Origin of the sequence: Rufibacter psychrotolerans (assembly GCF_016924645.1) — a bacterium.
GTDB classification, from domain to species: Bacteria; Bacteroidota; Bacteroidia; order Cytophagales; family Hymenobacteraceae; genus Nibribacter; species Nibribacter psychrotolerans.
In genome coordinates this window covers 461,374-576,716 of sequence record NZ_JAFFJV010000001.1, presented here as the reverse complement: position 1 = coordinate 576,716, position 115,343 = coordinate 461,374, and the positions used below count along the sequence as shown (strand labels likewise).

Below are 115,343 nucleotides of genomic sequence, written 5' to 3'. Positions count from 1 at the left end.
AAAGATCCATCCGAATGACAATGTGCTGGTAGCACTCACGGATTTGAAGAAAGGCGAGACGGTTACCTATGACGGCGCCTCCATTGTGTTGGTAGACGACGTTCAGGCAAAGCACAAGTTTGCCCAGAAGCCCCTTGCCGCCGGCGACGAGATCCTCATGTACGGGTCTTTGGTGGGCAAAGCGGTTAGTGACATCCCCGTGGGGGGCGTGCTCACCACCAGCAATGTGAAACACCAGGTGCACGGCTTCACCGGCAAGACTAAGACCATTGGCTGGCAGGCTCCAGACGTGTCTAAGTGGGCGAACCGCACCTTCATGGGCTACCACCGCGCCGACGGCCAGGTGGGGACCGCCAACTTCTGGCTGGTGATTCCCATGGTGTTCTGCGAGAACCGCAACGTGGACATTATCAAGCAGGCCTTCCTGGACGAGCTGGGCTTCGGGCAGCGCGATGTGTACAAGTCGTATGTGCAGCAGATGGTGGAAATGTACCAGACCGGCAACACCGAGGCCATTGAGACCCTCACCCTGCAGAAAACCAAAGCCCCTGCCCAGCGCCGCGTGTTTGAAAACGTGGACGGCATCAAGTTCCTGACCCACCAGGGCGGCTGCGGCGGCACCCGGCAAGACTCAGACATGCTCTGCGCCCTGCTGGCCGACTACATCCACCACCCTAACGTGGCTGGGGCCACCGTGTTGAGCCTGGGTTGCCAGAACGCGCAGGTGAGCATCCTGGAAAATAAGATCAAAGCCCTCAACCCTAATTTCTCCAAGCCCCTCATTGTATTGGAGCAGCAGAAAGAAGGCACCGAGGAAGAAATGATGTCCAAGGCCATCCGCCAGACCTTCCTGGGGCTGATTGAGGCCGACAAACTGAAGCGCCAGCCGGCCCCGTTGAGCAAACTCTCCATCGGGCTGGAGTGCGGCGGGTCAGACGGATTCTCGGGCATCTCGGCCAACCCGGCCATTGGGCATACCTCAGACATTCTGGTGGCCCTGGGCGGCAAAACCATCCTGTCTGAGTTCCCAGAACTGTGCGGCGTGGAGCAGGAGCTCATCAACCGCTGCGAGACCGAGGAATCGGCTGACCGTTTCGCGTCCCTGATGCGTGCGTATGCGGCTTCGGCCGAGGCGGTAGGCTCTGGGTTTGACATGAACCCCAGCCCGGGCAACATCCGCGACGGTCTGATCACCGACGCCATTAAATCGGCCGGGGCCGCTAAGAAAGGCGGTACCTCCCCTATTGTGGACGTGCTGGACTACCCGGAATACGCCACCAAGCCGGGCCTGAACCTGCTCTGCACTCCGGGCAACGACGTGGAGTGTACCACTGCGCTAGTAGGTGCCGGCACCAACATTGTGCTGTTCACCACCGGTTTGGGCACGCCCACTGGTAACCCCATCGCCCCGGTGATCAAGATCTCGTCCAACACCAAGTTGGCTGAGCGCATGCCCGATATCATTGACATTGATACCGGCCCCGTGATCTCTGGCGAGAAAACCATTGAGGAAATGGGCGAGGACGTGCTGGACTTCATCATTGAGGTAGCCAGCGGCCGCATTGAAGTAAAAGAGAAAATCCTGCAGCAAGACGACTTCATTCCGTGGAAACGCGGCGTGTCATTGTAAGCTGCCGGAGGCATAAGACTGGCAAAAGGCCAGTAGTTCACCCGTAAAAGTGAGCCCCGTACCTCATTTCATTTCCGCTTTGCGAGGGCATCTGAGATGGAGGCACGGGGCTTTTTATTTTCAATACTGAATTTTATCCAAACCTAATTTATTCACGATCAAACCTTTACCTATCTCATCCCATGAATGATGCATTAGCCCTTCCCGTTGGAACCACCCTGGACCGGTTTATCATGCGAAAGCAGGAAGACTTCCCTTTTGCCACCGGTGAGTTGTCACAGTTGTTGAGAGACATTGCCCTGGCGGCCAAGATTGTGAGCCGCGAGATCAGCCGCGCCGACCAGGACACCATGGGCAAGTTTGGGCAGCAGAACGTGCAGGGCGAGGACCAGCAGAAGCTGGACGTGATTGCCAACATCCGCTTCATCAGGGCCCTGCGCAACGGCGGCGAAGTGTGCACCATTGTGTCTGAGGAAGAGGAAGAACCGATTCATACGGGCAACTGCCACGCCAAGTACATTGTGGCCATGGACCCCCTGGACGGTTCCTCCAACATTGACGTGAACATTCCCACCGGCACCATCTTCGGGATTTACCGCCGCCTCTCCGATGGCGGGCAGGACGGTACCCTGGAAGACTGCCTGCAGAAAGGCACCCAGCAGGTGGCCGCGGGCTACATTCTGTACGGCGCCTCCACCCTGCTGGTCTACACCACCGGCTGCGGCGTGAACGGCTTCACCTATGAGCCTTCGCTGGGCGAGTTCTTCCTCTCGCACCCCGACATGAAAATCCCCGAGAAAGGCAAGCAGTACTCCTGCAACGAGGCCAACGTGAGCGATTTCCCCCTGGGCATCCAGAACTACCTGGCCTTCTGCAAGGAACAGAAATACTCCTCCCGCTACATCGGCTCCCTGGTGGCCGATTTCCATCGGAACCTGCTGAAGGGCGGCATCTACTTCTATCCGGGATCCTCCAAAAACAAAACCGGCAAGCTGCGCCTGCTCTACGAGTGCAACCCTCTGGCCTTCATCGCCGAACAGGCCGGCGGCCAGGCCACCGACGGCATTGAACGCATCCTGGACAAATCCCCTGCCGAGCTCCACGAGCGCTGCCCCTTGGTCATTGGCTCCTCTGAGATGATTGACAAAGTGCGGAAGTATATGACTTTGTAAGCCGAAACCGAAGTAAACCCAAGAAGGCGTTTTAGGGCAGTTCTATCGAAATCTGCCCTAAAACGCCTTCTTGGGTTTTGCGCCTGCCTTAACAAAAGTGTCGATTTGGAGCCATTTTGCAGCAAATAGCTCCCAAACGACTCCTTAGTTTTCACACTCTTGAAACCCTCGCTCGCCTCCGGCGAGTGTGAGCTATCGGGCGGCGTCTCGCCGCTGGGGAACTGCAATAAAATGTTCTGCAACGCGGCCAGAGGCCGCCTAATAGCTCACACTCGCCGGAGGCGAGCGAGGGAAGTTTGTTGGCACGGGGCTTTGAAGGAGTAGCTTTTGCCTCTAGGAAAGTCTTCACCTTGGGCTTATTTGGTAAGAAGCCGTTTACATTTCCCGCATTGCGGCGAGACGCCGCCAGATAGCACACACTCGCCGGAGGCGAGCGAGGGTGTGAAACCAAAAGCGTCGTTTGGGAGCCATTTTACAGAAAATAACTCCCAAACGACGCTTTTGATCAGGCTAGCACAAAGCTATAGAACTCCGCCCCTTAGCGTATACGCATCCGGGGAGCCGAACAAGGAAAAGTTTTGCAAGCCTTTCCTACAGAATATCAGAATACTTCTTGGGCTGCAGGGCGGTTTTCCAGACCCTTATGCTTTGGATCTGGCCGTTGAACCAGGAGCGTTTGTCCATGCGGGTGCCGATGGAGGTCTTGGCCGAGGCCGGGATGGGCAGGTACTCAATTTCGCCGGAAAGCTCCAGTTTGCCGTTTACGTAGCCTTTCAGTTGCTTGTCTTTGTAGGTGAGCGTCATGGTGGCCCACTCGCCTACCGGGTGCGTCTTGGTGGAGTCAATCAGGGTCAGCGCCTTGTTCTCGGTGCGCAGGAAGAAGTCGGCGTACCACTGGTTGCGGTTGTTCAGGCGCAGTTCAAACAGAAGGCGGCGCTGTCCGGTGCCCAGGTCCTCAATGTGCAGAAACCGTTGCTCCACGTTGGCAGGCCAGGCCGCATTGGGTTTGAAGACCACCTCAATGGAGAACTCCTCGGCGCCGGCAATGGGGTTGTGGTCTACCAGCAAACCATCGGCTTGTCCGTCAAAAGCCACCGCCTGCGCTCCTCCCTGGCCCTGCACCACCTTAGGATTCCCCAACACCTGGGTGGGGTGCCCCCCTACCGAAGTGAGCGATTCCAGGGGCCACTGCACCGGCTTTTGTACCGCGCAGGAAGCCAACCAACAGGTGGCCAGCAGAAAGAAAAGAGAAAAAGTAACAGGTTTCATAGCAGAGAAAAATAGAGCAAGCGTTTAAGGGCTGATTTCAGGAAAACGGGCCAAAAAGGGCCGCCGGTTGAATCAAGAAGGGCGCAGTAGCAATGGTATTTACGAGATCATGCTGCATTCAGCCTGCCTGGGAGGATGAAATCTACCCCGCTGGCGGGAGGTTCCATCACTGGTCCTTCGCGGACGCGAGCCTTCGCTGGCGCGAGCTTGTAGCTCGTGTCCGCACGCATTCCAGAACGCTCCTCCTCAGGTTGTCCTCCTGAAAGCGCCTGGTGAGCAACCGGTAGAAACGTTTCTCCCATGACTTTCTAGCTCGCCCGTAAGCTCTCTCCAAGACGACAACGAGGGTTTGGCCTCCATGGAGGGAAGCCAGAGCACGAGCTGTCTGGAAAACGGGAATCGATTCTATTCCGCAATGCGTGCGGACACGAGCCGGAGGCTCGCGCCAGCGGTAAACAGTAAAAAGCTTATGGCAAAGGGTTAACAGGGTGTTACTGCTTTACCTGTGGTTTTACCAGCCTTTCCAGCAGGTCTACTTTCTGGGCTCTTAGTTCGGCCAGCACGAGCTGGGCCATCTCGCGGGCACCCAGTTCGTTAAAGTGGGTGTCGTCTACCTTGCCTTGCGGGTAGTTGGGGTGTTCCTGGGGTTGGAGGTGCACAAACAGGAGCTTGGAGGCCTCGGGACCCAGCTTTTGCAGCAGGGCCTGGCTTTTGCGGTCCAGGTCCACCAGGGCTACTTTCTGCTGCTGGGCCACGGTACGGACAATGCCCGAGTACACCGCGTGGGTTTCCTCCATGTTGCCGGCGGCGTCAAACTTACGGCGGGCAGCGGGCGTGATGAGGATGGGCGTCACGTTTTTCTTCCGGGCCTCTGTAATAAACCGCTCCAGGTTGGCCCGGTAAGCGGCCTCGGGGGTGTAGCTCTTCTTGGTAGGTACCTCGTCGTTATGCCCGAACTGGATGAACAGGTAATCGCCGGCCTTCATGGACGAGGCCACGGGCTGCCACAGCCCTTCTTCAATGAACGTGCGGGTGCTGCGGCCGTTTTTGGCGTGGTTTTCCACGGTTACGCTGCTGTCAAAGAAATACTTGAACGGCATGCCCCAGCCCGTTTCGGGGTAGGCTTTGGTCTCTTTGATGGACATGGTGGAGTCCCCGATCAGGTACACCGTGATGGGCTGTTTCTTGTACGCCAGAAACGACATAAGCCCCAGGCAGCAAACGCCCAGAAAAAGTGATGCAAAACGCTTCATAGTCAAACAGATTAAAAAAACATGGCTACCGTACACCGGGAAAGCCTATTCAAATTACGCGAAGGAGTCGGGTGCTAAAACAAGGGGCCTTTCACGTAGCGGACGGCCCGAGGCGGTTTTTAGGGCGTTTTCACAAAAATAGCCCCAAAACCATGGCAGCCCCGCGCCTGGTTCATGGGCAGCTCCGGTTTCTTGCGTAAGCAGAGGCCTACCATTCTACCCGGGCCAGCATGGCCGAGCCGCGTTTGCAGAGCTGCAGGGCCAGGCCCCAGGGATCGCGGAGCATCACCAGGTGCGAGCCATCGGCCAGGTGCTGGTCAGAGACCAGGGTGGCCCCGGCGGCGCACAGGCGCTCCTGGTCGGCGGCCGGGTTCTCTGACACGAACGCCAGGTGCACCTGCAGCGGGTCCATGGTTCGGTACGGCGGCACTTCGCCGGGCGGGTTCAGGTAGATCTCCACCATGATGCGGCCGCTGTCATCGGCCAGGAAGGTGGTGTAGGGCGCCTCCTGCATTTGCCGGATGACCCGCATGCCCAGGTGCTGGGTGTACCAATCGGCCATGGCCAGGGGGGCTTCCACGTTAAGGGCGAAATGTTCTAATTTCATAGTTGGGTTTGTTTAATGCGGCCCGCGCTCTGCTTGACCAGGTCGGGCAGGTCATAGTACTGCAGGATTCCCTGCACCACGTTGGAGTACATGTCTTTCTGCAGCGGGTTGCGCAGGTACGCCTCATAGGTGGTGATGGCGTTGCCGATGGTGGCCTGCGTGATGCGCTCATCCAGGAAGGCCGCATGCGTGACCACCGGGCCGTACACGCCCTCCGCCTCCAGGTGCACCGGCAGGTTTTCCCAGCCTTGCTGCGCCTTCAGGTAATCCAGCAGCGTGACCACATCCTGCACCCGTTGGCCCAGCAAGGGCCGTTTCAGGTGCAGGCTCAGCACCGCGTTGCGGTATTCACTGCTCCAGTATTTGGCGTCGTTGAGCTTGGGGTCGTCTTTGGTTTCCCCTACCCCGCGCAGATCGGCAAAGACCAGAATGGTGCCGGCCGCCATTTCCTTTTGGATCAGGCTGTCGTTCTTGGCCAGGCTTTCCTTGCCTTTTTCCTTATCGGTAAGATGCACCCTAATCCTGGAGGGTTTGCCCTTGCCGGTGGGAGTGTAGACCATGGCCGGCACCGGCAGTTCGCCGGTTCGCATCAGGACCCGTTTTTCCAGCCGGTACCCTTTGCCCAGGCTGGCGTCCGTTACCTCGGTGAAAACGGGAGTAGAGTTCAGCTGCAGCCCGATGACCTCGCGCACCTTGGTTTTCAGGGCCGTTTTGTCTTGCTGGGCTAAAAACGCCTGGCGTTCACGGGCCAAGTCCTGAAACCGGCGCTGGTTTAGGGCCTGCACGGTGGCTTCCTGCGCAAAGGCGGTGTTTACCTGCCCCGAGGGAGTGGCCAGGAGGTCTTTCTCGGGCAGGCTGCCGATGTTGCCTTCTTTGATGGGGGTATCGTCCTGATAGAACCATTTCCGGAACCAGGTGACCGCCACCTCGCGCTTGGGTTGGGAGATGCCGTGCCCATCTGGCCAGACAAACAGCTCTACTTTAGTGGGTTGCTGCAGGGTGCGGTACACCTGCTGCAGTTCTTTGAAGCCCTGCAGGGTGCCCCGGTGGTCTACGAAATCATTCTCGCCAGCCAGCACCAGGACTGGCTTGGGAGCCGCCGCGATGATGAAATCGGCCATTTCCAGGTTGCCTTCGCCGGGCATGTACTGGCAGCCGTCCTGCGAGCCGGCCACCTCTATGTAGCGCTCCCGCTGGGTGAAATAGCTGCAGGGCGCGGCGGCCTTGATGCGGTCGTCAAACGCGGTGAGATAAATGGTCTGGGTGCCGCCCCCCGAGTTTCCGATGGCCCCGAAACGGGTTTTGTCCACCTCGGGGCGGGTTTCCAGGTAATCCAGCCCCCGCACGTTGTCCCACAGCATGTAGGCGGCTACGCTGGTGCCCACCAGGTTGGCGCCGGCGTTGAGCAGGGTGTGCTCGGTGGTGGCTCCGCGGGTGAGGGTCTTGCCGGCGGCATCGGTCAGCTGCACGCGCTCGCCCTGCGAGAAAGGGTCTACCGACAGCACCACAAAGCCGTGCGTGGCGAACAGCCGGGCGGTTTTCTGGTAAGACTCCGTGGCCTTGGCCGTCATTTCGTGCCCGTTTAGGAGCAGCACCGCCGGAAACGGACCCTTGCCCTCCGGGATATACAGGTTGGCGGTTACATGGTGGTTGGGGCGGCTCTCATAGGTGAGGTTCTCCACCCTAAAGCCGTTTTGTTTGATGGTGCGGGTAATCCTGGCGTTTAGGGGCTGTTTCTGCGGAAACGTGCCCAAAACGCGCAGATATTCCTCTTTGACTTTGGCCTGGTAAGCCTGCATTTGCGCCGGAGAAGCCAAGGCCTGCTCCAACGCGGCGCGGCGTTGGTCATAGGCTTCGTGCAGGTGCCGCACCAGGTAGGCGTTGTACACCGTCTGCCCTTTGAAGGGCAAAACCTGCGCCTGCGTATGGGGGCCGTTTGCCAGCGCGAGCAGCAGAAAGGCGGCGGGGAAACAGGCAGGAAGTGACTTCACAAACTTCTTCATTCTGGCCAGACGTTAGGATAAAAGTGCAATCAGCCGAGGCCGAGGGTAAGCGCAATCGATTGCGCATGGGAGAAAATAAAAAAGGCGCGCTGGCCCGTTTCTTTTCCCGTTCCCTGCCCTGGGGCTGGTCTCTGGTTCAATATCTTCACAAATCCTCAAAATAGCAAATCCCAGCCTCGCCTTGGTTGCAAAAGTGGCAACCCAATCTGGCTGCCATATACAGCAGGCGGCGGCAGTGGGGCCCTGAATCCTTCTTCCGGGAATTAGTTTTCGAGCGTTTCTGGGCAAATCGGTCCAAAAAAGACCATTCGTTTGGAAACTTTGGGCCACTGTTGTACATTATACTTAAATTATAAAAAATAATATTTTATTAATTTAATAACATAAAGGCTTAGCCGGCTTCCCTGGACTGGCGGTTCCCTCCTCCTGTTCCAAGATCCCGGCGCGTAGCCCATCTATCCTGAAACCTGAGACAGCATCATGAAAGTAGCGATATACCTGGTGCTTTTCGTATTCCTCCAATGGCCCGCCCTGGCAGCAGGAAAGCAGACCGACCGTTCACCGGAGCTCCTTCCTGCACGTGCCGATTCTGCGCGGGTGCAGGAATCTCTGAAGCGCCCTGAGGCCTACTCCGCCGCGCATCCTCGCAAAGCCTTGCACTCTGCCGCCCAGGCCCTGCAGCAAGCCCTGGCCCGTAAACGCCTGAGAAAAGAGGCGCTATCGCTCCGGAAGCTGGGGCTGGCGCACGTAGCGGCGGGGAGTTATCCCAAAGCCTCCAGATGCTTTGAACAGGCCGTTACCCGGTTCACTTCCCTGGGCGATCTGGCGGAGGCGTGCCGGCTGCTGAACACCCTTGGTTCGCTTTACGGTGCCCAAGGACATGAAGACCAAGCCCTGCCCTATTACCAGCGGGCCCTGGCATTGGCCTGCACGGCCGGCAACCCCACTGACCTGGCGCAAACGCTCAACCACCTGGGAATCCTTGCCCTCAAGAAAAAGCAGGCTGCCCAGGCCTTGGAAAAGTTTACGCAGGCGCAGCACTTCGCCAAAGAAGCAGAGGCCGCCCATGAACTGAGGGAAGCCTACGCCGGCATGGCGCAGGCTTATGGCCAGCTTTCAGACTTCAAACGGGCCTTCCAGTACCACAGCCTGCTGCTGGCTTTGCAGCAAGCAGAGGCCCCGCCGGGTACCAAGCCAAGCCTAGCCCACCTTCCAGCCTTGAAGGAAACCGCGCAAAAACAGGTTCACCTCCAGGCCTTACCACTTGGCCAGGCCTGGGGTTCTGCCGGTCTGGGGCTGGCGTCTGCCGTGCCCGGCGCGTGGGGATGGGGAGCGACTTTTCTGGTGGGGACTGCGGCTCTGCTATTGCTGGCGGTGCGGACCCGCGAAAGGGCCCTGCAGTTGCTGCGGTCTAAAAACTCCCTCATCAAGGCCCAGCGGCAGGAACTCACCACCCAGCGCACCCGGCTGGAAAAAGCCCGCAGGAAGCTGGAGAAGGCCCGGCGAAAACTGGCCCGTTCCAAGAAAATGGCCTCCTTTGGGCAGCTCACCGCAGGGGTAGCCCATGAGATCAACAACCCCATCAACTACGTGTCGGCGGGCATAGATTCGCTGCGGGTGAATTTTTCGGGCATCCGGGAGGTGGTAACCCAGTACCTGGCCCTGAAACCCGGCACCGACACCACCCCGCAACTGGAGCGGTTGGAAAAACTGAAGCAGGAACTGGAATTGGAGACCCTGCTGGAGGAGTCAAGCCAGCTCCTGAACAGCGTCAGGAACGGGGCCTCGCTCACCAAGGAGATTGTGAAAAGCCTGAAGACGTTTACCCACGGGGAGGAGGCGGCTCCGCAGCCCGTGAACCTGCACGACAGCCTGGATGCCGCCTTGGTGATCCTGAGCAGTCAACTCCGAGATAGAATCAGAGTGCAGCGTTTTTACGGCGATTTGCCCGAAATAGCCTGTTTTCCGGGCCAATTGCAGCAGGTCTTCCTGAACCTGCTGTGCAACGCAGCCCAGGCCATTAAGGGGGAAGGAACCATCACCATCACTACTGGACGGGAAGAGGACCATGCCACCATCACCATTGCCGACACCGGGGAGGGCATGCCCGAGGAGGTGATGCAACAAATCTTTGAGCCGTTCTTTACCACCAAGAAAATGGGAGAAGGTACCGGCCTGGGCTTGGCCATCACGCGCCGGATCATTGAGCATCACCGGGGAAAGATCAGCGTGGCGTCGCAGTGGGGCACCGGCACCTGTTTCACCATCTGGTTACCGCTCACCTTTCCGGCATCAGGAGCAACAACTCCTACTGTTGCGCCCTAACTGGTTCCATTGCCTTGGCTGCTTAGGCTGCCTTGACACCTGTGATACCGTTCTTCAGGTGCTCTCCTGCCCAGGTGGTTTTCTCCAAAATCCCCCTAGGAAAGGCACTCAGCCCCTCTTTCTTTCAGATTAAACCCCTGCGATGGCAACTTGTTCCTCTCCACTCAATAAACTACTTCCTATTAACTCACTACTTACCCAGATAATCTAAAAGGATCGTCTTATCAGAACCATCGGCCTTCCCTGTTAGCCAAAAACGCAATTTGGAACTGTCTTGGGAAAGAACCATAGGAAATCCAAAGTGGAAGCACCTTTTCAAGAAAGCAAAAGAAAAATACCTCTTCCCTTGCTGCGTGTTTTCACCAGCAAGCGGAAAAGCGCCTGCGACTGGTGGATGCCTCCCCTCCAACTGTCGTGACTGGACCTTCAAAGCTTTACTTTGGAAAACAACTCTAAAGCCACATGCAGGTGTTTCAGGCCTGTTTTCCGCAAAACAGGCCTGAAACGGGAGCGCAAATTGTTAGCAACAAAGGCTCGCGAATCTATAAACTTTACATATTATTTAAGATAAGAATAATAAGCAAAACATTGGCTTCGGTCACAAACGGGTTTGCTTTGGGAAGTTGATTTGCTGCTTGATCTACCAAGCAACTTTGGGTCATAAAAAAAGGGAGAAGATTTCTCTTCTCCCCTTTTTACGGTTGAGGCTAGTTGTATTGATCGTTCTGCGGGAAGTCCTGAGGATTGGTGAGCACATCCAGCTGGGCTTGCGGAATGGGCCGCAACATATGGAATGGCCTGATGTTGGGAGCCGCATCTGGGTTGTGGGCTTGCACGCGCTCAATCAGTTTATTGGTGCGTTTCAGGTCAAACCAACGCAACTGCTCCCCGGCGAATTCACGGGCCCGCTCGTCCAGGATGAAATCAAGGGTGAGCTGGTCGGCGGTTATTTCCATTTCGGCTGCTTTGCCGGGCAGGGCGGCTCTCCGGCGCACCTCGTTGAGGAACGTTACCCCCTCGGAGGGGTTTCCCTGCATCAGTTCGGCTTCGGCCACAATCATGTACATTTCGGCGAGCCTGAGCACGAAGTGGTCTCGGCGGCCCTGCTGCTGCGAAATGGTCTGCCGGGCTGGGTCTAAGAACTTCTTCAGGGACATGTACCGGTCGCGTACCCGTGGTGCCCCGTTGGCGTCATAGGTTCGGCTGCGGTCAATGATGGTGTAAGGCTTGGCGTCCTTCAGTGCATTGGGCACCACGTATTTGGTGGCGTAGATGGCGGTGTCTCCTGCTTTGAACGTAACTTCTTTCTCTTGCCCATTGGTCATGGTTACTTTATAGGTACCAGGCCGGTTAGAATACCACACCGTCTCAAAGGTAGCGTTGAAACGGGCGTCCTTGGTTTCGTCAAACAGGTCTAGCAGGTACGCCGTGGGCATAAAGCGGGAAAAGGGCCTGCCGTATTTAATATCGCGTTGCATGCCCGGCAGCTGGTCATAGGTCATCAGGAACATCAAATGTGAGTTGTTCCCACCATCGCGGATCAGAATATCATCATCAGATGAACTGGTTAATCCGTCAAACTCGCGGTTCAGGATCAGATCGGCCGTGAAGTTCACCACAAAGATGGCCTCGGTGTTCTTGATGTTGGCAATGTCCCACAAGGCGCCGTAGGTAGGCATGAGCTTAAAGCCATAGTCATTGATCACCTTTTTGGCCAGGCGCGACGCCTCGGCGTAGTTTCCGCGGAACAGGTGCATGCGGGCGGCAAAGGCCTCGGCGGCCGGCTTGGTCACCCGGCCGTACTGGGAGGTGGTTACCGGCAAATTGGCCATGGCAAAGTCCAGGTCCTGGAAGATCTGGGTGTAAAAGGCTTCTACCGGGCTGCGGTAGGCGGTGGTCTGTACCCCAATGGTCTCAGTGGTAGAGAGGTGCACGCCACCCCAGGTTTCCACAATGTGCCACAGGTAGAATGCCCGCAGGAACCGCGCCTCTCCCTCCCTGATGGGCTTCAGGTTATCGGCCAGCGGGGAGGTGGGTATTCTGGCAATGGCGGCGTTGGAGGCATTCAGCGCCGCGTAAAAACGCGTCCAGTAGAAGTTGATGGCCGAATTGGCGCTGGTAAGGTCTGAGTTGTACAGAGCAATGGGCGGATTCTCCATGCCGCTGCCCCGGGTAAAGATATCGGTCCCCAGCTCAGAAAGGGCAATGCCGTTTTCCTTGCCATACCAGAACCGCATGGGCGTGTACAATGAATTGACCAAGCTCTCCATGCCCTCCACGGTATTATAATACCCATCTGCGGTGAGGCCAGAGAGGTTCTCTTCTTTCAGGAATGAATCACAAGAAGGGGCGGCCAGCAAACTTACCGGCAACAAGATTTTATAGATTAACTTTTTCATGGGATACCCTCCGGTTCTTAAAATTCTACATTGAGACCAAACACCAGCTGTCTTGTCATCGGGAAGCTCAGGGCGCCTCCTCTTTCAGGGTCATACGGTTTGATCTTGCTGTACAGGATGAAGTAGTTTTTGGCCGTCACGTAGGCTCTGAGGCGGGAAAGCTTCAAGCCTTCAATCAGGGGCTTAGGGAAGTTGTAGGCCAGGGTAAGATCCCTGATTTTGGCAAAAGAGCCGTCTACGTACTGCAGGGTTGAGTAGTAGCGGGTACTGGCCCGGCTGGTACCGGCGTTAGGTCTTGGATAGGCGTTGGTAGGGTTTTCAGGGGTCCAGTAGTCTACCAGGGGGCCGTTTTCCAGGCCGTCTACCTTGTAGGAGTTGGCGGCCTCGCTCTCAATGGTCTGGCCCACCCGGGCGTACACCATCACAGACAGGTCAAAGTTCTTGTAGCTGAAGCGGTTGGTCACGCCCAGGGTCCAGTCAGGCACTTCGTTGCCCACCACAATCCGGTCTTCCTGGTTGATAATGCCATTGCCGTCCTGGTCTTTCACCTTGATGTCACCCGGCTTCTGCTGGTTTTTAAGGGCAGCTTCTTCTTCGCCCAACTGCCAGATGCCAATTTTCTCGTAGTTGTAGAACACGTTGATGGGGTGCCCCACGTGCAGGCCGTCGCTGCCGAAGCTCAGGTCACGTTCAATTCCTTCGCCAATGAACCGCACTTCTTCCTTGTTGCGGGCAAACGTGAAATCAGACGTCCACTTGAACCCGTTTGGCTGATCAAAGTTCACGGTGCTCAACAGGACCTCTACCCCTCTGTTCCTTACTTTGCCCACGTTGTCAATCACGCGCTCGTAGCCCGAGGTGGTGGGCAACAGGCGTTGCTGCAGCAGGTCTTTGGTGTCTTGCTGGTACAGGTCAATGGTACCCGTTACCCGGTTGTTGAAGAACCCGAAGTCAATGCCCAGGTTGGTGGTGGCGGTGGTTTCCCAGCTTAGCTTAGGGTTAGAGATAGCCCCCGGGTAGTAGCCATAGGCCGGGGTTTCATCCCAGGCATAGGTAGACCTGCCCAAACCACCCAAGGTCATATAGGGAGAAATGGCGCTGTTCCCCGAGACGCCGTAGCTCACCCGCAGCTTTAAGTCTGTCACCGCGTTCACGTTTTGCAGGAAGTTTTCTTCTTTCAGGAGCCAGGCCAGGGAAGCCGATGGGAAGTAGTCCCATTTATACCCTTCGGCCAGGACAGAGGCCCCGTCGGTACGCATCACAAAGGTGAGAAGGTACTTGTTCATCAGCTTGTAATTCAAGCGCGTGAAAAAGGAGAGCATGCTTCTTTCCACCAGATTGCTTTGCAGTTGGTACGCCGACTGACTAGCCCCCAGGTTGTGGAAGAGAAACGTAGACGAAAGCAGGTTTCTGCCCTGGGCCGAGTAGGACTCATTGGTCTCCCCCCACACACTGGTCCCCAGCAACACGGATAGTTCATGGTTTGCCGAAAGGGTTTTAGCGTAGTTGGCGAAGTTCTCCCAGGTGTACCGGGAGAAGTTCCCCAAGGAGGCTTGTGCCAGGGAAAGGCCGTTAGGACCGGTATCAATGGTGTTGGTAGCGGCAAACAACCCGTTTCTGGTGTTGTGCTGGTCAATACCAAAACGGGACGTGAAGGTGAGTTCCTTGATGGGGTTGTAGTCTACCGACAGGTTCCCGAAGAAGCGGCGGTTGATTTCATTGTTGGCGTAAGCGCCGGGTTGCTCGTCTACCAGGGCGTTTAGGGTATTGCTGTCGCCCACCGGGAACACCAGAAAATTGCCCTCATCATCGTACGGGCGGCCCAGCGGGCTCATCTTGTTGGCCTGGTTCAGGGGGTCGCGTCTGATGTCGCGGTCTCTTTGGGCGTACAGTAAGCTGGTGCTCACCTTTACCTTGTCAGAGGCCTGGTAGCTCACGTTCATGCGCCCGCTGTAGCGTTCCAGTTGGTCCATCTTGAGCAGGCCTTTCTCCTTGAAATACTCGGTAGACAGGTAATAGCTCAGTTTATCGGTACCGCCGGAAAGCCCCAGTTGGTAGTTCTGCTGGCTGCCGGTGCCCAGGAGTTCCTTGGCCCAGTCGGTCCAGATGCCGTTCCTGAAGTTCTCATACTGCGCCGGCGGCAGGATCTTCTCATCGTCGGCCGGGCTGTTCCACTCCCCTACCGTGCGGCGGGCTTCCCGTCTCAGCTGCACCCACTCCGGACCGGTCATGATATCGGCGTACCCGTTTATGGACTGAATTCCGTAATATGAGTTGAAACTAAGTTTGGCCTTGCCGGCGGCTCCGCTTTTGGTAGTGATGAGGATAACCCCGTTGGCACCCAGGGAACCATAAATGGCGGTGGCGGTGGCATCTTTCAGCACTTCCATGGAGGCGATGTCATTGGGGTTCACGTCCAGCGGACCGTCGTAGCGAATGCCGTCCACGATTACCAGCGGAGGGTTCTGCGCCGCAATGGAGCGGGTACCCCTGATGCTCAGGCTCAGACCGGAACCGGCCTGCCCGCTGTTGGTGGTCAAGTCAAGGCCCGGCACTTTTCCCTGCATCACGCCCAGGGCATTGGTCACCGGAATGGCCGTTAAGTCCTCGCCCCGCACCGAGGCCACCGACCCGGTCAGGTCAGATTTTTTCACGGTACCGTAGCCAATCACCACCACCTCATCAAACGTCTTGGAGTCGGAGGCCAGCGTCACGTTCACGGTGGACTGGTTGCCCAGGGCCACTTCCTGGGTTTTGAACCCCACGTAGGAAAAGACCAGCGTGCCTGCCCCGGAGGGCACGTTCAGGGAGTAGGAGCCGTCTACGCCGGTGGCACTGGCGGTGGACGTGCCTTTCAGGAGCACGGTGACTCCTATCAATCCTTCGCCTTTTTCATCCACCACTTTTCCCTGAACGGTTCGGGTCTGAGCGGCTGCCTCCAGTACCGTGGCAAGTACCAGTGACAGCACAAGCAAATACCGTAGTCTGAGTAACATCATTCGCATAGGTGTTATAATTAAAGTGTATTGATAATTCCGTTGAAATGCCGGGCCTGGGGTGTCATGTACCCCGGCTCAGGTTGCTCCGTCCCCTCCTGCGGGGCCGTTGAGAACAGTTGGAACCAGGCGTAAGGCAACCCGCATGTGCAACCGATTGCGCATTGCCTCACCGGCATTCTTAGTCTAGAGAACAGAGGAGGCTCGTAATCCTTTCTGTTTCAATGGGTAGTAGTGCCGCCCGCTACTGGGGGAGGCAAAATAGGGATACTCTTTCCAGCTAAAAACTGCTTTGCAAATAGGACGGAAGCAGTTCATGAAAAGTGGCCAGTGGTTAAGGTCAGGCTTGAAGAATAGCAGGCAAAAGGAGCACAAGTCAGCCCTACCCTCAGGGAAACGGGCCCTCAGTAGCCGGATGATAGAGGAACAGCAGCCTTGTTCTGGTTGAACGCCTTACAGGCAGATTGAGTAACTAAGCCTACTATTATAATTTCTTTAAGAACTACTAGTAGTACTTACTAGTTTGTCCTAAGTAGAACGGGGCAGGCCTGTAAAGGCTGAAATACTCCTCCTGGAAAGGGAGAACGCGGGCAAGAAAGTGTAACAGGGTGTTCATGGCTAGATTTGTTTGCTGTTTATGATGTAGTGGTAAAATTCACTTCAGCCTTTTGGGGGCACTTACTGCTGGTGGAGCTCTTTACCCAATCAACACTCCCCCTCCTTTTTGCTGCCACGTCGCGTAGTCAGGCGGGCGCTACCGCCAACCCGGTGCCTTTTGTTCAGCTTGCCCCACTGCGCAGGCAGGTTTGGGCAAACGATTGCACACTCACGTAAAAAAAAGAGGCTTTTGCAAACCGCTCTTTATTTTGTTTTTCACTTATAAACTAAAGTTAATTGTTATTTTCACAATACACAAAAAGAAGGACCATATTTTTCTGCGATTTTCTTAAAATCCAGCCCTAACACCTCAGGAAGCGGTTTCAATCTTACCGGGCGGCAAAACAAAAAAGGTGTTTTGGGGCTTCTCTGGCAGAAACAGCTCCAAAACACCTCTCCTTGAGGAACAAACAGGCTCCCGTTTACTTTAGCGCCTGCATGCCCTGGAACACCAGGCGGGCCACTTCCTGCGCACCCTCCGGCTGAAAGTGGGTATTGTCTTTCTGGCCCTCTGGGTAGTTCTTGTACTTGCCGGCGGGCAGGTTCATGAAGTAGCGGGTGGTCACAAACTCCTGCCCTTTCTGGGAGAACGAATCAATGGAGAGCTGCTGCAAGTCAATCAGAGGCACGTTCAGTTCCCGGGCTACGTCTTTCACCGCCTGCGGGTACGCGCCGTGCACGTTGCCAAGGCGGCCGTCTTTCCAGGGATAGTTGCGGGTCACGGGCGTAAGCAGAATGGGGTACGCGCCTTTCTCGCGGGTCTGGTGCACAAACAGCCGCAGAAATTCCTTGTACCCCTGGATGGTCACGTAACGCTCCGGCTTCTCCACCGAGGCATCGTTGTGCCCGAACTGAATCATGACCACATCATTCTTCCGCAGGTCTTTGTACACGGCGGCCCAGCGGCCCTCCTCAAAAAAGGTGCGGGTACTGCGCCCGCCCCGGGCTTTGTCCAGCAGGATGACGCTGTCGGCTTTGATGAGGTGCCGCACCTTGGCCAGGCTGTCTTTCGCCAGGAACGGCCTGAACATCTGGCCCCAGCCCATGATGGGGTAGCGCTTGTTCAGGTATTCCTCGCCGTCGTAGTCTGAGTAATCGGCCACGGTAGAATCGCCGATGAGGTACACCCGCACCACCTTCTTCTTGAAAGGCGCAAACGACATGGCCGCCACGCAGCCCACCAGAAAAAGAACCAGGGATAATCTCTTGCGCATGTACTTCTGTTTTGGAGGTGTTTTCTGGAAAAGGCCTAAAAAAGGGCAAGCTGCGCCTGCCCTTTTTTTTGTGTTGGATTACTGCATGGAAACCGCCGCTTTCCCCAGGTCTTTGCCCTTGGAGATTTGGGTGGCGGCACTGCTGAAGTCTTTGTTGTTCAGCTTCACGTTCTTGGTGAGCGGCCCCAGCACTTTCACCGCCGGCTCTTTGGTCTGGTTGAACGAAAGCCCCTGCACGTTAATGTCTTTGCTGTTGTAGATGGTGAGGGCCGGGCCTTGCTGGGTGATCACCTGCACGTTTTTCAGGGTAATGCCCGAAGCGTCTACCGCCGTAATGCCTTTCTTGGCTTTGAGGAACGCGTTCTCAATGTTCACGTTCTGCAGGTTCATCTCAGGCAGGCCTTGCAGGGCCACGGCCTCATCGGCACCGCTCACGGTGATGTTGCGCATCCAGATGTTCTTGAACGACGGGGTTTCCTCGGTCACGGGCACGGGTTTCTGCGCCTTCACCTCGCCGTTGCCTTTCTGGGCCTGGTCCATGTCGGGGGAGTTGCCGCCGTAGAACAAGTTAAAGCTGATGGCCTGGGTGGGGATGTTGATCATGTCAATGTTGGAGATCCAGATGTTCTCCACCACGCCGCCGCGGCCGCGCGTGCTTTTGAACCGCAGCCCAATGTCGGTGCCCATGAAGGTACAGTTAGACACGTGCACGTTCTTCACGCCGCCGCTCATCTCGCTGCCCACCACAAAGCCGCCATGGCCGTGGTACACCACGTTGTTCTTCACAATCACATTCTCGGTGGGCACGCCCCGGCGGCGGCCGTCTTCGTCTTTGCCGGACTTGAAACAGATGGCGTCGTCGCCCACGTCAAAGGTGTTGTTGTATACCAGCGCGTTCTTGCAGGACTCCAGGTCCAGGCCGTCGCCGTTCTGCGAGTACCAGGGGTTGCGCACGTTCAGGTTCCGGAGGATGATGTCTTCGCACATGAGCGGGTGCAGGTTCCAGGCGGGCGAGTTCTGGAAGGTGGGCCCATCCAGCAGCACGCGCTTGCAGTTCACCAGGCTCAGCAGCACCGGGCGCAGGTAGTCTTTCACGGCCTCAAACTCCTCTTTGGTCTTGAAGTTAGGCACGTTGAAATTGTTGCGGGCATCGGCTTTCTTCGACTTCTCGGTGGGGTACCAGGTTTTGCCGTCATCGCTCAGCACGCCGGTCTGGGTAAGTTTCTTCCACTGGGCCTCGGTCATTTTGCCCTTCTTCACCGGGCGCCAGGCATCGCCGTTGCCGTCAAAGGTACCCTCGCCGGTGATGGCCACGTTCTCCAGCCCCACGCCCGAGATGGGCGACTGGCAGCGGTAGGTGTCCAGCCCCTCGAAGCTGGTCTTGATGAGGGGGTAATCGTCAAAATCGCGGCTGAAGATGACCATGGCGCCGGCCTCGGCGTGCAGGTCTATGTTGCTTTTGAGCACGATGGGCCCGGTGAGCCACAGCCCCCGCGGAATGATCACGTGCCCGCCGCCCTTGGCCGCCACGTCATTGATGGCCTGCTCAAACGCCTGGGTGTTCTTGGTGATGCCATCGGCCACAGCCCCGTATTTGGTGATGGGCACGCTGTACTCGGGGAACTTGGTTTCCTTCACCTTGGGCATGTCAAACTCAATGCCCTCATAGATAGAGGCTTCTACGCTGGCGCTGGAGAAGTTACGTCCGGCGGTGGCGGTAACGGCGCTGCTGGTTGCGTCGGCACTGGCGGCCGGGGCCGAGGACTGGCGCTGACAGGCGAACTGAAAAGCACTCGCCAGGCCCAAGACCAATAAAAACCTGCTCTTTCCTACTTTCTTCATAATGGTACGTTTACTCTTTGAATTTGATGGATGGCTCCTAAAAGGAGCTTGCTGTATTTTGTTTTCTGCGTGTTTTTAGGAAAACAGCCCTAAAACCAACCTTTCATCTTCCTGATGTTCAGCCATGTGATTTACTGAACTTCCCCTCCCTTTGTCCTCCTGGAAGGATCCTTATTCTGTACTTCAGAATAACTCCTCATTCTGTCAATCTGAATGGCTCCTCATTTTGTCATCCAAAATGTCCTTACCCTGTCCTTCCCTATGCCCCCTCGTTTTGTCATCCTGAAAGGATCTTGTGGGCGAACTAGTACTGCCGTTGTCTACCGCTACTGCCGTTCGCTCCTGAGATCCTTCCAGGATGACAAGGAATGGGGTTTCTCATGGTTGTCTCAACCTCTAACTATTAAGCGCCCTTGTTTGGTGTTCACTGGGCCAATCATCCAGTCAGAGAAGCCTTCCCGCTAGCTGGTGAAAACACGCAGCAAGGATACGGGTACTTTGGCTTTGAGAGACAGGTTCTTCTGTTCTTGTACTGCCTTCAAGGCCTACTCTCTTCTGTTTCAGTCCATCCTGTTTCAGGGCCGATTTTTCAAAAACAGCCCCGAAACAAGATTTTCTCTACCTGGTGATTCTGAACCAGTCAATATCGGCGTAGCCCGAATCATTGGTTTTCTCGTCACGCAGGGCGAAAACACCTACTTTGGCCCCAATCCACTTGCCGGGAACGGCGGTGAACGGGGTGCCCGCGTTTTTGAAGGTCTGCCCGTCTTCTGAGTAGCTGAACTGGCACTTGGCGCCCGGGCTCACCTGCACCCGGAAGTGCACTTCGTTTCCGGTCAGTTTTCCCAGAATCTGCTCCTTTTCAGGGGTGCCTTTCTCGGCTTTGAGCGCGGTGTTGTAGGTGAGGTACAGGCCGTCTTTCTTGTTAATTACCTGCACGTAGCCGTAGTCCATGCCCATGACCACCAGTCCCGTGCGCTCATTCTGGAGCTTGGGGTTGGGCGTGAACTTGAGCTTGGTGGTGACGGTGAACGCCTCGGCGGGGAACTTCTGCAGCAGCAGGTTAGGCACGTCCCAGAGGTTCTTGCCGCCCTCGGGCATCTGGTCGGTGAAGAGGCGCAACTGGCCTCTGTTGGACGCGAACGCCCAAGTAGCCTTGGGGTTGGCGTGCCACTGCCACTGCAGGCCCAGCAGGTGACTGTCAAACTCGTCTGACTCAGCGGGCGTCACGATGGGGTACGTCTTGCCCACGTTGGGCTTTTTGTAGGTGAGCACCGGCTGGCCTTTGCCGTCGCCGTCCGGGTCCTCGCCTATCACGGGCCAGTCGTTCACCCACTTCATGGGCTGCAGGTGCACCACGCGGCCGTAGGCTTCCTTATCCTGGAAGTGCAGGAACCAGTCCTCGCCGGTCCTGGTGTCTACCCAGGCGCCCTGGTGCGGACCGTTGATGGGCGTCTTGCCCTGGTCCATCACTATTTTCTCCTCGTAGGGGCCGTAGATGTTCTTGGAGCGCAGCACCAGCTGCCAGCCGGTGGCCACCCCACCCGCCGGCGCGAAGATGTAGTAATAGCCGTTGCGCTTGTAGAACTTGGGGCCTTCCACGGTGGGGTGCGCATCGTGGCCGTCAAAGACCATCACGCCCTCATCCAGTACCTTGGTGCCCTCGGGGTTCATGCGGTTCACGGTGAGGATGCTCTTGATCCCGGCCCGGCTTCCGGCCCAGCCGTGCACCAGGTAGGCGTTGCCGTCCTCGTCCCACAGCGGGCAGGAATCAATGAGGCCCTTGCCTTCCTTCACCAGCACCGGCTCTTCCCAGCGCCCGGCGGGGTTCTTGGTCTTCACCATGTAAATGCCAAAGTCTGGGTCGCCCCAGTAGATGTAGAACTCGCCGTTGTGGTGCCGGATGGAAGGGGCCCACACGCCGTTGCCGTGCTGCGCCTTGGCAAAGTGCTGAAACGGCTGCTGCCGGTCCAGCGCGTAGCCCACAATCTGCCAGTTCACCAGGTCCTTGGAGTGCAGGATCTGCAGCCCGGGAATGGCGTTGAAGCTGGACGAGGTCATGTAGTAATCATCGCCCACGCGGCACACGTCCGGGTCTGAGTAGTCTGCGTCCAGGACCGGGTTCTGGAAGGTGCCATCGCCTTTGTCAGCGACCCACACCTTAGACACGTAGGCGGCCGGAGCCGCCATGCTGCCCGCAGCCGCGCTGGTGTTGGACACCGACAGCTGGGTACGCGTTTTCTGGGTCTGGCAGGCGGCCAGGAGTACTAGTAAACTTAGGGCTAACGGTTTTTTTGGGGACATATGCTTTTGGTTTTTGGCTGAACAGGTCAGCCGGGTTAATCTCTGGAGAGCGCCACACGCATGGTTTCTTTTTCATTTCCTACCTGCACTGAGACAAAGTAGATGCCGCTGGGCAGGCGGCGTCCGTTCTGGTCGGTGCCGTTCCAGCTGAGGCTGTGCGCGCCCGGGGCTACCGGGGCGTGGAGCAGGGTGGCTACCACCTGTCCGGTGGCATTGGTCACTTTCACCAGGGCCTGGCCGCGCTGCCTGGCCACAAACGCCAGCTTGGTAGCGGTAGAAAAAGGGTTGGGGTGCAGGCTGGCGGCACCCAGGTTCTTCTCATGGGGCGAGCTGGTGAGGTTGCCGGCCAGCACCAGGCTGTTCAGGTATTCTTCCAGGTTGGTGAAACCGTCATCGTTGGGGTCGCCGTTGCGGTCGTCGGGGTTGTTGGGGTTTAAGCCGCGCTCGGTTTCCCAGGCGTTGGGCATGCCGTCTTTGTCGGTGTCTTCCGGCGCCGGGGCAGATTGCAGGGTGGGCCAGCCGCCTACATCGGTCTGGCTGTCAATAATCCCGTTGGTGCTGCCGTTGGAGCCCGGGGCGGTAAAGGTTTTGTTGCGCACATTGTCCACAATGCGCACGTCCACGGCGTCGCGTTTGAGGGAGGCGCCGGCTTTGTTCAGGATCAGGTCATAGGCTTCCTGCGGCGTGTGGGTGGTCACGTTGCCCTGGATGGGGTGCGGACTGCTCAGGCGCATGGCCGCCTTGTCGGCCTCCGGCACGGTGCCGTAGCTGCTGTGGAACTGGTTGAACACCCCGTAGGCCCAGTTGTCATTGGTGGCGCGGGTGCTGCCTTCCACAAAGTTGCCGTCAATGAAGAACTTGCCCCAGATGTCGTACACCTCGGTGCCTTCGTTTTTATTCTTGTCAATGGAGAAGATGCGCTCCTTCTTGGTGGTCACCGGGCCGGGTTTGTAGTAGTTGTTCACGATGTTCACGTTCATGGCCTCGCCACCGTATATGCTGTTGTTGCCCCAGTTGTAGAACAGGTTGTTGCGCACATCTACCAGGTCAGTAAGGGCGAAGGCCTTGCCGGCTTCCTCCCCCAACCGTGGGTTGCGGCTGTCATGATGGGCCATGAGGTTGTGGTGGAACGAGGCGTTCTTGCCGCCCCAGATGCCGCCGTACCCGTGCGCCCCCTTTGAGTGGGCCGAGTTGCGCAGGCTTTCAGCAATGATGCACCACTGCATGGTGAAGTTCTCGTTGGCGTAGAACGACACGCACTCGTCGGTGGACCAGCTCATGGAGCAATGGTCCACGATGATGTTTTTGTGGAAACGGCCACCGAAGGCATCGGCCTCTTGCTGGGCCTCATCGCCCATCCTGAAGCGCAGGTAGCGTACAATCACGTTGTCGGCGTCAATGCTCACCGGGTAGTTCTTGATGGTAATGCCGTCGCCGGGCGCGGTCTGGCCCGCCAGGGTGAGGTTGGGGTTCTTGATGGTAAGGTTGGAAGCCAGCGCAATGGTACCCGACACCCGGAACACCACGGTTCTGGCGCCCGAGGCATTGATGGCGGCCCGCAAACTACCCGGACCTGAGTCATTCAGGTTGGTGACCTCTATGACGGCCCCTCCCCTTCCGCCGGTGGCGTGGCGGCCAAAACCTTCGGCTCCGGGGAAAGCCAGTTGCTGGGCCTGCAGGGGGGCTCCAAGACACCCCAAAAGGGCTAATGTGAGTAGCTTTTTTACCATCTTGTCTTTATGGGTTAGCGGTGAGTGATGTAATGCGCTTCTAAGGGTGTTTTGGGCCTCTTTTCTGGAAAACCGACCCAAAACGGGTGAGGCAATCGTTTGCACTTGTGAATAAAGGAGAACCCTCCGGCACGGCCGGCGGATTCTCCCTTAGGGGTTTATTTAACCACCTGTACCAGTTGCCCGGGCACCCAATCCCCGAAGATATTCTTCAGGGTGTACTGCTGGGCCTCTTGCTCGGTGAGTTGTTTGGACCATTTCACGCGGCCGGTCTTGGAGGCGCCGGGCCCGGTGGAGTTGTACTCGGCGTATAGCACCTGCTTCTCGGCCTCTGGCTTGTTCCAGTTGTGCCAGCCTTCGGGCTTGATGTGCTTGCCCATATAGGTGTTGAGGAACACGGTCTTGGCGAAAGGCCTCCAGGGGCGGCCCAGGTAGTACGACTTCTCGGGGGCATCGCCGGTGAGGCGGCAGTTGAGGAACACAAAGCCGTAGGGCGCGCCCTCAAGCGTGGAGGCGGCGGTCACAAAGCTGCCGCCGGGCTTGCTGAAGATCTCGCAGTTCTCAAACACGGCCGTAGACCACCCGAAGATAAAGTCCGTGGTGCCCTCAATGTAGCAGTTCTTGTAGTACTGGCGGCTCTTTTCGCCGTGCGGGTACAGTGTGTCCTGGAAGCCCAGGAAGCGACAGTTCTGGAACATGACCTTATCGCCGTCTATGCGCACGGCCACCGCCTGCCCTACCGGACCGGCCGAGTTCTCAAAGGTGATGTTCTCAGCGGTGAAGTCATCGCCGAACACGAAGAAACTAGTGGAGCCGGTGGTGCCCAGGTTCTCGCCGAAGCGGTTTTTCTTGGAGGCGTGGTCATCATAGGTGAGGATGGTCTTTTTCACGTCCTCGCCAATCATTTTCACGGCCGTCTTGGAAGCCGGCAGGGTGAGTTTCTCTTTGTAGGTGCCGTTCTTGATGTAGATGGTGGTCACGTTCTTGCGGAAGTCGGGCACGGCGTTGATGGCCTCCTGCACGGTCTTGAACTGACCGCTGCCGTCTTTGGCCACCACAAAGTCATACTTCTGGGCCTGCCCCAGAAAGGCGCAGCACACCAGCACCAGCGCCAGAAAAGATCCTTTTAGATTCATGCGGTAGCTTATTTAGAGGCCGAGGCCTTGCCCATTTCTTCAAACTCCAGCGAGGCCATGATGAACGGCGCCACGGCTTTGGGGTCATTGTCGCGTTTCTGCTCGTTGATGTAGTACTCATAGGTACCGTCGCGGTACGGGTTGCCGCCCAGACCAGCCACCGCGCACACCTGGGTGATGCTGATGGTGCCGTCGGCCTCTTTCCTGATCAGGTTTTCCAGCAGGCCGTTGTAGCCGCGCTGCGCGTTCTGGAGGTATTTCTGGTCTATGTAGCCTTTTTTAGCCGCTTTCACCAGAAAGTACGTGAACATGCTGGAGGCCGAACCTTCCAGGTAATTTCCTTCGCGGCCGCCCTGGTCTACCACCTGCCACCAAAGTCCGGTTTTAGGGTCCTGGTACTGGGCTATGGCCTGGGCCATTTTCTTGGTCACGCGCAGGATCTCGCCGCGCTGCGGATGGTTCTGCGGCACAAAGTCCAGGGCGTCTACCAGGGCCATGGACATCCAGCCCATGGCGCGGCCCCACACGTTGGGCGACAGGCCGGTCACCGGGTCGGCCCACTTCTGGGCGCGCTTCTCGTCCCAGGCATGGTAGAACAGGCCTTTCTTGGGGTCCCAGGTGTTTTTGTCCATGAGCACAATCTGCTTCACCACCTCGTCAAACAGGGCGGGCTCGTTGTACTCGGCGGCGTACTGGGCCAGGAACGGAGTGGCCATGTACAGACCGTCTAGCCACATCTGGTGCGGGTAAATCTTCTTGTGCCAGAAACCGCCCTCAGAGGTTCTGGGGTGGGTGCGCATCTGGTCGCGCAGCTCGTCCAGGGCAATCTTGTATTTGGGCTGGCCGGTTGCTTTGTGGAGCCCGATCAGGAACTTGCCCGGGTTCACGCGGTCAATGTTGTAGTCTAGCTTCTTGTAGGTTTTGATCTTGCCGTCGTCGGTGATCATGGTATCGGCGAAGGCCTTGATGTAGGTAAAGTACTTCTGGTCGCCGGTACGTTTCCAGACCCGCTCCAGGGCGCTGGCGAAGAGGCCTTGGGTGTAGTCCCACTTGGGCTCCGGCCGGAAATCGATCATCCAGCCCTGGGGGCTGCGCTTTATCTCGGAGTCGGCCATCCAGACGGAGTACGGCTTGCCCGTGGGCGAGGCAGCGGGTGCGCTGGACGTGGTGGACTGGCCAGAGCGGCAGGCCATGGTAAGGGTGGTAAGGGCAAGCAGGGCGTATTTGGCAAGCTTCATAGTGATTGGGGCTAATCTATAGGTGCTGTGTTTTAAGGGAGGTTTGCTGAAAATGAGCCCGAAACTCATTTGGTGGGGTTCCAGTGGTCATCACCGGCCAGAACCAGGGCCGGTTTGTATTTCCGGGCTTCTTTTCTGGAAAGTTGCTTAGACCATGCCACCCGTTTCTGGGCGGCGGCCCCTGGTCCGGTGGACTTGTACTCGGCGTACAGGGCGGTTTTCTCGGCATCGGGTTTGTTCCAGTTGTGCCAGCCCTCGGGGCGGATGTGGGTACCCAGCTCTGAGTTCAGGAACACGGTCTGCGCATACGGGCGCCAGGGCCGGCCCAGGTACACTTTGCTGGCCTCTGGGCTAGCGGTGATCTTGCAGTTGAGGAACACAAAGCCGTAAGGCTGGTTCTGGGGCGTAGAGGCGGCCGTGATGTAGGAGTTCTTCTTGCAGTGGATGGCGCAGTTCTCAAACACCGCCGTGGCTGGCCCGAAGATAAAATCGGTGGTGCCTTCAATGTAGCAGTCCACGTAGTACTGGCGGCTGTTGTCTACCCCGGCGTAAATGGTGTCCTGGTCGCCCAGGATGCGGCAGTTCCTGAACACGCAGCGGTCGGCCTCCACGTGCAGCGCCACGGCCTGCCCCACCGGGCCGGCATCGTTCTGGAAGGTGAGGTTCTCGGCCTGGAAGTCGTTGCCCTGCACCAGCACGGTGTAAGACGTGAACGTGTTGATGTTGCCTTTGCCGGAGTAGTCGTTCCAGACAATGATGGTTTTGTCGCGGTCCTCACCAATGAAGGAGATCCGGGTCTTCCAGGAAGAAATGACCAGCTTCTCGCGGTAGGTACCGTTCTTGATGAAGATCTCCATGCGCTCGTTGGGGAAGGCCGGAATGGCATCTACCGCCCCCTGGATGGTGGTGTGGTCGCCGCTGCCGTCCTGCGCCACCACCATCCGCTTTTGCTGCGCTTTCACGGAAAACACCGCCAAAACGCACACCAGAAAAAATCCGATCCACTTTTTCATGGGCATCCTTTTATTTCACCAGACTGTTTAAGTACACCTCCAGGTTGGTGTATTGTTTGTGCAGGGTATGGGCCCCGGCATCGGCGGCGTTGCCGGCATCCAGTTTCTGGGTGCGCTCCCAGGCATCGGGCATGCCGTCCCGGTCCTTGTCCTCGGGCGCGGCGCCGGCCTTCAGGGGCGGGTAGCCGCCCACGTCTTTCTGCGAGTCAATGATGCCGTTGCCCTTCTTGCCGCTGGTAGATTTGCCGCTGCGCACCTCGGCCACAATGCGGGCGTCCACGGCATCACGCTTATAGCTGGCACCGGCCTGGCTCAGCACGGCCTCGTAAGCCGCCTGCGCCGGCTGCGCCGCGATGTTCAGGACCTGGAAAGCCGACGGGGCCTTGGTGGAGTCTGGGTGTTCGCATTGCACGCCGCCCGCCCAGTTGTTCTGGGAGATCTGCGGGAAGCCCTCCACGTGGTTGCCGTTCACGTAAAACTTGCCGTACGGCTGCGAAGGGTTCACAATGCGGTTCTTGCGGTTGGCCTGCGTGGCCGGACCCGCTTTAAAATAGTTGTTCACCAGGTTGTAGCGGCCTTTCTCACCGCCGTAGATGCTGTTGAAGCCCCAGTTGTAGATCACGTTGTTGGTGAAATCCACCAGTTCATCGGGCGAGTTGGGCGTAGAGCTGGATCCTGAGAAACGCGGGTTGCGGCTGTTGTTGCTGGCAATGAGGTTGTGGTGGAACGTAGCGCCCTCGCCGCCCCAGATGCCACCGTAGCCGTGGTTTCCCTTTTCGTGCACCGAGGCATTCAGGCTTTCGGCAATGATGCACCACTGCATGGTAAAGTTCTTGTTGCGGTAGAAAGACGCGCTCTCATCAGTACCCCAGCTCATGGAGCAGTGGTCAATGATGATGTTGCTGTTGCCCCGGTTAGACCCGAAGGCATCGGCCTGCTGGGCTTTCTCGTCGCCCATCCTGAACCGCAAGTAGCGCACAATCACGTTGTCGGCTTTAATGCTCACCTGGTAGTTTTTGAGGGTGATGCCCTCGCCCGGCGCCGATTGCCCGGCAATGGTGAGGTCGCCGTTGTTAATGTCCAGCGGCGCCTGCAGCTCAATGTTGCCCGACACGGCAAACACAATGGTACGCGGCCCTTTCTTTCGGATGGCCTCGCGCAGGCTGCCCGGCCCCGTGTCGTTGAGGTTAGTGACCACCACTACCTGCCCGCCCCGGCCGCCGGTGGTGTATTTTCCAAACCCTTCGGCCCCCGGGAACGCCAGTACCTGGGCGGTTTCCTCCTTGGTGGAACCCGAAGCCGCGTGGTTCTCTACCTTCTGCGCTGGAACCGAGGCTACTTTCTGCGCGCAGCCTTGAAAAGCCCCCATCTGGAGCGCTAAGCCCAGGCAAGCACCTGTCACTATGTTGTTTCTGTTTTTCATGTAATTCGTTTTACTAATGTCCTCCCTTCGTACCCAACCCTGTGTTTTAATTTTACTTTCAGAACCTTAAGCTTTATTGTTTCTGGTCTTCTTTCCAAAAAGGGCCTCTAAATGCTTTGGTTCATGTATGCTTAGGAAGCTTTCTTCCCGATGTATGGCTCTACTGAGTAAAACCTACCCTTTGTCATCCTGGAAGGATCTTGGTAGCAAACGGTAGTAGCATTTTATAAAAGCCATTCTAGCTCGCCCATAAGATCCTTTCAGGATGACAGGAGAGAGAGCCTGGTGCTTAGCCCGGCTTACTTAGACACTTTCACTTTTACCGGGTTGGCCAGTTCCTCGGCGGTTCTGGTGACGTATTGCCGGAACTGCGCTTCAGACGTGATACCGTTCGGTTCTTTTTCCCAGGCCGCCAGGAAGTAGTATTGGGCCCGCCCGTTGCCAGGCTTCAGCTGTACCACGTGGCTCAAAGGGTCCTCCGGGAAACTGATGAAGTCCTGCGGGTGGAACAGCACAGCAATGCCGATGTTGTCGGCCGGGAAGTTCAGGGTTTGCGGGCCGTAGGTGTACATGAACCCGTAGCGTTTGCCCGCCTCGCCCTTGTCTGTGACCAGGGGGGCCGTTTTGTCTTTGGTGAGGCCGGTGGCAATGTTCTGGGGCTGCCCTCCCGTTAGGGTGAGCTGGTGGTTGGTCATTCTGGAACCCGCGTGAATGCTCAGCTGCGACTGCACGTTGAGTTTGTGCCCGGCCACTTGCCAACCGTAATAGTCGGTCTGGATGGACGAGTACACCGGCCCGTTCTGCGGAATCTTGCTGTAGGTGCTGTCGGTTTTCTCCACGCGCACCGCCTTGCCGTTGTCATACATGGCCAGGGAGCCCACGCCCAGGGCTTTGCCTACCTTGAGCACGTCCATGCCCCAGGGCTGCTGTTTGTGGTAAGAGTCATATCCGTCCAGCCCCACTTGCTGCAGGACCATCTCGGGAGTGGTTTTCCCGAACACATCCACGGCGTTGCGCCAGTCCAGGTAAAAGCGGTAGCCTACTTTGTCAGACTCCCAGCCCGGTCCCTCGTAGCGCAGGTAGTAAGAGTGGTCGGTCAACTCATCGGGCACGCGCAGCGAATCAATGTTCTGGAAATCGCCGCCAATGTATTTGCGGTTCTCCCAGCGCCCTCCCACTTTCTTAGACAATTCGGCCTGGGTGCGTTTAGGGTACGTGCGGTTGTTGGAGGCCGCCTGTGGGTGGTAGCTTACCGTCAGTTTTCTGGTTTCGCCGGCTCCCAGCTGGTCCAGTACCAGGGCTATTCCCTTGTTATGGGCGTCTTTGGCGTTGTACTGGCTGGGCACCTCGGTGGCCCCGTCTGTTACTATGAACGCATTTCTGTTAAAACCCGCGCCTTTCTTAGGCAGGTCCTCTTCCTTGATCATGACCAGCACACTTTCCCGCTCGCGGTTCAGGGGATTAGACACCTCCACGGTGAAGGACTGGGGAAACTCAGCGTTCGCTACTTTCTGGCTGGAGGAGCAGGCGGCATTAAACAGGAGTAGGCCCCCCAGGGCGCCGGTCTTCCAGGATACATACTTTTTTAACATAGTTTCAGGGGAAAAGAGGTAAAATAAGACTGCCCCGCCCCAGGGGCCAGCAGAATAGAACAAGTGTTAGTAATGAGGCGCGCTGTATAAAAGCGATAGGTACAGCCCAGTGGGGACTGTACCTATCGTCTTTCGTCTATCTCCATCTGGGGTCGCCGGTAGAGGCTTTGCCCGGGAAGTTGGCGTCTTTGAAGCGGAAGTCTCCGTTCTTAGGGTCCTGCCACAGGCTGAGCGAGGTACCGGAGTAGGCACTCAAGCCCGGGATGGCGAAGTTGCTGGTTGGCGCCAGCACGTAGTCGGCGGTGCTGTAGCTGTTCACGGCTTCCACCAGGGTATTGGCGTTGGCCCTCACCCCTTTCACCGACTGGTTACCGGCCTTACCGATGCCCAGGATGGTGTTCACCACTTTGATGCCGTTGGTCACGTTGTTGGTACCAGAGGTGGAGTAGTCTACCAGGTACTGGTTCATAACCGGCGACTCATTCACCGTCACGTTCTCAATTAACACAGAGGTGGAGTTGTTGCGGCTGGTGATGACTTTCTCGGCCTTGTAGATGGTGGAATTGCTAATCACAATGTTCTGGGCCTGGCTGGTAGCCACATCCACGGTAAGTACCCCGTAGTTGCCGATGCTGTCCAGCACGCTGTTGTTCACCGTGAAGTCTGTGATGATGGTGGGCTGGGACTGTAAGCGCACGATGCCTCTGAACATGCTGGCGCGCACGTTGTCAAACAACATGGTTTTAATGGTAGAGGCATTGTTGATGTTGAAGACGTACCGGGCAGTGGCGTCATTGCTGGACATGTTCACGTCTTTGAACACCAGGTGGTCAATGTTGCTACCGGCGGTCACGTTGAAGTTGCTGGTGAAGTAGATAGACGCCAGACCAGGCACGGTCAGGTCAGAACCACTGGTAATGGTCACTGATTTGTCAAGGTTCACGGTAGAGGAAATGGTGTAGGTCATGCCCCGCTTCAGGATAACGGTACTGCCGTTGGGGATCTGGGGCAGGGTGTCCTGCAACACGCCAGGTCTTTCCGTAAATCCTCTCAGGTCTACCACAATGCCGTCTAATGGCTCTTTGGTCATGAGGGAAGTGGTGCCTCTGCTTCTGGTACCGGCGAAAATCTCAGCGGTATAAGCAGTACCGGCGGCAAGGTTGTCTACAATCACCGCGCCTTCATTGAGGTTGGCTGGCGTCAGCGCCACTTCCACCGGCGTGCCGCCCCCTACTGGGGTCAACACCACCCGGGTAAGCTCGGGGCGGGAGATAAACTTCAGGCGCACGGCGCGGTCATTGAGGTCTTCGCTCTTCACCGGGTTGTCCAGGAACAGCTGCGCCCCTCTGATGCTGAACCGGGCGCTGGTGAGCCACTTAGACTCGCCGGCTGATCCTTCGGTGGCGTTGGTCTTCACGCGGGCGAAGTAGATCTCCTTTACGGTAAGCTGCTCCTCGGTTAAAGTGATCTTGGTGGTATCGGTTACCCCGGAGAACACAATGGGCGTTTGAAACAGGGTATCCTTGGCCACTTCTACCGTGTAGGTGGCATTGTCTTCTACCGTATTGGGTGGGGTCTTCCAGGTCAGGTCTACTGAGGACTCGCTGCTGGCAGCCGTAATTTCCCCGCCGGGCTGAAACATACGCATGGGCTCCAGTTCTTCGTCGTCCTCTTTACAGGACACAAACCCAAGCATGATCAGCGTCAACGCCGGAAACACTAACTGGAAAAGCTTTGAATGAAATGTTTTCATGTTTATATCTGATTTGAAATCAAAACCTGAGATTAATACCCGTAATCCTGCGTGAGCCTGAAGTTGGCGTTCAGGGCGTTGGTAGGAATGGGGAAGAGTTCCGACTTGTTTTCCTTGAACTGGCTGCCAAACGCTCTCATGGCACCACTTGTCCCATTTCCAGGATCTACATACAAAGGATTATAATGAGCTTCAGTGATCGCTGCGGCCCAGTTTACCCGGGTGTAGCCGTCTGGGGCCGTGGTGGTAGGCGCTGGTTGGTACATCACCTCGTTCACATTGCCGTTGATGGGCGTACCGTCAGGCGCCAGGCCGGCCAGCAGGTTGAAGCTAAGCGCTTCTTCGTTGGCGGTGGCCGCACGGCCCAGGAGTGCATTTGGCTTGAAGAACACGTATTGCGGCACGTTGGCATACCGCCCGGTTCTGTTCATCATCTGCTGCAACTTCTCTCTGGTCTCGCTTATCATGGTAGGCAGCAGTTTCCAGCGGTACAGGTCGTACTTGCGGATTCCCTCACCGCCAAACTCCAGCAATCTCTCTTTCACAATAGCCTGGAAGAACTCATCCTTGGAAGTGGGTGTGGTGCCCATTCTGCTTTCCCACTGGTCTACAAAGGCTCTTTTTCTAACGGCCTCGTAGGCTCCAATGGCTGCTGCGGTTGGTCCGTTCAGTTCGTTCTCTGCCTCGGCAAACATCAACAGAATATCAGCGTATCTGATCAGGGGCCAGTTGATGCCCAGGGTCTGGTTGGTCCCGGCAATGGTAGTCCAGTACTTCCTGAACTTGCCTTCCCGCATGACCATGGTAGTGGTCAGGGTCTTGTTGTTGTTGGCTTCCACCGCCAGGTACGCCAGGGTCACATCTCTTCTGGAATCACCAATTGAGTCAAACTCATAGAAATAAGTAGGCACCGCTTCAATCAGGCCATTGGCCTGCCCGTAGGTGGTGTTGGCCGCGTTAATTCTGGGGCCGTTACCGTACCCTAACTTGGTGTCGGTTCTAGCATTTCCGCCGTAGGCACCCACTTCCCAGATCAACTCAAACGTAGGGTCCAGGCGGGTACCGCTGTGCAAGGTGCGGAAGACGTTCTCATACACCGGGTTCAGGCTGTTCTCACCTCTTTGAATGATGTCCAGGCATTCTTGTCTGGCAATCTCGTAGAATTCCCGGTAGTTGGCTCTGCGCTCCATCTGGCGCGAATCCCGGCGCAGGGCGTAGCCTCCTCTGGCCAGGGCAATTCTGGCCCGCAGGCCTTTCACGGCCGCTTTGGTCACGCGGGTGGTTGGATCCCCCGACTCGGCTCTCCATGGAACCAACTCGGCGGCCTGGGCTAAATCTGCCAGCAGGCGGTCATAGATCTCATCCTGGTTGGTCTTGGCAATAAACAGGTCCGGGATGTCTGAGGATGGCTCAAACTGGGCAGGCACATCTCCCCAGTTGCGCACCAACTCATGGTAAAACTGCGCCCGCAGGGTAAGCGCCTCGCCTAAGAACTTGCGCATCATGGCCTGCTCCTCGGCGGTACCGCTGGTGTACAGCGGCGACAGCGGAATGTTCTTGATACAGATGTTGGCGCGCTCAATCCCTCTGTATAGTTGGTTGAAAGGCGCGTCAATATCGGTGTTGCCCGGGGCCACGCCGTAGTGGGCAATCCCTGTACGGCTCTGTGGGTTGTGGTCTCCCCCTACCCTGAAATCATCGGCGGCGTTGGGGAAAAGCGTGGAAATTCTGCTGCCGTAGCCGTTATCGCCCGGCAGCATGTTGTACACCCCCGTTAAGGCAGAATTGGTGTAAGACACGCTGGCAAAAACGGCATCCTGCGAGAGAACCGAGTTGTTCTCCACGTTCAGGAAATCATCACAGGCTGAAAAGGTGAGGAAGCCTCCTAGTGCAGCCGAAAACAGCAGGGACTTGATATAGGTCTTTTTCATCTCTTACTCAGTTATTGCATTAGAAAGTAATGTTTACACCACCCACAATGTAGCGGCTGCGCGGATAGGCCGCGTAGTCTACGCCAGGCGTCAGGGCATTGCGTCTGGTGTTGGCCTCAGGGTCATACCCAGAGTAACCGGTGATGGTAGCCAGGTTGTTCACAGTACCATACACTCTCAGTTTTGAGATTACCCGGGTTCTCTTCAGCAGGGCCTCTGGCAGTGAGTAGCCAAGGGTCAGGTTGGAGATTCTCAGGTAAGAACCGTCTTCAATGGCGAAGGAGTGCAGGAAATATTGTCCTCCTGGCGGTGTCCAGTACTTGGTGTTGGCATTCATGGCGGCCAGTTCGTCTGGGTTGGTCACCAGCTGTCCGCTTTCATTGTACCACTTCCAGCGGTCGTTCATGATAGACAACATGTTGTTGTCTCTGTACAGGTATTGGGTGGTAAACTCAATCTTGTTGGCGTTGTACACTTTGGCACCATAAGAGAAGTTCAGGAACAAGCTCAGGTCAAAGCCTTTGTAAGTCACCTGCTGGTTGAAACCACCAAAGAACTTAGGTTGGTTGTTGCCCAGTACTTTTCTGTCGTCCAGTCCAATCATGTCTGAGCCGTTGTCTGGGGTAAGGTCTTTCAATTTCAGGTCACCCGGCTGCGGGGCTCTGTTGCCCAAGGCAATGTTCTGGCTGTTGGCCACTCCTTCTTTCAGGGTGTAAGACCAAACATTGGTAGTAGGGTTGTGGGTGATGGTGAAATCATCCAGGGTGTAGAAGCCATCGGTCTCGTAGCCGTAGTACTGGCCTACCGGGCCGCCCACTTCCACCAGGAAGTCCTGGTAAGAGCTGGTGATCCATCCTGAAGGCCATGGGTAAGATTTAAGCGGCTGCCCTTGGGTATCGGTTCCCAGGCTCACAATCCGGTTTTTCTGGTGTGTCACGTTGAAGTTGGCAGTCCAGGTTACGTCACCCTTGTCCATCACTACCCCGTCTAATTGTAACTCCACCCCTCTGTTTCTGGTTTTACCCACGTTCTGCAGCTGGTTTTCCCATCCGCTGGTAGGCGGTGTCTTGGCCAGCAGCAACAGGTCTTTGGTGTCGTTCTGGTAGAAGTCAATGCTACCGTTGAGTCTGCTGTTCCACAGGGAGAAGTCAACCGCCAGGTTTTTGGAAACGGTGGTCTCCCACTTCAACCTTCTGTTGGCCAGTGATGCCGGCACAAAACCCGGCGTGATGGCCTCGGTGTAAGCGTACCCGTCGGTGGTGTTGGCCTCAAAGATAGATCTCCACTGGTCTGGCACAATGCGGTTGTTCCCTACGGCACCAAAGCCGAAGCGCACTTTCAGGTCGTTCAACCAGCCTTTGGTACCCTCCATGAACGATTCCTCGCCAATGTGCCAGGCCAGGGAAACGGTGGGGAAATAACCAGTCCGGTACTCAGGGGCAAACAAAGAAGACTCATCACGGCGGAAGGCGGCGTTGATTCGGTATTTCTCTTTAAAACTATAGCCTACGCTACCAAACAACGAGAACAAGGTTTCCCCGGACTCAGAAGTGGCGGCCGGGCTCTGGATCAAACCAGCCGGAGGAGTTGCCTTCTGGATACCCGCGAAAGCTTGCTCTGGGGTAATGTCGGTAGGCAACCATCTTACCTGCACGCTGTTGCTTTCATTGTCTCTTTTCCAAAGCTCATGGCCCAGCAACACGTTCACGCTGTGGTCTTCGCCAAACTTGGTGCGGTAGCTTAAGGTATTGGAGTTGGTGATGGTGTATTGCTCACCGCCCGACAGGTTCACCACCGGCTGGGCGTTGTTCTGGCGGGCAATTGCGGTAGCCGTACCATTAAAGTCTTTCCGGTTTCTCTCCGTGGCGCTGATTCCGAACACACTCTTGAAGGTCAGGTTCTTGATCAGTTCAAGGCTGGCGTACCCGTTGAAGATTACGTCATTGCGGTTGTCATAGCGCAACTCCTGGTTGGCCAACAGCACCGGACTGGTCAGGTTGGTGTTGGCGAAGAAGTTAGGGTCAAACTCGTCTACCAGGTTCTCAAAACCCGGAGAGATGTATGGTCTGAAACGCACGGCGTTACGCAAGCGGTTGGTGCTCTGCGTACCGGTGCTGGAAGTACCCACCCCTTCAATCTGCTGGCGGCTGTAGCGGGTGGTGAACCCCACCTTGAACCGGTCATTTACGGTGTGGTCAAACTTAAGGGAGGCCAGGGTACGCACGTTGCCTGAGTTCAGCATGATACCTTCCTCGTCTACGTGGTTGAGGGTGAAGTTAAAGGAGGTTGACTTGTTACCGCCGGTAACTCCCAACACGTGGGTCTGGCTAAAGGCAGAACGGCCAAACACCTCTTCCTGCCAGTCAACGGCCGGCATGTTGCGGTAAATGTCCAAGTCCTCAAAGCGACCGTAGTTGTCTCTGAAGCTATTGCGGGTTTCCTCGTTGGTGTTGCGGTTGTAGATCTCGTACTGGTATCTCACATAATCATACGGGCTCATCACATCCAGTTTGTTCACAATCTGACGCACCCCGGCAAAACCGTTGTAGGTCACCTGGGTGGGCATGTCACGGCCGCCTTTGGTAGTGATCACCACTACTCCGTTTGCCCCCCGCGCCCCGTAAATGGCCGTAGACGCCGCATCCTTCAGCACGTCAATGGACTGGATCTCCTGCGGCGACAGGAAAGAAAGGGCGTTCTCTACCTGAATACCGTCTACTATATAAAGAGGCTCGTTGCTCTGCGTGATGGAGTTACCGCCCCGCACCCGAATGGTGATCTCGGCACCGGGCTGTCCTTCAGAGGTGTTTACCTGCACCCCCGCCAGACGGCCGGCCAGGGCCTCGGCCGCGGTACTTACCGGCACATCCTGGATTTGCTTCGCGTTTACCGAGGAAACCGCACTGGTCAGTTCCTTTCTGGTCACGGGCTGGTAACCCACCACCACTACTTCATCAATTACCTTTGCATCAGAGGCCAGCGCAACGTTGATGGTGGTGCGTCCGTTGATAGGCACCTCCTGCGACTGGAAGCCTATGTAAGAGAACACAAGGGTTCCGGTACCGTTGGGCACCGACAAGGAGTAATTTCCGTCCACGTCAGTGGCATTGGCAGTGGTGGTACCCTTCAGGAGCACGGTTACGCCGGGCAGGCCTTCCTTCTTTTCATCTGTCACTTTCCCAGTGATGGTGACCGACTGGGCATAGGCGCCCACCATCGCTGAAAAGAAAAAAGCAAGCACCAGCAGGTAGCGGCTCTTCTTAAGTAATGCTTGTTGCATAAGGAACAATTTGATTTTTGATAATTTGATAGGAACACGAAGCAATCTGGCGGTTTAGCAGTATTATGCGCAACCGATTGCATATTTACTATTAATTACCATGAATGCCAAAATTTAACCCGCATTTTTTAAGAGTTTTATAAAAACCACCCCTTTACCCCGCTTGGGTTAACATTTTTATATTAGGCATGCAGCATATTTACACTTGCTCTTTGCATCATCCAAAAGATTTTTCTGGGGCAACCTCACCCAACTTATTGATAAATTTGTAATTTGCGCAAACGATTACATCAACTTATCAACCCTATGCCCCTACACCATACCACCCGCCACGCCATTCACCCCCAGGATTTCAAAGGGTACGGAACCCAGAAACTGCGGGAGCACTTCCTCATTGAGGAGCTGTTTCAGCCCGATGCCATTGAGCTGGTCTACACCTTGTATGACAGGCTCATTGTGGGCGGCGTGCACCCGGTGAACGGGCCGGTGGCGTTGGAGACCTTCCCTACCCTGCGCTCAGACTACTTCCTGGACCGCCGGGAAATAGGGATCATCAACGTGGGGCAGGAAGCGGCCGTGACCGTGGAGGGAGAACAGTATGTGCTGGCTCCTAAGGAAGCACTCTACATTGGCAAGGGCGTAAAGGAAGTGGTGTTTCACCCGGCGGCCAACGGCCCGGCCTACTTCTACTTCAACTCAGCCCCTGCCCACCACGCCTACCCTACCAAGCAGGTGCGCCTGGCCGAGGCCGAGACCGTGGAACTGGGCTCGCTGGAAACCGCCAACCACCGCACCATCAGAAAGGTGTTGATCAACTCGGTGGTGGAAACCTGCCAACTGCAGATGGGCGTGACCGAACTGAAGCCAGGCAGCGTCTGGAACACCATGCCGGCCCACACCCACGACCGCCGCATGGAGGCCTACTTCTATTTTGAGTTGCCCGAAGACCAGGCCGTGTGCCACTTCATGGGCGAGCCCGACGAAACCCGCCACCTGTGGGTGAAGAACCGCCAGGCCATCATATCCCCGCCGTGGTCCATCCACTCCGGCGCCGGAACCTCCAATTACACCTTTATCTGGGGCATGGCCGGCGAAAACCTGGATTACAACGACATGGACAAAGTAGCCACCACTGACCTGAAATAGCCGTTTATGACCCATTTATTTGATTTAACGGGCAAAGTAGCCCTGGTAACCGGTGCCACCCACGGACTGGGCATGGCCATGGCCACGGCCCTGGGCAAAGCGGGCGCCACCCTGGTGGTAAACGGCAACACCCCCCAGAAAATGGAACTTGCCCTGGAGCAGTACCGCCAGCAGGGCCTGGACGTGAAAGGCTATCTCTTTGACGTCACTAACGAGGAACTAGCCCAGGAGAACATCGCGCGCATTGAGCAAGAGGTAGGCCCCATCCACATTCTGGTGAACAACGCCGGCATGATCCAGCGGGTACCTGCCCTGGAGATGGACGTGGCCGACTTTAGGAAAGTGCTAGACGTGGACCTTACCGGTCCGTTCATCATGTCCAAGACGGTGGGCAAGTACATGGTGGAACGCCGGGCGGGCAAGATCATCAACATCTGCTCCATGATGAGCGAGTTGGGCCGCGACACGGTTACCGCGTACGCGGCGGCCAAAGGCGGCCTGAAAATGCTCACCAAGAACCTGGCCACCGAGTGGGCCCGCTACAACGTGCAGGTGAACGGCATTGGCCCCGGCTACTTCGCCACCGACCAGACCGCGCCCATTAGGGTAGACGGCCACCCCTTCAATGACTTTATCGTGCACCGCACCCCGGCCGGGCGCTGGGGCGACCCCGAGGATCTGGGCGGCGCCACTATTTTCCTGGCCAGCCGCGCCAGCGACTTCGTGAACGGGCAGATCCTGTACGTAGACGGCGGCATCCTGGCCACCATTGGCAAACCCAGCAACGAGCGCTAGGCGCCCGTTAGAAAAGACGGAATTGACTATTTGATCGTACCTATATGGCGAGCAACAAGATGGGCAGTAAACCAAAGGTGACCATTCACCACATTGCAGAGAAGCTCAACATCACCGCCTCCACGGTGTCCCGGGCCCTGAACGACAACCCCCGGATCAGCGAGGTGACCAAAAAGGCGGTCCTCAAAGCCGCCAAGCAGCTGAACTACCAGCCAAACAACATTGCCGCCGCCCTCCGCAACGGCAAAAGCTACATCATTGGCATCATTGTACCCACCGCCGACCGGGCCTTCTTCGCCTCGGTGGTGCGCGGCATTGAGGAAATCGCCAACAAGCTGCACTACAAGGTGATCATCTGTCAGTCCTATGACAACTACGAGAAAGAGGTGCAGACCATAGACGCGCTGCTGAGCGCCCGCGTGGACGGCATCATCGCCTCTATTGGCAAGAACACCGAGAACTTTGACCACTACAAGCGCCCGCAGGAAAAAGGCATTCCGCTGGTTTTGTTTGACCGTACCACCGACGCCCTGGAGGTAAGCCAGGTAGTGATTGATGACTACCTGGGCGCCTACAAGGTGGTGGAGCACCTCATCCAACAGGGTTGCCGCCGCATTGCCCACTTCACCAGCCCCAAGAAGGTGAGCGTGTTCAAGGAGCGTCTGCGCGGCTACATGGACGCCCTGCGCGACTACGAGGTGCCCTTCTCAGAGGAACTGGTCATCAAGAGCAACCTGCAACTGGAAGACGGCCGCGCCAGCATGGAGCAGCTGCTGGGCCTGGCCGAAAGGCCCGACGCCGTGTTCTCGGCCTCGGACTATGGCGCCATGGGAGCCCTGCAGGTACTCAAGGAAAACGGCATTAAGGTGCCGCACGAGATTGCCGTGGCCGGCTTCGGAAACGAGCCGTTCACCTCGTTCTCAGACCCGGCCCTCACCACCGTGGACCAGTTCAGCTTGACCATGGGCCGCATCACCGCCGAGCTCTTCTTTGAACACTTCAAAGCCAGCGCCGACAAGAAACTGGTGCCGCAGAAAACGGTCCTCAAGCCAGAACTCATCATCAGGGGCTCCACGCTACGGAACGCCCCGCCTAAAAAATAACGGGTTGTTTTGGGCCGGTTTTGCTTAAAACAGGCCCAAAACGGAAAGGCACCCTGCCCCAACCCACCCCAGGGAAAGCCCCAGGCGCTTTTCCTTTTTCCCATTGACTAATTGAGCCCCAGGCCCCGTGCCCGGCTCCCAACCTAATGTAGAAAGCTTATGCAGCACCTGAACAGAACCACCGCCAACATTGCCCAAACCAGGCCCACCAAAGTAGTACAGTTTGGCGAGGGAAACTTCCTTCGCGGGTTTGTGGACTGGATCATTGATATCCTGAACGAGAAGACCGACTTCAACGGGGCGGTTGAGATTGTGCAGCCCTTGGACAAGGGCATCTACCAACTGCTCAACCAGCAAGACGGCTTGTACCACGTGGTGCTGGAAGGCATTCAGGACGGGCAGACGGTGCAGGAGAAACGGCTGATTACCTGCGTGGGCACCTCCCACAGCCCGTACGCCGACTACCAGGAGTACCTAAGGTTGGGCGAGAACCCAGACCTGGAGTTCATCATCTCCAACACCACTGAGGCCGGCATCTGCTTTGAGGCCGCCGACGTGAACTTTGACACCACGCCCAGCTCGTTCCCGGGCAAATTAACGGCCTTGCTGTACCGCCGCTTCACGCATTTTGCGGGAGCCAAAGACAAAGCCCTCACCATTATTCCGTGCGAACTGATTGAGAAAAACGGCGAGAACCTGCGCGCCACCGTGCTGCAGTTCGCGCAGCACTGGAACCTGCCCACCGAGTTCACCGCCTGGATCCAGAACGATACTATTTTCTGCAACACGCTGGTAGACCGCATTGTGCCGGGCTTCCCCAAAGACACCATCAAAGAGATTCAGCAGGAACTGGGCTTTGAAGACAACCTGGTGGTGAAGGCCGAGCCGTTCCACCTGTGGGTGATCGAGGCGCCGGAATCGGTGGCCCAGGCCTTCCCCACCGGGCAGGCGGGCCTGCAGGTGAAATTCGTGGACGATCTTACCCCATACAGAACCCGCAAAGTGCGCATCCTCAACGGCGCCCACACGGCGCTGGTACCGGTGGCCTACTTGCAAGGCCTGCGCACCGTGCGCGAAGCCGTGGAAGACGAGAAAGCCGGTCAGTTCATCAAGGAAGCCATTTTTGAGGAAATCATCCCCACGCTGGACCTTTCCGCCGAGGAGCTGAACCAGTTCGCCAACGACGTGATCGAGCGTTTCCAGAATCCGTTCATCCGCCACGAGCTGCAATCCATCGCGCTCAACTCCGTGTCTAAATACAAGGTGCGCGTGCTGCCGTCGGTACTGGAGTACCAGAAACGCAAAGGCCAGGTGCCGCAACGGTTGCTGCATGCGCTGGCCGCCCTGATCCTGTTCTACAAAGGTGAGTACAACGGCGAGCAGATTCCGCTGAACGACACCCCCGAGGTGCTGGAGTTCTTCCAGGCCGCCTGGCAGAAAGATTCTCCCGAAGAAACGGTGCAGGCCGTGTTGGCCAACCAGGAGTTCTGGGGCACCGACCTTACCCAGGTAGAAGGCCTGGCGCAAACCGTAGTTCAGGAGCTAGGCCTGCTGCAACAGCAGGAGGCGGTAAAAGCCGTTTAACCCTACCGTTCCTTCCCTTTTGTTCTAAAAACAGGCAGCATCTTGGCAGAAGCTGTCTGTTTTTGACCTATTTTCACCAAAATACCCGGAAAACCGCCGCCCTGGCCCGCCAGCATTGGAGGCTTTCCCGGTTTGTTTTCATCTAACTACGCCAAGTACATGTCCTTTTTAGACGACAACTTCCTTCTCCAGACCAAGACAGCCCAGGCCTTGTACCATGAGCATGCCAAGCACATGCCCATCATTGACTACCACTGTCACCTGAATCCGGAGGACATTGCCAACGATAGAAAATTCAAGAACCTGACCCAGATCTGGTTAGAGGGCGACCATTACAAGTGGCGCGCCATGCGTACCAACGGCATTCCCGAGCGTTTCTGCACCGGTGACGCCGATGATTACGCCAAGTTTGAGAAATGGGCCCAGACCGTGCCGTACACCATGCGTAACCCGCTGTACCACTGGACCCACATGGAGCTGAAGCGCCCCTTCGGGATTGAGAAAGTCCTGAAGCCGGAGTCAGCCCGCGAGATCTATGACAGGGCCACCGAGATGCTGCAGTCCAATGAATTCAGTGTGCGTGGCATCCTGAAGAAAATGAACGTGGTGACCATCTGCACCACCGATGACCCGATTGACAGCCTGGAGCACCACCAGAAAATAGCCGCTGATGATTTCGGCATTAAGGTGTTGCCAACCTTCCGTCCGGACAAGGCCATGGCCATTGAAGACGGCGGCTATCTGGCGTACCTGCAGAAACTGGAGGCCGCCTCGGGTGTTTCCATCAGCAGCTACCGCAATTTGCTGGACGCCCTGCAGCAGCGCCACGACTTCTTCCACGCCCAGGGCGGACGTTTGTCTGACCACGGCCTGGAAACCATGTACGCCGAGGAATACACCGACCAGGAGATTGCCTCCATTTTTGAAAAAGCGCTGCAAAAACAGCCTTTGACCAAAGAAGAGGTCCTGAAATTCAAATCAGCCATGCTGGTGGAACTGGCTCTGATGGACCACGCCAAGGGCTGGACCCAACAATTCCACCTGGGCGCCTTGCGCAACAACAACACCCGCATGATGCGTGAACTGGGCCCAGATACCGGCTTCGATTCCATCGGGGATTTTGACGTAGCCCGTCCGTTGGCCAAGTTCATGGACAAGCTGGACAACTCCAACCAATTAGCCAAGACTATTTTGTATAACCTAAACCCGAGCCAGAACGAGCTGTACGCCACCATGATTGGGAACTTCAACGACGGCAGCACACCGGGCAAAATCCAGTACGGATCTGCCTGGTGGTTCCTGGATCAGAAGCAAGGTATGGAAGAGCAGATGAACGCCCTGTCCAACATGGGCTTGCTGAGCCGCTTCGTGGGCATGCTCACCGACTCGCGCAGCTTCCTCTCCTACCCACGCCACGAGTACTTCAGAAGAATTCTCTGCAACATGCTGGGCAACGACGTGGAGAACGGCGAACTGCCGGCCTCAGAGATGGAATGGTTAGGTCAGATGGTGGAGAACATCTGCTACCACAACGCCAAAAATTACTTCAACTTCTAAGCCATGGCTGCAGGCAAAGTCTTATCATTTGGAGAACTGCTCCTGAGAATCTGCCCCGATGGCGACGGCCAGTGGTTGCAGGAAAACAAGCTGCCGTTCTACGTAGGCGGTGCCGAACTGAACGTGGCCACAGCCCTGGCGCTGTGGGGCGTTCCCTCGGCCTACCTTACCGCGCTGCCCCAGAATTTTATCGCTGAGCAGCTGATGGGTTACATGCAGGAGCGCCAGATTGATACCAGTCCGGTGGTGCTGCAGGGCGACCGCGTGGGCCTTTATTACCTGCCCAAGGGAAAAGACCTCAAAAACGCCGGCGTGATCTATGACCGCGCGGGCTCGGCGTACGCCGACCTGAAAACCAGTGCCATCAACTGGGACCAGGTGTTTGAAGGTGTGAGCTGGTTCCATTTCAGCGCCATTTGCCCGGCCATCAACCAGAACGTCGCCGAGGTCTGCGCCGAGGCGCTGCAAGCCGCCCAGGACCGCAGCATCTTCGTATCGCTGGACCTGAACTACCGCGCCAAGCTGTGGAAGTACGGCAAAGACCCGGTGGAGGTCATGCCAGCCCTGGCCGCTTCCTGTGACCTGATCATGGGCAACGTGTGGGCCGCCAACAAAATGCTGGGCATGCCGCTGCAGGAAGAACTGGTGCAGGACATTGAGAAAGAGAAACTCCTGCAGCACGCCACCTTAACCTCAGAGGCTATTTTGAAGGAATTCCCCAAATGCAGGATCGTAGCAAACACCTTCCGCTTTGACCACGGCCCGAAGGGCATCCGCTACTTCACCACGCTCTACACCCAGGGCGAACTGCACGTGTCGCAGGAGTACGTGGTAGACCAAATCCTGGACAAAGTGGGCAGCGGCGACTGCTTCATGGCCGGGCTCATTTACGGCTTCTACCACCAGCGCTCGCCCAAAGAAACGCTGGAGTTTGCCACGGCTGCGGCCTTTAAGAAATTATTCATTGAAAGCGACGCTACCACCAGCACGGTAGCCGAGATTGAGGAAACCATCCAAGCCTATGCCAACTAAAGAAACGGCCCTGCAGGCCATCCTGGACCAAGGGTTATTGCCCCTGTTTTTCCACGAAGACCCTCAGCTGAGCCTGGAGGTGGTGAAAGCCCTGTACCAGGCCGGCGTGAGAACCTTGGAGTACACCAACCGCGGGGCTGCCGCGCTGGAAAACTTCACGTTTCTGAAAAACGAGCTGAAAACGTACCAGGACCTGCACCTGGGCATCGGGACCATTAAAACCGTGCATCAGGCCGAGGCTTTCCTCCAGGCCGGCGCCGATTACGTGGTGGCCCCCATTGTGGACCCGCAGGTAGGCAACCTGGTGCACGAGGCCGGTCTGCTCTGGATTCCGGGGTGCTTCACGCCCACAGAGATCCATGTGGCGCAGCAGGCGCAGGCCGCTTTGATCAAGATCTTCCCGGCCAACATTGTAGGCCCGGCGTTTGTGGCTTCCATCAAGGAGCTGTTCCCGGGGCAGTTGTTCATCCCCACCGGGGGCGTGGAGCTGGAAGAAGAGAACTTCCGCACCTGGTTCAAGTCGGGCGTCTGTGCCGTGGGCATGGGCAGCAAACTCATCAGCAAAGAAATCCTGGCCAACCGCCAGTTCAGTCAATTACAGGACCTCACGACCCGCGCATTGCACTTAGCCCAGACATGTAAACAATAATTTAACCGTGCCCCTATGACCCAAACAAAACAAACAAACCCAAGGCCTATGCTCAGCCAAGAAAAGATTGGCGGTTACCGGTGGACCATCTGTGGCCTGCTCTTTTTCGCCACCACGGTCAATTACCTGGACCGCCAGGTACTGAGTCTGCTGCAGCCCATGCTGGCCGAGAAATTTGGCTGGTCTAACACCGACTACGCCAACATTGCGGCGGTTTTCCAGTTTACCTACGCCATCTCCATGCTCTTCGCCGGCCGCATCATTGACCGGTTGGGCACCAAGTGGGGCTACGCCTGGGCCCTGATCATCTGGTCGCTGGCGGCCATCCTGCACGCGTACGCCGAGCCGCTGGGCCGTGCCGTGAGTCCGCTGGCTACTACCCTGGGGTTTGCCGCCGTACCGGTGTCGGTGCTGGGTTTTATGGTGGCCCGCGCTTTTCTGGGTTTCGGTGAGTCTGGTAACTTCCCGGCGGCCATCAAGGCCACGGCCGAGTACTTCCCTAAAAAGGAGCGCTCGCTGGCCACGGGTATCTTCAACTCCGGCTCCAACGTGGGTGCCATTCTGGCCCCTGTCACTGTGCCGTGGATTGCCTCGCACCTGGGCTGGGAGTACACCTTCTTCATCATTGGGGCCATTGGTTTCCTGTGGCTGGTGTTCTGGTTCTATTACTACGAGACCCCAGACCGTCAGAAAAAATTAAGCGCCGCCGAGCGCGATTACATCAGCAGCGACAGCGAGCCGGTGCTGGAGCCGGATTCCCCGGCCTCGGCCGAAAAGGTTTCCTGGTTCAAACTGCTGGGCTTTAAACAGACCTGGGCCTTCGCGTTCGGGAAATTCCTGACCGACGGGGTGTGGTGGTTCTTCCTCTTCTGGTTGCCCGCTTACCTCAAGGCTCAGTACGGCCTCACCGGCACGCAGGTGATGCTTCCGTTGGCCGTGCTCTACAGCATGACCATGGTGGGCAGTATTGGCGGCGGCTGGTTCCCCATGTACTTCATCAACAAAGGCTATAACCCTTATGAGGGCCGCATGCGCGCCATGCTGGTGATTGCGCTCTTCCCGCTGGTGGTGTTGGCCGCGCAGCCCCTGGGCGACATCAGCTACTGGTTCCCGGTTATCCTGATCGGGGTTGGCGCTTCGGCCCACCAGGCCTGGTCAGCCAACATCTTCACCACCGTTTCAGACATGTTCCCTAAAAAATCGGTGGCCTCGGTGACCGGTATTGGCGGCATGGCCGGCGGTATTGGCGGCGTGGTGGTGACCAAGGTGGGCGGCTACCTGTTTGACCACTACGAGAAACTGGGCAACGTGGAAACGGGCTACACCATCATGTTCGCCTTCTGCGCCCTTGCTTACCTCATTGCCTGGAGCGTGATGAAGAGCCTGGTGCCTAAGATGAAACCGGTGGCGCTGTAAGCCACCTATGCACATAGAAAAAAGCAGGACCCCACAGTCCTGCTTTTTTCTTGTGGCAGGCTCTCCTGCCGCCTGTTTCCCGCTCTCCCTTTTCAACCTATTTTCTGGAAAACACCGCAAAAACCAAGTCTACGCATGAAAACTGTTTTTCTGGGGTTCGCCCTGTTTCTGGGGCTGGCCTTTTCCCCCTCTTTCGCGCAACCCAGCTCCCCCTTGCGGTTGTGGTACGACAAACCCGCCTCCCACTGGAACGAAGCCCTGCCCTTGGGCAACGGGCGCATTGGGGCCATGGTGTTCGGCAACCCGGCCCGCGAGCAACTGCAGCTGAACGAGGAAACCGTATGGGCCGGCGAGCCCGGCAACAACCTCAACCTGGACCTTTACCCGGCCCTGCCCCAGATCAGGCAACTGATCTTTGACGGGAAACACAAGGAAGCCCAGGCCCTGGCCCTGCAGAAAGTACCCCGCGCCGCGCCGGCCCACAACAACTACGGCATGCCGTACCAGCCGGTGGGCAACCTGTTCCTGCAGTTCCCCGGGCATGACCGGTTCACTCACTACACCCGCGACCTGGACATTGGCCAGGCGGTGGCCTCGGTCTCCTACCAGGTAAACGGCGTCACGTTTAAGCGCGAGATGTTTTCGTCCTTCACCGACCAGGTCATCCTCATCCGGCTCACGGCCAGTAAACCCAACAGCATCACCTGCACCCTGGAGGCCGACAGTCCGCACAAGCTCTATCAGGTGAGCACCCAGGGCAGGAAACTCATTCTTTCGGGCACCTCCGGCGACGTGGACAACAAGAAAGGCAAAGTGAAGTTTCAGGCGCAGGTGCAGCCGGTGCTCACGGGCGGCTCCCTCACGGCTACGGGTACTACGCTCCAGATCACTGGAGCCACCGAAGCGCTCATCTACGTGTCCATGGGCACCAATTTCAGGAACTACCAGGACCTGAGCGGAGACGAGGCCGCCAGGGCTTCCTCCTACCTGGCCAGCGCCCTCAAGAAGAAGTACGCCAAAGCCAAACAGGCGCACATAAAGCATTACCAAAACTACTTCAACCGGGTATCGCTGCACCTGGGCACCTCCGCCGCCCGCAACCAACCTACTAATGAGCGCCTCGCGGCCTTCGCCAAGGGCAACGACCCCGAGCTGGTGGCGCTGTACTTTCAGTTTGGGCGCTATCTGCTGCTTTCCAGCTCTCAGCCCGGCACCCAACCCGCCAACCTGCAGGGCATCTGGAACGACAAGATTGCCCCGCCCTGGGACAGCAAGTATACCGTGAACATCAACACCGAGATGAACTACTGGCCCGCCGAGGTCACCAACCTGCCTGAGATGCACGAGCCGCTCTTCAGCCTGCTCAAAGACCTGGCCCAAACCGGAAAGGAAAGCGCGGCTAAGATGTACGGGGCCCGCGGCTGGACGATGCACCACAACACCGATCTGTGGCGTATTACCGGTCCGGTAGACGGCGCGTTTTACGGCCTGTGGCCGATGGGCGGTGCCTGGCTCACCCAGCACTTGTGGCAGCATTACCTGTACACCGGCGACCAGAAGTTCCTGAAGGAATACTACCCGGTGCTCAAAGGCGCGGCCCAATTCTACGCCGATGTACTGCAGGAAGAACCTTCCAACCAGTGGCTGGTGGTGGTGCCGTCCATGTCGCCGGAGAACGCGCACCAGAGCGGGGTTTCCATTGCCGCCGGCACCACCATGGACAACCAACTGGTGTTTGACGTTTTCTCCAACGCCCTTAGGGCGGCGGAAGTCCTTCGTACCGACCAGGCCTTCGCCGATACGCTGCGCCAACTCCGGAGTAGGCTGGCTCCCATGCAGATTGGGCAACATAACCAACTGCAGGAATGGCTGCACGACTGGGACCGCCCCACCGACAAACACCGGCACGTATCGCACCTGTACGGCCTGTTCCCCAGCAACCAGATCTCGCCTTTCACCCACCCAGAGTTGTTTCAGGCCGCCAAAACCTCGTTGGTGTACCGCGGCGACAAATCCACCGGCTGGTCCATGGGCTGGAAAGTAAACCTGTGGGCCAGGCTCCTGGACGGCAACCGGGCCTATAAATTGATTGAAGACCAACTCACCCCGGCCGGGGTTGAGGCCAAAGGCGAAAGCGGAGGCACGTACCCCAACTTGTTTGATGCGCACCCGCCGTTTCAGATAGACGGCAACTTTGGCTGTACCTCCGGCATTGCCGAAATGCTGCTGCAAAGCCACGACGGTGCCCTGCACCTCTTGCCGGCCTTGCCAGAAAAATGGCCTTCGGGCGAAGTGAAAGGTTTGGTGGCCCGGGGAGGCTTTGTGGTGGACCTGCGCTGGGAAAATGGCAAAGTGATCGCCCTTACCCTGCACTCTGAACTAGGCGGTAACTGCCGCCTGCGCGTGGGCAACGGCCTGACCCTGAAAGGCAAGGGAGACCTGCAGCCCGCCCAGGGCACTAACCCCAATCCCTTCTACCAGTTGGCTGCCATTAAGACCCCGCTGGTTTCGCCCAAGGCAACGGGGCAAAGGCCCGCCGTGCCCGCCACCACCCTGCTGGACTTAAAAACCGAGAAAGGGAAAACCTACCAGCTCATTGGCCGGTAAGTAAACTGCATGGATAGCTTCTGAAAGGGTACGCCTGGTCCGGTCAACAGCCAGGCCAGGCGTACTGCTTTGGGTAGGTTTCTGTTTTGGGGCGTATTTTAGAAAAAGGCCCTGAAAACAGGATTGGTCAATCCAGAACAGATTAGAAGCAAAACAGGCAATTCACCAGACATTTCCACAAACATTTATCGCATTTATTACCAAAAACCATATCAGTTTTCACATTACCTTTTATATTTGTTAATCACCTAAAACTGTGCCTGCCCCGAAAAGGCGCCTTACTTTGAGGACAGTTTACCACACCACTACTACTAGCAAACTATGGATGGTTCTTCCAACAGCGCCCTGCAAACCTATGACAAACACGTAGGGCTCAAATTTCAGTTGTACAACAGCTTGTTCACGTCGCTGCCGTTTCACCGGGTAGAGAAAACAGGCGTGTTGCTTTCCATTTTCCTGCTGCACTGTGAAGAAGGATTTGCCAAGGAGGCCAGCCCGGCCGACATCATCGGCACGTTCTTCAGCCAGTACACGCCCTACCGCACCCAGCAGGAGCAGATGGATTTGCTGTTCAGGTTTGTGCAGTACGCAGAGCGGCAGGTGGTGCTGTTTGACGCCCTGGAAGACGCCTCCTTCAAAGAGATCCATGACATGAGCGGGGCGGGTACCCTCAAGCACCTGCAGGCCGAAGTGGAGCAAACCCAGACCCATCCGCAACTGAAAGAAAAGCTGAAGGACTTCTCAGTGCGGCTGGTGCTCACGGCCCATCCCACTCAATTTTACCCCAGCGAAGTGCTGGGCATTATCAATGACTTGTCTAAGGCGCTGGTGAGCGACAACACCTCGCAGGTGAACAGCTACCTGCGGCAGTTGGGCAAGACCCCGTTCTTTAAAAATGAAAAGCCGTCGCCGTATGATGAGGCAGTGAGCCTGATCTGGTACCTGGAGAACGTCTTTTACCAGTCGGCAGGGCAGATCATGTCCTTCCTGAAAAGCCAGTTTCCCGAGGCGGTCTCGGGGCAGAACCCGCTGATCCGCCTGGGTTTCTGGCCCGGCGGCGACCGGGACGGCAACCCGTTCGTATCGGCTCAGATTACCCTGAAAGTGGCCGAGGCCCTGCGCGGCGCCATTATCAAGTCGTACTACCAGGATGTGCGCCGGCTCAAGCGCCGCCTTACGTTCAAAGGCGTTTTAAACGAGCTGGTCTCGCTGGAAGAAAAGCTGTACAACAACTTGTTCCTGCCCGGCTACAAAGCCGATATTACCCGGGAAGACATCCTGGCGCCGCTCCAGCGCATCACCGACATTCTGATCAGGGACCACAACGGCTTGTTCCTGAACCTGGCCGAAAACCTGGTGCGCAAAGTGGAGGTGTTTGGCTTGTACTTCGCTTCGCTGGATGTGCGGCAAGACAGTTCGGCCCATACGGAGGCCCTGGAAGCCATCGCCTCGCAAACGGAGGCGCTGCCGAAAGACTACCCGCAGTTGTCTGCCGAGGAAAAGATAGCGGCCCTGCTGAACGCCAACACCACCGTAGACCCCGCCCGGCTGGAGAACGAACTGCACCGCGACACGCTGGAATCCATGCAGGCCATGAAAACCATTCAGGCCATCAACGGCCAGGAAGGCAGCCACCGCTACATCATCAGCCACAGCACCAGCGTTTTGGACGTGATGGAGGTGTACGGCCTGTTCCTGCTCAGCGGCTGGCAGCCCCAGGAACTCACCGTGGACATTGTGCCTTTGTTTGAGACCATTGACGATCTCAGGAATGCCCGTGCCGTGATGCAGGCGCTCTACACCTCTGCCGTGTACCGGCAGCACCTTGAGCGGCGCGGCAACATCCAGACCATTATGCTGGGCTTCTCAGACGGCACCAAAGACGGCGGGTACCTCATGGCAAACTGGAGCATTTACAAAGCCAAGGAAGAGCTGAGTTTGCTGGCCCAGCAGCACGATCTGCAGGTGGTGTTCTTTGACGGGCGCGGTGGTCCGCCCGCCCGCGGGGGTGGCCGTACGCACCAGTTTTACGCGTCTATGGGCTCTAACATCGCCAGCAAGGAGATTCAGCTCACCATTCAGGGGCAGACCATCAGCTCTAACTTCGGGACCATTGATGCGGCGCAGTACAACATGGAGCAGCTCATGCACGCCGGCATTAGGAACGCGCTGTTCACGGCCCGCGAGACTACCCTTACCCGGCAGGAAGAGCAGCTCATGCAGCAGCTGGCCGACGAGAGTTACCAGGCCTACAACACGCTCAAGAACCTGCCCAACTTTCTGGAGTACCTCAACTACGCCAGTCCGCTCCGGTACTACGCCGAGGCCAACATCGGCAGCCGTCCGGCCAAGCGCAAGCCCGGCAAACTCAACCTGAACGACCTCAGGGCCGTGCCCTACGTGGGTTCCTGGAGCCAGCTGAAGCAGAACCTGCCCGGGTACTACGGGGTGGGCGCCGCCATGCAGAAACTGGAAGACGCAGGCCAGTGGAGCGCCGTGGAGCAGCTGTACCAACGCTCCTTGTTCTTCCGTACCCTGATCGGCAACTGCGAGATGGCCATGACCAAGTGCTTTTTCCCGCTCACCGCTTTCCTGGCCAGGCACCCGCAGTACGGCGAGCTCTGGAAGATGATTCACCAGGAGTTTGAGCGCACCAAGCAGTACGTGCTGCGCCTCACGGGCAACACGCACCTCATGGAAGACAAACCGGTGAACCGCCTTTCCATCCAGATGCGCCAGCGCATTGAGTTGCCGCTGCTCACCATCCAGCAGTACGCCCTTACCCAGATCAGGGAAATGGAAGAGCAGGAAACCTCCACCGCCGACAAGGGCAAGTTTGAAAAGCTGGTCATGCGCTGCTCCTTCGGGATTATCAACGCTGAGCGGAATTCTGCGTAGGTTTTCAACGCCCAAAAACAGAAAGGAGCAGCTTTGGCATAAAGCTGCTCCTTTCTGTTTTTGGGCTGTTTTGGCCAAAAGGTGCCCTAAACAACGTGATCAGTGAACCGGCTTCTTTCCAATGTTAACCCTACATGGCGCGAAAGTTATTCCGTGCCTGGTTGATTGGTTAAAAAAAGACCAGCAGTAAGACGCAGAACCTTCCCCTTTCGTTTTCCGTGCATTTTCCCGAAATCGGCCTAAAAACAAACGGGTGTGAAGGATTTAGCTCCAGAATTTCACAATTTGGAAAATAAGCGCGGCGGCCAGCCGGGCCGTTTGGCCATCTACGTCAAACGCGGGGTTCAGCTCTACCACATCTACCGTGATCACCTTGCCGCTGGCCATGATCTCCTGCAGGATAGGGAGCACCGCCTGCGGGGCCAGGCCCAGGGCGTTGGGCGCGCTTACTCCCGGCGCATACGCGGCAGCAAACACGTCTAAGTCAATGCTAAGGTACAGCTTGTCTACTTTGTCTGTAAAGGCTTTGATTTTCTGCCGGACGGCCTCGGTTAAGCCGAAGTGCAGGTCCTGCGCCTCTACGTACTGGGCACCCAGGGCGGCGGCGGTCTCAAATTGTTTGCGGGTGTTGCCAGACTCCTGAATGCCCAGGCAGAGGTAATGGAACTCCTTTCCGGCGGCCGCCAGGTCATGGGCTATCTGCAGGAACGGGCTGCCCGAGCTGGGCTGCGGGGCGTAGCTTCGCACATCAAAGTGGGCATCCAGGTTAATGATGCCCAGCTGTTCCCCGTCCTTCAGCTGCTTCTGGATTCCAAGGAAATGGCCATAGGCGGTTTCATGGCCCCCGCCCAGAACAAGGGTCTTATATCCCTTTCTCAGCAAGAGTTCCACTTTTCGGCCCAGTTGGCCCTGCGCTTCCTCCAGCCGCTGGTTGGCGCAGAGGATGTCGCCGCCCCCAAACAGCTGCACCCCCTCGGGCAAGTGATCGGCCAGGGCCGACATGGCCAGCCGCAGCGCGTTGGGGCCACCCGCTGCGCCTACCCGGCCCTGGTTTCGCCGTACGCCCTCGTCACAGCTGAAACCCACAAACGCAAAATCTCCATTCCCGTCGGCCACATCCCTGGAAAGGTCCAGGAGTTGCACCACCTGGTGCCACCGCAGGCCCAGCACCCCATCCTGCGTGTCTGTTCTTCCCTTCCAGGTGGTTTTGTCTGATGGTTTGTACATAATCGTCTGCCTTAGGTGCTAAAGAGAGCCAATAATTTTCTATCTTAACTTCGCTCCTCCCGTTCACCCGACCAGAAAATTACACCGGCATTATATGAATTTATTCTATACTATTCTACAACAAGCCAAGGAAGAAGACAAACCCGTAGCCCTCCGCCTCCACGCGCCCGAAGGTCCCAAACTGTACCTGGGCTACCTGCTGGACTACAACGAAGAAACCATTAGCCTGCGCTCGCTCACCCAGCAGGGCTTGCCCAACGGCATCCTGATTCTCAAAACCTCTGATTTGTTTGGGGTAGACTTTGACGATATTTTCCTGCGCCGGCTGGAGACCAAGGGAAACAACCTCCGGAAGATCTACGCAGACACCGCCGTGCCGGCCCTGTTCCACATTGGCAACTGCAGCATGGTCGAGATTCTGGTGCAAGCCCAGAAAGAACAGCAGCTCATTTACCTGTACCTCTACCAGGACCTGGGCCTGTACGGCTTTATCAAGGAAGTCACCGAGTCTGAGTTCCTGATGGAAGTCTACAGCAGCTATGGCCAATACGATGGCCTGTCGGTGCACCAGATTGAGAACGTGAAGAACATCAACTGGGAAGACGAAGACACCCGCATTGTCCGGATTCTGCTGGACGCCCAGAAATCAGTGAATTGATTTTGCCTGGTTTTGCCAAAAATAGGCCCAAAACAACTAGCGCAGAAAGCTTTACACCCGTTTTCCTCTTTTCCAGACCTGGGTGGGTTTGAGTTTGCCCTGGAGGTAGAGGATCTCCTGGTATTGGTCCGTGGGGAAGGCTATCAGGTCGGCCAGCTTGCCGGCTTCCAGGCTGCCGCGGTCCGGTAGCCGGAGGGCGTGCGCCGCCCGTACCGTGAGGCCGGCCCAGGTTTCGGCCTGGGTGAGTTTCTGGGCGGCGCCCAAGAGCGCCGCCTGCAGCAGCAAGTCGCCCATGGGCGCTGAGCCCGGGTTCCAGTCGGTGGCAAGGGCCACGCAAAGGCCCTGGTCCAGCAGTTGCCGGGCCGGCGCGAACGGCATGCCCAGACCCAGGGACGCCCCGGGCAGCACCACGACCACCACGCCCGCCGCTTTCAAGCGCTGGATTTCTGCCATTCCGCTGGCTTCCAGATGGTCTGCGCTGAGGGCCTGCACCTCAGCCGCTACTTTGCTGCCCCCGGTGCTGAACTGGTCGGCGTGCACGGTAACGGCAAAGCCCAGTTCCCGGGCCAGCTGCAAAAACCAAAGGGCTTCTTCCTCAGAAAAGGCGGTGTCTTCAATGAAAATGTCTACCCGTTGGGCCAGCCCTTCCGCTTTGACTTTTGGCAAGAGTTCCTCCACCACCTGCCGTAAGTAGGCGCTGTTCTGCGTGAACTCCGGCGGCCGCATGTGGGCGGCCAGGCAGGTAGGCACCAGGTCCAACGGGTGGCTTTGGTCTACCTGCCGGATGGCTTGCAGCATCTTGAGTTCATCGGGTACCGTGAGGCCATAGCCACTTTTCACCTCGCAGGTGGTCACCCCTTCAGCCAAGTGGCGGTTGCAGCGCTGGGTTAAGGTTTGCACCAACTCCTGGAGAGAGGCAGCCCGGGTTTTACGCACGGTATCCAGAATGCCGCCGCCGCTGCGGGCAATCTCCAGGTACGATTTTCCGGCCACCCGTAGGGCATAGTCCCGGGCCCGCGAACCCGCGAAGCAAAGGTGGGTGTGGGCATCAATAAGCCCCGGCAGCAAGACCAGGGGCTCCTCCAGGACCTGCAACCGGTATCCATTCTCTTGAGCGGTTTGCCGTAGTTGAGCATAGGGCCCAACCTGCGCAATCTTCTCGCCCTGCAGCAGGAGGCCGGCTTGCTCCAGGACTTCCAGTTGGTCATCGGGTAGAGGACCGGCCAAGGGCAAACCGGCCATGGTCACTAGCTGAGTGAAGGGTCCTAGTAAGGTAAAGGCTTTAGGGTCTGGGTGCATGCACGTGTGAGTTAAGAAGCGGCTTCGCCCGATGCAGAACGAAGCCCCTCTGTGGGGAGCAGGGCCGTTTTAGGCCGAGTTTCAGAAAAACAGGCCAAAAAGGCGCAGGGTGGGTAAGTCTCAGGGCCTTTCCGGCGGTAAGTTATACATCCAGGCCAAATTCCCGGGCATTCTGCTGGGCGGTTTCATAGCCGGCATCGGCGTGCCGGTAAATGCCCAGGGCCGGGTCATTGTGCAGCACGCGGCGCAGGCACCGGTCTGCCCGTTCAGAACCATCGGCTAAGATCACCATGCCGGCGTGCTGGGAGTAGCCCATGCCCACGCCGCCCCCGTGGTGGAACGACACCCAGGTGGCCCCGCCGCAGGCGTTGGCCATCAGGTTCAGGAGCGGCCAGTCAGACACGGCATCGGAACCGTCTTTCATGCCCTCGGTTTCGCGGTAGGGCGAGGCCACCGAGCCGCAGTCCAGGTGGTCGCGGCCAATCACCAGTGGGCCTTTCACCTTGCCCTCGCGCACCAGTTGGTTGAACAGCAAGCCCGCCTGTTCGCGCTGGCCCATGCCCAACCAGCAGATACGGCTGGGCAAACCCTGAAACGCTACTTTCACCCTGGCATGGTCCAGCCAGTTCTTCATGTGCACGTTCTCGGGGAAGAGATCCTTCAGGGCCTCATCGGTGACCCGGATGTCTTCAGGGTCGCCGGAAAGCGCCACCCACCGGAACGGACCCTGGCCTTCGCAGAAAAGCGGCCTGATGTACTCCGGCACAAACCCGGGAATCTGGAACGCGTTGGCCTCGCCGCCTTGCTGGGCGAATGCGCGCAGGTTGTTGCCATAGTCAAAGGTGCAGCTGCCCCGGCGTTGCAGCTCCAGCATGTAGCCCACGTGCCGGGCCATGCTTTTGAGGGAAAGTTGGCGGTATTGCTCGGGGTCCTGCTGGCGCAGGGTGAGGGCCTGCGGCAGGCACATGCCGTGTGGCACGTAGCCGTTTACCGGGTCATGGGCCGAGGTCTGGTCGGTGAGGATATCCGGCGTGATGCCGTCGCGGACCAGGTTTTCCAGCACGTCGCCAATATTGCCCACCAGGCCAATAGACACGGCCTCGCCTTTGTCACGGGCGGCCAGCACCAGGCGCATGGCGTGCTGGTAATCATAGGTCATGGTGTCCAGGTAACGGCTCTCCAGGCGTTTCTTGATGCGCTCCGGGTCTACGTCCACGCCCAGGAACGTGGCGCCCGCCATGGTGGCGGCCAAAGGCTGCGCCCCGCCCATGCCGCCCAGGCCGCCGCTCACCACCAGCTTGTGCCGCAGGTCACCGCCAAAGTGCCGCCGGCCGCAGGCGGCGAACGTCTCATAGGTGCCCTGCAGAATGCCCTGGGTGCCAATGTAGATCCAGCTGCCGGCAGTCATCTGGCCGTACATCATGAGGCCGCGCGCACGCAGTTGGTTGAAGTGCTCCCAGGTGGCCCAGTGCGGCACCAGGTTGCTGTTGGCGATGAGCACGCGCGGGGCCTCGGCGTGGCTCCTGATCTTGCCCACCGGTTTCCCGCTTTGAATCAGCAGGCTCTCGTCTTCCTCCAGGGTGAGCAGCAGCTCCACAATCTTGCGGGCGTCCTGCGGCGTGCGGGCCGCCTGCCCAATGCCGCCGTACACCACCAGCCGCTCGGGGTCTTCGGCCACGTCATGCGAGATGTTGTTCAGGAACATGCGGAGGGCCGCCTCGGCGGGCCAGTTTTTGGCGTGCAGCCTGGGCCCCTTGGGCGAAAAGTACACCGGATGGTTGGCATAGGTTTGGATGAATTCTTCCACAGACATGGCAGAACTGGCAGACAGAGCGGTGAAGGGCATCGTAACGGTTTCCATGGGACTATAGAACGTTGTAGGTGAGAAAGCAGGGACAGGTTCATGACCTGGGGAACGGGCATGAACGAAATTATCCTTTAAGATAAGACTATTTTCACCTATGGGGCAAGGAATAGCTCTCTAATAAATAACAAAATAAATCAATTTAATATTAAAAGGAACAAACCTTAATCCCGGTCACTTACCTTTAGCCAACATTTTTTAGCACTTAGTTGCTTTCCCCAAGCCCGGTCTGTAAAAATACCTCCCCAGCAGGATGGTCGCCTCCCCGCCCAGAAGGAGGCCGCCCACCCCACAGCGCCCAGCCTGGCCCGGTACCCGTTTGGGGCCAGTCACGTAAAACTCAGCTAGAAAGACTACCTTTGCAGCGGAAATATGGAAGAACAGAAAAACAATCCGTTACACGGAAAAACCCTGGAGATGATTCTGGTGCTGCTGGTGGACCACTACGGGTGGGAAGAGCTAGGCGACCGCATCAAGATCAACAGCTTCACGCACAACCCCAGCATTAAGTCAAGCCTCACGTTTTTACGTAAAACCCCCTGGGCCCGTAAGAAAGTAGAAGACCTGTACCTGAAGACGTTCGCGTGAGCCATCGCCCGGCCTGCCGGGGCAGCGCCGTTCCTTTTTCATCACCCACAGACCAGTACCCAGAACCAGCATTCGTATGTCAACAGACAATAGCACCCGGTTAAATAAATACATCGGCGACTCAGGCTTCTGCTCGCGCCGCGAGGCAGACCGCTACATTGAGGAAGGCCGGGTCACCATCAATGACCGCACCGCCCGCAAAGGCGCCACCGTGAAACCCGGCGACAAGGTAGCCGTGGACGGCGAGCCCATCAGGGCCAAAAAGCCCAACGAGCGGGCCATCTACATTGCCTTCAACAAGCCCACGGGCATCACCACCACCACCGACCCCAACGACAAGAAGAACATCATTGACTTTATTGGGTACCCCAAGCGCATCTTCCCCATCGGCCGCCTGGACAACGCCTCAGAAGGGCTCATCCTGCTCACCAACGACGGCGATATTGTGAACAAGATCCTGCGGGCCGACAACAACCACGACAAGGAGTACGTGGTGATGGTGGACAAACCCGTGAACGAGGAGTTTCTCACGCGCATGGCCAACGGGGTACGCCTCACCGAGGGCGTCACCAAAAAAGCGGTGGTGAAGCAACTGGGTCACAAAGAGTTCAGGATTGTCCTCACGCAGGGCCTTAACCGCCAGATCAGGCGCATGTGCGAGGCCCTGGGCTACCGGGTTGAGCGCCTGAAGCGCGTGCGCATCATGAACGTGAAACTGGCCGATCTGCCCACCGGGCACTGGCGCTACCTCACCGCTGAGGAAATGAGAACCATCAACGAGCTCATCGCGGAGTCTTCCAAAACCGAGGAGGCCTCTACCTGGGGCAAGGAACCCGCCAAAGCTCCGGCCCGCGCCGGCGGCAAGGCCAAACCAGAGGAAGACGATTTTCTGGAGGAGTTTGGGGTAAAGGTGCACCGCGTGGCCCCGCCCCGGCCTAAAGTAAACGAGTACGTGAACCCCAAGGCCAAAGCCAACCGCAAACCTAAAAGCGCCCCCGGCAGCGGCCCGGCCCGCGACACCGTGGGCGGCAGACCCCCTAAAGGCGGATCATCTAAAACTGCTGGTCGCGGCACCGGCACCGGCAGGCCTACCGGCGCGGCGGGGGGCAGAACCAGCAGACCTGGCCCCGACCAGAAACCCAAAAGAAGCACCGGCACCAGAGGGCGCGGCCGACGCTAAGCCTCGCCACTTTAGACAAGCGTTTAGGGCCTGATTTCTCCAAATCAGGCCCTAAACGCTTTTTAGCCTTTGGCCCAGGCGGCGTGGCTCTGGGTGAACAGGTTTATCGCCTGTGGTCATGGGCTTGCCTCCTTCGCGCAGAACCCCTTTCTTCGCAGAGCAGCTATTCCCTGCCCCTCTCTTATGACCACCGGCACCTATGAAGAAAAAGCCCTGCAGGAGCTCCGGGCGTGGCAGCAGGAAATGCTGCGGGAGCCTTCGCTCTTCAACCATCTTACCCGGGGCATGCAACAGAAGATCAACCGCTACATCCCCGAGAAGGTACACCAGGCCATCACGGCCACCATCAAGCAGATGATCAGGGCGGTGCTGTTTGGCGCCAGGCACACCACCCGCCAGCCCGTGGCCCAGGCTGCCCTGGAACAAACCGAGGCCGCCGTGCTGGACCGCATTGCCTTCTACAAGAAAACGGCGGCCGCCGAAGGGGGCATCACGGGCGCGGGCGGCATTCTGCTGGGCCTCGCCGATTTCCCGCTGCTGCTGGGCCTCAAGCTGAAGATGCTGTTTGACCTGGCCGCCCTCTACGGCCACCCCGTTGACGATTACCGTGAGCGGGTGTACCTGCTGCACATCTTCCAGCTGGCGTTCAGCAGCCAGCAGCAGCGGCGCGAAGTGTACCTGCAGATGGTAGACTGGGAAACCCAGAAACTGCACCTGCCCCAGGACATCCACCAGTTTGACTGGCGCACCTTCCAACAAGAATACCGCGATTACATTGACCTGGCCAAACTGGCGCAGCTGATTCCGGTGATTGGCGCTCCCGTGGGCGCCGTGGTGAATTATAAACTGCTGCAGAAACTGGGCACCACCGCCATGAACGCCTACCGCATGCGCTGGAGAGAGCAACGGCACCTGGGGCAGGCGGGCTCCCCGGGACTTAGCCGGCTTTAACTTCTTACAGGCTACACTTTCTTCCGCCCAGGGGCGATAAGGCCACCGGTTTTTGGTGTGTTTTCTTAGAAATCGCCTAAAAACGGGCAGGGCACCCCAATCAAAGGCTCTTGGCATTGTGCTACCCAACGGCACCGTAACCATTAAAATCTGGTACACGTTGCAAGAACAGGTGGGCCCGCCAGCCTTGGCCTGCCTAAGAGAATTACAAGTTGAGCCTTAACCCTACTGCTATGAAAAAACTTCTTCCGTATAGTCTTGCCACGGCGGCTATACTATTGTTCAACTCCTGCGCCACCAACCCGGTAACCGGCAAACGCGATATCAACTTTGTGTCTGAAGACCAGGAAGTGGCCATGGGCATGCAGGCCGACCCGCAGATTGTGGCCCAGTACGGCCTGGTAGAGAACCCCACGCTGCAGCGCTTTATCCAGGAAAAAGGCCAGCAAATGGCCGCCGTTTCGCACCGGCCCAACCTGAAATACGAGTTCAAGATTGTGGACTCCCCCATTCTCAACGCCTTTGCCGTGCCGGGTGGCTACGTGTACTTCACGCGCGGCATCATGGCGCACTTTAACTCAGAGGCACAGTTTGCCGGGGTGCTGGGCCACGAGATTGGGCACATCACGGCCCGGCACTCGGCCCAGCAGCAAAGCAAGTCTACCCTGGCGCAGGTCCTGCTCATGGGCGGCATGATCGCCTCGCCCACCCTGGCGCAGTACGGCGATGTGCTCTCGCAGGGGGCCGGGCTGATGTTCCTGAAATTCGGGCGGGACGATGAGCGCCAGTCCGATGAGTTGGGCGTGGAATACTCCACCAAGATAGGCTACGATGCCAGCCACATGGCCGATTTCTTCCAGACCTTGCAGCGGCAGGGCCAGCAAAGCGGCCAGCAGGAATTGCCGGGCTTCCTGTCTACCCACCCCAACCCCGGCGACCGGTACAACACCGTGCACCAACTGGCCGCCCAGTGGAAGCAGAAAACCAACGCCACCAACCTCAAGGAAGGGCGCGACAGCTACCTGCGCATGATTGATGGCCTCATCTACGGCGAGGACCCCAAACAGGGCTTCGTGGAGAACAGCGTGTTCTACCACCCAGACCTCAAGTTCCAGTTCCCCATCCCCACCGGTTGGCAGTACCAGAACACCCCCCAGCAGGTACAGATGGCTCCGCAGGACGGCAAGGCGCTGATGTTCCTGCGACTGGCTCAGGGCACCTCTCTGGAAGCAGCGGCCCAGAAGATGCTGCAAGACAACCAACTGCAGGCCGTGGAGTCAAGGCAAGTAACCGTGAACGGGCTGCCCGCCCTGGCGGTAGTCGCCCAACAGGCCGCCCAGCAACAACAGCAGCAGCAAACGCAGCAACAGGCCGAACCCATTCAGGCCCTGAGCTACTTCATCCAGTACGGGGGGAATATCTACAACATCACGGGCGTGACTACGGCCTCGGCCTTTAACACCTACTTCCCGACGTTCAGCGGCACGGCCCAGAACTTCCGGCAACTTACTGATCCGGAGAAACTGAACCGCAAACCCGAGGTAGTGCGCATCAAAACCGTCCGCACCCCCGGAACCCTGTCGCAGGTACTTCAATCGTTCAACGTGCCCAGCAAACGGTTCGAGGAAATGGCTATCCTGAACGGCATGCAACTCTCTGACCGCATCGCTGCCAATACGTTGATTAAAGTGGTAGAGAAATAACCGGTTGCGTGGTTATGAGTTAAAAAGAAGAGGCCGCTCCAGATGGGAGCGGCCTCTTCTTTTTGGTTATGCTTATCTCTGATAGGATAGCCTCCGTTTTAGAACTGTTTTTCAAAGAACAGCTCCAAAACAGAAACCATAAAGATTCATTCGCTGGCGCGAGCTTGCAGCTCGTGTCCGCACGCATTCCGGATACTACTACTTTGCTCTTATTCTGTCATCCTGAAAGGATCTTGGTTGCGAACCAGAAAGGCGGATAGCGAAGTGCCATTACAGCTCGCCCACAAGATCTTTCCAAGATGACAGGTGGGTGGAGGAAAGCCTTATAAAACTAAGCTCCTATACTTTAGGAAGCAAGAAAGACTTTCAGGAATGCGTGCGGACACGAGCTGCACGCCCGCGCCAGCGAACCAACCCAATTATGGCGCGGAAGTTACTTCCGTGACTTCTTAATGAATACCTGCAAGTCACGGAAGTAACTTCCGCGCCATAGTAAAGGGTTTTTAATTGCATTTTAGAAATCAAGCTAAAATCAGTAGCTGGATTGACTCAAAAATCCGCTACTTCACAGAAGCCGTTTTCCACCTAAACAGCAACAACCCTGCCCCGAAGACCACTACCACACTCCCTAACAGCTTTACAAAGCCATTTACCGCTGAATCCACGTCAGGCGCACTGGAAAAGCTATGTCTGGGCTCCCGGGCAAAGTCAGCGGGGGTGAAGGTGATCTGCCGGAAGAGGAACGGGTAATAGAACTCCCGAAGCGAGTCATGGTAGCGGGTGGCGCTTTGCAGGAACTGCACGTACGACGGCAGATCTGAACCTGCCATGGCGTTGAAAATTCCCTGAACGTTCACGGGTACACTCAGCACATTCAGTTTCTGCACCAGTTCATGCCGGGCCAGCAGTGTTTGCTTGTATTGGGTAGCGAGGTCTTGCACGGCTACATCGCCCAGGTGGTGGAAAGCGTAGTACCAGCGCCACACAAAGCGCTCCTTGATTTCGGTGGTGTCGCGCCACTGCGGGTACAAGGCGAAGAACTTGTCCATGGTCTCGCGCTTGGGTTTGTCCCAGCCGCCGTGCACTACCTCGCGCTGTTGAATGGTAAGCGCCAGCGCCTGCGGTATGGGTTGCTTGATGGAGACGTACACGTTCAGCAAAGCCGGAATGACAATGGTGAGCAACAGCCACACGCCCAGCAAGGTTACCGCATTGAAAGCCGAGTTCTTCTGCAGCGCCGCCACCAGAAACGCTACCGCAAACCAGAAAAAACAGTACAGCATCACCACGCCCAGCCAAAGCGCCACGCGTCCATCGGGCAGCACCTTTCCCCAGATCATGGCCAGGATGGAGAGCAGCAGTCCTAAGCCCAGCACCACCAGCATCCGGAACGTGAGTTTCGCGCCTACGATCAGAGGTAAACTGATGGGCTGCGACAGCAGTAATGGCAGCGTGCCCTGCTCCTTTTCTATGGACAGGATGTTAAAGCACAAACCAATGATGAGCAGCGGAAACAGGTACACCAGCACAAACGACAAATCGAAATTACCCGCCAGCACCTTCTGCGGATTGATGTTCTCGGTATCATACAACTGGGACTGCAGGTTGAGCAGGCGCAGCTTGATGTAATATGGGTTCACATCACGCTGGCCCAAGGCCAGGCTGGCCCAGGAATCTGGGTGGTGCACCGCGAAGGTGGAGTGATAGTAGCCAATGTCCCCGGCATCGGTGCCTTCGGGGTACTTGGCTTTCAGTTCCTCCACGTTATGCTCTGTCAGTTTCTCCAGCCCGGCAATGTTCTGCTGCTGCCGCTGCACCTCGGTGGTGCCGTAATAGATGCCGTACAAACCTGCTAGTAAGGTGAGTGTGACCAGGATCAGCAACCCTTTATCGGCTCTGAAGTTGAGCCATTCGTATTTGATTAGTATCCAGAACTTCTTCATCCTCTACACAATTTGAGTTTTATGAACGAGGCGCATGCCCACGGTGCACACCAAGCATAGCCATAAGACCAGTGCTGTTAAAGAGAGCAGATGGTGGCGCAGTGCCCAGTGCACGGGCGGTGTCTCGTAGGTGAAAGGCTTAAACTCCTTCCAGGTGTCGGAACTGAGGCGGGTGGTTTTGTCATGGTACTTCAGGCGGGTGGCCTGGATGTGGTTCAGTCCTTGGGCCAAGTGGTAGCGGTACTCCTCGGCCTTGTTCTGGAAGTGGAGGTAGTGCGGGAAATCAGAGCTGGCCATGCCCATAGACAGGTGCCGCACCGCCAGGTACGGGTTCAGGAAGGCCGCCAATTCTGAGATGCGGTTCTGTTTCTGGAAGGTGCCCGTGAGTTTCTCGAAATGCTCCCGGTATACCTTTGTGCTTTGCTCCTCCCCCACGGCCATGATGATGCCGTCCACGTTCACCGGTAGTTGACTTACCGAATCTACCCCGTACTTCCGGAGCAGGTCTTTTTTGAGCGCCTCGGCACGGGCATCCTGCGAGTTATGGCCATCAATGCCTTTGGCCACTTCCTCGTGCACATCAGCATCCATCTGGGCTTTGGTGGGTGTAGTGTAGAGCGTGTTGCCCAGGTTAGCCGAGGCTTTGGGAATGATCACGCAGCACAAAATCCAGATACCCAGCAGGGTGACCAAAGAGGTGCTGGAACGCTGGTGCAGCGCCGATACCACCACCGACAGCACAATGAAGATGAAGAAGTACACCAGGTAAAAGGCCATGAACAGCAGCAAGCGCCAAAGCATATCTGGCTGCAGATCCAACCCGTTTTGCCCGAAGAGCAATCCTCCTGCCAGCAGCAGCGCCGGCGTCACCACCAAGGCCACGGTTTTGCTGTAGCCCGCAATTTTGGCCCAGGCAATCTGCCGCGGCGACACACCCTGACTCAGCAGAATCTTGAGCGTACCCGTCTCCTTCTCCTGGGTAAACGCCCCAAAGCACAGGAAAATAATGAGCAGCGGCAGCAACATCTGCAGTACAAACGCCACCGTCATTTCCCCGAACCGAATGAGCGAGGACGATTGCTGCGCCTGACTGAAATTGGCGCTGTTTTGCTTGTGCGCCTCCATGAACACCGAGGCCCCGGTAAAGGAATCCAACCCGAAATCTAGAAAACTCAGACTAGACTTAGGCCGGAACGCAAAGGAACCGTAATGCGCCATGCGGTGCGGGTGCCGGTCGGCTGAGTTATGGAACTGGTGGTTTACTTCTTCCTGTGCCACCTGGCGCTCCTGTTGCAGGGTGTGGGAACTGTACAACCCCACCACCGTAGCCGCCAGCAGCAATAGCAGCACCAGCATACTCAAGACCACAAAGCGTCTGTCGCGGAGCGTACTGATGAATTCTTTTTGGGCAATGCTTTTTACCATCTTTATGCGTGCATGTAGTTGAGGTACAAATTCTCCAGTTCGTTGGCGTTCAGGTCGGCGGTGCTTAGCACATCCACCAGTTCGCCTTCGTGCATGATGCCCACGCGGGTACCCACTTCTTTTGCCCGGAAAATGTCATGCGTAGCCATGAAAATGGCGGTGCCCTGACTGCTCAATTTCAGCAGCAGGTCAGAGAACTCATTGCTGGCTTTGGGGTCCAGGCCCGAGGTAGGCTCATCCAGCAGCAGCACTTTGGCGCGTTTCGCCACCGCAATGGCAATACCCACCTTCTGGCGCATCCCCTTGGAATAAGCCCCCACTTTACGCGTAGCTGCCTCAGAAGGTAGCCCCGCCTCTATCAGGTACTGCATCAGGCTCTCGGGGCTATAGTCAAAACCGGCCAGGCTGCTGAACAAAGCCAGGTTCTCCAGTCCCGTGAGATTGGGGTACAGCATCACGTTCTCGGGGATGTAGGCCAGGTACTCTTTTACCTTGAGTTGATTGGTGGCCACTTCCAGCCCGTTGATGTACGCCGCCCCTGAAGTAGGTGTGATAAAGCCTAAGAACAGGTTAATGGTGGTAGACTTACCAGCCCCGTTCTGGCCCAGCAGGCAGAAAATCTCCCCGGGTTCAATCTGCAGGTTCAGGCCTTTCAGCGCCAGTTTGTCCTGGTACTGTTTCTTGAGTTGTCTTGCTTCTAAGGCAAATTCCATATGGATCATTGTCAATTGTCAGTTGATGATTGCTTTTTGTTTTGGGGTTGTTTTGGGATAAATGTGATGGAAACGAGAAGAGACCTTTCCCTGCTATGGCGCGGAAGTTACTTCCGTGCCTTGCTCAGCTGTTTTGTAAGTCACGGAAGTAACTTCCGCGCCATAGTGGGACCTCCTTTGAAATCAGCAATATTTGACCTCCTTTGTAAACACCCCTCTTTATCTCCCCTCAAGGGGAGAGTCTGCGCTTAGTAGAAGCCTTACATGTTTTCGGCCTGATTTCTCAAAAGCAGCGGCTAAACACACCTCTACTTCTTCGCATTACATTAAATGGTATACCCTACCGTGGCGATGAAATTTCGGGGGGCGCCGGGGCTGGCTCGGAAGTAGTCGTAGCCGCCCACGAAGTAGCGCTTGTTTAGCAGGTTGTTCAGGTTCAGGCTGAGTTTGAATTTGTTCACCTGGTAGAACAGGGCGGCGTTGGCAACGGTGTAGCTGGGCCAGTAATCCCAGATGAGTTCGCCGGTGTTCACAGCGTTCACCTGTACTTCCATGCGGCGGCGGCTCACGTGGTTTCCGCCTACTGCCAGGCCTAGTCCGTTGAGCACGGGAGAAGTAAAGGTGTATTTGGCCCAGAGTCCGGCGGTGTGTTTGGGGGCGTTGGCGGCTACCATTCCGTTCTCGGCGGCGATGGAGGCCACCAAAATCTCAGTGTGGTTGAAGGCGTAGTTGGCGTTCAGGCTGAAGTTGGGCAACACATTCCCGGTCACTTCTGCTTCCACACCCTGGGAGCGGGCTTTGCCGTTCTGGCGGTACACGGGGTTCCCGGCTTCATCTACGGTGCCGGTGTTCACCAGCGTGTGGCGTTTCTCAATCTGGTACAGCGAGATGGTAGCAAATAGCGCTTTCTGGAAGAACTCGCCTTTCAGCCCGGTTTCCAGCTGGTAGCTTTCCTCATGGCTGAAGGGTGCATCGCTTCCGTAGCGCTCCGGGAACTTGATAAACTGCGGATTCACGGGCTTAAAGCCCTGGCTGTAACTGGCGAAGTAGTTCAGGTTGCCCAGCAGCTCATAAGTCAGCCCCACCCGCGGTAACAATATGTTCTGCTTCACGCTTTCCTCGCCGGTGCCGTAATCCCGCTCATCGCGGAACATCTCGTACCGCAGGCCCAGAAGCACGCCCAACCTTGAGGTCAGGTCTAGTTGGTCCTGCACGTACACGCCCGTGGTGTGGTACACTGAGTTGATGTAGTCAATGAAGAACTGCGGCAGCGGCCGACGGATGTAGTTGCTGGTTTCCTTGATCTCGTAGACGGGGTTCTTCAGGTCTAAGGTCAGCGGCACTTTTTGTTCGTTCACCAGTTGCTCGCGGGACTCAAACATGGTGCTGTTCGGGTCGGTGTCAAACTTCACGTAGTCCAGCCCAACTACCAGTTTGTGACTAACAGATCCGGTGTTGGCGGTGTAGGCAAAGTAGCCCGAGAGGTTATCGGTGTACTCTTTGGCCCTGCGTTCAAAGTACCGCAGGTTCATGACCGTGTTATGCGGCGCATCGGCGAAGGTGTTGAGCGTGCGGTGCTCTTTCAGGTCTTCTGCGTAGGCAAACTTCATGTAGGCCAGGTTGAACGAAAGCCGATCAGAGAATCTATGGTTCAGGGAGGCGTTCAACGACAGGTCGGTTACCCGGAAGTGGTCGTTGGGCTGGCTCACGGTAAAGGTAAACGGCAAGGCGAACAAGTCTCCGCCCTGGATGGGCAAACCCCGGTCCAAGTACCCGTTGAAGTGGCTGAACACCAACTCGGCATTTAACGTGGTGTTTGCGGTGGGCCGGAACGTAACGGTTGGCGCAATGATGAAGGAGGCCCTATCGTTCACGTCCCGGAACGTTTTGGTGTTCTCGTACCCCACGTTCAGGCGGTACAACAAGGTTTTGTCTTCGTTCAAGGCACCGGTAAAATCCAGCGTAGCGCGCATGGTCTGGAAACTACCCACGCTGAAACTTACCGCCTTCCGGTCTTCCTCCAGCGGTTTCTTAGTCACCATGTTGATGGTGCCGCCCGGGTTGATGTCCCCGAACAGTGCCGCGCCCGGACCTTTCAGTACTTCCACGCGCTCCAGGTTCACCGTAAGGGGCACCCTGAAAAACCCGTTTCCAAAACTATAGCCGGAGCGCAGTCCGTTCACCAACCGAAAACCGCTTTCGTAGCCGTTCCTAAAGCCGCGCACCGTGAGGTCATCATAGCTGGAGTATTGGTTTACGCCCGCCACGTTCTTCACCACGTCGTTCAGGGTAAAGGCCTGCTGGTCTTCAATGAGCTCTTTGGTGACCGTGGAAATGGTCTGCGGCACGTCCATCACCAACGTGGCCGTCTTGGTGCCAATGAAGCTGTACTCGCTTTTATAGGTAGTCTCTTTCCGGCCCAGAACCTCCACTTCCTGCAAAGCCTGGGAATTCTGCTTCAAGGCAAAAGCCACCACCACTTCAGGGTTATTACCGGAGATGGTGATGGTGCGGGACTCGGTGGCGTGACCCATGCCCAGCGCCAACAAACTGTACGTACCGAAAGGAACATGATGGAGGTGGAAAGAACCATCGGCCGCGGTGATGGTCGCAAAGGCGTTGTTCTCTTTCAGGGTGACCGTGAACCCTTCCAGCGGCTCGCCCCGGCTGTTTTTCACGGTTCCCGTAATGTGGCCTTCGGTCTGGGCAAAGGCATGTAGCTGGCACAACGCCAGTACTATCAAAAATAAGTACTTTTTCATGTAGAGAGAGGGATAGCAGCAAGCCGGCAGAGTGGTTGCCTGCGCCTGGCTTGTGCGGGTTTCTTGAAATGATTACTGGATGTGCCCGATGTTGAAAAGGCCGTCGCCCGCCTTTACCGGCGGATTGAAGATCTTGTAGAGAATGACGCCGTCTACAGGGCAGAACACATCGGCCAGGTGGTTCCCGAAAAGGTCGGTGGTGTAGCCTAGCCGCATACCCTTTTTCACGTAATCGCCGCTGGTAAGATCACTGTAGAAAAAGCCGGTGTGCTTGCTTTCCACAGTGGTGCGTTGGCCCACCATCACCGGATGGAGCACCGTGTTGGGCTTTCCTTCCAGAATGGTCAGGTGGCGCATGAGGCTATTCAGGGCAGCCAACACCTGCTGCACCGTTTCTTCCTCTACCATCCCCATGCGGCCGCACTCAATGTCCACGGCCGGAATGTTGCGCTTGGTGGCCTCCCGGGAACAGTAGATGGAAGCTTCGGTTAACGCCTGTTCATTCCCGAACTGCACAATGAAATCAAAGCCTAAGCTAAGGGCCATGTGACGGGCTTTCTCCGAGACCTCGGGCATGTTGAAGTAATTGTAGTAGCCGGAATACGGGCGCAGGTCCCCGTTGGCATCGCCGTCGTGCACGTCAATAAAGTAATCACAGCGGGCGATGATGTCATTGGAGATAATCCAGGCAATTCTCTCAGAGCTGGTGCCTTCTTTTTTGCCGGGGAAAACGCGGTTCAGGTTCTTTCCATCCAAAGGATTTACCCGCAGACTGCGGTTCAGAAAAGCCGGCACATTGGCCATGTGCACCAGAATGACGGTGCCGCTCATCTGCGCCGGGTCTAACTGTTTGCTTAGCTTCTGGGCAGCCATGATGGGCGCGTATTCCAGCCCGTGCACCCCGGCCGTGATGCCCAGAACGGGTCCTTTTTTAACTCCGTGGAAAACCGTAACCGGAATAACCGTGCTGTCCTGCGCCGTGATGACGGGCAACAGAAAGCTCTGTTTTGAGCCTGGTTTTATCTTTTCGCCCTGGAACTGGAATGCTTTTACCTGGGCATGGGCGGATAGGTGGAATGTGAAAAAGAAGAAGAATAGAAGAGGTAGATTTCTCATAAGAAACTCAAATCGTAAACGGTAGACAATGCCGGGCTTTGAGTAGCCACGCGCGTCTGCTTTTCTAAAATCAAAAAGGAATGCAGGGGCATGACTTACCAGGACGGTAAGCGCCAGAAGCTGCAAAACAGAAGAAAGGGCACAAGCTGCCGGTCAGGCTTTTCCTGGTTCAGAAAAGACCCGCTAATCCCATTTCTGGGCGAGAAACACTAAAAGGTATTCCCGCGCAGAGACGGCTTTTCACGGCACGAAAAAACAAGACGTGTCAGTACACACTGCTCCGGCACAGGCAAAAGCAGTAGGTAAAAAGCCAAGAAAAGGGTGAAAGCAGGCGAGTGCCTGGGTTTAGGAGATGCGTTGGGGAGGTCCCCGGAGATCTATGTTGTTGGGATAGGTAAACTTCCAGGCGAAGGTAAAGCCTGAAATTCGGGTACTGATTGGGGGTGCTGTAAACGGAACCTCTAAGCGAGGGAATGAGATAAGATCGGTGGGGCCGTATTCTTTGACTTTACAGTGCTGGTGCGCCTTCTCCACGGTATGCTCCGCATCGGGCAGTTGTTCATCATGCGCCTCGGTATGCTCGTGATCATGCAGCGCCAATAACGCTGCCTCCGGTACCATTACCTGGCAAAAGAGCAGAAGCAGAAAACTAGCGATATAGGGCTGAAGACGGAGCATTCTTGATGAGACGTGATCCTGGCCAAAGCATCTAAAGAACACAGAAAGGATTATGCCTTTAAACAGATGCCAGCTCAAAAGTGGATCTACTTGTGCAATAATAAGGCACTAATCTCCTAAATGCAACTTTAGGCAAGGATCATTTCCCTTTTTGCCCACTTTGCGGAAAACGGGCCTAAAACTCAATTCCTGAAATTCTGGGTGATCATCAGGCGCCTATCGCTGCCCTGTAGAATACCTATGCCTACCCGGCCAAACCGGTCGCGCAGAATGTTGGCCCGGTGCCCCGGTGAGTTCATCAATCCTTCGTGCGCGATGGTTAAGGTAGGGGCAAGCGCCAGATTCTCGCCGGCCAAGCGGAACGGAACGCGGGCTTTCCGGATACGGTCAAAAGGACTCCAGCCCTCGGGGGTGTAGTGGGAGAAATAACCGCGGCGGAACATGTCTTCGGAATGACGGCGGGCCACGGCCCGGAGGAGCGTATCTGCCCTCAGCGGCTCCAGGTTTTCCTTGGCGCGTTCCCGGTTTACCAGTTCCAGCATCTCGGCCTCCAGATCGGGCCGGGGCTTCATGCGGGTTACTTTGTACGGCAGCTCAATCATCTCCTGCGAGCCCGGGTTTACCGTGAGTTTCTGCATGGTGCGATTGGCGGCTTTCTCAAAGATGGGCGCGAACGCCATCTCGGCTTTTTCTGTGTAAGACGCCATGCGGGTGGCCAGGGCACTCTCCTGCACCTCGTCTTGCACGTTCTCCGGCAGCGGGAAAGCCGTGAGCAGGAAAACCACAATGGCGGCAGTCACAAAACCGTTCAGCAAACCCGGCAACAACCCTAGCACCTGGTTGCCTTTATGCGTCTGAATGTGGCGGGGAAACCTGGAAAGTACCCACTCGGCAAGTGCCTGAATGCCTAAGCTGGCCACCATGGCCACCAGGAAAAAAGAAAGCGGCAGGAGCCACATCTCGTTCCAGTCTACCAGTTTCTGCAACCACTCGGCCACGTAGGGGTAAAAAGTGAGCCCTATGAAAAGGCTGCCTACCCAGCGCACAAAATCCAGCACGCCGTACAAAAAGCCGCGGTACCAGCCCGTCCAGAGGTTGGTCAGGAAAATAAACAGAAGCAGGAGGTCAATGTAGTTCATACCGTCTTGTTATGCGTGGGAAGGGTTAAACAGGAATTTAGGACCCGGCGCCAGCTTCTTTTACCGCCCCCTCCGCTTTTCTGTTGCTCCCGCACCGGCGTTTCGCCCGGGAGAAAATACGGATTTTCGGCACATCTCTCGCTTCCGCCGTATAGGAAATCCTAACGCTAACCGATATGAGCAAGCAGCAAGTGATTCATGACGAAGACGATCTTAGGTTCTACATTGCGCTGGGCGAGGAAGAGGCCGAACTCACCTACTCCCTCACCGACAACGAAGAACTGGACCTGGACTACACCTACGTGCCCGAAGACCACCGCGGCCAGGGCCTGGCCGATGAACTGGTGAAAACCGCCCTGGAGTACGTGAAAGGCAACCAGCTCAAATTCATTGCCTCCTGCCCCGTGGTGGAAGCCTATGTGAAACGCCACCCCGAGTACAAAGAACTGATGGTGGATATTTAGCAGAGCGGTGCGTCTGCTCCCGAGGAAAGCTCCGGTTTCAGGGCTACTTTTCTGAAAAGAGCCCTGAAACCGGAGCTTTCTATTTTCATCACCGCAAAGGCCGCTCTTACATGAAAGACGATCTAAAAAGTTGTAGTACCTTCGTCTTTTACTTGAGAGTACGCTTACATACATGAAAACCATCTCCATCATAGGAACCGGTCTTATTGGCGGTTCGGCGGCTATAGACATCAGAAAGGCAGGATTTGCGCAGGAACTGATTGGCGTGGACCAAAACCCCGAAAACGCGGCCAAAGCCCTGGAACTAGGCATTGTAGACCGCATCCTGCCGCTGGCAGAAGCCGCCGCCGTGTCTGATGTGATGCTGGTGGCCATTCCGGTATCGGCTATTCAGAAACTGCTGCCTTCCCTGTTGGACATGGTTCCGCCGCAAACGGTGGTCATTGACCTGGGTTCTACCAAAAGCCTGCTCTGCGAGGCCGTACGCGAGCACCGCCACCGGGCCCAGTTTGTAGCTGCCCACCCCATTGCCGGTACCGAATACTCGGGGCCCACCGCCGCACTGGAAGGCTTGTACCAGGGCAAAATGAACATCATCTGCGAGAAAGAGCTTTCTTCTGAGCACGCCCTTTCTACCGCCGAAGAACTGTTTTCTTTGCTGGGCCTCAAAACCATTTACATGCAGCCCGAGGAGCACGACAAGCACGTGGCCTACGTGTCTCACCTCTCGCACGTGAGCTCGTTTCTACTGGGCTTGACCGTGCTGGACGTGGAGAAAGACGAGCGCAACATCTTCACGCTGGCAGGCTCGGGTTTCGCCTCAACGGTGCGTCTGGCCAAAAGCTCCCCCGATATGTGGGCGCCCATCTTTGAGCAGAACGCCCATTTCCTGAGCCACGCCCTGGCCGAGTACATTAAGCACCTGCAGCAATTCCATCAGCACCTCTTAAACGGCGAGACCGATCAGCTGTACCAGATGATGCAGCAGGCCAACCAGATCAGGCCGGTGCTGGATGGTATTGCCCAAGTCTCGCCGGTGAAGTAATCCAGTTTTAGGGCTGTTTTCTGGAAAGTAGCCCTAAAACGGGTGATTTGCACTGGGAGCACGTCCAGAAAAAACTCCTCCCCGGAAATCTGAATTTGGGTTGTTTTCCTGGAAATGGGCAGAAAACAGCCTAAACCTGCCTTTTTGCGCTTAACCTCGTTCGCCTGGTCCCGTACTACCTTTTTCACACGTAACCAGAGCACCATGGTCATCACTGATTTTCTGAACAAGATCAAAAAAGAATGGGAGGTACTGAAGGGCCAGGATGCCAAGGACAAATTCTTCCAGAACGAGAACTCCTTTGAAGATGAGGCCACGGCCCGGCGCGAGTTTGCGCGCACCAAGCAGAAACTGTTCGACGTGAACCGCTGGTCCACCCTGGAGGGCATCAATTCTACCTTCCAACTGTACGATGCGCAGGGACACCCTACGGCCCGGTCCAGGGTACAGCTGGGCGACTACGTGCAGATCATTCTGCCCGCCACCAACATTGAGAACTGGGTGACCGTCATTGAAGTCACCGAGGAAGAAGATGCCGCACAGTTTGTTGTTCGCCCGTGCCCCAAACCGGAGCCCCAGAAACAACCCCAGGAAGGCAGTGAGGTAAAGCACTTTTTCACCGATGAGGCCACCAGCACGTTCCGGGTACTGCGCGAAGGAAATACCATCTACGGCTTTGAGATTGGCCGCGACGAGAAACCCAACAACCAGGGCGACCAATCGGGGGGCCGGGGCCTGTTGAACACCTTGATTTCAGAAGGCGGCTGGGCCGGTTTTCAGGATCTGCAGTGGAATAAGATTACCCGGTATTACGTGCACCTGGAGGAAGGGAAAGCGTAAGTTACGCTTGCTTTGCCTCTTTAGCTGATGCAGGCACTCCCGGTTGCCTGAACAACCTTTCCATTCTCCAGTTTCAGCATCCTGGTCACGCAGTTCGGGATTTCTCGTTGGTAATGCGTCACGTAGATGAGCGTGGTGTTGCTGTGGGCGCAGATGGCCTCCATGATCTGCTGGAAGCGGTGTTGCTGCTGGGCATCCATCCCCTGGCAAGGCTCGTCCAGGATCAACAACGGAGGATTCTTGATGAGGGCGCGGGCCAATAAACAAAGCCGCTGCGTGCTGGCCGGCTCCAGCCGAAGATTCTTTTGCGCCTCCTGCCCTATTCCCAGCAACTCCAGCCACTTCATGGCTTTGGCGGCATTCTCGGGCACGCTTTTTTTGAACAGGCCCAAGGTATCGTACAGGCCAGACTCTACTACCTGTAGACAGGTCTGCTGATACGGGAAAAACTGAAACAGCTCCGGTGATACAAACCCGATTTTCTTTTTGATGTCCCAGATGGTTTCGCCAGTACCGCGCTTGCGATCAAACAACGTGATGTCTTTGGAAAATGCCTGCGGATTGTCGCCGTTCAGGAGGCTGAGCAAGGTAGTTTTACCAGCACCGTTGGGTCCCAGCAGCGCCCAGCGTTCGCCTTGCTGTATCTTCCAGTTCACTTGTTGGAGCACCGCTTTTCCACCGTATTCCACCGACACATTTTTCAACTCCACAATGGTGTCAAACTCAGAGGGCAATTCGGAGGACAGCAACTCTTTCAGTAAGTTCAGGTCGATGTTCTCGTGGGAATCAGGTTGGAAGCCATTTTGGTCAAAACTTTTCCTGGCCTGGGCCGACACCAGTTTCCCCTGATGCAAAACCACCACGTGCGTGATAGCCGGGGGAACTTCATCTGCTGTCGTCGCCATTACCACGGTCACGCCGGAGGCGATAATCTGGGTTAGCAAGTGGTTAAAGTTCGCGCGGGAAGCCACGTCCAAACCGGTGAGCGGCATATCCAGGAGCAACAGTTTGGGATTTTTTAGCAGGGCCGCCGCCATCAGCAAACGCTTGGTCTCGCCGTTGGATAGCTTGATCAACTCCTTCGAGAGCAACTCCTGTAAAGCGAAAGTCTCCACCACTTGCGCGTACGTCCAGTAGGCATCTCCCTCCTCTACTGGACGGGTAGAACTCAGGTAATCTTCCACCGTGGGCGCGTCCTCCACATCGGTGGCGTGGTAGCGCTGCTGATAGTAGAAGTTGCTGCTGTTGGTGGAGAAATTCTTGAAGGAATGGCGTTGGCCCACTTCGCTGATTAAGTCCTTGAATGTAAAAAGTGGGTCAGAAACGGCATGCTCCTGCACATACTCCTGGTAGAAGGCATGCGTCACTTCTCCGCCCACCACGCTCAGTTTTCCGGCGATGGCCTGCAGCAAACTGGTTTTCCCCGAGCCACTCTCCCCTACCACGGCCCAGTGCTGGCCTTTCTGCGCCTCAAAGGAAAGATCCCGGAAAATAACATGGTTCAGGTGACGGACCGTCACATTACGTAGGGAAAGGAAAGGCGATGACATGAAGGTTGGCAATGGTAATTCCTCTAAAATAGCAGGTTTGCCGCGCCTAACCTAGCCTTTTCTGCTCTTCTTGTTTTACGCCCTAAATCAGAAAATCAGGCCTGAAACAAGATTATGCTAGGGTATGCCCATTGCACCCGCTTTAGCCTGACATCACGATTTTTCATTTGCCTATACTATTCGTTACTATTTACACCCTCGCTCGCCTCTGGCGAGTGTGAGTCATCGGGCGGCGTCTCGCCGCTATGCTTAAATTGAATGAACTCGCAAGTCGGTTCACGGTGGCCAGAGGCCACCAAATAACTCACACTCGCCAGAGGCGAGCGAGGGATGGGAGTAACGTAATTCATCAGCCTTGACGCAAGTAGACACCTTCCTTTTAGGCCTGTTCTCGTGAAAACAATTCAGAAACAGAAAAGCCTTATGCCGATAGATACACACAAATGGGCTGCAGAAACCTAAGGATTTCCGCAGCCCATCACATGAGAAAAGGGAACGCTATACTGCCTGCGATTGGGTGTACACCTTCCCAAACCGGTCAGTCACTTCAATTTTGATTTGCTTGGCGCCCGCCGAGGGTTTGGCCCAGAACAAATGATCGGTCATGGTTGGGTCTACCCACTTGTGCTTGGCGGGAAGGTTTGGCCCGGCGTGCAGTTGCACCGAGAGCGGGTCCAGGCCCACCTCCTGCTTCATTTCGCCTTTGCGCATTCCGTCTTCAAACCACTCTACTTTCCACTCCGGGTCCCAGTTCCAGACGTTCACCACCACTTCCTCGGGGCGGTCCTTCACCGTGCCTTTCGGGTAGATCCTGAACTGGTGGTCGCGGTCGTGGCCCACTGATTTGTAGTACCATTTCAGCTCCGAGCCGTTCACCTCGTACACCCCGTAGCCGCTGGGCGAACCATCGGTACAGATGGGGCCGGTCCACCAGGCACCGCACACGGCTCCGTGGGTGTGTTCAATGATGTCGCCTTCTATCACTTTCTCGCAGATGTGCGTGTGTCCCGACATGATGTGGGCTTTGTAAGGCTTCAAGAGCCGGTACAATTCCTTGCGGTTAGACACCACGCCGCCCAGCGATTCGTCTTTGAGCTTCATGCGTCTTTTCTCCCCGCTGTTCACCGGAATGTGCACCGATACCACCACCATGCTGCCGGGCTTCACATAACTCAAGTCCTGCTCCAGCCACTGCAATTGCCGTTCCGTGAGGTACCCGATGTAGCGTTTGGCCGTGCCGATGAAGAAGACATCGTCCAGCACCACGTAGTGCACCTCGCCGCGGTTGAAGGAGTAGTACGTTGGTCCGAACAGCTTTTTGAACGTATCACCAGAGCCGTCGTCGGTGCGGGCGGTGAGGTCCATGTCGTGGTTCCCGATGACCTGGAAAAACGGAATACCGGAGATCCCGATGGCTTTCTGGTAGTCCTCAAACAGCTCAAACTTATCCCACACCAGGTCGCCGCACCCGATGCCGTGGAACAGCGTGTCTTTGCCGTAGCCGTCCACCAGTTTCTTCAGATCCGGCGCCGATACGTTCACCAGTTCCTCGGCGTCTTTCTTGTTGATCATCTGCGGATCGGCCCACACGACAAAATTGTGTTTGGTATCGTCCTGCGCCAGTTTCTGCAGCTCAAAATCGGCGGTGAAGCTGGACTTACCGGCCGGAATGGGCTGGTAGAATCTGGCCACGCCTTTCTCCTGAGGAATCTCGTAGCCGCGAGGCACCGAGATGTACACAAACTGAGCGGTGGCGTTGCTTTCCAGGGTGTACCGCCCTGATTTATCCGTAGTGACCAGGTTGATGCCATCGGTGACCACTACGCCAGGAATTCCTTTGCCTCCCGCCTGCACTTTGCCTTTGATGCCCACCGCGGACAGATCAACTTTCTGGTCGGTGGCTTTTTTGACGGCTTGCGCCTGCACAGCGCCCATAGGCAAGGTTAAACCAAGCCCCAGGGTACCTAAGCTTTGGAGGAATTTTCTTCTAAACATGTGTGAGAATTTGATAGATGGTAAGATTAGGGGAATGGGCCTTGAAACAGGCCTTTAAGTTTTAATCAGAAGGTTGCCGTTTTATGCCTTCTTTGGGCAAAACAGCCGTAAACCGCAACGGTGAACCAGAATGGTGGCTTTTGGTAGCCAGCAAGCAGGAAGTAGCACGAAGAGTAGCCCGCTACTTGGAGGTCAGTTTACGTACTTTCTCCAGCAGGATTTCGGGCTCGTTGGTGGTGATGAAATCGGCTTTGCGCTCCAGAAGCCAGTCCATCATGTCTGGAGCGTTGACTGTCCAGACGTTGACGGTGAGGTTCAGGGCGTGGGCCTCCTCTATCCACTGCGGATTTTTCTTCACCACGTTCTGGTGGTAATCGAAGCCGTACATTTTGTCTTTAGCAAGCTCGGCGGGAGTTTTCTCGCCGTTGAGGTACGCCACCTTGGCCGAGGGTTCCAGTTCCATTACTTTCTTGCAGATGGCATAGTCAAAGCTGATGTAGTCTACCCAACCCTGCGCTTTGTGTTTCTGCACCGTTTCCACCACTTTGCGGGCCAGGGCCTGCCCCCGCTCCTTGCTGATACTAGACGGTTTGATCTCCAGGATCAGCTTGGTTTTGTTCTGGTTTAATCCGGCTTGCAAATAGGCCTCCAGCGTGGGCAAATATTCACCGTTCGGCAGCTTCAGTTTGGCTAGTTCAGCGGCCGGGGTTTTCTCAATATGGGTGCCGTTTACATCGTGGTCATGGTGCACAAACAGCACCGAGTCTGAAGACATGTGCACGTCAAACTCGCTCCCGGCGCAGCCCAGCTTGATGGCGTGCTGTAGGGCGCCGATGGAATTCTCCGTAGCCCCGGTGTTCTTCCAGGCGCCGCGGTGGGCCACCACCCGGTTGGTGATGAATTCGTCTCTGACAATGCGGAAGGTATCCTGGACTGTGTTCTGCCCATGCCCTACGGCCAGCACAACCTCCACCCAAGGATCAACGAGGGGTTTCTTCAGTTTTAAGGTGTTGTCTTTGCCCAAGGTGAATAGACTGGCTGATTTTCCTACCAAGGTCACCTTCGTTTTGGACGCGGGTGCCAGCACTACTTTCCCCACCTCGGTGGAGCCGGGTTTGAAACTGTAATTGGTAAGGCTGATGTGTTCTTGTGCCATCGCATGGACTTGTACTCCTAGGAGGAAACTAAAAAGAAGCTTGATAGGAAGTACGTTTTTCAGAGGGAGCTTGATCATAGCAGATTTCTGTTAGGGTATAGTTTGGGAAAGCCTGCTGCTTACCAGAATCTGGAAACGCAGCAGGCTTAAGCACTTAATTCTTTGGTAAAAACAGCAAACTTATTTTTCCCACCAAACCTTGGTATTGATGTCATCGGTGCCCATCATCTCCACGGCTTTTCTGTAGTTCTCTGGGTTGTTGGTTTGCACAGTAGTGGGGTATCTGAAGCGCACCGGCACCACTTTGTTGTTCATCATGGCATTGGTGGTGGGCAGTACCGGGAAACCTGTGCGGCGGTATTCAAACCACTGCTGATAATCCACAAAGAACAAGGCCAGGTACTTCTGCAGCATGATCTGCTCAAACGTGCCGTTGTACGCCGCCGCCGGGTTGGTGAAGTAATCTGCGGGCAGCACGGCTCCCCACTGCTCAATGGCGGCTTTTACGCCTTTTTCATAGGCAGCTTTGGCATCGCCAGGCACAATGCCTTTCTGGGCCAGTTCCGCTTTGATAAACTCCACCTCGGCGTAGGGCATCATCACGGTGATCATAGGCGTGGTTACCAGGGCAATGTTGAACGTAGAGGGAGCAAAGTTGAACTGGGTGTCGCTTCCTTCATACCCACTGGGAATACCCCTGTAGCCAATCTGGGTTTTACCGTCTTTAGAGGTTGCCTTGATAAAGAACTTTTCCAGACGGGGATCATCCAGGGCGTTCAGGTGATCAATGAAGAAGGAAGACGCCGCCCTACCGGTTCTGAAGTCTACGGCCCGTCCCCAGGGGGATACCATGGGCGGAATGCCAGATATCTGCAGAATGGCCGCATCTGCGTTGGACGTGAATACCGGGTACTTGGTAGGGTTGTTAAGGATTTCGGCCATCTTGGCCGCAGCGTTCATTTCTTCTCTTTTGGAAACCCTCAGCAGCAACCTCAACCGAAGGGAGTTACAGAACTTACGCCATTTAGCCACATCTTTGTGATACAAGATATCATCCCCGTAGATCATGGACTTGACCGGATCAAACAAGGTACTGGCCCTTTCCAGGTCGGCGAGAATTTTGGTGTAGATCTCTTTCTGAGTATTGAAAGCAGGATACAGAAGCCCCTCTTCGCCCCGGCTGGCATCTTCCATGGGCACATCGCCAAAGCTATCTGTCAGTAAAGAGTACCCCCAAGCGTTTAAGGTCAGCGCAATGGCTTCGTAGTTAGGATCACCAGCTATCACGGCCGCGTCGTGCATTTCTTTGATGTTGGTTAGCCAGCGGTAGTAGGTGTTCCAGGTGGAGCTGCCGGAATTCTCCGTGACATCATAGCGGTGAATGCCGCCCGAAGCACTGGGGAACGGAAGCGCCACCTGCATGAGGTCAAAGGTGAAGTCATCGGCCCGGTTGGCGTTGAAGCTGTTCATCTCATAGAGGATGGGGTTGAGCAAGGTGCCGGGGCTGATCAGTTCAATCCGGTTAGGGTCTGTGTTGATCTCCTCGAAATCATCGGTGCAGGCGGTAGTGAAGCACCCAAAAGCAGCGAGTAAAACAAAGGTCTTCTTTATAGATATCATGGTTCCTGGTTCTTTGGAAGAACTGCCCGCCGGCAAAGCAAGACCGCCGGGAGTTCTGTCGCTTTTTTGTGAATGACTAATCTCTGAGGGGTTTTAGAATTTGAGCGTCACGTTCATGCCCATGGTTCTGGTAGAAGGCATCTGCCCCATTTCAATACCGGGCATGATGTTGCTCCCGTTGAGGGCCGCCGTTTCTGGGTCAAACATGGGGAAGTTGGTGAGCATGGCCAGATCGCGGCCGTAGAGGGCAATGCTGGCGCCGTTGAGGAATTTGGTTTTGCTCAGGAAAGAGGCAGGTAAGTTGTACTCCAGACGCACTTCCCGCAGCTTCAGGTAAGAGGCGTCAAAGGAGTTAGACTCCACGTTGGCGCGGCGGTAATAGCGGGTGTAATAGTCGGCGGGGTTTACTTTTTTAGTATTCTGGGTATAGGTACCATCGCCGTTCAGCACCACGCCGTCGCCAATGATGTAGCCTTCCTCGCGGCCCATCAAAGTGTGCTTCAGCTTGCCTTGCTCAGACATTTTGTGGTGGGTCTGGGAATAGACGATGCCTCCGTAAGAACCATCCAGCAGAAAGCTGAACCGGAAGTTTCTGTATTTAAATTCGTTCAGGAAACCGCCTTTCCAGTCGGCGTAGGCGTTGCCTATGTATTGTACTTCGTCTGGATAGGCGGGTAAACCGCTCTCATCGTACACAATCTGGCCATCGGGGCTTCGCACAAACCCGAACCCGTAGATGTCACCGGTGGTACCGCCCACTTTGGCAATGATGGAGGCCTGGCCACCCACGCCCAACACCTGCTGGTCTTCAATACCATCGGCCAGTTTCAGCACCTTGTTGCTGTTCTTGGACCAGGTAACCGTAGATCTCCAGGAGAAATTGGGGAGCTCTATGGGTCTGGCGTTCAATACTAATTCCACCCCTTGGTTTCTCACTTCCCCCGCGTTCAAGACGGCTCTGGTGTAGCCGGTGGTGGGGTCAATGGGAATCTCCAGGATCTGGTTTTTGGTGTAGTTTCTGTACACGGTGGCGTCAAAGCCAAGGCGACCGGTGAACAGCATAAACTCTAGCCCTGCCTCATAGCTGGTGGTGATCTCAGGCTTGAAATCTTTGTTGTAGAGGGTGGTGGGCACAGACCCGGAGCCCGCAAACTCACTCTGGTTGTAGTATTTTCTGGTTCTGTAGGGGTCCGTATCATTTCCTACCTGGGCAGCAGACATCCGCAGTTTAGCAAAAGAAACAGCCGTAGGCAATCTGAACAGATCACTCAAGATAAAGCTGGTGCTAATGGAAGGATAGAAGAAAGAGCTGTTTTGAATGGGTAACGTACTGGACCAGTCATTGCGGGCAGTGAGGTCCACAAAGATCTTGTCTTCAAAAGAGAAAGCGGCCAAGGCGTACAAGCTGTTCACTTTCCTGTTTCTATGATGCGTGGTCATCATGGGGGTGCTCAAACCATTTGACAGCTTGTACACCGCCGGACTCACCATGCCGTCAATCACTCCATCCGTACCCCGATACCGCTGGTTGCGCAGGTTCCCACCTACCGAGGTTCTCACATCTATCCTGCTTCCTAGCTGCTCTTTGTAGGTCAGCAAGGCGTCTGTATTGATCTCAAAGTCAAAGATGTTCTGCTCTTTGTAGTAGCCGTACGGGAAGTTGGCTGAATTGAACGGGCGGCGCATGCCGCGGTCCTCGGCCGTTAAGTCAATACCCGAGCGAACCATCAAATCCAGCTTGGGGGAGAACTCATACGTAGCCGCTATGTTCCCAACGGTTGAGTAGTTGTTCAGCGAGTTGGTCATCTCATACGCGATCACGTACGGATTGTCTATGTACGAGCTGAACGGATGGATCTGCTCCACTTGCTCTCGCCCATTCTTCCACCTGGGCTTGTACCAGGCCAGATCCACATTGGGGTTCTGGAAGATCATAAAGTACGCAATGGACTGGTTGCTGTACCCTGTACCGGGCAGGTTGTCGCTCTTTTTGTTGGTGAAGTTTACTTTGGAAGTAAACTTCAGTTTATCAGAAATGTTGTAGTTCAAGCTCAGGGCGGCGGTTAAGCGCTCATACCCGGTGTTGGGCATGATCCACTCGTTTTTGGAGTGCGTGATGGAAGCCCTGGCCGACCCGTGCTCTCCCCCGCCCTCCAGCGCTACGTTGTTGGTGAGGGTGTACCCCGTTCTGAAGAACCCCTTGATATTATCTTTGTAAGGTCTCCAAAGTTGCCTTTCGGCCGATTGGCCTTCCAGCGTAGGGTCATACTGGTAATAATACTGGCCGTTGAATTTAGGCCCGAACGCACTGCTGGTACTGCCGGTGTTGGCGCCGTCTTCAGAGGCCCCGTAGGAGTAATAAGGCTCCCCATCCTTAAAGGACTTGCCAGTGCCCTGGCCATATTCATACTGGTAATCGGGCCATTTAAGCACATCATTGAAGCTGATGTTGGTGTTCACCGTAACGCCAATGCCCTTGGTGCGGCGTGAACCCGATTTGGTGGTGATGATCAAGGCTCCGTTGGCTGCCCGGCTTCCGTAAAGCGCTGCGGCGCTAGGGCCTTTCAGGACGGTGATGCTTTCAATGTCATTCGGGTTGATGTCGGCAATGCCGTTCCCGAAGTCCACCGGAATGTCCGCACCGGAGCCAGCCCCATACGCATTGTCTACCCCCGAGCTGGTCATGCCGCTGCTCATGGGCACGCCGTCTAACACAATGAGGGCATTGTTTCCGCCCGGGTTCAGGGAGTTGTCGCCCCGTAAACTGATTCGGGTAGAGTTCACCGGTCCCGAGCCCGGAGAAACCAGGTTCAAACCGGCCACTTTTCCAGACAGGGCCTGCGCGAAGTTGTTGGGCATGGCATCGGTCAAGGCTTCGCTGGTGACCGTCTGCGTCGCGTATCCCAACGCTTTCTGCTCCCGCTTAATACCAAGGGCAGTTACTACTACTTCATTGAGCTGCTGACTGTCCTGCACCAGGTTTATGGTAACCGCTGCCTCGTTCTGCGTGAAGGTTCTTTTGAGGGAGGTGTAGCCCACAAACGAGAACACCACTTCTGCGCCCTTAGGCACCTGGATGGAGAAAGAACCATCAGCACCGGTGGCGCCTAGGGCTGTTCCGTTGGAGGTGATCACCACGCCCGGCATGGTGCCCATCTCGGCGGAAGAAACGGTACCCGAGATTCTGACTCTTTCGGTTTGCTGGTTGCGCAGTGCCACAATGGTCTTGGCCTGCTGGGGCACGTTGCCGGCTGCGGGATTAGTTTGGGCCAGAACGGTCTGGGGGGATAGGTGAGCCTCCTTCCCCACTGATTCCGAGGTAAGATTCTGCGCCTCTGCCAGGGGAGGCAGGGCCAGCAATGAAACCCCCAAAAGCAGCGTGCGGGGGCTCAGGTTTATCCTCTTGGTAGAAGGACGTAAACGTTGTCTCATGGTGGAGTAGTCTGTTTATGGTAAGTTAGAAAGTGCCGATGGTGACGGGTTGACCAGCGGGTGACGGGCAGAAAATGGTAATTTTCCTATAAGCAAGACGCCCTTGGTTTTGACACTTCAAAAGTAGTGGACTGGGGTGTTTAAGGCCGACTTGGGGCAGTTATGCTTTTGTAAAGCTTCTATTACCGCAATGTTTTGTGGGTTTATAACCCATTGCATTTGTTTCAGGCTTGTTTTACCAAAAACTTGTATAAACCGGAAAAGGCAGTGAGATGCTGGATGAAGCTTGAAGAATGAACGGAAAATGCGGTAAAAGAGCAGAAAGCGTTTTAGACCCGTTTTGGACAAAGTAGGCCGAAAAGGCAGTAACGGACACACCCGCCTCCTCATGACGCTACGTGGCGGCTGGTGGGGCAGCATGGCGGTTCTGGTATTGGCCCATTATGGCGCGGATTTACATCCGTGACTTTCTGAGCAGTATCAATTAGTCACGGAAGTAAATCCGCGCCATAGAAAAAAGAAGACACTCCAGAATGCCTAATCTGCACGAGTACTCATCTCCCTACTCCCTTCAAAGGGGAACCGAATGCGTAGTACCTGAGAGGAAAATCGACAACTAAAATTCGGCACTTGAAAACTGGAACTGTGGGCTTGCTCTGTTCCAATCTTAATTCCTGATTATGGTGCCTTTTCTGAAAAACACCCTTGAAACAGACCGGCGCTGAAAGCAGAAAACCCCGCTCCCTTTTCAGGGGCGGGGCGTTCCGTCAACACAACACTAAATAAACAGACTAAAACAAACTATACTGGCTCTTACACAAACATATTCAGGAAGTCTTGCCGGCCGTTGAGGTACTCGTAGGCAAAGCCTTCTTCCAGCATGCGCAGCTTAATGCCTTCCACGTCATGCGGCTGTTTTACCTCTACCCCAATAAAGACCGGCCCTTTTTCCTTGTTGTTCTTCTTGATGTACTGGAAGTGGATGATGTCATCCTCGGGCTGCAGCACGTGGTTCACGAAGGTGCGCAGGGCGCCGGGCTTTTGGTTGAACGTGACCATGAAGTAGTGCTTGAGGCCCTGGTGCTGCAGGGCGCGCTCCTTGATGTCTTCCATGCGGGTGATGTCATTGTTGCTGCCGCTGAGCACGCACACCACGTTCTTGCCCCTGATTTCTTCGGCAAACGATTTCAGGGCCGAGATGCTCAGGGTGCCGGCCGGCTCCAAGACCACACCTTCCTCGTTGTACATCTTTAAAATATCCTCACAGACCTGGCCCTCGGGCACCAGCACCACTTGGTCCAGCAGTTCGCGGCAAATTTCAAAGGTGATTTCGCCGGGGCACTTTACTGCGGCCCCGTCCACAAACGAGTCAATGGTGTCCAGGGCCTGCCGCTGCCCTTCCTTGATGGACTGGTACATAGACGGCGCGCCCAGCGGCTGCACCCCGATGAGTTTGGTGTGAGGACTTACTTGCTTAAACACGCTGGACACCCCAGAAGCCAGGCCACCGCCGCCAATGGGCATGAACAGGTAATCCACGGCAAAATCAGCGTCTTTAAAAATCTCCAGCCCCACGGTGGCTTGGCCCTCAACAATGGCCAGGTCATCAAACGGCGGAATAAAGGCGCTGCCCCGCGCATCACAGAACTCCTTGGCGGCCTTGAACGTGTCATCATACGTGGCCCCGGTGAGCACCACCTCCACCATGTCCTTCCCGAAAAGGCGCACTTTGTTCACCTTTTGGGCGGGCGTTTGGGCGGGCATGAAAATGTAGCCCTTGATGCCCAGCAGTTGGCAGGCATAGGCCACCCCTTGCGCATGGTTCCCGGCGCTGGAGCACACAATCTCGCGCTCCCTTTCCTCAGAGGACAAGGAAGAAATCTTGTTGTAGGCTCCTCTGATCTTGTAGGACCGCACCACCTGCAGGTCTTCGCGCTTCAGATAAATCTCGGCCCCGTAGGTCTGCGACAACCACAGGTTTTTCATGAGGGGCGTTTTGTAAATCACTCCCTTCAGGTTTTTGGCCGCCTTCTCTACATTGCCCAACGTGACTACGTTCTCTACTGACGCTAACACTTTCTGCATGGTGATTCTGGTTGGCCCCACCCCAACGCCTCCCCAGCGAGAGAGGCGGTACGGCAAGGCGTTTTGGGGCTGTTTTCTGGGAAACAGGTAATTTATTCGCTGGCGCGCATCTCCAGACGCGCACCGGCATGGAATTATGTTTTCGGCCTGTCTTGGAGAAAACAGGCCGAAAACGCATCTTCTATCCTTCGCCCTCCTAAGTAAGGGCGAAAACTTATCTTCCGGAGCGGAGCTTTCTTACGGTAGCCCCGGTCTGCCATAACTCAGACTCACGGACTTCTTTCAGCTCGGCCTCCAGTTCCTGACGGTAGCCCGGGGTGGAACCCCGCTGAATGGTACGGGCGGCTTCCTGGCCAGAGGCCACGCTGTCGTACAGTTCGTTCAATACCGGCAACGTAGCCTCGCGGAACTTGCCTTTCCAATCCAAGGCACCGCGCTGGGCCGTTACCGAGCAGTTGCTGAACATCCAGTCCATGCCGTTCTCGCCCACCAAAGGCACTAAGCTCTGGGTCAGTTCTTCCACGGTTTCGTTGAACGCTTCAGACGGCGAGTGGCCGCGCTGGCGCAACACCTGGTACTGGGCCTCAATGATACCCGCCAGGGCACCCATCAACACGCCGCGCTCACCGGTCAGGTCAGAATACACTTCTTTTTTGAAATCGGTCTCGAACAGGTAGCCAGAGCCCACGCCAATGCCCATGGCAATGGCTTTCTCGTAGGCTTTGCCGGTGGCATCCTGGAACACCGCGAAGGAGGAGTTCAACCCGCCGCCTTCCAAGAACAGACGGCGCAGGCTGGTACCGCTGCCTTTGGGCGCCACCAGGATCACGTCCACATCGGCCGGGGGCACAATATTGGTCTGCTCCTTGAACGTGATGCCGAAGCCGTGCGAGAAGTACAGGGTCTTGCCCGGCTTGAGTCTTTCTTTGATGGTGGGCCACACGGCAATCTGACCGGCGTCTGACAGTAGGTTGCAGATGATGGTGCCGCGCTCCACGGCCTCTTCAATGGAGAACAGGGTTTCGCCTTCCACAAAACCGTCTTGCTTGGCTTTCTCCCAAGAGGCGGAATCCTTGCGTTGGCCCACAATTACGTTAAAGCCATTGTCCCGCATGTTCAACGCCTGGCCTGGGCCCTGCACGCCGTAGCCAATCACCGCAATCACTTCGTTTTTCAGAGTTTCCTGGGCTTTTGCCAACGGATATTCATCGCGGGTTACCACGGTTTCTTCTACACCGCCGAAATTGATCTTTGCCATTTTACTGTTTGCTAATAAGGGTTATAAGTTGATTTACACATCTAAAAAAAGCACTTCTGCGCTCTTTGCGTTTTTGCCCTCTTTTCTAGAAATCAGGCCAAAAACGACTTTTACTTTTTCTTGTCTCCGGCGCGAGTCTCCAGACTCGTGCCGATATGTGGTTGGAGTCTCCGGACTCCCTATTATCTCCTTGTGGTTCCCGGCGAGTCTGGAGCGTTCGCTTCATCTTTTGTCACGAGACTGAAGTCTCGCGCCAGTTGGAAATGCCTTCTTCTTGTTAGTCACGGAAGTAACTTCCGCGCCATAGTCTGTTTTTTGCCTACTTTCTGAAAATCAGGCCAAAAACAGCTTTGTAAACTATTCTTCCACGCAGCAGAATTACATGGTGAACACCTTCTCGCGGCTGTTCAGGAATTCGTTCTCTACCACGTCATGGCCTGGTTCTGCCCGCTCAAACTCACGCAGTTTGCGGTTGAAGCCGTCACTGTCTTTGATGATGGCGATGCGGGCGCTCCGCACGAATTCAATCAGCCCGAACGGCTGCAGAATCTTAATGAGGTTGTCGGTTTCCTCGCGGTGGCCGGTGGTTTCAAAGACGGTGTAGTCTTTTCTGATGACCACCACGCGGGCTCCGTTTTCGCGGAGCAAACGCTCTACTTTGGCTTTTTCGGCCACAATATCTGTAGGCACTTTGTAAAGCGCCATCTCCTGCCAAATCACGTCCTCGTTGGTGTTGAAGTACACTTTGAGCACCTCTACCTGCTTCTCAATCTGGCGGGCAATCTTGCTCACGACTTCCTCGGTCTCGTGTATCACGATGTTGAAGCGGTGAATTCCCTCAATCTCGCTGGGCGAGGTGTTGAGGCTCTCAATGTTCATCTTGCGGCGCGAGAATATCATCGCGATGCGGTTGAGCAACCCAATCTGGTTCTCTGTGTACACCGTGATATTATATTCCTGCCGTTCTATTGGCGCTTGCTCACTCATCTCTTTCTTGGTTTAGCAAGGTTATTTCAATCTAATTTCACTCACGCTGCAGCCCTGCGGCACCATTGGGAACACGTTGTTCTCTTTGGTCACCATTACTTCCAGCAGGAAAGAGCCGGGGTTGCTGAGCATCTGCTGCAAGGCTTCTACCAGGTTTTCGCGCTGGTTGATGCTGCGGCCGGGTATGCCGTAGCCTTTGGCCACCTGCACGTAATCTGGGCTGGTGATGTCTACGAACGAGTAGCGGCGCTCATGGAACAGCTCCTGCCACTGGCGCACCATGCCCAAAAACTGGTTGTTCAGAATCAGGATTTTCACGTCAATGCCGCTCTGCATGATGGTACCCAGTTCTTGAATGGTCATCTGCATACCGCCGTCGCCAATCACGGCCACCACGGTTCTATTAGGTGCCCCAAACTTAGCCCCGATGGCGGCTGGTAAGGCGAAGCCCATGGTGCCCAATCCGCCACTGGTGATGTTGCTGCGGGTGTGGTTGAGTTTGGCGTAGCGGCAGGCCACCATTTGGTGTTGCCCCACATCGGTGACAATAATGGCTTCGCCTTTGGTGAGTTCATTCAATTGCTGAATCACCTCGCCCATGGTCATTTCCTCTGAGGTTGGGAACAGCTCTTCACGTATCACCGCGTCAATTTCTTTCTGCTCAAACTCCCGGAACTTGGCCAGCCACTCGGTGTGCTGTTTGGTTTCCACCATTTGGGTGAGCAGCGGCAAGGTTTCTTTGCAATCGCCCCACACGGGCACGGTGGTTTTCACGTTTTTGTCAATCTCGGCGGGGTCAATGTCCAGGTGGATGACTTGGGCCTGCTTGGCGTATTTGTCCAGACGGCCGGTCACGCGGTCATCAAAGCGCATGCCAATGGCAATCAAAACATCGCACTCGTTGGTCATCACGTTGGGACCGTAGTTGCCGTGCATGCCCAACATGCCCACGTTCTGCGGATGGTCGGTGGGCAACGCACCCGCGCCCATGATAGTCCAGGCCGCGGGAATCCCGGTTTTCTCTAGGAAAGCCTTGAATTCCTGTTCGGCGGAGCCGAGCATCACGCCCTGACCCCACAGCACGAACGGCTTCTTGGCTTTGTTAATCAACTCCGCCGCCTGGCGGATGTATTCTTTGCGCACAATGGGCTTAGGGCGGTAGCTTCTGATGTGGTCACACGGCGTGTAGCCCTGAAACGCGAACTTCTGCAGCTGAGCGTTTTTGGTAATGTCAATCAAGACCGGACCGGGACGGCCGCTGCGGGCAATGTGAAACGCCTTGGCCAGTACCTCTGGAATTTCGGTGGCATCGGTTACCTGGTAATTCCACTTGGTCACGGGCGTGGTAATGCCAATCACATCAGCTTCCTGAAACGCATCAGTACCCAGCAAATGCGCGAATACCTGACCCGTAATGCAAACCAAGGGCGTGCTGTCAATCAAGGCATCGGCGAGACCAGTCACTAAGTTGGTAGCACCGGGGCCGCTGGTAGCGAACACTACGCCTACTTTGCCGGAGCTTCGGGCGTAGCCCTGGGCAGCGTGAATGCCGCCTTGCTCGTGGCGCACCAGTATGTGTTTCAAGTCACATTCAAAGTCATAGAGGGCATCATAGATGGGCATGATGGCCCCGCCCGGATAGCCGAAGATAGTATCTACGCCTTCCACCACGAAGCCGTGCAACAGCGCTTGGCTACCGCTCAACTGGGTGTCTGTCTCAGGCAAGGCTGGGGCTTGTTTCTCTTGCGTTAACATAGGCTTCGTCTTGTAAATCGGTGATACAACCGTGGCTGGCATCACTTACCGTTCTAATGTATTTCAATAGCACCCCGCTCTGCACGTTAGGGGCTGGTCTTCTCCAATTACTTTTCCTGATGGCCAGTTCAGCCTCGTTCAGCTGCACGTCAATGGTGTTGGTGGCGGCGTCCAGCACAATCCAGTCGCCGTCTTCTACCAAGGCAATGGTGCCGCCGTCATAGGCTTCGGGGCTCACGTGGCCAATCACAAAGCCGTGGGTACCACCCGAGAAACGACCGTCGGTGATGAGGGCTACTTTATCGCCTAAACCAGCACCCATAATGGCTGAGGTGGGTTTCAGCATTTCGGGCATACCCGGACCGCCTTTGGGCCCCACGTACCGAATGACGACGACCTGACCCGGTAGAATCTTTCCGGCGGCGATGCCCTCATTCAGTTCTTCTTCAGAGTTGAACACAATGGCCGGGCCCTCAAACCGCAAACCTTCTTTCCCCGAAATCTTCGCCACGGCTCCTTTAGAAGCCAGGTTGCCGTATAGAATCTGAATGTGGCCGTCTGATTTAATGGGGTTGGAAAGCGGTCTCAACAAGTCCTGTTCCGCGCCCAGCGGTTTCACATTTTCTAAGTTCTCCGCGAGGGTTTTGCCTGTGACGGTCAGTAAATCACCGTTCAGCAATCCGGCTTCCAGCAACGTTTTCTGTACCGCCGGTACGCCGCCCAACGCGGAAAGGTCTTCCATGAGGTACTTGCCGCTCGGTTTCAGGTCGGCGAGAACCGGCACGCGGTTGCTCACGTCCTGGAAATCTTCCATGGTCAAATGCACGCCCGCGGCATGGGCAATGGCAATGAGATGCAACACCGCGTTGGTAGAACCACCCAGCACCGTAATCATGACCAAAGCATTCTCAAAGGCCTCACGGGTTAAGATGTCTCTGGGCTTGATGTCTTTCTCCAGCAGGTTCAAGATGTAGGCTCCGGTGTCAAGCGCTTCCTGGTTTTTCTCTGCGCTCACGGCCGTAGAAGAGGAAGAGAACGGCAAGCTCATGCCCAAGGTCTCAATAGCGGCCGCCATGGTGTTGGCGGTGTACATTCCGCCGCAGGCACCTGGTCCCGGGCAGGCGTTCCGGATGATGCCGCGGTAATCTTCGTCTGAGATGGTGCCGTTCAGTTTCTTGCCGTAGGCCTCAAAGCAAGACACAATGTTCAGTTTCTGGCCTTTGTACTCACCGCCTTTGATGGTACCGCCGTAAATCATCACCGACGGGCGGTTGAGGCGCGCCATAGCAATCAAGGCACCCGGCATGTTTTTATCACAGCCTACCACCGTGGCCACCGCATCATAGTAATGCGCACCGGCCATAGCCTCAATAGAATCAGCAATCAGTTCTCTACTCACCAAAGAGTAGCGCATGCCTGCGTTGCCGTTCGTAATCCCGTCGCTCACGCCAATGGTGTTGAACCGAAGGCCCACCATGCCGTTGGCCTGCACACCTATTTTCACGGCATCGGCGAGGCCGTTCAAGTGCATATTGCAGGTGTTTCCTTCAAAGCCGGTAGAGCAGATGCCCACAAACGGTTTGCGCAGGTCTTCTTCTTTCACCCCTGACCCTATCAGCATGGCCTGAGAGGCCGGAAGGCTGTCGTCTTTGGTGTAAATGCCGCTGTATTTATTTAACGCCATGGCTGGTAATTCTTTGTGATTCTTGATGTTGCTGTAAAAAAAGAGCCTTTCTACCGGGCGGGTAGAAAGGCTCCCAAAGGTTGTATGGGACCTATCCTACCCACCTTGCGGCAGAGGACAAATGCTAATAATGTAAATGACCGACCGGTGTCGCATCTGTATTCTTTTTATTTCTGTTTTTGGTCTGTTTTCTGAAAAACAGGCTAAAAACGCACCTTTATTCCTTGACTAGCGCGAGTCTCAGGACTCAAAAACTTCTATTTCCTGTTTTCGGCTTGTTTTTAGAAAAACAGGTCGAAAACGCAATTTTAGATGATGGTGCTCAAGCCCAATTCCAGGTTCTTCAGGTGCCGGAAACACTCGCCACCCTCCTGCACGTAGTCAGCGATGAAGCAGCCCACTTGCTCAGTGGTATAAGGATTATCGCTGTTCAGTTCAGGGGTCAATACCTTTCTTCGGAGGGCATAATCCACACCTTCTTTCACCAAAGTCGCCTCATCATACATTCCGAAGTGCTCCAACATCATAGCCACTGACAAAATGGTAGCAATAGGGTTGGCAATGCCTAAGCCTTTGCCCTGCGGGAAGGAGCCGTGGATAGGTTCAAACAACGCGGCGGTCTCTCCTACTGAGGCCGAAGGCAGCAAGCCCAAAGAACCGGCAATCACCGAAGCTTCGTCTGAGATAATATCCCCGAACATGTTCTCGGTGAGAATCACGTCAAACTGCTTGGGGTTCAGAATCATCTGCATGGCAGCGTTGTCCACAAACAGGTAATCAACCGCTACGCTCGGATATTCCGGGGAAATCTGCTGCACTACTTCGCGCCACAGGCGAGAGGTTTCCAGCACGTTGGCTTTGTCTACCAAGGTCAGTTTGTTGCGGCGCGTGGTAGCTGATTGGAAGGCCAGGTGCGCAATGCGCACAATTTCCTCGCGGGTATAAGTGCAGTGGTCATACGCTCCATCGGCGGTACGGCCTTTCTCCCCAAAGTAGATACCGCCAGTCAGCTCGCGGTAAATCAGCATGTCAGCCCCTTGAATGCGGTCTGCTTTTAAGGGCGAATGCTCTAATAGCACGTCATAGGCGGTTACCGGACGGATATTGGCGAACAAGCCTAAGGATTTTCTCAGGCGCAACAGCCCTTGCTCCGGGCGTACTTTGGCAGCGGGGTTGTTGTCATATTTCGGGTCCCCGATGGCGCCTAACAAAATGGCATCGGCCTCAAAGCAAGCTTGCAGCGTAGACTCCGGAAGCGGGTCGCCGGTGGCGTCAATGGCACAGGCACCCATGAGTTGCACGTCTAGCTCAAACTGGTGCCCGAAACGCTCAGACACCGCCTCCAAGACTTTCAGGGCCTCGGCACAAACTTCCGGCCCGATTCCGTCGCCGGGTAAAACGGCTATTCTTTTGGTTAATACGCCCATGGTCTGTTGCTTTCGTATTGTTCTATCGCTTCTTTCTGGTTCACTAAAAAATCAATGTCATCATAGCCATTGATGAGGCACTCTTTTTTGTAGGCATCAATCTCAAAAGAGATTTTTTCTTCCCACACCGGCACTTCCAGTTCCTGGTTCACCAGGTTCACTACCAACGTGGTCTGCGGGTCTTGCTCAATCTGGGCCAACAATCTTGCCAGCACCTCATCGCTCACCTGCAGCGGTAACAGGCCATTGTTCAGCGCATTGCCTTTGAAGATATCAGCGAAGAAGCTGGAGATGACCACCTTGAAACCGGCATCATAAATGGCCCAGGCAGCGTGCTCACGGCTACTACCGCACCCGAAGTTTTTGCCTGCCACTAGAATTTTTCCGCTATAGCGGCCGGTATTCATGACAAAATCCGCTTTGGGCTGACCAGCATTGTCAAAGCGCCAGTCTCTGAATAAATTCTCCCCGAAGCCTTCGCGCGAGGTGGCCTTTAAAAAGCGGGCCGGGATAATCTGGTCGGTATCTATATTCTCAATCGGCAACGGAACCGCTGTGGATTGAAGCACTTCAAACTTTTCCATCTGACTAATTCAGGTATTGGGTGATGTCCACAATCTTTCCTTCCACGGCGGTGATGGCCGCCACCAACGGGCTGGCCAGCAAGGTGCGGGAACCTGGTCCCTGGCGGCCTTCAAAATTGCGGTTAGAGGTAGACACGCAGTAAGCACCGGCCGGAATCTTGTCTTCGTTCATGGCCAGACAAGCGCTGCAGCCCGGCTCCCGTAGCTCAAAACCAGCTTCGGCGAGCACTTTGTCTATGCCTTCTTCAATGGCTTGTTTCTCTACTTGCTTGGAACCCGGCACAATGATGGCCTCTACGTGCGGGGCCTTTTTCTTGCCCTGCACAAACCTAGCCACCTGGCGCAAATCTTCAATGCGGGAGTTGGTGCAAGAGCCAATGAACACGTACTGAATCTCTTTGCCCAGCAACGACTCACCCGGCTGGAAACCCATGTACTGCAATGATTTGCTGTAGCTGGCTTGCTCACTTACTGGCACCTCCGTTGGAATCAGGGCGTCAATGGCCATGCCCATGCCCGGGTTGGTCCCGAACGTAATCATGGGCGCGATGTCGGCGGCGTCAAACGTCAGTTCTTTGTCAAAGGCGGCTCCTTCTTCGGTGAACAAGGTTGACCAGTAGGCCACCGCCTGATCCCAGCGCTCTCCCTTCGGCGCGAACTCGCGACCGTTCAGGTAATCAAAGGTGGTTTGGTCAGGGGCAATCATTCCGCCGCGGGCGCCCATTTCAATGGACATGTTGCAGACGGTCATGCGGCCCTCCATGCTCAGGTTGCGGAAAGCACTGCCCGCATATTCTACAAAGTACCCTGTTGCTCCACCGGTACCCAGCTTGGAAATCACGTAGAGAATAATGTCTTTGGCCGTTACGCCGGGTCTCACGTCCCCATCAACGGTGATGCGCATGCTCTTGGGTTTGCTCAGCAGCAAGCACTGGGAGGCCATCACTTGCGCTACCTGGCTGGTGCCAATTCCGAACGCAATGGCGCCAAAGGCTCCATGGGTAGACGTGTGGCTGTCGCCGCACACAATGGTCATGCCCGGTTGGGTGATGCCCAGTTCCGGCCCCATTACGTGCACAATGCCTTGCTTCTCATGCCCCAGGCCGTACAATTCAATGTTGTGCTTGGCGCAGTTCTCGGTGAGTTTATCTACCTGAAACCGGGACAGCGGCTCCTGAATAGGCAGGTGCTGGTTCTTGGTAGGTACGTTATGGTCGGCGGTAGCTACAATCTGCTCTTTGCGGAACAGCGGCAAGCCGCGCGCCTCAATCTCATCAAACGCCTGCGGACTGGTTACTTCATGTATGAGGTGACGGTCAATGTAAAACACATCTAACCCACCGGGAATGGACTTCACTACGTGAGCGTCCCAAATCTTATCTAATAATGTCTTTGCCATAGTTGTCACGTTTGTCATCTGGTAAGGCTGCTCTCTTCTACTTTTTCCTTCTCACTTATGCCATGTACTTTCAAGATGACAGCGGGTATTTAATTTGCAGAAACCAGATTGTCCTGCTCCACCATTAAATGGAGGTCTTCGTCTACTACTTCTTTCTTTCTGTCTGCTACTTCCAGGAAGGCGGTATATGCTTTATCTAAGGCTTCTTTCTCCAAAGCATAGCCCAATTTTTGCATGCGGTACGCCAGGGCAGCTCTGCCGGAGCGGGCGGTGAGCACAATGGAAGAATCCTCGGCCCCTACTTCTTTGGGGTCAATGATCTCGTAGGTCTCACGGTGCTTGATCACGCCGTCCTGGTGAATACCGCTGCTGTGCGCGAACGCGTTAGCGCCCACAATGGCTTTGTTGGGCTGCACTTGCATGCGCATCATGTGTGATACTAGGTGCGAGGTCTCCGTCAGCAGGCGAGTATTCACGCTGGTATCCAGGTTCAAATAAGGGTGCTGGCGCAGGATCATGACCACTTCCTCCAGGGCCGTGTTACCCGCGCGCTCTCCTACCCCGTTGATGGTGCACTCAATCTGGCGGGCCCCGTTAACGGCCCCCGCGATGGAGTTGGCGGTGGCCAAGCCCAAATCATTGTGGCAGTGGGTAGACAGCGTTACATTCTGCACGCCCCGCACATTCTCGTACAGGTATTTGATTTTGGCGCCGTACTCATTGGGCAGGCAATAACCGGTGGTGTCGGGGATGTTCAGCACGGTGGCCCCGGCTTTGATCACGGCCTCGCACACCATGGCCAGGAACTCATTGTCGGTGCGGCCGGCGTCTTCGGCGTAGAACTCCACGTCTTCCACAAAGCTTTTGGCCAGTTTTACCGCGGCCACGGCCCGTTCAATGACATCGGCCTGGGTGGTGCGCAGCTTGAACTTTACGTGTGATTCAGAAGTACCAATACCGGTGTGGATTCTGGGGTAACGGGCCGGTTTAAGGGCCTCGGCAGCCACCCTGATGTCGTTCTCCACGGCGCGGGTGAGGCCGCACACGGTGGCCTCTCTGGTTTGGGCCGCAATGGCACGCACCGCCTCAAAGTCGCCGGGGCTGGAAACCGGGAAGCCCGCCTCAATCACATTCACCCCCAGAAGCTCCAGTTGCCGCGCAATGACCAACTTCTCCTCCATGTTCAATTTGCAGCCGGGCACCTGTTCGCCATCGCGCAACGTTGTATCAAATATTTGTATCTTCTGAACTGACATTGTTTATTTGGCTTCTTGTTCTGATACAAAGAAGTGCGTACTAATACTAGATAGAAAAACAATTTTACCCGCGCCTACTATTTCCAAGCACTGCATTCTAAAAGACAACCGCCTAAAAATCAATATTTTACCTCTCTTTCACTTACAATGCCCAACCAAAATATTGATCCTGTTTTTCAATTAATCAAAGCCCTCACCCCCTCAGAGAAACGGCACTTCCGGCTGTTCACCAACAAGAGCGGCTCCAGTGAGGATTTGAAGTTTCTGCAGTTGTTTGACGCCCTGGACCAGCAGGAAACCCTGAACGAGGAGAAGATCTTAAAGCAGGTGCCCAGCATTAAGAAGGCGCAACTAGCCAACCTCAAGAACAACCTGTACAAGCACCTGCTCTCCAGCCTGCGCACGTACCACGCCCCGCAGAACCTGGACATCCAGCTGCACGAGCAGCTGGACTACGCCCGGGTGCTCTACAACAAGGGCTTTTACCAGCAAAGCCTCAAGCTGCTGGACAAGGTGAAGAGCACGGCCCTGGAGTACGAGCTGCCGCACATTGCCCTCACGGCCATTGACTTTGAGAAGCTGATTGAAAGCCAGTACATCACGCGCAGCCTGAGCGGCCGGGCCGAGGACCTGAGCCAGGAAGCCACCCAGGTGGCGTCTCACCTCTTCCGGATGCACCAGTTCTCCAACGTGGCCCTGCGGCTGTACGGGCATTACCTTAAGGTGGGCCTGGCCAGGAACCAACAGGACCATGAGGCGATTTCGGCCTTTTTTCAGGAAAACGTGCCCCAAATAGACCTGCGCACCGCCGGCTTTTATGAGAAGCTGTACTACTACCAGGCGCACGTGTGGTACCACCTCATGACCCAGGACCTAAAAGCCTGCTACCGCTTCGCCCAGAAGTGGGTGGACCTGTTTGATGCGTATCCGCACATGAAGGAGCGCCGGCCGGTGCTCTACATCAAGGGCATGCACAACCTGCTCAACGCGCTCTACAACCTGCTCTACCACTCTAAGTTTGTAGTGGTGCTGCGCCAGCTGGAAGAGTTTGCCGATGATCCCAAGCGCCGCTCTAACCCCAACATTGACACGCTGCTTTTCCTTTACATCTATACCAACAAGATCAACGCGTACTTTCTGGAGGGCAAGTTCACCGAGGGGTTGCAGGTGATTCCGGGGGTGCTCAAGAACCTGGAGGGGTTTCAGGCGCAGCTAGACCCGCACCGCATGCTGGTGTTCTACTACAAGATTGCCAGCCTCTACTTTGGCAGCGGCAACTTCAAGAAAGCCATTGAGTACCTCAACAAGGTCATCCACCACCGCAACACCAGCCTGCGCGAGGACCTGCAGTGTTTCGCCCGCATCCTGAACCTGATTGCGCACTACGAAGCCGGCTACGACGATGACACCCTGGATTACCAGATCAGGACGGTGTACCACTTCCTGGGCAAGATGGACAACCAGCAGCAGATGCAGGTAGAGATCTTCCGTTTTCTGCGCAATGTGGGAAATATCGCCCCAAATCAGGTGAGGGAGGCGTTCAAAGACCTGAAGGAACGTCTGATGGCCATCTCAGAGAATCCCTACGAGCGGCGGCCCTTCCTGTACCTGGACATTATCTCCTGGCTGGAGAGCAAGATTGAGAACGTGCCCGTGCAGGAGATCATGCGCCGCAAGGCCGGCCGGTTGAAATAGGACCTGGATTTCAGCAGCTGTTGAGAAGGAGCAGATTTAGGTGTAGAGGGGCTATATAGGTTGGTGGATTGAATCAGCTTTGATGGACCATTCCGTTGGCTCGTGGGATGTAGCTGGGGTAGCGAGATGATCTGAAATTTCTTTGGCCGAAGAGTATACATCCTAACTCCCTTATATAGAACCGATGTAGGGTTTCTCCTTTTTCATCTATAAGGGCTACATCTGGCGCAAGCGTCCGCTGGTGCCGCCGTTTCAGGGCTACTTTTCAGACAACCGCCCAGAAACAGGGAGCTTTGTACGCGCAAGGCATAAGCGGCGCTTGCGCCAGGGACAAAACCAAAAACGCGAAACAGCTTTATTTTCAAAAATATGCTCTCTCCATAAATCAGGTTTAATCCCGGTTTAGAAAGGCATTTTGTGCTACCTTTAGTCTTTTCCATCACCTACTTGTCAGCACATGAAGCAGCAACCAAGCCTCTCAAAACTCTTTCAGGCACCCTTTGCGCACAGGAAAAGCTACCGCTGGTTTCCGGTAGTGGGCATGGTGCTTGCGGTAGCCCTGCTGGCCGCCTTCAGGACCGCGCCAGACCCCAAGGAAGCAATTCTGCAGCGCATCAAGCCTCCGGTTATTCCTAACAGGCAGTTCAACATTACCCAGTTCAAGAGCGCTTCGGCCAACGGCACCAACTGGAAGCCGGCCTTTGACAAAGCCATGCAGCAGGCAAAGAAGAGCAAAGGCGGGCGCATTGTGGTACCGGCGGGCACGTACAAGATCAACGGGCCCATTCACTTCCAGTCCAACACCGAGCTGCACCTGCAGGAAGGGGCTGTGCTGGTGTTCAGCGCCGAGGCCGACCATTACCTGCCCGTGGTGAAAACCACCTGGGAGGGCACCTTCCTCTATAACTACAGCCCGTTCATTTACGGCTACCAGCTCAAGAACGTGGCCATTACCGGCAAGGGCACCATCAAGGCCGAGGATGCCCAAAGGTGGGCCAAGTGGCGCGCCCAGCAGAAGCCCGCCCAGGACGAGAGCCGCGCCATGAACCACCAACGGGTACCCATTGAAAAGCGGGTGTTTGGCAAAGGCCGGTTCCTGCGCCCGCAGCTGATCCAGTTCTTTGAGTGCGAGAACATTCTGGTGGAAGACATCAGGATTGAGGATTCGCCGTTCTGGTGCATCCATCCGGTGCTGTGCAGGAACGTGATTGTGCGCGGGGTGCAGTTCAACGCCCATAACCTCAACAACGACGGCATTGACCCCGAGTTCACCGAGGATGTTTTAATTGAGAACATTTCCTTCAACAACGGCGACGACAACATTGCCATCAAAGCCGGCCGCGACCATGACGGGCGTGCCTCCAAGCGTAGCAGCCAGAACATCATTATCCGTAACTGCCGGTTCATGGGTTTGCACGGCGTGGTCATGGGCAGCGAAATGTCGGCGGGGGTGCGCAACGTATACATTGAGAACTCCACCTTCGCGGGTAAACTCAAGCGCGGGCTCTACCTCAAGTCCAATGCCGACCGGGGCGGCGAGATTGCCCACATCTACGCCAGCAATATCGCCTTTGGCGAGGTAGAAGACCTGATCATGATCACGTCCAAGTACAAGAACGAGGGCCAGGGCTACCAAACCGACATCCACGACATCCACTTCAACAACATCACCTGCCAGAAGGCCACCGGCTACGGCATTACCGTGGAGGGCTTCGCCGATAAAAAGGTGCGCAACCTGTTCTTCAACGGCATCACCATTGACACGGTGAACATTCCGGTGAGCATTGTGAACGCCGAGCAAGTGGAGTTGCAGAACATCTGGCTGGGCGGCAAGAAAAGCACCGCCTCTGTTGAATAACAAGTTGGTTTAGGGCCTGTTTTCCGGAAAACTCCGGCCAAACAGCCAGGGCCGGCTTCGCGGTAGCAGTGAGGGAAGTGCCTGGCACAGGTCCACAGCAGCGGCAAAGGGCTGGTTTCCGGTGAGAATCTTGTTTTTCACCGGATTTCAGGAAAACAGCCCTAAAACCTGGGCGGCTGGCCCTTAAAAACAGAAAAGCCTGCGTTTTTGGAGACGCAGGCTTTTTTGTTTTTATACGCATGGGGCGCTAGGCAAAGGCCCGGCCCTTCTGTTCGGTGTAGAGGCGGCATTTCCAGAGTTCCAGTTCATCCATGGCCAGCTTGGCCATGTACTCCAGGGTTACCTGGTCTTCGGGGGTAAAGTCGCGCGGGGTTCTGTCCACCACGCTCACTGAGCCCAGGGCGAAGCCGTCATAGGTGGTCAGGGGCGCGGCGGCGTAAAAGCGGAGCCCAAACTTGCCGGCCACCAGGGGGTTGTGCTGCAGAAAGGGTACTTTGGAGGCGTCTTTGATCACGGTAGCCTCTTTTTTTAGGATGGACAGGGAGCACAGGCCCACGCCCCGATCCAGGGCGGTTTCCCCGTCCATGCCCACGCTGCCCTTAAACCAAACTTTGTCTGCGTCTACAAAAGAAACCAAGGCAATGGGTACCCTGAACATGTGGGCCGCCAGGGCCGCAATGTGCTTGAAAGCCCCTTCGGTTTCAATCTTTAAAATCTGGTAATCGTGTAGTCTTTGAACCCGATCAGCCTCATTGTCTGGGATGATCTCCATGCCAAAAGTATTCTTCATTGCCATAAAAACTTGACGCTCCTACTTCTCTTCTTGATGTGGGGACACCTGCTATACGTATAGATAAGCCTATGGTTATAAAAAAAATTACACTGCTTACCAAAATATTTCAAAATACACATATTTTGCGGCAGCTATTTTTCGTTTAGCGCTGTTTCCCAACCGGTTACCGGGCTGCAGTTCCCCCGCACTTTTCAATCTTCAAACAAAAACCATTCCTTCCTTGCCACTTTCCTCCGGTCTGGCCCAACTTTTACCAGAGAGGCTGTTTTCTGCGCCTAGCTTCTGCCCGCTCCTGTTCTGGGCAAGCTTCTATTGTAGCGCCCGTTCTGGCAAAGAGCCGTAAACAAAAAAAGGAGCCGTTTTAGGGCTCCTTTTCTGTTTTGGGGGTGAAAACGGCGGTTACGCTTGCTTCACTAACTGAATCTCGGCGTTCAGCCTGATTTCGTCGCTCACCACCACGCTGCCGGCCTCGGTCACGGCGTTCCAGGTGAGGCCGAACTCCTTGCGGCTGATCTTGCCGGTAATGGTGAAGCCGGCCTTGGTCTGGCCGTACGGGTCTACCACAATGCCGCCGAACTCCACGGCCACAGTCACCGGCTTGGTGGTGCCCCTGATGGTGAGGTCGCCGTGCAGTTGGGCAGTGTCCTCGCCCGTTTTCTCGTAGCGCTGGCCCACGAACCGAATCTCGGCGTGCTGCTCGGCCTCAAAGAAATCAGCCGACTTCAGGTGCGTGTCGCGCTGCTCGTTGTTGGTGTTAATGGAGTTCACGTCGGCGGTGAAGAGCACGCTGGAAGCGGTAGCGAAATCATCGCCCTGGGTCTCCACTTCCACGTTGAAGCGCTGGAAGTAGCCGGTCACGGTGGTGATCATGAGGTGTTTCACTTTAAACTGCACTTCGCTGTGCGTGGGGTCTAGCACCCATTTGGTAGTTGCCATAGTGGTAGGTTTGGTTTACTGAAGCTTGTTGGTGACAGAAAGGCCCCTTGCAGGAACCCGAAGCTCCCCGTTTGGGTTGGCCTTAATTAATGTACCTACATATATACACGTTCTGCCCCACTCCTGCAAATCTGGTTCTGGTTTTTAGTGCTTTTCTGGAAAAACAAGCCCAAAACAGGAGGACTATTCCGCGGCTGCAGCCTGTTTCGGGGCTGGAGTTTTCTGGGCGGCGGTGATCTGGCGGGTGAGCTTCTGGATGTCGGCTGAGATTTTCCGGATGAACTCCAGCTGCTCGGCCAGCAGGCGGTCTTCGGCGGAAAGAGTAGGCAGGGTCTCGGCGGCAGGTTCTGGCGCCTCGTGTTCGGGCTCCGGGGCCTGGAACTGGGGCGCCAGCTGCCGGATGGCCTCGGTGAGGGAAAGCTGCGCCCTCCGGATGGGCCTTAGGAACGGCTTCGGGTAGCCTTTGGCCCCGGTGGCCAGGCGCTCAGACACCACGTTGGCAATGTAGGAAGACAGCACGTGGTTGAGCACCACAAACTCGTAGACCTGCTGGCTGTTGCGCTGCTTGCGCTTGGGCTCGCCGGACATGCGCTGGAACGCCGCCGACAGGTTGGCCGACTTCACGTACACCTCCTTGCGGGCCAGTTTGTACTGTACCTCGGCTATTTCCTGGCCCGCCAGCCCGTGGGCCAGGACCTGCAGGTAGTTCAGGTTGGCCTCCAGCACGCCCCGGGCAAAGCGCCCCACCTGCTGCGACTCCCAGTTGGGAAACACAAAGTAGGTGGCAGCAAAGGCAATGGCGCAGCCCACCACAGTGTCAATCACGCGCTCCTCTACAATGGCCAGTCCCCCGGCCCCCAGAAAGCTGAACAGGATGAGCATAAAGGGCGTCATAAGAATCACGCTGAGCACGTAGTTGATGCGCTGCACGGTGTAAAAACCGGTCATGAACAGCAGCAGGAACAGGAACTGGGCCGTCTCATTGCGCACCAGGTACAGAATCAATAGCCCAATCACACCACCCACCAGGGTACCCACCACCCGCTCCACGTTGCGCTGCTTGGTGAGGCTGAAGGCGGGTTTCAGGATGAACACCACCGTGAGCAACACCCAGTAGCTGTGCTGCCCGTACGGGAAAAACTTGGTGAGCACGTAGGCAAAGAGCGCCACCAGGGCCACCCGCAACGAGAACCTGAACACCGACGAACCGAACGTGAGATTGTCCAGGAACAGCCGCGGCGAAAAGTTCTGGTGCGACACAAACTGGCCAAACTCCAGCGTGTGGGTCAGGCTGGCCCGATGGGCGGCCTGGGGGTTGTGGTACGATATAATGTCTGCCAGGCGCTGCGCGATGGTTCTGATGTTGACCAACACTTTCTTCAACACCAGGGTGCTGGTTTCCTCCAGTTGGTTGTCCAGGGCGTCAATGGAGGCTTTCAGGTGCTCCAGCTTCTGCTGGAAGTCCGGCCGATGGGTGAGTTTCAGGTTGGCCTGCATGGCAAAGCCGATGTTCTCCAGCTCATCGGCCAGGTTCTCCACAAGCCCGGAGATCTGGTCCAGGATGCCGGTGGGCCCAAACTTCTCCAGGATGGTGGCATAGTCATAATGGATGGCGGTGATCTGCTCGTACAGGTCTACCAGGTCTACAAACGTCATCACCAGCTTGCGGCCGGTGTCGGTGGACTCCTTCACAATCTGCCGGGTCTTGAACAGCACCTCGCGCACGGCGTCCTGCTTTTCGCTCACCACAATCTGCTGGGTCACCAGTTTGCGGTACTCCTGCTGCAGGTTGGCCTGGGGCCGGTAAAAGCCCGCCTTGATGCGCAGGAAGTTGGCCACCTCCAGGATGCACTCGCCCAGGGCCTGCTGCGCGGGCCGGTACGGCATGATCTGGAACGTGAGCAGGCTCAGCAGCAGGTACCAGACGCCCCCGCCCAGCACCAGCAACCCGTAGGGCAGCACCTGGTTAAGGGCCAGCGGCCGGTCCATGGACAGGATGAGCACCAGCAACCCGGCCAGGCCTATGAGGGTGGCGCGCATGCCGTACACCTGCCACATGGAAAACACAAAGCTCAGCACGAAAATCTCCAGGCCCAGCGTGACCGGGTGCAGGCGGGCAAGCACCGTGCACCAGGCCACCACCGCACACACGCCCATGCACACCAGCATGCCGTTGCGCCGGTGCACCGCCGGCCCCGGTGAATCGGCCAGGCTGGTGCCCAGCGCGCCCAGTGAGATGGTGATGCCCGTCTGCAACTGGCCCAGGTAAGAGAACAGCAGCGCGGGCAGCAGCACCCCAATGGTGATCCGGAGGCCGTCTGAGAAATTCTGGCTGTAAAAGAAAGACTGTAGCTGCCTGATCTTCCGGTTCATGCTTACCTGCGTGTAGGGGTGAAAGGGTGGTTGCGTCACGGGTTCCGCTCTGGTCCGCCGGCGGAAGGTACTCTGTTCTGCCTTTGTATGGGCAATTTTTTCGGGCACCGGGCCCACAACTTCGCACTTTTTGCGGTTTTGGCGCCGTTTTTACGGAAAAAGCCCCAAAACGGCGGAACGTTTGGGAGCTTAAACGTAAGTTGGGCCAGGCAGGATCATGCGTACCCGGGCTGCCCTACCCTATCCCAGCGTTTTGGGGCTGATTTTCAGCAATAAAGCCTGAAACGCTTCCTCGAAATTTCTGGCGGCAGGTTAATTGGGCGGGCTTATTTTGCGCCTGTTTCAGCCCGCGTTCGTACACTGTCTGGTTCACACCCTTGCTTCCATCCCAAAATCCCTCTGTACCTTTGCGGCATGCGTACCTCTTCAGAAATTGACCTAGTAGTAATCGGGGCCGGGCCCATTGGGCTCACGTGCGGCATTGAGGCCCAGAAAGCCGGACTCTCTTACGTGATCCTGGACAAAGGCGCCCTGGTGAACTCGCTCTACAATTACCCGGTGACCATGACGTTCTTTTCCACCTCAGAAAAGCTGGAGATTGGCGGGGTGCCCTTTATCTCAGACAACCCCAAGCCGCGCCGCAACGAGGCCCTGGAATACTACCGCCGGGTGACCCTCAAGTTTAACCTGAACGTGCGCCTGTTTGAGGAAGTGCTCTCGGTGGAGAAGGTGGGCCCCAGGTTTGAGGTGCAGACGGCCAAGGGCTCTTACCGGGCCCGCAAAGTGATTGTCTCCACGGGTTTCTATGACCTGCCGGCCCTCATGGACGTACCCGGCGAAGACCTGCCCCACGTGACCCACTACTACAAAGACCCGCATTACTACGCCCTGCAGAACGTGGTGGTGGTGGGCGCCAGCAACTCCTCAGTAGACGCGGCCCTGGAAACTTACCGCAAAGGCGCCCGCGTGACCATGGTGGTGCGGGGCCCCGAAATCGGTCGGCGGGTGAAGTACTGGGTCAGGCCCGATATTGAGAACCGCATCAAGGAAGGCAGCATCAAGGCGCACTTTAATTCCTGCATTACCGCCATCAGGCCGGGCGAAGTGGATATCCAAACCCCAGACGGACCTGTCACCCTGGAGAATGACTTTGTGCTGGCGCTCACGGGCTACAAACCTAACTTTGACCTGCTCCGCAAGTTTGGGGTAGAGCTCTCCCCAGACGACAAGCTGTACCCGCAGCACAACCCCCAGACCATGGAAACCAACCAGCCCGGGCTGTACCTGGCCGGGGTGGTCTGCGGCGGCATGGACACCCACCTGTGGTTCATAGAGAACTCCCGTGACCACGCCCAGAAGATTGTGCAGCACATTCTGGAACAGGACCGCACCAGCTCTTTCTAAGCCGTTTAGGGCCCTTTTCCCCTAAATCGGCCCCAAAACGGCACGGCTACCCGTGAGCACGCGTCCCTCCTGCCTTTTTCCTCCAGGTACCGGCAAGGCCGATTGTTTTCACCGTCACGGCTGTATTAGAACAGATGGCGCAAAGGTTCTCACGCTTCCGCCTTACGAATTTCAGGCCCTCACCCATGTCAGGCCGCAGCCTGAAGAACCAAACCCAGGTGCTCTGGCCAATGTAGCCACCACCGTTCCCTCGGTCTGACCCTGACAGACCGAAACCTCGCCGGAATTCCCGCCCCACTCAGGTGAATCTGTCAGAGAAAACAACCCAGAAATGCAGCGCAGGCCCAGGAAACCCGCAAACGGGGTTGAAACCGTTTGCCCCTGCAAGGCTCTGATCAGACCGGGGCACACCGGACATGAATTCACCCTGCGTGACCATAGCTTCTCCGTTTTGGGGCCCTTTTTTCCAAAGCGGACTGAAAGCGGTTGATTTTCTCCTCTAAGGAAAACTTTTTCATGCAAACTCCATACTAGTATCTGTTGCTTTCCTTTAGGCTACCATGCGTTTCTTTGTTTTACGGTTCAAATGGTTCTTACTTTGCAAAACCGAATGAACATTCAATAGACGGATGGCGAGAAACGAGATGGCGATGATGGCTGAGAAGAAGAAAGCGATTCTAGAAAGTACGCTTAAGCTAATCAAGGAAAACGGCTTCCATGGCACGCCCATGAGCCAGGTGGCAAAAAAGGCGGGCGTGGCGGCCGGCACCATTTACCATTACTTTGACAGCAAAGACACCTTAATCCAGGAATTGTATACCTACACCCAATACAGGTTGCTAGATGCCATCAAGGAAAACAGCCGCGAAGACATGGATTACAAGGCCCGGTTCTTCAGCCATTGGATCAGCCGGTGTATGTTCTACATCCAAAACCCCAATTCACTCTTCTTCATGGAGCAGTTCGTGAATTCCCCCTATGTGCAACGCTGCTCTAAAGAACAGGATGAGCGCTTCCAGAAAGAGGTCATCCAGTTCATAGAGTCGGGTATTGAGAACAATTACCTGCGCCCCATGAACCCACGCCTCATGCGCATGATGATCTACAGCAGTGCCCTCACCGCCGCCAAGCTTCACCTGTCTGAACAGCTCACCCTCTCCCAGGCAGACCTGCAGCAACTGGCCCAGATGGTGTGGGACGGCATTAAAAAAGACTGAATCCCTTTTACTTACTCCTAACTATATTATCCATGAAGAGAATCAAGCTTCTGGTGTCTGTTGTCCTGGGATACCTGCTGGTGCCCTTGGGGGCAGCGGCACAAGGCGGTACCACCCAGAGTCCCCCCAGCGGCACCCTCACCCTGCAGCAGTGCGTGCAGTACGCCCTGCAGAACCAGGCCGAGGTGAGACAAGCCCAGATTGAAGAAGAAATTGGTGAGCGCCAGATCAGGGCGCAGTTAGCCGGCTGGCTGCCCCAGGTAACGGGCCAGTTCTCGGCGGTACGCAATATTCAGCGGCAACGCAGCGTGTTCGGTGACCAGGTCATCACCCTTGGCCAGAACTACACGTCCAACGTGCTGCTGCAGGCCAACCAAACGCTGTATAGCAATGACCTCTTGCTGGCCTCCCGCGCGGCGCGTTACACCCGTCTTTCCCTGGACCAGAACACGCGGGCCAGCAAGATCAACACTGTGGTAGACGTGAGCAAGGCCTTTTACAGCGTGCTGCTCACCCAGGAGCAACTGCGCATCCTGGACGAGAACATCACCCGCCTGGAAAAGCAGTACCGCGACGCCCGCGCCCAGTACGAGCAGGGCCTGGTAGACAAAACCGACTACCAGCGCGCCAGCATCACCCTGGCCAGCACCCGCGCCGACCGCAAACGCGCCCAGGAAACCATCAAGGCCCGCGTGGCGGTGCTCAAGCAACTGATGGGCCTCCCGGTAGAAACCAACCTGGACCTGGCGTATGACTACAACCAGATGCAGCAGAACATACAGGTAGACACTACCCAGCAGGTGGTATACGCCAACCGGGTAGAGTTCCAGCAGCTGCAGACGCAGCGGCAGATCCAGCTTCTGAACACGCGCTACTACCGCTGGGGCTTCCTGCCCACCGCCTCGGTGTACGGCAACTACAACCCGCTGTTCTTCAGCAACAACCTCTCTGATCTCTACAGCCAGGTGTATCCCACCTCGCAGGTAGGCCTGCAGTTGAGCGTTCCTATCTTCCAGGGGGGCCGAAGGCTGCAGAACGTGCGCATCTCGCGCCTGCGCGAAGAAAGCATCAACGTGGACCTGGAGAACCTGCAGCGCGTCATCAACACCGAGTACCAGACCGCCCTGGCCAATTACAAGAGCGACTATACCGACTGGCTCACCCTGCAGAGCAACAACCAGCTGGCCGAAGAGGTCTACAACGTGATCAGGCTGCAGTACAACGAGGGCATCAAGACCTACCTTGACCTGATTGTGGCCGAGACCGACCTGCGCACCGCGCAGCTGAACTATTACAATGCCCTGTACAACGTGCTGTCCAGCAAGCTGGATGTACAGCGCGCCCTGGGCACCATTGCCGTTGAATAATCACCAGAACAGAAAAACACTTCCCTATAAAATGAAAAGAACGTATTCCCCATTGGCGGCGGCCGCCCTGTTTGCGACCATGCTGGTATCTTGCGGTAAAAAGGAAGCTGCCCCACAGGGCGCCATGATGGGCGGCCCCGTTCCGGTGAACACCTATACCGTTAGCCAAGAGCACGTGGTGGGCACAGATACCTACCCGGGCACCGTGGTGCCGCTCAACGAGGTAGAACTGCGCCCGCAGGTAAGCGGCTACATCTCCCAGATCTTCGTGAAAGACGGCCAGCGCGTGACCAAAGGCCAGAAGCTCTATGAGATTGACCGCACCAAATACATGGCCGCCTACCGCCAGGCCCAGGCCAACGTGCGCAGCGCGCAGGCCAACCTGGACCGCGTGCAGAAAGACCTGGAACGCTATGAGAACCTGGCCCGCCAGGACGCCATTGCCCGCCAACGCGTAGACTACGCCCGCGCCGACGTGGAAACCGCCCGCGCCCAGGTGGCCGTGGCCCGGGCCCAGGTGGCCAGCGCCTCCACAGACTTGGGCTACTCGGTCATCAACGCGCCGTTCAGCGGTACCATTGGCATCTCGCAGGTGCGGGTGGGCTCGCAGGTAAGCCCCGGCCAAACCCTGCTGAACACCATCTCCTCAGACGGCCCCACCGGAGTGGACTTCGTGATCAACGAGCAGGAGTTGCCGCGCTTTAACCGCCTGCGCCAGGGCAAGCAGCCCGACTCGCTCTTCACCCTCACCCTGTCTAACGGCACGGGCTATCCGCACACCGGCAAGCTCACCGCCATTGACCGCGCCGTGGGCCTGCAGTCTGGTACCATTACGGTGCGCGTGAGCTTCCCCAACCCAGACCGCCAGCTCATTGCCGGCATGACCGTGAGCGTGAACGTGCTCAACCAGGACATTGGCCAGCAGGTTACCATCCCGTACAAAGCCGTGACCGAGCAGCTGGGTGAGTACTTTGTGTACAAAGTGCAGGGCGACTCTGTGCAGCAGCAGAACGTGTTGCTGGGCACCCGCTTCCAGGACAAGATTGTGGCCCGCGAAGGCTTAGAGGCCGGCGACGTGATTGTGGTGGAAGGCATCCAGAAACTGCGCCAGGGAGCCAAGATTCAGGTAGGCGCGCCGCAAGCCGGAGGCGGTGCCCCGGCTGGTGCCAGAAAATAATGTTTAAGAGGCTATTTCAGAAACAACATGATATCTGATGTATTTATAAGAAGGCCCGTCACCGCCATCGTGATCTCTATTGTGATCGTGCTGGTAGGAACGTTGGCCATGATGAACCTGCCCGTTACCCAGTACCCCGACATTTCCCCGCCCACGGTATCGGTATCGGCGAACTACACGGGGGCCGATGCCCAGACGGTGGAGCAGACCGTGGCCACGCCCATTGAGACGCAGGTGAACGGTACGCCGGGCATGGCCTACCTTACCTCCACCAACACCAGTACCGGCCAGATGAACATGACCGTGACCTTTGAGGTGGGTACTGACATTGACATTGCCACCCTGGACGTGCAGAACCGCGCCAGCATTGCCGAGCCCAGCCTGCCCGAAGAGGTGCGCCGCCTAGGGGTAACCGTGCGGAAACGGAACCCCAGTATCCTGATGGTGGTGGGGATCTACTCGCCCAGAAAGACCCACGACGTGCAGTACCTGGACAACTACACCAACATTTACGTGAAAGACGCCTTGCTGCGGGTAGCCGGGGTGGGTGACGTGACCGCCATTGGCCAGGACTTCAGCATGCGCCTGTGGCTGCAACCCGACAAACTGGCCCAGTACAACATGAGCCCTAACCAGGTAGTGGCGGCCATTCAGGAGCAGAACATGCAGGTGGCGGCCGGTACGGTAGGCGCGCGGCCGCAGTACAGCTCGCAGGCGTTCCAGTACCCCATTACGGTGAGTGGCCGCTTGGCTACCCAGGAGCAGTTTGAGAACGTGATCATTCGCACCAACCCGCAGGACGGTTCCCTGGTGTACCTGCGAGACGTGGCCCGCGTGGAGTTCGGGCAGTTTGACTATGGCCGGCAGGCCACCATCAACGGGAACCCGGCCGCCATGATGCTGATTTACCAGGCCCCGGGCTCCAACGCCGTGGCCACCGCCGAGGGCATCTACGCCACCCTGGCCGAGATGAAGAAATCCTTCCCCGCCGACGTGGACTACATTGTCTCCTTTGAGTCAGTGACGGTGGTGGAGGTGTCCATCAACGAGGTGGTGCACACCCTGCTGGAGGCCCTGGTGCTGGTAATCATTGTGGTGTTCCTGTTCCTGCAGAGCTGGCGCGCTACCCTGGTGCCTATCCTGGCCATTCCGGTGTCCATCATCGGTACCTTTATCTTCTTCATTCCGCTGGGCTTTACCATCAACACGCTTACCCTCTTCGGGTTTGTGTTGGCCATTGGTATTGTGGTGGATGATGCCATTGTGGTGGTGGAAGCGGTGCAGCACTACATAGACCATGAGCGGCTCTCGCCGCGCGAGGCTACCCGTAAGGCCATGAAAGACATCACGGCGCCCGTTATTGCCATTGCCTTGATCCTGGCGGCGGTGTTTATTCCGGTGGGCTTTATCCCGGGTATTGTGGGCCGTCTGTACCAGCAGTTCGCCATTACCATCGCCATCTCAGTATTGATTTCGGCCTTTGTGGCCTTGACGCTTACCCCGGCGCTTTGCTCGCTCATGCTGCGACCCATGAACGTGAACCGCGAGTCCAGAGGGTTGAACAAGTTCTTCTACCGGTTCAACAACTGGTTCGCCAGAACCACGGAGTCTTACTCAGTGGGCGTGCGCAAGAGCATCAAAGCCGCCCCGCTGGCCCTGATTATCCTGGCCTGTATCTATGTGGGCACCGTGGGCTTGTTCGCCAACAAACCAACCGGCTTTATCCCTACTGAAGACGAGGGTCGTTTGTTCATTGCGGTGGAGCTGCCAGAAGGCTCCTCGGCCAACAGAACCCAGGCGGTGCTGGAAAGAATGGCGGGCATTCTCAAGGAAGTGCCGGCCATCAGGAACGCTACTTCCATCTCCGGCCTCAACGCCCTTAACTTCTCGTTTAAATCTAACAGCGGTACCTTCTTCATTCAGATGCGGCCCTGGGAGGAACGGCAGGAGGAGGCCATGAAGCTGCAAGGCGTGATGGCCGAACTGAACCAGCGCTTTGCCGCCATCAAGGAAGCCAACATTGTGGTGGTGGCGCCGCCGGCCATTCCGGGTCTGGGGCAGTCGGGTGGTTTCAGCTTTATGCTGGAGCAGCGCACCGCCGGCGACATTAAGGAGATGGAGCGCGTGATGGGGCAGTTCCTGGGCGCGGCCAACCAGCGCCCCGAGATTGCCATGGCTTACAGCTTCTTCAACACCCGTACGCCGGGCTACCACGTAGACGTGGACCGCGAAAAGGTGAAGAAACTGGGTCTCAACCTCACCGATGTGTTTGCCACCATGTCGTCTTACATGGGGAGCCGCTACATCAACGACTTTACCCGCTACGGCCGTAACTTCAGGGTGGTGGCCCAGGCCGATACCGCTTACCGCATGGACATCCAGGACCTGAGCCAGTATTACGTCCTGAACCGCGTGGGCGAGTCGGTGCCGCTGAGCGCGGTGGTGTCTACCCGGGTGGTGGAGAACCCGGCGGTGATCTCGCACTACAACCTGTTCCGGTCCATTGAGATTTCGGGCAGCGCCGCCCCGGGCTACAGTAGTGGACAGGCCCTTCAGGCCCTGGAAGAGGTAGCGGCCCAGGTGTTGCCGGCCGGCTATGGCTATGACTTCTCAGGCCTCAGCCGCGAGGAGCTGGCCGCGGGGAACAGTACCGTCTACATCTTCTCGCTCTCCATTGTCCTGGTGTTGCTGTTGCTGGCCGCCCTGTACGAGAGCTGGAGCGTGCCGTTCTCCATCCTGTTCGCCATTCCGCTGGGTATGTTCGGGGCTATTCTGGCCCTCACCTTCCTGCCTAAGCTGGACAACAACGTGTACGCCCAGATTGGGATGATCACCCTGATTGGTCTGGCCGCCAAAAACGCCATCCTGATTGTGGAGTTCGCCAAGGAGCGGGTAGACCGCGGCATGGACCTGATTGAGGCTACCATTGAAGCCGTACGCCTGCGTCTGCGTCCCATCATCATGACCTCGCTGGCCTTTATCCTGGGGGTAGTGCCGCTGGTGCTGGCTTCGGGTGCCGGGGCGGTGTCTAGGCAGACCATTGGCTGGGTTGTGATTGGCGGTATGTTGGCGGCTACGTTCCTGGCCATCTTTATTGTGCCGGTGCTGTACGTGGTAATTACCCGCGTGGCCTACGGCAAGAAAGGCCTGGCCGCCCTGCGCGAGCGCTACAAAGACGTAGACTTTGACCATTAATCCTTCTTACCTGTTCTGGGGCTGTTTTATCTAAAACAGCCCCAGAACAGAAAACCGCCTCTAGCCTGTTTGGCCGGAGTTTAGAGACCTTTTCCCGTAACAAGAAAGCCCTGGCCTGGTAGCCGGGGCTTTTTACTAAAGAACTTACCCATGAGCAGGCTTTCACCACAGAACCCGCATACAAAACAACATCCGCTTCCGTTAGGCATTGCCGTTTACCAACTGGCCGGCGGACTCATTGGCCTGGGGCTTTGCCTTAAAATGATTCCGGCCCTGCAGAACCCGTCTGCCTCTACCTGGGTGGGCATTTTTGCCGCTGCCGTGCTGTACATCTTCTCCATTCTGTGCGGCTTCCTGCTCTTTAGGCAGACCCGCCTGGCGTTCAATCTCTCCCTGGCCAACCAGATTTTGCAGGCCTTCAGCTTTAGCATGTCTGGCCTCACCTACAACTTTGTGGCGGGGCTTAAAGTGGGCGTGGGCATTGATTTTCTGGAGAGCTGGCTGTTTAAGTTTCGGCTGTCCCTTTCTTCGTTCAGCTTCAGTTTTGGAGCGGGCGCCGGCGTGGCGTTTGTCACGGTCAACGTGCTGGCCCTGGTGCTGGTCTACCTGCTGGAGCGGTCAAAGGACAGACTTTATGCCTGAGCCGCCCCTGTTTCTATAGTTTGGGCGCACCGTTTAGGGTCTGGTTTTGGAAAAACAGCCCTGAAACGGGAGCGCCGTTTTGTGCCGTCCCTTCCTTCCGCTTGCGTGAGCGCCTTGCTCCACTCCGGTTAACACTCTCTGTTCCTTCCCTTTAGCTTCCCCTCTCCCGGGACCGTCCGTTTTTGGCCTGTTTTTGCCAGAACGCCGCCAGAACGGGTTACCGCCAGAAATACGGCCTACCCCGGCAAGCGCCGCCCCGGGTGCGCCAGCCTCCCCTTACCCGCATATTTTTTTTTCTGCCGCAGATTAACAGTTTCCCATTTACACCAGCATTTTTCTGGATGACTTTGATATTTTAAATATGATGACCTTAATACAAAATCAATTTCACATCCATACATTAATCATGCTATTAAATCAGCAACTAACCAGTTGATTTTTTAGATTTTTCTCTATAGCTTACTCATTCACCCTTGCCAAACTCTACAATACAAACAAAGGAATGAATCAAGCTGACGAACGTACTAGAGGGTTATATACGCCCGAGTTAGAGCACGATGCTTGCGGCGTTGGTTGTGTGGTAAACCTAGATGGTCAAAAATCGCATGCCACTGTAAAAGACGCCCTTACCATGTTGAAGAACATGGAGCACCGTGGAGCCACCGGTAGTGACCCCGAAACCGGCGACGGCGCGGGCATCCTGGTGCAATTGCCCCATGAGTTTTTCAAGAAGGAACTGGCCGAATTTGCCATTCAGCTGCCCCCGCAGGGCAGCTACGGGGTGGGCATGGTCTTTTTCCCGGCCGTGTATGAGGTAAGGGAAAAGTCCCGCAAGATCCTGAACAACTGCCTGCGCAAACTGGGCCTGAGCCTGCTGGGCTACCGCCTGGTGCCGGTGAACGGCCAAGTGCCGGGCCACGGCGCCAAGGCCGTGGAACCCTACATTGAGCAGGTGTTTGTGCAGCCGGTAGACCCCACCATCATGGGCGAAGACCTGGAGCGCAAATTGTTCGTGCTGCGCAACCTCATCAGCAATGAGACCCGCAAAAGCGTGCGCGGCGAGAACGGCACCTTTTACATCGCCAGCTTTTCTTCCCGCACCATTATCTATAAAGGGCAGCTCAAAACCAACCAACTGGAGAAGTACTACCATGACCTGCGCCACCCCGATTTTAAATCGGCGATAGCCGTGGTGCACTCCCGCTTCTCCACCAACACCTTCCCTAACTGGCGCCTGGCCCAGCCGTTCCGCTTTATCGCGCACAACGGCGAGATCAACACCATCAGGGGGAACGTGAACAAAATGAAGTCCAAGGAGGCGCTCATGTCCTCGCCCCTGTTCACCGAGGAGGAGATGCAGTGGCTGTTGCCGGTCACCAACCCCGAGGACTCCGACTCGGCCAACCTGGATGCGCTGGTGGAGCTGCTCACCCTGTCGGGGAGGCCGCTGCCGCACGTGATGATGATGCTGGTGCCCGAGGCCTGGCAGAACAACCCGCACATGGACACCTACAAGAAGGCGTTCTACAAATACCACGCGGCCCTGATGGAGCCCTGGGACGGACCCGCCGCCCTTTTCTTCACCGACGGCACCCAGATTGGTGCCACCCTTGACCGCAACGGCCTGCGCCCGGTGCGCTACTGTCTCACCAAACAAGGCCGCCTGATCATGGCCTCGGAGGCTGGCGCCCTCACCGTGGCCCCCAGAGACGTGGTGAAACGCGGCCGCCTGCAGCCGGGCAAAATGCTGCTGGCCGATATCTCCGCGGGCCGCATCTACGAAGACGAGGAAATTAAAGCCATTGTCTGCAATGACAAGCCGTATTTTGACTGGATTCAGAAAAACCGCATCAAACTGCGCCTGCGCCCCGAGCCGGCGGTCTTGCTGGAGCCCTGCACCCCAGAAGAACTGCGCCAGCGCCAGAAAGCCTACGGCTACACTCGCGAAGACCTGAAGATGCTGGTAGAGCCCATGGCCGCCACGGGGTATGAGCCGGTGGGCAGCATGGGCTCCGACACGCCCCTGGCCGTTCTCTCGCAGCAGAGCCAGCACGTGTCGCATTACTTCAAGCAGTTCTTCGCGCAGGTGAGCAACCCGCCCATTGACTCCATCCGGGAACGGCTGGTGATGTCGCTCTTCACCCGCGTGGGGGAGTCCAGGAACATTCTGGACGAGACCGAGCTGCACACCCGCCAGATCCATATCTCGCAGCCCGTGCTGGATCCCGTGGAGTTCCAGAAACTGATTTTCCTCAAGGAAGAAGGCTTTGACCATGAAATCCTGGATGCTACCTTCTCTACGCGGGAAACCGGCAACCTGCAACGCGAGATTGACCGTATCTGCGCCGAGGCCGAGGCCGCCGTGCGCGCGGGCAAGAAAATACTGATCATCTCTAACCGCAACATCCAGGCGCAGCGGGCGGCCATCCCGTCGTTGCTGGCCGTGGGCGCGGTGCACCACCACCTCATTGAAAAACGCATCCGCACCAAGACGGGGCTGGTGGTAGAGGCCGGCGATGCCTGGGAAACCCACCATTTCGCCACTATCATTGGGTACGGGGCCAGCGCGGTGTACCCGTTCCTGGTGTATGATACCATCAAAGGCCTGCACGACCAGCAGAAACTGAACAACGCGCAGCCCTACACTCATTATTTCCAGAACTTCATCTACGCCGTAGACAATGGCCTGCTCAAGATCTTGTCTAAAATGGGCATCAGCACGCTGCAGAGTTACCAGAGCTCCCAGATCTTTGAGATCCTGGGCCTGGGCCAGGAAGTGATTGAGAAATGCTTCAAGGGCACCACCAACCGCCTGGAAGGCCTTAACTTTGAGGACCTGGAGCGGGAAGCGCTCACCAAACACCAGTCGGCGTTCCCAGACCTGGAGAACCTGCTGGAGTCGGGTGGGTTTTACCAGTGGCGCCGCGACGGCGAGGAGCACCTGCTCACGCCCAAGGTGATTCACCTGCTGCAGAAGTCCACCCGCCTCAACGATTATTTACTGTACAAAGAGTACTCCAAGTCCATCCGCGAGCACCAGCAGCAGACCACCATTACGCTCCGCAACCTGTTTGAATTCCGGAAACGGCAGTCGGTGCCGCTGGACGAGGTGGAGCCGGTATCGGCCATCCTCAAGCGGTTCGCCACGGGCGCCATGTCCTTCGGGTCTATCTCCTACGAGGCGCACAGCACCCTGGCCATTGCCATGAACCGCATTGGCGGCAAGAGCAACAGCGGCGAGGGCGGCGAAGACGAGGCTCGCTACACGCCCAAACCCAACGGCGACTCAGAGATGTCACGGGTGAAGCAGGTGGCCTCTGGCCGCTTTGGGGTCACCAGCCACTACCTG

The 115,343-nt window shown here is 56.4% G+C and carries 74 protein-coding genes (2 of these 74 only partly in view); 30 read left to right on the top strand and 44 right to left on the bottom strand.

Features of this window, described 5'->3' with window-relative positions:
- Together JT718_RS02205 and fbp are read left to right on the top strand one after the other, a co-directional pair.
- Positions 1 to 1,630: the 3' portion of a UxaA family hydrolase gene (locus tag JT718_RS02205; RefSeq protein ID WP_205500028.1), read on the top strand. It extends 17 nt beyond the left edge of the window; the window shows 1,630 of its 1,647 coding nt (coding positions 18-1,647); its start codon lies off the left edge, out of view; the stop codon is at positions 1,628 to 1,630.
- A 182-nt stretch (positions 1,631 to 1,812) separates the two neighbouring features.
- Entirely contained in the window at positions 1,813 to 2,802 is a 990-nt protein-coding gene (gene fbp, locus JT718_RS02200) for a class 1 fructose-bisphosphatase (RefSeq protein ID WP_205500027.1), read from the top strand.
- A 591-nt stretch (positions 2,803 to 3,393) separates the two neighbouring features.
- Here the strand turns inward: fbp and JT718_RS02195 are convergent.
- The 4 genes from JT718_RS02195 to JT718_RS02180 all read right to left on the bottom strand — a co-directional run bounded on the left by JT718_RS02195 (position 3,394) and on the right by JT718_RS02180 (position 7,934).
- On the bottom strand, positions 3,394 to 4,071 hold the full coding sequence (locus JT718_RS02195; protein WP_205500026.1) for a LamG domain-containing protein: 678 nt from the start codon (positions 4,069 to 4,071) through the stop codon (positions 3,394 to 3,396).
- A 491-nt stretch (positions 4,072 to 4,562) separates the two neighbouring features.
- Positions 4,563 to 5,324 (bottom strand): rhamnogalacturonan acetylesterase, encoded by a 762-nt coding sequence (locus tag JT718_RS02190; RefSeq protein WP_205500025.1) that lies wholly within the window; start codon positions 5,322 to 5,324, stop codon positions 4,563 to 4,565.
- A 208-nt stretch (positions 5,325 to 5,532) separates the two neighbouring features.
- Positions 5,533 to 5,931 (bottom strand): VOC family protein, encoded by a 399-nt coding sequence (locus JT718_RS02185; protein ID WP_205500024.1) that lies wholly within the window; start codon positions 5,929 to 5,931, stop codon positions 5,533 to 5,535.
- Positions 5,928 to 7,934 carry an alpha/beta hydrolase family protein gene (locus JT718_RS02180; RefSeq protein WP_205500023.1) on the bottom strand — a complete coding sequence of 669 codons (2,007 nt, stop codon included), beginning with the start codon at positions 7,932 to 7,934 and terminating at the stop codon, positions 5,928 to 5,930. The genes JT718_RS02185 and JT718_RS02180 overlap by 4 nt, the downstream gene beginning before the upstream one ends.
- A 480-nt stretch (positions 7,935 to 8,414) precedes the next feature.
- Here JT718_RS02180 and JT718_RS02175 point away from each other — a divergent pair, with 480 nt between their 5' ends.
- Complete coding sequence (locus JT718_RS02175; protein ID WP_205500022.1) at positions 8,415 to 10,259, top strand: tetratricopeptide repeat-containing sensor histidine kinase; 1,845 nt, start codon at positions 8,415 to 8,417, stop codon at positions 10,257 to 10,259.
- A gap of 707 nt (positions 10,260 to 10,966) precedes the next feature.
- Here the strand turns inward: JT718_RS02175 and JT718_RS02170 are convergent.
- The 14 genes from JT718_RS02170 to JT718_RS02105 all read right to left on the bottom strand — a co-directional run bounded on the left by JT718_RS02170 (position 10,967) and on the right by JT718_RS02105 (position 36,767).
- Positions 10,967 to 12,658: a RagB/SusD family nutrient uptake outer membrane protein gene (locus tag JT718_RS02170; RefSeq protein ID WP_205500021.1), complete on the bottom strand. Its 1,692-nt coding sequence runs from the start codon at positions 12,656 to 12,658 to the stop codon at positions 10,967 to 10,969.
- A gap of 17 nt (positions 12,659 to 12,675) precedes the next feature.
- The gene (locus tag JT718_RS02165) at positions 12,676 to 15,657 is read right to left on the bottom strand and encodes a SusC/RagA family TonB-linked outer membrane protein (protein ID WP_240336864.1); all 2,982 of its coding nucleotides are present in this window, start codon (positions 15,655 to 15,657) and stop codon (positions 12,676 to 12,678) included.
- A gap of 1,076 nt (positions 15,658 to 16,733) precedes the next feature.
- Positions 16,734 to 17,525, bottom strand: coding sequence for a rhamnogalacturonan acetylesterase (locus tag JT718_RS02160; RefSeq protein ID WP_205500020.1), 792 nt, complete (start codon positions 17,523 to 17,525; stop codon positions 16,734 to 16,736).
- A gap of 78 nt (positions 17,526 to 17,603) precedes the next feature.
- Positions 17,604 to 19,367, bottom strand: a complete 1,764-nt coding sequence (locus tag JT718_RS02155) for a glycoside hydrolase family 28 protein (protein ID WP_205500019.1) — start codon at positions 19,365 to 19,367, stop codon at positions 17,604 to 17,606.
- A 618-nt stretch (positions 19,368 to 19,985) separates the two neighbouring features.
- Complete coding sequence (locus JT718_RS02150) at positions 19,986 to 21,557, bottom strand: glycoside hydrolase family 43 protein (RefSeq protein ID WP_205500060.1); 1,572 nt, start codon at positions 21,555 to 21,557, stop codon at positions 19,986 to 19,988.
- A 149-nt stretch (positions 21,558 to 21,706) separates the two neighbouring features.
- Positions 21,707 to 23,401 (bottom strand): FlgD immunoglobulin-like domain containing protein, encoded by a 1,695-nt coding sequence (locus JT718_RS02145; RefSeq protein WP_205500018.1) that lies wholly within the window; start codon positions 23,399 to 23,401, stop codon positions 21,707 to 21,709.
- A 158-nt stretch (positions 23,402 to 23,559) separates the two neighbouring features.
- Positions 23,560 to 24,537: a pectinesterase family protein gene (locus tag JT718_RS02140; RefSeq protein ID WP_205500017.1), complete on the bottom strand. Its 978-nt coding sequence runs from the start codon at positions 24,535 to 24,537 to the stop codon at positions 23,560 to 23,562.
- An 8-nt stretch (positions 24,538 to 24,545) separates the two neighbouring features.
- The gene (locus JT718_RS02135) at positions 24,546 to 25,775 is read right to left on the bottom strand and encodes a glycoside hydrolase family 88/105 protein (protein WP_205500016.1); all 1,230 of its coding nucleotides are present in this window, start codon (positions 25,773 to 25,775) and stop codon (positions 24,546 to 24,548) included.
- 65 nt (positions 25,776 to 25,840) lie between these two features.
- The gene (locus JT718_RS02130; protein WP_240336863.1) at positions 25,841 to 26,788 is read right to left on the bottom strand and encodes a pectinesterase family protein; all 948 of its coding nucleotides are present in this window, start codon (positions 26,786 to 26,788) and stop codon (positions 25,841 to 25,843) included.
- A gap of 10 nt (positions 26,789 to 26,798) precedes the next feature.
- Positions 26,799 to 28,211, bottom strand: coding sequence for a pectate lyase family protein (locus tag JT718_RS02125; RefSeq protein ID WP_240336862.1), 1,413 nt, complete (start codon positions 28,209 to 28,211; stop codon positions 26,799 to 26,801).
- 299 nt (positions 28,212 to 28,510) lie between these two features.
- Complete coding sequence (locus tag JT718_RS02120) at positions 28,511 to 29,803, bottom strand: DUF4861 domain-containing protein (RefSeq protein ID WP_205500015.1); 1,293 nt, start codon at positions 29,801 to 29,803, stop codon at positions 28,511 to 28,513.
- 136 nt (positions 29,804 to 29,939) lie between these two features.
- Positions 29,940 to 31,556, bottom strand: coding sequence for a DUF4957 domain-containing protein (locus JT718_RS02115; RefSeq protein ID WP_240336861.1), 1,617 nt, complete (start codon positions 31,554 to 31,556; stop codon positions 29,940 to 29,942).
- 32 nt (positions 31,557 to 31,588) lie between these two features.
- The gene (locus tag JT718_RS02110; protein ID WP_205500014.1) at positions 31,589 to 33,487 is read right to left on the bottom strand and encodes a RagB/SusD family nutrient uptake outer membrane protein; all 1,899 of its coding nucleotides are present in this window, start codon (positions 33,485 to 33,487) and stop codon (positions 31,589 to 31,591) included.
- Positions 33,488 to 33,506: 19 nt separating this feature from the next.
- Positions 33,507 to 36,767: a SusC/RagA family TonB-linked outer membrane protein gene (locus JT718_RS02105; protein WP_205500013.1), complete on the bottom strand. Its 3,261-nt coding sequence runs from the start codon at positions 36,765 to 36,767 to the stop codon at positions 33,507 to 33,509.
- Positions 36,768 to 37,073: 306 nt separating this feature from the next.
- On the opposite strand from JT718_RS02105, the gene kduI reads away from it, so the two are divergent.
- The 10 genes from kduI to JT718_RS02055 all read left to right on the top strand — a co-directional run bounded on the left by kduI (position 37,074) and on the right by JT718_RS02055 (position 51,554).
- Positions 37,074 to 37,913 (top strand): 5-dehydro-4-deoxy-D-glucuronate isomerase, encoded by an 840-nt coding sequence (gene kduI, locus JT718_RS02100; RefSeq protein WP_205500012.1) that lies wholly within the window; start codon positions 37,074 to 37,076, stop codon positions 37,911 to 37,913.
- A 6-nt stretch (positions 37,914 to 37,919) separates the two neighbouring features.
- Positions 37,920 to 38,708, top strand: coding sequence for a gluconate 5-dehydrogenase (locus tag JT718_RS02095; protein WP_205500011.1), 789 nt, complete (start codon positions 37,920 to 37,922; stop codon positions 38,706 to 38,708).
- A 59-nt stretch (positions 38,709 to 38,767) separates the two neighbouring features.
- Positions 38,768 to 39,811 carry a LacI family DNA-binding transcriptional regulator gene (locus tag JT718_RS02090; RefSeq protein WP_205500010.1) on the top strand — a complete coding sequence of 348 codons (1,044 nt, stop codon included), beginning with the start codon at positions 38,768 to 38,770 and terminating at the stop codon, positions 39,809 to 39,811.
- 159 nt (positions 39,812 to 39,970) lie between these two features.
- A complete protein-coding gene (locus JT718_RS02085) occupies positions 39,971 to 41,395 on the top strand; it encodes a tagaturonate reductase (RefSeq protein ID WP_205500009.1) in 1,425 nt (474 codons plus the stop codon).
- Between the two features lie 159 nt (positions 41,396 to 41,554).
- Positions 41,555 to 42,952 (top strand): glucuronate isomerase, encoded by a 1,398-nt coding sequence (uxaC, locus tag JT718_RS02080; protein WP_205500008.1) that lies wholly within the window; start codon positions 41,555 to 41,557, stop codon positions 42,950 to 42,952.
- A gap of 3 nt (positions 42,953 to 42,955) precedes the next feature.
- Complete coding sequence (locus JT718_RS02075; protein WP_205500007.1) at positions 42,956 to 43,984, top strand: sugar kinase; 1,029 nt, start codon at positions 42,956 to 42,958, stop codon at positions 43,982 to 43,984.
- Positions 43,974 to 44,633, top strand: coding sequence for a beta/alpha barrel domain-containing protein (locus JT718_RS02070; RefSeq protein WP_205500006.1), 660 nt, complete (start codon positions 43,974 to 43,976; stop codon positions 44,631 to 44,633). Before JT718_RS02075 ends, JT718_RS02070 begins: the two co-directional genes overlap by 11 nt.
- A gap of 48 nt (positions 44,634 to 44,681) precedes the next feature.
- Positions 44,682 to 46,049 carry an MFS transporter gene (locus JT718_RS02065; protein ID WP_205500005.1) on the top strand — a complete coding sequence of 456 codons (1,368 nt, stop codon included), beginning with the start codon at positions 44,682 to 44,684 and terminating at the stop codon, positions 46,047 to 46,049.
- A 135-nt stretch (positions 46,050 to 46,184) separates the two neighbouring features.
- A complete protein-coding gene (locus JT718_RS02060; protein ID WP_205500004.1) occupies positions 46,185 to 48,656 on the top strand; it encodes a glycoside hydrolase family 95 protein in 2,472 nt (823 codons plus the stop codon).
- 321 nt (positions 48,657 to 48,977) lie between these two features.
- Positions 48,978 to 51,554 carry a phosphoenolpyruvate carboxylase gene (locus tag JT718_RS02055; RefSeq protein WP_205500003.1) on the top strand — a complete coding sequence of 859 codons (2,577 nt, stop codon included), beginning with the start codon at positions 48,978 to 48,980 and terminating at the stop codon, positions 51,552 to 51,554.
- 264 nt (positions 51,555 to 51,818) lie between these two features.
- Here JT718_RS02055 and hutG read toward each other — a convergent pair whose 3' ends face one another.
- Positions 51,819 to 52,781 (bottom strand): formimidoylglutamase, encoded by a 963-nt coding sequence (hutG, locus tag JT718_RS02050; RefSeq protein WP_205500002.1) that lies wholly within the window; start codon positions 52,779 to 52,781, stop codon positions 51,819 to 51,821.
- Between the two features lie 94 nt (positions 52,782 to 52,875).
- On the opposite strand from hutG, the gene JT718_RS02045 reads away from it, so the two are divergent.
- Positions 52,876 to 53,439, top strand: coding sequence for a hypothetical protein (locus tag JT718_RS02045; protein WP_205500001.1), 564 nt, complete (start codon positions 52,876 to 52,878; stop codon positions 53,437 to 53,439).
- 51 nt (positions 53,440 to 53,490) lie between these two features.
- Here JT718_RS02045 and hutI read toward each other — a convergent pair whose 3' ends face one another.
- A complete protein-coding gene (hutI, locus tag JT718_RS02040) occupies positions 53,491 to 54,738 on the bottom strand; it encodes an imidazolonepropionase (protein ID WP_205500000.1) in 1,248 nt (415 codons plus the stop codon).
- A gap of 142 nt (positions 54,739 to 54,880) precedes the next feature.
- Positions 54,881 to 56,551, bottom strand: a complete 1,671-nt coding sequence (gene hutU, locus JT718_RS02035) for a urocanate hydratase (protein ID WP_205500056.1) — start codon at positions 56,549 to 56,551, stop codon at positions 54,881 to 54,883.
- A gap of 423 nt (positions 56,552 to 56,974) precedes the next feature.
- Between hutU and JT718_RS02030 the strand changes: the two genes are divergently transcribed.
- The 4 genes from JT718_RS02030 to JT718_RS02015 all read left to right on the top strand — a co-directional run bounded on the left by JT718_RS02030 (position 56,975) and on the right by JT718_RS02015 (position 61,024).
- Entirely contained in the window at positions 56,975 to 57,190 is a 216-nt protein-coding gene (locus JT718_RS02030; protein WP_205499999.1) for a VF530 family protein, read from the top strand.
- 76 nt (positions 57,191 to 57,266) lie between these two features.
- Positions 57,267 to 58,370: a 23S rRNA pseudouridine(2604) synthase RluF gene (gene rluF / locus JT718_RS02025; RefSeq protein WP_205499998.1), complete on the top strand. Its 1,104-nt coding sequence runs from the start codon at positions 57,267 to 57,269 to the stop codon at positions 58,368 to 58,370.
- Between the two features lie 183 nt (positions 58,371 to 58,553).
- The gene (locus JT718_RS02020) at positions 58,554 to 59,321 is read left to right on the top strand and encodes an EcsC family protein (RefSeq protein WP_205499997.1); all 768 of its coding nucleotides are present in this window, start codon (positions 58,554 to 58,556) and stop codon (positions 59,319 to 59,321) included.
- A gap of 233 nt (positions 59,322 to 59,554) precedes the next feature.
- Positions 59,555 to 61,024 (top strand): M48 family metalloprotease, encoded by a 1,470-nt coding sequence (locus tag JT718_RS02015; RefSeq protein WP_205499996.1) that lies wholly within the window; start codon positions 59,555 to 59,557, stop codon positions 61,022 to 61,024.
- A 560-nt stretch (positions 61,025 to 61,584) separates the two neighbouring features.
- On the opposite strand, the gene JT718_RS02010 is transcribed toward JT718_RS02015, so the two are convergent.
- From JT718_RS02010 to JT718_RS01985, 6 genes are all read right to left on the bottom strand, one after another.
- Entirely contained in the window at positions 61,585 to 62,967 is a 1,383-nt protein-coding gene (locus JT718_RS02010) for an ABC transporter permease (RefSeq protein WP_205499995.1), read from the bottom strand.
- A gap of 3 nt (positions 62,968 to 62,970) precedes the next feature.
- A complete protein-coding gene (locus JT718_RS02005) occupies positions 62,971 to 64,392 on the bottom strand; it encodes an ABC transporter permease (protein ID WP_205499994.1) in 1,422 nt (473 codons plus the stop codon).
- 2 nt (positions 64,393 to 64,394) lie between these two features.
- Positions 64,395 to 65,105, bottom strand: a complete 711-nt coding sequence (locus JT718_RS02000) for an ABC transporter ATP-binding protein (protein ID WP_205499993.1) — start codon at positions 65,103 to 65,105, stop codon at positions 64,395 to 64,397.
- A gap of 326 nt (positions 65,106 to 65,431) precedes the next feature.
- Positions 65,432 to 67,867 (bottom strand): TonB-dependent receptor, encoded by a 2,436-nt coding sequence (locus JT718_RS01995; protein ID WP_205499992.1) that lies wholly within the window; start codon positions 67,865 to 67,867, stop codon positions 65,432 to 65,434.
- A gap of 72 nt (positions 67,868 to 67,939) precedes the next feature.
- A complete protein-coding gene (locus tag JT718_RS01990; protein WP_205499991.1) occupies positions 67,940 to 68,983 on the bottom strand; it encodes a succinylglutamate desuccinylase/aspartoacylase family protein in 1,044 nt (347 codons plus the stop codon).
- An 860-nt stretch (positions 68,984 to 69,843) separates the two neighbouring features.
- Positions 69,844 to 70,800 (bottom strand): CvpA family protein, encoded by a 957-nt coding sequence (locus JT718_RS01985; protein ID WP_205499990.1) that lies wholly within the window; start codon positions 70,798 to 70,800, stop codon positions 69,844 to 69,846.
- A gap of 176 nt (positions 70,801 to 70,976) precedes the next feature.
- Here JT718_RS01985 and JT718_RS01980 point away from each other — a divergent pair, with 176 nt between their 5' ends.
- The 3 genes from JT718_RS01980 (at position 70,977) to JT718_RS01970 (ending at position 73,149) form a co-directional block, all read left to right on the top strand.
- A complete protein-coding gene (locus JT718_RS01980) occupies positions 70,977 to 71,264 on the top strand; it encodes a GNAT family N-acetyltransferase (protein ID WP_205499989.1) in 288 nt (95 codons plus the stop codon).
- A 172-nt stretch (positions 71,265 to 71,436) separates the two neighbouring features.
- The gene (locus tag JT718_RS01975; RefSeq protein ID WP_205499988.1) at positions 71,437 to 72,309 is read left to right on the top strand and encodes a prephenate dehydrogenase; all 873 of its coding nucleotides are present in this window, start codon (positions 71,437 to 71,439) and stop codon (positions 72,307 to 72,309) included.
- Between the two features lie 144 nt (positions 72,310 to 72,453).
- On the top strand, positions 72,454 to 73,149 hold the full coding sequence (locus JT718_RS01970; RefSeq protein WP_240336860.1) for a hypothetical protein: 696 nt from the start codon (positions 72,454 to 72,456) through the stop codon (positions 73,147 to 73,149).
- Positions 73,150 to 73,169: 20 nt separating this feature from the next.
- Here the strand turns inward: JT718_RS01970 and JT718_RS01965 are convergent, their stop codons facing one another.
- From JT718_RS01965 to JT718_RS01900, 14 genes are all read right to left on the bottom strand, one after another.
- Positions 73,170 to 74,699, bottom strand: a complete 1,530-nt coding sequence (locus JT718_RS01965; RefSeq protein WP_205499987.1) for an ATP-binding cassette domain-containing protein — start codon at positions 74,697 to 74,699, stop codon at positions 73,170 to 73,172.
- A gap of 498 nt (positions 74,700 to 75,197) precedes the next feature.
- A complete protein-coding gene (locus tag JT718_RS01960; RefSeq protein WP_240336859.1) occupies positions 75,198 to 76,694 on the bottom strand; it encodes a calcineurin-like phosphoesterase C-terminal domain-containing protein in 1,497 nt (498 codons plus the stop codon).
- A gap of 181 nt (positions 76,695 to 76,875) precedes the next feature.
- Entirely contained in the window at positions 76,876 to 77,850 is a 975-nt protein-coding gene (locus JT718_RS01955) for a glycerophosphodiester phosphodiesterase (protein ID WP_205499986.1), read from the bottom strand.
- A gap of 180 nt (positions 77,851 to 78,030) precedes the next feature.
- Positions 78,031 to 79,470 (bottom strand): SusD/RagB family nutrient-binding outer membrane lipoprotein, encoded by a 1,440-nt coding sequence (locus JT718_RS01950; RefSeq protein WP_205499985.1) that lies wholly within the window; start codon positions 79,468 to 79,470, stop codon positions 78,031 to 78,033.
- A gap of 93 nt (positions 79,471 to 79,563) precedes the next feature.
- Positions 79,564 to 82,902, bottom strand: coding sequence for a SusC/RagA family TonB-linked outer membrane protein (locus JT718_RS01945; protein WP_205499984.1), 3,339 nt, complete (start codon positions 82,900 to 82,902; stop codon positions 79,564 to 79,566).
- An 813-nt stretch (positions 82,903 to 83,715) separates the two neighbouring features.
- On the bottom strand, positions 83,716 to 84,987 hold the full coding sequence (gene ilvA, locus JT718_RS01940; RefSeq protein WP_205499983.1) for a threonine ammonia-lyase IlvA: 1,272 nt from the start codon (positions 84,985 to 84,987) through the stop codon (positions 83,716 to 83,718).
- Positions 84,988 to 85,201: 214 nt separating this feature from the next.
- Entirely contained in the window at positions 85,202 to 86,245 is a 1,044-nt protein-coding gene (ilvC, locus tag JT718_RS01935) for a ketol-acid reductoisomerase (protein ID WP_205499982.1), read from the bottom strand.
- Between the two features lie 378 nt (positions 86,246 to 86,623).
- Positions 86,624 to 87,232 (bottom strand): acetolactate synthase small subunit, encoded by a 609-nt coding sequence (gene ilvN, locus JT718_RS01930; protein WP_205499981.1) that lies wholly within the window; start codon positions 87,230 to 87,232, stop codon positions 86,624 to 86,626.
- Between the two features lie 21 nt (positions 87,233 to 87,253).
- The gene (gene ilvB, locus JT718_RS01925) at positions 87,254 to 88,987 is read right to left on the bottom strand and encodes a biosynthetic-type acetolactate synthase large subunit (protein WP_205499980.1); all 1,734 of its coding nucleotides are present in this window, start codon (positions 88,985 to 88,987) and stop codon (positions 87,254 to 87,256) included.
- Positions 88,950 to 90,671, bottom strand: coding sequence for a dihydroxy-acid dehydratase (gene ilvD, locus JT718_RS01920; RefSeq protein ID WP_205499979.1), 1,722 nt, complete (start codon positions 90,669 to 90,671; stop codon positions 88,950 to 88,952). The genes ilvB and ilvD overlap by 38 nt, the downstream gene beginning before the upstream one ends.
- Positions 90,672 to 90,979: 308 nt before the next feature.
- Complete coding sequence (leuB, locus tag JT718_RS01915) at positions 90,980 to 92,098, bottom strand: 3-isopropylmalate dehydrogenase (RefSeq protein WP_205499978.1); 1,119 nt, start codon at positions 92,096 to 92,098, stop codon at positions 90,980 to 90,982.
- Positions 92,086 to 92,682, bottom strand: a complete 597-nt coding sequence (leuD, locus tag JT718_RS01910; RefSeq protein ID WP_205499977.1) for a 3-isopropylmalate dehydratase small subunit — start codon at positions 92,680 to 92,682, stop codon at positions 92,086 to 92,088. The genes leuB and leuD overlap by 13 nt, the downstream gene beginning before the upstream one ends.
- 4 nt (positions 92,683 to 92,686) lie before the next feature.
- Positions 92,687 to 94,081, bottom strand: a complete 1,395-nt coding sequence (gene leuC, locus JT718_RS01905; RefSeq protein WP_205499976.1) for a 3-isopropylmalate dehydratase large subunit — start codon at positions 94,079 to 94,081, stop codon at positions 92,687 to 92,689.
- 89 nt (positions 94,082 to 94,170) lie between these two features.
- On the bottom strand, positions 94,171 to 95,337 hold the full coding sequence (locus tag JT718_RS01900) for a 2-isopropylmalate synthase (RefSeq protein ID WP_205499975.1): 1,167 nt from the start codon (positions 95,335 to 95,337) through the stop codon (positions 94,171 to 94,173).
- A gap of 147 nt (positions 95,338 to 95,484) precedes the next feature.
- On the opposite strand from JT718_RS01900, the gene JT718_RS01895 reads away from it, so the two are divergent.
- Together JT718_RS01895 and JT718_RS01890 are read left to right on the top strand one after the other, a co-directional pair.
- Entirely contained in the window at positions 95,485 to 97,032 is a 1,548-nt protein-coding gene (locus tag JT718_RS01895) for a hypothetical protein (RefSeq protein ID WP_205499974.1), read from the top strand.
- Positions 97,033 to 97,489: 457 nt separating this feature from the next.
- Entirely contained in the window at positions 97,490 to 98,890 is a 1,401-nt protein-coding gene (locus JT718_RS01890; protein ID WP_205499973.1) for a glycoside hydrolase family 28 protein, read from the top strand.
- A gap of 247 nt (positions 98,891 to 99,137) precedes the next feature.
- Here JT718_RS01890 and JT718_RS01885 read toward each other — a convergent pair whose 3' ends face one another.
- The 3 genes from JT718_RS01885 to JT718_RS01875 form a co-directional block, all read right to left on the bottom strand.
- The gene (locus JT718_RS01885) at positions 99,138 to 99,680 is read right to left on the bottom strand and encodes a GAF domain-containing protein (protein ID WP_205499972.1); all 543 of its coding nucleotides are present in this window, start codon (positions 99,678 to 99,680) and stop codon (positions 99,138 to 99,140) included.
- Positions 99,681 to 100,082: 402 nt separating this feature from the next.
- Positions 100,083 to 100,619, bottom strand: a complete 537-nt coding sequence (locus tag JT718_RS01880) for a YceI family protein (RefSeq protein WP_205499971.1) — start codon at positions 100,617 to 100,619, stop codon at positions 100,083 to 100,085.
- A 183-nt stretch (positions 100,620 to 100,802) separates the two neighbouring features.
- Positions 100,803 to 103,031: an FUSC family membrane protein gene (locus JT718_RS01875; RefSeq protein ID WP_317195462.1), complete on the bottom strand. Its 2,229-nt coding sequence runs from the start codon at positions 103,029 to 103,031 to the stop codon at positions 100,803 to 100,805.
- A gap of 375 nt (positions 103,032 to 103,406) precedes the next feature.
- Between JT718_RS01875 and JT718_RS01870 the strand changes: the two genes are divergently transcribed.
- The 7 genes from JT718_RS01870 to gltB form a co-directional block, all read left to right on the top strand.
- Positions 103,407 to 104,396, top strand: a complete 990-nt coding sequence (locus JT718_RS01870; RefSeq protein ID WP_205499970.1) for a YpdA family putative bacillithiol disulfide reductase — start codon at positions 103,407 to 103,409, stop codon at positions 104,394 to 104,396.
- A gap of 629 nt (positions 104,397 to 105,025) precedes the next feature.
- Positions 105,026 to 105,613: a TetR/AcrR family transcriptional regulator gene (locus JT718_RS01865; protein ID WP_205499969.1), complete on the top strand. Its 588-nt coding sequence runs from the start codon at positions 105,026 to 105,028 to the stop codon at positions 105,611 to 105,613.
- A 32-nt stretch (positions 105,614 to 105,645) separates the two neighbouring features.
- Positions 105,646 to 106,980: a TolC family protein gene (locus tag JT718_RS01860; protein ID WP_205499968.1), complete on the top strand. Its 1,335-nt coding sequence runs from the start codon at positions 105,646 to 105,648 to the stop codon at positions 106,978 to 106,980.
- 31 nt (positions 106,981 to 107,011) lie between these two features.
- Positions 107,012 to 108,157, top strand: coding sequence for an efflux RND transporter periplasmic adaptor subunit (locus JT718_RS01855; protein WP_205499967.1), 1,146 nt, complete (start codon positions 107,012 to 107,014; stop codon positions 108,155 to 108,157).
- 27 nt (positions 108,158 to 108,184) lie between these two features.
- A complete protein-coding gene (locus JT718_RS01850; RefSeq protein ID WP_205499966.1) occupies positions 108,185 to 111,352 on the top strand; it encodes an efflux RND transporter permease subunit in 3,168 nt (1,055 codons plus the stop codon).
- Between the two features lie 150 nt (positions 111,353 to 111,502).
- Positions 111,503 to 111,994, top strand: a complete 492-nt coding sequence (locus JT718_RS01845; protein ID WP_205499965.1) for a hypothetical protein — start codon at positions 111,503 to 111,505, stop codon at positions 111,992 to 111,994.
- Between the two features lie 502 nt (positions 111,995 to 112,496).
- On the top strand, positions 112,497 to 115,343 hold the 5' portion of the coding sequence (gene gltB, locus JT718_RS01840) for a glutamate synthase large subunit (RefSeq protein ID WP_205499964.1). Its footprint extends 1,665 nt past the window's final position; 2,847 of the gene's 4,512 nt are visible here — the first part of the coding sequence; the start codon lies at positions 112,497 to 112,499; its stop codon lies beyond the right edge, outside the window.

What these genes read in the sequence shown, in the direction of transcription:
- fbp (WP_205500027.1), top strand. Translation starts at nt 1,813, where the DNA reads ATGAATGATGCATTAGCCCTTCCCGTTGGAACCACCCTGGACCGGTTT.
- JT718_RS02195 (WP_205500026.1), bottom strand. Translation starts at nt 4,071, where the DNA reads ATGAAACCTGTTACTTTTTCTCTTTTCTTTCTGCTGGCCACCTGTTGG.
- JT718_RS02190 (WP_205500025.1), bottom strand. Translation starts at nt 5,324, where the DNA reads ATGAAGCGTTTTGCATCACTTTTTCTGGGCGTTTGCTGCCTGGGGCTT.
- JT718_RS02185 (WP_205500024.1), bottom strand. Translation starts at nt 5,931, where the DNA reads ATGAAATTAGAACATTTCGCCCTTAACGTGGAAGCCCCCCTGGCCATG.
- JT718_RS02180 (WP_205500023.1), bottom strand. Translation starts at nt 7,934, where the DNA reads ATGAAGAAGTTTGTGAAGTCACTTCCTGCCTGTTTCCCCGCCGCCTTT.
- JT718_RS02175 (WP_205500022.1), top strand. Translation starts at nt 8,415, where the DNA reads ATGAAAGTAGCGATATACCTGGTGCTTTTCGTATTCCTCCAATGGCCC.
- JT718_RS02170 (WP_205500021.1), bottom strand. Translation starts at nt 12,658, where the DNA reads ATGAAAAAGTTAATCTATAAAATCTTGTTGCCGGTAAGTTTGCTGGCC.
- JT718_RS02165 (WP_240336864.1), bottom strand. Translation starts at nt 15,657, where the DNA reads ATGATGTTACTCAGACTACGGTATTTGCTTGTGCTGTCACTGGTACTT.
- JT718_RS02160 (WP_205500020.1), bottom strand. Translation starts at nt 17,525, where the DNA reads ATGCGCAAGAGATTATCCCTGGTTCTTTTTCTGGTGGGCTGCGTGGCG.
- JT718_RS02155 (WP_205500019.1), bottom strand. Translation starts at nt 19,367, where the DNA reads ATGAAGAAAGTAGGAAAGAGCAGGTTTTTATTGGTCTTGGGCCTGGCG.
- JT718_RS02150 (WP_205500060.1), bottom strand. Translation starts at nt 21,557, where the DNA reads ATGGCGGCTCCGGCCGCCTACGTGTCTAAGGTGTGGGTCGCTGACAAA.
- JT718_RS02145 (WP_205500018.1), bottom strand. Translation starts at nt 23,401, where the DNA reads ATGGTAAAAAAGCTACTCACATTAGCCCTTTTGGGGTGTCTTGGAGCC.
- JT718_RS02140 (WP_205500017.1), bottom strand. Translation starts at nt 24,537, where the DNA reads ATGAATCTAAAAGGATCTTTTCTGGCGCTGGTGCTGGTGTGCTGCGCC.
- JT718_RS02135 (WP_205500016.1), bottom strand. Translation starts at nt 25,775, where the DNA reads ATGAAGCTTGCCAAATACGCCCTGCTTGCCCTTACCACCCTTACCATG.
- JT718_RS02130 (WP_240336863.1), bottom strand. Translation starts at nt 26,788, where the DNA reads ATGAAAAAGTGGATCGGATTTTTTCTGGTGTGCGTTTTGGCGGTGTTT.
- JT718_RS02125 (WP_240336862.1), bottom strand. Translation starts at nt 28,211, where the DNA reads ATGAAAAACAGAAACAACATAGTGACAGGTGCTTGCCTGGGCTTAGCG.
- JT718_RS02120 (WP_205500015.1), bottom strand. Translation starts at nt 29,803, where the DNA reads ATGTTAAAAAAGTATGTATCCTGGAAGACCGGCGCCCTGGGGGGCCTA.
- JT718_RS02115 (WP_240336861.1), bottom strand. Translation starts at nt 31,556, where the DNA reads ATGAAAACATTTCATTCAAAGCTTTTCCAGTTAGTGTTTCCGGCGTTG.
- JT718_RS02110 (WP_205500014.1), bottom strand. Translation starts at nt 33,487, where the DNA reads ATGAAAAAGACCTATATCAAGTCCCTGCTGTTTTCGGCTGCACTAGGA.
- JT718_RS02105 (WP_205500013.1), bottom strand. Translation starts at nt 36,767, where the DNA reads ATGCAACAAGCATTACTTAAGAAGAGCCGCTACCTGCTGGTGCTTGCT.
- kduI (WP_205500012.1), top strand. Translation starts at nt 37,074, where the DNA reads ATGCCCCTACACCATACCACCCGCCACGCCATTCACCCCCAGGATTTC.
- JT718_RS02095 (WP_205500011.1), top strand. Translation starts at nt 37,920, where the DNA reads ATGACCCATTTATTTGATTTAACGGGCAAAGTAGCCCTGGTAACCGGT.
- JT718_RS02090 (WP_205500010.1), top strand. Translation starts at nt 38,768, where the DNA reads ATGGGCAGTAAACCAAAGGTGACCATTCACCACATTGCAGAGAAGCTC.
- JT718_RS02085 (WP_205500009.1), top strand. Translation starts at nt 39,971, where the DNA reads ATGCAGCACCTGAACAGAACCACCGCCAACATTGCCCAAACCAGGCCC.
- uxaC (WP_205500008.1), top strand. Translation starts at nt 41,555, where the DNA reads ATGTCCTTTTTAGACGACAACTTCCTTCTCCAGACCAAGACAGCCCAG.
- JT718_RS02075 (WP_205500007.1), top strand. Translation starts at nt 42,956, where the DNA reads ATGGCTGCAGGCAAAGTCTTATCATTTGGAGAACTGCTCCTGAGAATC.
- JT718_RS02070 (WP_205500006.1), top strand. Translation starts at nt 43,974, where the DNA reads ATGCCAACTAAAGAAACGGCCCTGCAGGCCATCCTGGACCAAGGGTTA.
- JT718_RS02065 (WP_205500005.1), top strand. Translation starts at nt 44,682, where the DNA reads ATGCTCAGCCAAGAAAAGATTGGCGGTTACCGGTGGACCATCTGTGGC.
- JT718_RS02060 (WP_205500004.1), top strand. Translation starts at nt 46,185, where the DNA reads ATGAAAACTGTTTTTCTGGGGTTCGCCCTGTTTCTGGGGCTGGCCTTT.
- JT718_RS02055 (WP_205500003.1), top strand. Translation starts at nt 48,978, where the DNA reads ATGGATGGTTCTTCCAACAGCGCCCTGCAAACCTATGACAAACACGTA.
- hutG (WP_205500002.1), bottom strand. Translation starts at nt 52,781, where the DNA reads ATGTACAAACCATCAGACAAAACCACCTGGAAGGGAAGAACAGACACG.
- JT718_RS02045 (WP_205500001.1), top strand. Translation starts at nt 52,876, where the DNA reads ATGAATTTATTCTATACTATTCTACAACAAGCCAAGGAAGAAGACAAA.
- hutI (WP_205500000.1), bottom strand. Translation starts at nt 54,738, where the DNA reads ATGCACCCAGACCCTAAAGCCTTTACCTTACTAGGACCCTTCACTCAG.
- hutU (WP_205500056.1), bottom strand. Translation starts at nt 56,551, where the DNA reads ATGTCTGTGGAAGAATTCATCCAAACCTATGCCAACCATCCGGTGTAC.
- JT718_RS02030 (WP_205499999.1), top strand. Translation starts at nt 56,975, where the DNA reads ATGGAAGAACAGAAAAACAATCCGTTACACGGAAAAACCCTGGAGATG.
- rluF (WP_205499998.1), top strand. Translation starts at nt 57,267, where the DNA reads ATGTCAACAGACAATAGCACCCGGTTAAATAAATACATCGGCGACTCA.
- JT718_RS02020 (WP_205499997.1), top strand. Translation starts at nt 58,554, where the DNA reads ATGACCACCGGCACCTATGAAGAAAAAGCCCTGCAGGAGCTCCGGGCG.
- JT718_RS02015 (WP_205499996.1), top strand. Translation starts at nt 59,555, where the DNA reads ATGAAAAAACTTCTTCCGTATAGTCTTGCCACGGCGGCTATACTATTG.
- JT718_RS02010 (WP_205499995.1), bottom strand. Translation starts at nt 62,967, where the DNA reads ATGAAGAAGTTCTGGATACTAATCAAATACGAATGGCTCAACTTCAGA.
- JT718_RS02005 (WP_205499994.1), bottom strand. Translation starts at nt 64,392, where the DNA reads ATGGTAAAAAGCATTGCCCAAAAAGAATTCATCAGTACGCTCCGCGAC.
- JT718_RS02000 (WP_205499993.1), bottom strand. Translation starts at nt 65,105, where the DNA reads ATGGAATTTGCCTTAGAAGCAAGACAACTCAAGAAACAGTACCAGGAC.
- JT718_RS01995 (WP_205499992.1), bottom strand. Translation starts at nt 67,867, where the DNA reads ATGAAAAAGTACTTATTTTTGATAGTACTGGCGTTGTGCCAGCTACAT.
- JT718_RS01990 (WP_205499991.1), bottom strand. Translation starts at nt 68,983, where the DNA reads ATGAGAAATCTACCTCTTCTATTCTTCTTCTTTTTCACATTCCACCTA.
- JT718_RS01985 (WP_205499990.1), bottom strand. Translation starts at nt 70,800, where the DNA reads ATGAACTACATTGACCTCCTGCTTCTGTTTATTTTCCTGACCAACCTC.
- JT718_RS01980 (WP_205499989.1), top strand. Translation starts at nt 70,977, where the DNA reads ATGAGCAAGCAGCAAGTGATTCATGACGAAGACGATCTTAGGTTCTAC.
- JT718_RS01975 (WP_205499988.1), top strand. Translation starts at nt 71,437, where the DNA reads ATGAAAACCATCTCCATCATAGGAACCGGTCTTATTGGCGGTTCGGCG.
- JT718_RS01965 (WP_205499987.1), bottom strand. Translation starts at nt 74,699, where the DNA reads ATGTCATCGCCTTTCCTTTCCCTACGTAATGTGACGGTCCGTCACCTG.
- JT718_RS01960 (WP_240336859.1), bottom strand. Translation starts at nt 76,694, where the DNA reads ATGTTTAGAAGAAAATTCCTCCAAAGCTTAGGTACCCTGGGGCTTGGT.
- JT718_RS01955 (WP_205499986.1), bottom strand. Translation starts at nt 77,850, where the DNA reads ATGGCACAAGAACACATCAGCCTTACCAATTACAGTTTCAAACCCGGC.
- JT718_RS01950 (WP_205499985.1), bottom strand. Translation starts at nt 79,470, where the DNA reads ATGATATCTATAAAGAAGACCTTTGTTTTACTCGCTGCTTTTGGGTGC.
- JT718_RS01945 (WP_205499984.1), bottom strand. Translation starts at nt 82,902, where the DNA reads ATGAGACAACGTTTACGTCCTTCTACCAAGAGGATAAACCTGAGCCCC.
- ilvA (WP_205499983.1), bottom strand. Translation starts at nt 84,987, where the DNA reads ATGCAGAAAGTGTTAGCGTCAGTAGAGAACGTAGTCACGTTGGGCAAT.
- ilvC (WP_205499982.1), bottom strand. Translation starts at nt 86,245, where the DNA reads ATGGCAAAGATCAATTTCGGCGGTGTAGAAGAAACCGTGGTAACCCGC.
- ilvN (WP_205499981.1), bottom strand. Translation starts at nt 87,232, where the DNA reads ATGAGTGAGCAAGCGCCAATAGAACGGCAGGAATATAATATCACGGTG.
- ilvB (WP_205499980.1), bottom strand. Translation starts at nt 88,987, where the DNA reads ATGTTAACGCAAGAGAAACAAGCCCCAGCCTTGCCTGAGACAGACACC.
- ilvD (WP_205499979.1), bottom strand. Translation starts at nt 90,671, where the DNA reads ATGGCGTTAAATAAATACAGCGGCATTTACACCAAAGACGACAGCCTT.
- leuB (WP_205499978.1), bottom strand. Translation starts at nt 92,098, where the DNA reads ATGGGCGTATTAACCAAAAGAATAGCCGTTTTACCCGGCGACGGAATC.
- leuD (WP_205499977.1), bottom strand. Translation starts at nt 92,682, where the DNA reads ATGGAAAAGTTTGAAGTGCTTCAATCCACAGCGGTTCCGTTGCCGATT.
- leuC (WP_205499976.1), bottom strand. Translation starts at nt 94,081, where the DNA reads ATGGCAAAGACATTATTAGATAAGATTTGGGACGCTCACGTAGTGAAG.
- JT718_RS01900 (WP_205499975.1), bottom strand. Translation starts at nt 95,337, where the DNA reads ATGTCAGTTCAGAAGATACAAATATTTGATACAACGTTGCGCGATGGC.
- JT718_RS01895 (WP_205499974.1), top strand. Translation starts at nt 95,485, where the DNA reads ATGCCCAACCAAAATATTGATCCTGTTTTTCAATTAATCAAAGCCCTC.
- JT718_RS01890 (WP_205499973.1), top strand. Translation starts at nt 97,490, where the DNA reads ATGAAGCAGCAACCAAGCCTCTCAAAACTCTTTCAGGCACCCTTTGCG.
- JT718_RS01885 (WP_205499972.1), bottom strand. Translation starts at nt 99,680, where the DNA reads ATGAAGAATACTTTTGGCATGGAGATCATCCCAGACAATGAGGCTGAT.
- JT718_RS01880 (WP_205499971.1), bottom strand. Translation starts at nt 100,619, where the DNA reads ATGGCAACTACCAAATGGGTGCTAGACCCCACGCACAGCGAAGTGCAG.
- JT718_RS01870 (WP_205499970.1), top strand. Translation starts at nt 103,407, where the DNA reads ATGCGTACCTCTTCAGAAATTGACCTAGTAGTAATCGGGGCCGGGCCC.
- JT718_RS01865 (WP_205499969.1), top strand. Translation starts at nt 105,026, where the DNA reads ATGGCGAGAAACGAGATGGCGATGATGGCTGAGAAGAAGAAAGCGATT.
- JT718_RS01860 (WP_205499968.1), top strand. Translation starts at nt 105,646, where the DNA reads ATGAAGAGAATCAAGCTTCTGGTGTCTGTTGTCCTGGGATACCTGCTG.
- JT718_RS01855 (WP_205499967.1), top strand. Translation starts at nt 107,012, where the DNA reads ATGAAAAGAACGTATTCCCCATTGGCGGCGGCCGCCCTGTTTGCGACC.
- JT718_RS01850 (WP_205499966.1), top strand. Translation starts at nt 108,185, where the DNA reads ATGATATCTGATGTATTTATAAGAAGGCCCGTCACCGCCATCGTGATC.
- JT718_RS01845 (WP_205499965.1), top strand. Translation starts at nt 111,503, where the DNA reads ATGAGCAGGCTTTCACCACAGAACCCGCATACAAAACAACATCCGCTT.